Here is a 109,894-nt window from a genome sequence, read left to right as displayed (position 1 = left end):
CATCGCCGCTTCCCGCGGAGAGGGCCGGGGCCGGGCCAGCGCTGCCTGCCCATCAGCCGTCGGCCGGGCGCCGCGGCGCGGCAGGGCAAACAATCGCCGCTTCCCGGTGAGCGCCGGCCGGGCGGTAGGGCCGTCCCGCCGCCGGTTTCGCCGACGACGCGGCGCACTGTGGCCGGCCAGGTGGCCGCGCCGCAGCGCACCGGCCGGGTGTAGATGCTGGCACGGCCGGACGGACTCGGTGCCGGTCCAGAACAGCCGCGCCTCAGTCCGTGCCTCAGTCCGCGGGGTGCAGCTTGTCCGGCTTGTGCACCGCGGTGCGGCCGGTCTTCTCGCTCTTCACCAGGTACTGCGGGGCGTCCTCGGAGGCGCGCACCTGGCGTCCGCCCGCGTGGGTGTCCTCAGTGATCTTCCTCTCCACCGTGCCGACCGAACTCTCGTTGCCGGCGTCCCAGCGGACCCGGTCGCCCTTCTTGAACTCCGCCATCGTCCCGACGCTCCGGCGACCACCACGCGGCGCCGGGCATCCTTCACCCCGGGGCTGCACCCGGCATCACCCCGTGGGGTCAGTCGGGCGGTTCCGGGATCCCCTCCTCCGGCTTGACCTCTTCGGTGTTCGGCGGCTTCTCGACGTCCTCGGTGGGGCCCATGTCCAGGTCGGGGTGCCGGACGTCGGGGAAGTCCGGCGACAGGGGTGGTTCGGGGCTGACCGGCTTCTTCTCGTCGTCCTTGTCGTTCATGGCACCGGCTTACCCCTTTTCCGCGAACTGTCAACCGGCCTGGCACCGCGGGCACCACACGGTGCCGCGCCCGCCGACCCGGCCGTGCTCCAAGACGGTCCCGCATCGCGGGCAGGCCCCCGACGGCTCGTCCCGCCGCCCGGTGAGCCACGTGGTGCGCGGCGGCACCCGCCCGGCCTTCACCGCCGCCCGCAGCACCTTGCGCATCTCCCGGTGCAACCGGTCGGCCGCCGTGCCGTCGAGGTCCGCTGCGCGCACCTGCGGAGCCAGCCGGGCCCGCCACAGGATCTCGTCGGCCAGCAGGTTCCCGAGCCCGGCGAGCACCGCCTGGTCGGTCAGCAGCTGTTTGATCCCGCGACGGCGGCGGAGGAGGACGCGGAACTGCTCCTTCCGCACGTCCAGCGCGTCCGGCCCGGTGTCCGCGAGCAGCCGGTGCAGCTCCGCGTCGTCCGCGAGCAGGCGCAGGCCGTGCAGCTTCCGCATGTCGCGGTAGCGCAGCTCTCCGTCGTCGAAGGCGAAGATCACCCGGTCGTGCCGGTTGCGCTCGTCCAGCTCGGACCACTCCAGCGACCCGGTCATGCCGAAGTGCAGCAGCATCGTGGCGGGACGGCCGTGCACCGGCACGATCAGCCACTTCCCCCGCCGCCGGGGCTCGCCGAAGCGCTGGTGCCGCAACGTCTCCCGCAGCCTGCGCGCGCTCACCCCGCGCAGCACGCCCGCGTCCAGCGTGGTCACGCCGGTGATTCGCTTGCCCACCGCGTGGGCGGCCAGCGTGCGGCGGAAACCTTCGACGTCCGGCAGCTCGGGCACGCCACAGCTTGCCACCCCACGCCGGCGCCTAAACCTGAATTCATCACCTGTTGATTTCCGGCGGGCGAGCGGGCATGCTGATCGCATGGTGCTGTCGAAGAAGGTCGCCCGGTTCAACCGCGTGGCGACCAACCGCGTGCTGGGACCGTTGACGAAGGGGCTCCCGGGGTTCGGGACGATCGTCCACCGGGGCCGCAAGTCCGGGAAGACCTACCGGACACCGGTGAACGTCTTCCGCGCCGGGGACGGCTTCGTCGTGGCCCTCACCTACGGGCCGCAGGCCGACTGGGTCAGGAACGTGCTGGCCGCGAGCGGGTGCGGGATCGAGATGCGGGGCCGGGTCGTGGAAACGACCCGGCCCCGGCTGGTGCACGACGAGAAGCGGACCAGCATGCCGGCCGGCGTCCGCCAGGTCCTGTCGGTCATCGGCGTGACCGACTTCCTGTTCCTCGACCGGGTCAGCTGAGCAGTTCGCGCAGCTCGCTCACCACACCGACGCGGCGCGCGGGGTCGGGTTCGAGGAACGTGACCTGCAGGGTGGTGACCCCGGCCTCGCGCAGGGCGGCCAGCCGCTCCTTGACCTGCCCCTTCGGCCCGACCAGCGAGATCGCCCGCAGCAGCTCGGCGGGCACCGCCGCGGCGGCCTCGTCCTTCTTGCCGTCGAGGTAGAGGTCCTGGATCAGCTTGGCCTCGGCCTCGTAGCCGTACCGGCAGGCCAGCTCGTTGTAGAAGTTCTTGCCGCGGGCGCCCATGCCGCCGACGTAGAGCGCGACCACGGGGCGGACCCAGTCGAGCATGTGGCCGACGTCCTCGCCGATCGCCACCGGCACCCCGACCGCGACGTCCAGCTCACCGAGGGACGGGTCGCGCTTGGCCTTGCCCTCGGCCAGCGCCTCGCCCCACACCTCGGACGCCCGCTCCGGGTGGAAGAAGATCGGCTGCCAGCCCTCGGCGATCTCGGCCGTCAGCGCCACGTTCTTCGGCCCGATCGCCGCGATCTGCACCGGGATCCGCTCGCGCACCGGGTGGTTGATGATCTTCAGCGGCTTGCCGAGGCCGGTGCCCTGGTCGGCGGGCAGCGGGATCTTGTAGTGCTTGCCGTCGTGGACCACGCGCTCGCGGCGCCACACCTGGCGGCAGATCTCCACGATCTCGCGGGTCCGCCCGAGCGGCGCGTCGTAGCGCACCCCGTGGAAGCCTTCCACGACCTGCGGCCCGGACGCGCCGATGCCGAGGATGAACCGGCCGTCGGAGACGAAGTCCAGCCCGGCCGCCGTCATGGCGGTCAGCGTCGGGGTCCGCGTGTAGATCTGCAGGATGCCGGACGCGAGCTGGACACGCTCGGTCTTCGCCGCGACATAGCCGAGCTGGCTGACCGCGTCGAACGAGTAGGCCTCGGGGATGGTGACGACGTCGAGCCCGGCCTTCTCCAGCTCGACGACGTCCCGGACGCTCTCGGCGAACCCGCCGGAGTACGAGATCTGGGTGCCGATCCGCATCGATCCAACCCTTCTAAGCGATCGCTTACCTGATTGCCGAGCACATTACCGGCTGGTAATCCAGTTCGAAACCACCCGGTCGAGGACCGGCAGCGGGAGGATGCCGTGCCCCAGCACCACATCGTGGAAATCCCGGATGTCGAACCGGTCCCCCAGCGCCCGCTCCGCGCCGGCCCGGATCCGCTCGATCTCCAGGCGTCCCGTCATGTAGGACGGCGCCTGGCCGGGGCAGCCCGCGTAGCGGTCGATCTCCTCCTCGATCTCCACCGGCGCCATCGGCGTGTTCTCCCGCAGGTAGTCCACCGCCTGCTGCCGCGACCAGCCCAGTGCGTGCAGACCGGTGTCCACGACCAGCCGCGCGGCGCGCATCGCGTCCTGGGTCAGCATCCCGAACCGCGCCACGTCCCCGGTGTAGAGCCCCATCTCCTCGGCCAGCCGCTCGGCGTAGAGCCCCCAGCCCTCGGTGTAGGCGTTGACCTCGGCGACGCGGCGCAGCAGCGGCAGGTCCAGCTCGAGCGCCAGCGACAGCTGGAAGTGGTGCCCCGGGATGGCCTCGTGGAAGGCGACCGCCTCGCTGACGTGCCGGAACCGTTCTCCGGCGTGGAAGGTGTTGGCGTAGTAGATCCCCGGCCGGGAGCCGTCGAGCGCCGGTTCGACGTAGTAGGCGATGGTGCCCGCGTCGGCGTCGCTCTCCGGCACCGGGCGCACCTCGCAGCGCGCGGACGGGATCGTGCGGAACCACCGGGGCGCCTCGGCTTCCGCCCGCGTGATGGCGGCGCGCGCGGCGGCCAGCAGCTCCTCGCCACTGCCCCACCGCAACGCGGGATCGGTGCGCAGGCGCTCGAAGATCGCGGCCAGGTCGCCGGTGCCGAACACGCGGCGTCCCAGGGTGCGGAACTCCCCGGCGAGGTCGGCGATCAGCGCCAGCCCGATGTCGTGCAGCTCCTGAGCAGTGCGCTCGGTGGTGGTGTGCGCGCGGATCAGCCCGGCGTAGCGCAGCAGGCCGCCCGGCTGCCAGCACAGCCCGGCCTCCTCGGCGGGCCGGGCCCGCGGCCGCAGGTCCTCGGCGAGGAACTCGCGGTAGCGGGCCAGCGCGGGCCGCACGAACCCGGACAGAAGCGCGTCCCGCTCGGCGGCCAGCGTCGCCGAGCGCACGTCGAGCTGGAGCGACGTCAGCTCCGGCGCGGCCAGCATCCGGTCGAAGTAGCCGATCGCCGAGTCCACCAGGAAGTCCGGCGGCACCGGGCCGGCCGCCTGCCGTTCCACCACCTGGTCCACGAAGGCCGGGAACGCGGCGAGCCGGGCCAGGAAACCCCGTGCCCGGGTCTCGTCGGTCAGCTCGACCATCGGCAGGGTCATCAGCAGCAGCTGGAGCGGGGCGGTGAAGGCGTCGCTGACCGCGAACTCGGGCAGCCGCGCGTCGAGGAGGTCGACGGCGGCCCTGGCCTGCTGGATCACCACATCGCGGGTCACCGCCTCCTCGGCGTCCGCGGGCGTGGCCGCTTCCGCGCGGGCCGCCACGTCCAGGTAGGCCGTCCGGTGCCGCTTCTCGGCGCTCGCGGTGAGGTCGGGCAGCCGGTCGTGCGTGCCGGGCAGGCCGAGCACCGACGGGCGCAGCGGGTCGGCCTCGAACAGCAGGCCGGTGAGCTCCTCGGCGAGGGCGTCCACTTCGCTCATGCCTGCGCGATCCAGTCGTCCACGACCGCCGCCAGCACCGACAACGGCAGCGCGCCGCCGCCGAGGACCAGGTCGTGGAAGGCGCGGATGTCGAACCGCTCCCCCAGCGCCTGCTCGGCCCGCGCCCGCACGCGCTGGATCTCCAGGCGCCCCACCATGTACGCCAGCGCCTGGCCGGGGTAGGCGATGTAACGGTCCACTTCGGACTCGATCTCGACCTGCGGCATCGGGGTGTGCTCCCGCAGGTAGTCCACGGCCTGCTGACGGCTCCAGCCCTTGGCGTGCAGACCGGTGTCGACGACCAGGCGGCCGGCGCGCATCGAGTCCATGGTGAGCATCCCGAGCAGCGCGACGTCGTCGGAGTAGAGGCCCATCTCGGCAGCGAGCCGCTCGCTGTAGAGGCCCCAGCCCTCGGCGTAGGCGTTGAAGTCGCCGATCCGGCGCAGCAGCGGCAGGTCGGTGAGCGTGAGCGCGGTGGAGAGCTGGAAGTGGTGGCCGGGGATGGCCTCGTGGAAGGCGGTCACCTCGGCGGCGTGCCGGAACCGCTCGGTCACCTCGTGGGTGTTGGCGAAGTAGATGCCCGGCCGCGACCCGTCGACCGACGGTTGCAGGTAGAACGCCGCCGGGCCGCCGGGCGCCTCGGCCGCGGGCACCGGCTCCACGACCCACTTGTGCGGCGGGATGCGGCCGAACCAGCGCGGCGCGGCCTCCTCGGCGCGGCTGATCGCCGACCGGGCGGTGTCGAGCAGTTCCTCGGCGCTGCGCCAGCGCAGCTGCGGATCGGTGCGCAGCCGCCGGAAGATCTCGGCGAGGTCGTCGGTGCCGAACACGCGCGAGCCGATCTCGCGGTACTCGGCGGCCAGCTCGCCGATGATGCGCAGGCCGGTCTCGTGCAGCTCGTCCGGCGTGCGGTCGGTGGTGGTGTGCGTGCGGGCCAGCGAGGCGTAGATGCGCTCGCCGTCGGGCAGCCAGCACACGCCGGGCTTCTCCGGCGGGCGCCCGTGCGGCGCGATGTCGGTGGCGAGCGCGTCCCGGTAGGCGGCGAACGCGGGCCGCACCACCTCGGCCAGCACCCGTTCGCGTTCGGCGGCGAACTCCTCGCTCGGCGCGGGCTGGCGCAGCAGCGGGTCGGAGTCCGGCGCGGCCAGGTAGCGGTCCAGGTGCGCGATCGCGGCGCGCACCAGGTGCTCGACCGGCACCCGCCCGGCCGCGACGCCTGCCCGGTGCCGGTCCGCGGCCTGCTCCAGGTACCGCGGGATCGCGGCGAGCCGTCCGAGGTGGCGGCGGCCCTGCTCGTCGTCCGGCAGGCCGACCATCGGCAGGATCGTCAGCAGGCTGACCGCGGGGGCCACGAAGATGTCGCTGATCGTGAACTCGACCAGGTGGCTGTCCAGCCGGTCCAGGTTGCCGCGGGCCTGGCTGAGCAGCACGTCGCGGGTCACCCGGTCCTCCGCGCCGAGCCCGGCCGGGTCGATCTCCTCGGCGCGCCGGACGAACCCCTCGAGCCGTTCGCGGTAGGCGGCCTCGGCCTCCTCGCTCAGGTCGCCGAGCCCGTCCCGGTCGGACTCCAGCCCCAGCACCGCGGGCCACAACGGCTCCGCGTCGAACAGGGCGTCCACGAACTCGTCGGCGAGCTTCACGACCTCGGTCATCCATCCATCCCAGCTTCGTCGGGTAAGCGTGCCGCCAGCCTAGAACCTCCGGGCGCCGCGCCGGGGTGAACGACCGGGCCGGGAAGGTCAGCGGGTAGCGTTTCCGGACGTGGCCGTGACCGATCCCGCCGATGCCCGCCTGCTCGCCGCACTGGCCGAACTGGGCAAGGTGGCCGTGCACGAGCTCGCGGCGCGCGTCGGCATGGACCCGCGCGAGGTGGCCTACCGGCTGGTCGCCCTGTCCGGCAGCGGGCTGCCGCTCCTGGTCGGCGTGGAGAGCGACCCGCAGGGCCTGCGTGCGGCGCTCGCCGGCGCGTTCCCGCCCGCGCAGCCGCAGACGCCGAACCCGGGGCCCTACCACGCGCCGCCTTCCGGTGCGGTGCCGTTCGCGCCGTCCGGTGCGACGCCGGGATACGCGCCGTCCGGGGCCGTGCCCGGTTACCCGCCGCCCGCGCAGCCGCCGCAGGCCGCGCCGCCCGGGTACCCGCCGCCGGCCCGGCCCGGTGGGGGCTACCCGCCCGCCGACCCTGGTCGGGGTCTGCCCTCCGGGCCGTACCAGGTCCAGCAGGGTGTCGCGTCGGGGCCGTACCAGGTCGCGGGGGTGGCGTCCGGGCCGTATCCGGCGCCGCTGGACCCGGTGATCAGCACGTGGGGTCCCCCGCAGACCGCGTCGTGGGCGCGGGGCGACCAGCGGCCCGCGCCGCCGGCGGGCCCGCGGACCGGGAAGATCGGCGACAGCCTGGCCGGGCAGGGTCTCGAAGGCGAGCAGCTCACCGTGCAGCTGCTCGAGGTGCAGGACCCGGCGGACTACCTGTTCGGCGCGGCCGGGTACCGGCTCGAACCGGGCGAGCGGGCCGTCGTGGTGCACACCGAGGTCACCAACAAGGGCCCGATCCCGTTCGTGTCGCTGCCGGACAACTACCTGGAACTGCTCACCGCCGACGGCAAGCCGGTCGCGAAGGCGCCGGTGTCGCTGACGTCGCGGCCGCCGCACAAGATCGGGGTCCAGCCCGGCGAGACGGCGGGCGGCCACACGGTGTACGTGCTGCCCGAGAGCACCCGGGTGGTGGCGGTGCGCTGGAGCCCCCGCCCCGAGCCGGACGAGCGCTCCCTGACCTGGTCCCTGGAGGACTAGGTCAGGGAGAGCCGTAGCGGGCAGCGATCGCCGCGGCCCGGTCACGCAGGGCGGCGCGCAACCACCGCGGCGCCAGCGCCTCCCCGTCCGTCCCGAGCTGCCACAACGCCCACTCCGCGTGCCGGGCATCCTGGAAGACGACCTCCAGCCGCAGCAGTCCGTCCGGCTCGGCTTCTTCCGCCTGGACGGCCACCGCGGTCCGCACCAGCTCCTCTCGCCGCGCCGGGTCCACCCTGACCACGACCGTGACCTGGTCGTCCCCCGCCCGGAAACGCGCGCTGCGGTCCCGCCACGCCCGGTCCAGGTCGGCCCGGTCCGGCCGGTTCGCGGGTTCGGCGAGTTCCTCCGCGGCCTGGATCCGGGACAGCCGGTAGGTGCGGTCGGCGCCGGAGCGGGTGGCCAGCAGGTAGCCCTGGCCGCGCACGGTGACCAGGCCGATCGGGTCCACGGTGCGCCACTTCGGGCTCTGGTCCGCGGCCGCGTAGTGGATGCGCAGCTTGTGCCCCGCGAACACCGCCCGGCGGACCTCGGCCACGACGGCTCCGGGCACCTCCTCGTCGGCGACCCGGCGGGCGAGCAGGTCGGTCTCCGGGTCGATCAGCAACCGCTCCGCCGCGCCGGCCGCGATCTCGCGATGACCTTCCGGGAGCGCGTCGACCACCTTGAGCATGGCGGAGGCGAGCGCCGAGCCGAGGCCGAACGCCTGCGCGCCGCGCCGCGACCCGGCGATCAGCAGGGCGAGGGCCTCGTCGTGGTTCAGCCCGGTCAGTTCGGTCCGGAACCCGGGCAGCAACGCGAAACCGCCGTGCCTGCCGCGTTCGGCGTAGACCGGGACACCGGCGGCGGACAGCGCCTCGACATCCCGCAGCACCGTCCGGGTGGACACCTCCAGCTCGCGGGCCAGCGCGGTCGCGGACAGCCGGCCGTGCCGGCGCAGCAACAGCACCAGCGAGACCAGGCGGTCGGCGCGCATTCCGCGAACTCTAGCGAAATACGCGACACAGGATGTCGTGATTCGCTGCCAGGCTTCGTCCCGTAACAGCACTGATCCGAAGGGAGCTGATGTGGGAGTGGAGCGCACCGCGGTCGACCCGTGGACGTGGTCGGCGGAGCTGGGGTACCACCAGGGTGAACTGGTCGCCGGGCACACCCGGACCCTGTTCTGCGCCGGGCAGACCGCGATGAGCGGCGACGGAAAACCCCAGCACGCCGGGGACATGGCGAAGCAACTGGCGCTGAGCCTGGACAACCTGGAGGCCGTGCTCGCCGAGGCCGGCATGTCGCTGGCGAACCTCGTCCGGCTCAACGTCTACACCACCGACGTCGATCAGCTGTTCCCGCACTACGGCGTGCTCGCGGCGCGGCTGGGCGCGGCCGGCGTCGCCCCGCCCACCACGATGCTCGGCGTGACGCGGCTCGCGGTACCCGAGCTGATGGTCGAACTCGAAGGGACCGCGGTCGCCTAGTTCTCCGCGCGCAGCACTTCCAGCGCGTGCGCCAGATCGTCCGGGTAGGGCGACTCGAACTGGACCCACCGGCCGTCCGCGGGGTGGGCGAACCCGAGGGTGCGGGCGTGCAGCCACTGCCGGGTCAGGCCGAGCTTGCGGGCCAGCACCGGGTCCGCGCCGTAGGTGAGGTCGCCCGCGCACGGGTGCCGCAGCGCCGAGAAGTGCACGCGGATCTGGTGGGTGCGCCCGGTTTCCAGTTTGACGTCCACCAGCGACGCCGCGCGGAAGGCCTCGATCACCTCGTAGTGCGTCACCGACGGCCGGCCGCCCGCGACCACGGCGAACTTGTAGTCGTGCCGCGGGTGCCGGTCGATCGGGGCGTCGATCGTGCCGCGCGTCGGGTCCGGGTGGCCCTGCACGACGGCGTGGTAGCCCTTGTCGACGGTGCGTTCCTTGAACGCCCGCTTCAGGACGGTGTACGCGTGCTCGCTCTTCGCCACCACCATCACGCCCGTGGTGCCCGCGTCGAGGCGGTGCACGACGCCCTGGCGCTCCGCCGCGCCGGAGGTCGAGATGCGCAGCCCGGCCGCGGCGAGCCCGCCGACGACCGTGGGCCCGGTCCAGCCGGGGCTCGGGTGCACGGCGACGCCCACCGGCTTGGACACGACCACGATGTCGTCGTCGTCGTGGAGGATGCGCAGGCCGTCGACCGGTTCGGCGACCACCTCGACCGGGTTGTCCGGGTCGGGCAGGGTCACCTCGAGCAGCACACCGGCGGAGAGCCGGTCGGACTTGCCTGCCGGGCGGCCGTCGAGCAGGACGTCGCCGGACTCGGCCAGCTCCGCGACGACCGTGCGGGACAGCCCGAGCAGCTTCGCCAGCCCGGCGTCGACGCGCATGCCGTCGAGCCCGTCCGGGACGGGCAGCATCCGGGCGCTCAACGCTTGGCCCTCTTGACCGTGCCGTCGTACTCGCGGCCGAGCAGGGACAGCAGCACGATCAGCACGCCGCCGACGCAGATCGCCGAGTCGGCCACGTTGAAGACCGGCCACACGTCCCCGTTGGGCGCGAACAACGACACGAAGTCGACGACGTGGCCGCGCAGCACGCCGGGCGCGCGGAAGACGCGGTCGGCCAGGTTGCCGAGCGCGCCGGCGAGGATGAGCCCCAGGCCGATCGCCCAGCCCGCCGACCGCAGCCGCTTGGCGAACCAGATGAGCGCGATCACCACCCCGAACGCGACGATCGCGAACACCCAGGTCATGCCCGTGACGCCCATGCCGAAGGCCGCGAACGGGTTGCGGATCAGCTGCAGGTAGACGAGCCCGCCGAGGACCCGGACCGGCTCGTGCCCCTCCAGGGTCGCCACGACGACCGACTTGGTCACGACGTCCGCCACGAACACGACGATCGCGATCACGGCCAGCAGCAGGGCGCGCCGCTTGGGCGGGGCGGCCTGCTGCTCGTCCGGCACGGTGTCCGGTTCCGGGGAGGGCTGGGGGTCACTGCTCACCCCGCCATTGTCCACGCCTGCCGCGACCGCCCCGGCGCAGGCCGGGAAACCCGGTCAGCGCGCTGCCTAGCCACGCGAGGCCGGGCGGGCGAAGGCCACCGCGAGCCGGGGGCCTGCCTCCCGCACCACCGCGCACGCCGGACTCCCAGCGGCCGCGCGCTCCCTGCCCGCGGCGGCGGTCGCACCGATTTCCCGCAGCCGCCCGCCGCTCAGCGCAGGAAGTCCGGCAGCGGCCGCGGGTCCGGGCACGGCGCCCACCGGCCGTCGACCACGCCGTACGTCCACCGCGCGCCCCGCGCGACGATCTGCCGCAACGCGGTCACCAGCCGGTCGACGTGCTCGGTCGTGGTGCCGAGGCCGAGGCTCACCCGCAGCGCCTGCTGGCCCTCCCCGCCGTTGCGCTCCACCAGCCGCCGCACCGCGATGTGCGCGCAGAACGCGCCGTCGCGGACGCCGATGCCGTACTCGGCCGACAGGACCGCCGCCACCCAGCCCGGCTCGAACCCGTCGAGCACGAAGCTCACCGTGCCGACCCGCTCCGCCGCGCCGTCGAACAGGCGCAGCTCCGCCAGCCCCGGCACCGCGGCGAGACCCCGCGTCAGCCGCTCCAGCAGCTCCCGCTCGTGCGCGGCCACCGCGTCCCACGACGCCGCCAGCTGCTCGCACGCCACGCCCAGCGCGTACACGCCGACGGTGTTGGGCGAACCGGCCTCGTGCCGCTCCACCCCGCTCTGCCACGCCACCCCGAGGCCGTCGCCGTCGCGGCGCACCAGCTTCGTGGCCCCGCCACCGGCCAGGTACGGGTCCGCCGCGCGCAGCCAGTCGCCGCGCCCGATCAGCGCGCCCGCGCCGAACGGCGCGTACAGCTTGTGCCCGGACAGCACCACGTAGTCGACGTCCAGCTCACGCACCGAGATCGGCCGGTGCGGGGCGAGCTGGGCGCCGTCCAGCGCGACGCGCGCGCCGTGCCGGCGGGCCACCGCCGCGATCTCCGCCACCGGCAGCAGTTCCCCGGTCACGTTCGACGCACCGGTGACGACCACCAGCCGCGGCCCCTCCGGGCACTCCGCCAGGGCACTGTCCACAGCGGACACCGCGGCCAGCCGCGTGTTCGGCAGCGGGATCCGGCGCACGTTCGGGCCGCGCCAGGGCAGCAGCGCGGCGTGGTGCTCGGTGTCGAACAGGACCACCGACGTGTGCCGCGGCACGCTGCGGGCCAGCAGGTTGAGCGCGTCGGTGGTGTTGCGGGTGAACACGACCGCGTCCGAGCGCCGGGCGCCGACGAACCGGCGCAGCACGTCCCGGGTGCGCTCGTAGACCTTTGTGGACACCTGCGAGGCGAACCCGGCCCCGCGGTGCACGCTCGCGTAGTGCGGCAGGAACTCGTCCACCGCGCGGCGCACGGCCTCCAGGCACGGGGCGCTGGCCGCGTGGTCGAGGTTGGCGTAGTCCAGCTCCCCGCCGGTGACCAGCGGGACGGCCGCGGCGGCGGTGACGGCGGGGGTGGTGACGCGTTCGAGAGCGAGAGTCATCGAAAGGCTCCTCGGGTCCAGGGACCCGCCAGGGGGTCCGCGCTTGCCCGCCGCACCTCGCGACGAGCCAGGTCCTCACCCGGGGCACCCCACCGCGGAAGGAGGGTTGCCGGCCAGCGAGCCGGGGCTTGGCGCTGGCACTCATGACCTACGCGGACACAGTAACCGATCGCCCCCGCCGCGCGCCAGCGGGTCTCAGGTGCCGGACTCGCCCTTCCAGCGCGCCAGCGGACCGGCCCGGTCCACCGCGCGGATGCGCCGCTCGGCGGCCTCCCGCGCGGACTCGGTGCTCACGATCAGGATCTGGTCGCCACGCTGCAGCCGGTCGGTGCGCTGCGGGGTGAAGCTGCGGCCGTCGCGGACGATCAGGCTCAGCGACGCCCCGGCGGGCAGCCGCAGCTCCGACAGGTACACGCCGTGCAGGTGCGAGCCGGGCTGGATCTTGACCTGGAGCAGCTCGGCCTGCAGCTCGTCCAGCGGCGCGGCGTCGACCTCGATCTCCTTCGGCTCGGTGTCCGCCTTCAGCCGCAGCACCCGGGCCAGCGGGCCGAGCGTGAGGCCCTGCACCAGGGTGAGCACGATCACCAGCACGAATACCGCGTCCACGAGCCGTTGCGCGCCGGGCATCGCGTGGGAGAGCGGGATCATCGCCAGCACGATCGGCACCGCGCCGCGCAACCCCGCCCAGGACAGGAACACCTGCTCGCGCAGCGGCACCTTGAACGGCAGCTGCGACACCAGCACCGACACCGGTCGCGCGAACACCAGCACCACCGCGGCGGCGATCAGGCCCGGCACGATCGACTCCAGCAGCCGTTCGGGCGAGGCGAACAGGCCCAGCAGCACGAACAACCCGATCTGGGCGAGCCAGCCGAGCCCCTCGGCGAAGGACAGCGTGTCCGAGCGGTGCGGCAGCCGGGAATTGCCCAGCACGACCGCCGCGACGTACGTGGCGAGCAGGCCGGAGGCGTGCAGCAGCTGCCCGGACGAGTAGGCCACCACGCACACCGCGACCGTCGCGAGTGGATAGAGGCCGGTGGCGGGCAGCGCGGCGCGGCGCAGCGCCCACGCCCCGGCCAGGCCGAGCAGCAGCCCGAGGACGAGGCCCGCGCCGAGTTCGTAGACCACCAGCAGCGGCAGCGACCAGTCGATCCGGGTCCCCTCGGCCAGCACCACGACCGCGATGTAGGCGGGGGCGTCGTTGATCCCGGACTCCAGTTCCAGCGCCCCGACGATCCGCCGGGGCACGCCGACGCCGCGCAGCACGGAGAACACCGCGGCCGAGTCGGTGGAGGACAGCACCGCGCCCCACAGCAGCGCCATCCGCCAGTCCAGGCCGAGCAGCCAGTGCAGGGCGGGCCCCGTGATCGCGATGCTCAGCCCGACCGCCACTGTGGACAGTGCCACTCCCTGCCCCAGCGCGGGTTTCACCGCCGACCACCGGGTGGTCAGCCCGCCCTCGGCGAGGATCATGACCAGCGCGGCCAGGCCGAGCGCCTGGGTGAGGAACGGGTCGGAGAACTGGATGCCGAACCCGGCTTCGCCGAGCAGCACGCCGATCACGAGGTAGAGCAGCAGCGACGGCAGGCCGAGGCGGGTGGAGAAGCGGACCGCGAGCACGGCGGCGAGCAGGACGGCCGAGCCCAGCCCCAGCACGACCGGCAGCTCGCCCACCCGCACCTCCCCTGCCCGGTTTGTCAGGCATTCAGGATAAGGAGGCGGGGTGGCCTGCCGCGCCCCGGTGGGTCCCGCAGCAGCTCGACGGGCTGTCGCGCCCGCGTTTCCCTTGCCCGGCAACATGGACGCGGGCGGGTGGGTTCGACGGCAGGTGCGCACACGATGACGACGAGTGGCCAGTGCAAGCCCCGCAGGAGCACCCAAGCGTCAGGCCGCCCCGGGGCGGTCGGCGGGCAGCTGCGCGCCCAGGAGCGCGAGCGGCTCCCCGGCGGCCTCGGTCACCACCACCGCCCGGTCGGGCCGCCGCACGAACCAGCCCGCCTCCACCCCGCGCTCGAACAGCGCCGCCGGGAGCGCGCCGCCCAGGTGATCGCGGCGCTCGGTCCAGTCCAGGCACGCCCGCAGCAACGGGCGCCGCCCGGCCGGGATCGTCACCCCCAGCTCGCCGAGCACCGAACGACCGCGCTCGGTCAGCGCGAGGCCGTCCCCGTCGGACACCAGTCCCGTCCGGATCATGCCGTCACGCAGGGCCACGCCCACCGTGCCGGCCAGGTGGTCGTAGCAGGTGCGCGCGAACGCCAGCCGCCGCACGCGCAGGGACTCGCGCAAGCCCGAGGCGGACCGGTGCCCGGCGTGCTGCGCCAGGTGCTCGATCAGCTCGGCCACCCGCGGGTCGGCGATCCGCACGTAGGCGTGCCGCCCCTGTTTCACCCCCGCCACGAACCCCGCCTCCTTCAGGCGGCTGACGTGTTCGCTCGCCGTCGACGGCGCGATCCCCGCCGTACGGGCCAGCTCCCCGACGGTCCACGCCCGCCCGTCGAGCAGGGCGAGGCACATGGCCGCCCGGCTCGGGTCGGCGAGCACCGCGGCCACCTCGGCCAGTGCGATCGTCTCCACACCCGCCACGCTAGTGGCCGCGCGTTTCGGCCGCGGCCGAAACGTCAGCTCAGCGCGCCGAGGAAGGCCGAGGACACCGTGACGGCGGGCTTGGAGGAGTCCGACCCGAGCAGCAGCACCGCGAACGCCACGTCGTCGCGGTACCCGGCGAACCACCCGTTCGCCTGGCTGCCGTCGCCGAACTGCGCCGTGCCGGTCTTGCCGTACACGACACCGTCGCCGCGCAGCCCGGTCGCGGTGCCGCCGGTGACGACCTCGCGCATCATCGTCCGCAGCGCGGCGATCACCTCCACCGACGGCGCCCGGTAGCCGGTGTTCACCGACGTCGCCAGCTCCTGCCACAGCCGCGGCGTCACCTCGTCGCCGCGGGCGACGGTGGCCGCCATCAGGGCCAGTCCGAACGGGCTCGCCTGCACGGTGCCCTGCCCGATCGCGGACTCGACCTGCTCGGCGCCGCTGGTGGTGGGGACCACCTTGCCCGCCTCGGTGGTGATGCCCGGGATGGTGAAGTCGGCGTTGAGGCCGAACCCGCTGGCCGCGTCGGCCAGCGCGTCCGGCGGCAACGTCGAGGCGAGCTGCGCGAACGTGGTGTTGCACGAGTGCGCGAACGCCGAGTGCAGCGGCAGCGGCGGGTAGGAGAACTGGTCGTCGTTGGGGATCGTGCGCTGGCCGATGCGCGCGGTGGCCGGGCAGTCGGCGATCGTGTCCGCGGTGGCCGCGCCCGACTCCAGCAGCGCCGCCGCGGTGGCGATCTTGAAGGTCGACCCCGGCGCGTACAGGCCGTTCAGCGCCTTCGGCTCGGCCCCGGCCGCCGCGTTCTGCGCCACCGCGAGCAGGTCGCCGGTGGAGGGCTGGATCGCCACCAGCATCGCCGGGTACGCCGCCGAGTCGACCGCCCGCTGCGCCGCCGCCTGCGTGGGCAGGCTCAGGGTCGTGGTCAGCGGCGCCACCTCGACGTCGCCCTGGCCGAACAGGGTTTCCTGCACCGCGCCGTCGACATCCGTGCTGACCACCGACCAGCCGCCCTGCGACCGCCCGGACACCGTCCGCTGCAACGCGGGCACCAGCAGCGGCGCCACGCCCGGCTCCGCCGGCTGCGTGCCCGCCGTCTGCCAGGTCAGGACGGGCCTGCCGTTGCGGTCGACCACGGCGTTCTTGCCGACGCGCGTGCGCACCGCCAGCTGCTGACCGGCCCGCAGCTTCGGGTGCACCACCGCGGGGCTCCAGTGCACGAGCCAGCGGCCGCCGGCGGCGACCAGGTCGAGGCTGTTGTCGTAGGACCACACCTGCCCGGCCGCGATCGTCCAGCTGACCTGGAACGTCGCGGTGGCCCGGGTGGCGGCGGGCGTGACCTGGCCCAGCCGCGCCGAAACGGACACCGGGGCCAGGCCGCGGCGGGCGTCGGCGAGCAGCACGCTCGCCGCGCGCGGGTCGTCGGTCAGCGCCGCCGCCGCGTCGGCGTTGCCCTCGGCGAAGGCGAGCAGGAACCGTGAAGCCACGGTGCCCGGGTCCTCGGCGCCGGAGCCGCTGGCCTGGGGCTTGTCCGGCGAGGACCCGCCCCACACGACGACAACGGCCGCCACGACGATCGCGACGACCGCTGCCGCGCCACCCGCCAGCACCCACCCGCGCCAAGTCACCGGCGAAACCCCCTGTTGGTGTTTCCCGGTCTGTCGGTGATCAGGAGGCCTTCGTTACCGACACGGTGATCTTGTCGCCGTCGCCGACCGCGCCCCCAAAACCGCCGTCCACCTGCCCGTAGGACACCGAGTTCGCCAGGGTCTCGCCCGCCACGAACTCCTCGTGGGCCTTGGCCGCGGCGACCACGTCCGCCGGCGCGTCGACGGTGAGCGCGATCCGGTCGGCCACGTCGAGCCCGGCGTCACGGCGCGCCTGCTGCACGACGCGGACCAGGTCGCGCGCCACGCCCTCGGCGGCCAGCTCCGGGGTCACCGCGGTGTCCAGCTGCACCAGGCCGGAGCCGCCGGGCAGCTCCGCGGTGGCGCCCTCCTCCTTGGCGACCAGGCGCCGCTCGTACTCGCCCTCGGCCAGTTCGATGCCGGCGGCCACCACGGCCCCGAACGGCGAGGTGGTCCAGTCGCCCGCCTTGACGGCCTTGATCACCTTCTGCACGTCCCGGCCGAGGCGTGGCCCGGCGGCGCGGGCGTTGACCGCGACCTCGAACCGGCCGTGCGCGGCGACGTCCGTGCTGAGCTCGACCGACTTGACGTTGACCTCGTCGGCGATGATGTCGGTGAAGTCCGCGAGCGCCTCCGCGTCGTCGGCCGCGATCAGCATCTTCGCCAGCGGCAACCGCACGCGCAGCTTGTTCGCCTTCCGCAACGACAGTGCCGACGAGCACACCTGGCGCACCCGGTCCATCGCCGTCACCAGCGCCGCGTCGGCGGGCAGCTCGTCGACCAGCGGCCAGTCCTGCAGGTGCACCGACCGGCCGCCGGTGAGCCCGCGCCACACCACCTCGGTGGTCAGCGGCAGCAGCGGGGCCATCGTCCGCGACACGACCTCCAGCACCGTGTGCAGCGTGTCGATCGCGTCCTTGTCACCGGCCCAGAACCGCTCGCGCGACCGGCGCACGTACCAGTTCGTCAGCACTTCCAGGAAGTCCCGCGCGGTGGCGCAGGCGCCCGCGACGTCGCAGATGTCCAAAGCGGACTGCACGTCGGTGACCAGCTCACCGGTCTTGGCCAGGATGTAGCGGTCCAGCACGTGCGTGGAGTCCGTGCGCCACCGGCCTTCCACGCCCTCGGCGTTGGCGTAGAGCGCGAGGAAGTAGTAGGAGTTCCACAGCGGCAGCACGGCCTGGCGCACCGCGTCGCGGATGCCCTTCTCGGTGACGATCAGGTTGCCGCCGCGCAGGATCGGGCTGGCCATCAGGTACCAGCGCATCGCGTCGGAGCCGTCCCGGTCGAACACCTCGGTCACGTCCGGGTAGTTGCGCAGCGACTTCGACATCTTCTGCCCGTCGGAGCCGAGCACGATGCCGTGCGAGACGCAGGTGCGGAACGACGGCCGGTCGAACAGCGCCGTCGCGAGCACGTGCAGCGTGTAGAACCAGCCGCGCGTCTGCCCGATGTACTCGACGATGAAGTCACCCGGGTAGTGGTGCTCGAACCACTCGGCGTTCTCGAACGGGTAGTGCACCTGCGCGTAGGGCATCGAACCCGAGTCGAACCACACGTCCAGCACCTCGGGCACCCGGCGCATCGTGGACTTCCCGGTCGGGTCGTCCGGGTTGGGCCGGGTCAGCTGGTCGATGTGCGGGCGGTGCAGGTCGGTGGGCCGCACGCCGAAGTCGCGCTCCAGCTCGTCCAGCGAGCCGTACACGTCGATCCGCGGGTACGCCGGGTCGTCGGACATCCACACCGGGATCGGCGTGCCCCAGTAGCGGTTGCGGGAGATCGACCAGTCGCGCGCGTTCTCCAGCCACTTGCCGAACTGGCCGTCCTTGACGTGCTCGGGGTACCAGGTGATCTGCTGGTTCAGCTCGACCATGCGGTCCTTGAACGCGGTCACCTTGACGAACCACGACGAGACCGCGCGGTAGATCAGCGGGTTCCGGCAGCGCCAGCAGTGCGGGTAGGAGTGCTCGTAGGTCTCGTGCCGCAGCAGCACCGCGCCCTGCCGGGCCGCGGAACCGGTGCCGTACTTGAGGTCCTTGATGATGTCCGGGTTGGCGTCGAAGACCTGCTGGCCCTCGTAGTCCGGCACGGTCGAGTCGAAGCGGCCGCGCGCGTCGACCGGGGTGACCGGCGTGATGCCCGCGGCGTCGCCGGCGGCCTTGTCGTCCTCACCGTAGGCCGGGGCCATGTGCACGATGCCGGTGCCGTCGTCGGTGGTGACGAAGTCCGCCAGCAGCACCTGGTGCGAGTTCTCGTTGCCGAGGAAGTACGGGAACGGCGGCGCGTACTTCACGCCGGCCAGGTCGGCGCCCCGGTACCGGGCCACCACGGCCGGCTCCTCGCCGAGTTCCTTGGCGTAGGCGGCGACGCGCGGCTCGGCGAGCAGGAACCGCTTCCCGTCCCGCTCGACCACGACGTAGTCCACGTCCGGGTGCACCGCGACCGCCTGGTTCGACGGCAGGGTCCACGGCGTGGTGGTCCAGATCAGCAGGTAGGTGCCGTCCAGGTCGGTGCCGTTGCCCTCGGCGCGGAACCCGACGGTCAGCGCCGGGTCCTGGCGGCTGGCGTAGACGTCGTCGTCCATCCGCAGCTCATGGTTGGACAGCGGGGTCTCGTCGCGCCAGCAGTAGGGCAGCACGCGGTAGCCCTCGTAGACCAGGCCCTTGTCCCACAGCTGCTTGAACGCCCAGATCACCGACTCCATGAAGGTGACGTCGAGCGTCTTGTAGTCGTGGTCGAAGTCGACCCAGCGGGCCTGGCGGGTGACGTACTCGCGCCACTCGTTCGTGTAGCGCAGGACTGACTCGCGGCACGCGTCGTTGAACGCGGCGATGCCCATCTCGTCGATCTGCGACTTGTCGGTGATCCCGAGCTGCCGCTCGGCCTCCAGCTCCGCGGGCAGGCCGTGGGTGTCCCAGCCGAAGCGGCGCTCGACGCGGCGGCCGCGCATGGTCTGGTACCGCGGCACGATGTCCTTGACGTAACCGGTCAGGAGGTGACCGTAGTGCGGCAGGCCGTTGGCGAACGGCGGGCCGTCGTAGAAGACGTACTCGTTGCTGCCGTTCGTCCCCGGTTCGCGCGCGTCGATGGTGGCCTGGAAGGTCCGGTCGGACTCCCAGTAGGCCAGCACGCTGGTCTCCAGCGCCGGGAAGGACGGCTGGGACGGGACCTGGCCTGCCGGCCCGTCGCCGAGCTGAGCCTTCGGGTACATCGGTGCGCTCCTCGCGGGTGCTCGTCGCTCTCGTGGCGGATCCGCCGGGGATCCAGCACGGGGACGAAAAGGCGCCACCTGAGCGCCGCTTCCGCGGTACCACCCCGTTTGCCCGCTCACCGAGCGGGCCCCTTCGTTGACGGCTGTGACGGGCCGCACCCGTCCGGTTCTACTGAGGACCACCTGGTCCCGTTCTTCCGGAGGCTCCCCGGTGATGGCCGGATCTACGCCGTGTCCTTCCAGGTTAGCCGCCTCCCGCAACCCGGTTTCGCGCAGGGTCGGCCGACCGCGGCGGCGGTGAGCACGGCGGCGGCCAGCCACATCCCGGCGCCCAGGAGACCGGCGGCGTGCAGCCCGTGCACGAACGCGGCCGGGTGGGCCGGGCTGCCTGCGATGGCCCCGAACGTCGCGATCCCGAGCGCGCCGCACGCCTGCCGCGCGGTGTTGTTGACGCCGCCGGCCACGCCCGCCTTGCCCGCCGGGACGCCGCCGACCGCCGCGGCCACGACGGCCGCGGTCAGCAGGCCCAGCCCCACGCCGAGCAGGGCGAACGCGGGCAGGAACGCACCGGCCGCGGTGCTGTCCGGGGTGATCCGCAGCAGGCCGAGCAGGCCGGTCGCGCCGGTGAGCAGCCCGGCGATCATCACCGGGCGCGGGCCGAAGCGCGCGGTGAGCCGCCCGGCGACCGGGGCCAGCAGCGACAGCGGCAGGAACCCGGGCAGCATCGCCAGCGCGGCGGTCAGCGGGGTGGCGTGGCGGACGCCCTGCAGGTAAAGGGTGGCGAGCAGGATCGTGCCGAGGCCTGCGAAGTTCATCGCGCCCGCGACGACGTTGGCCGCGGCGAAGGTGCGCGAGCGCAGCAGTTCGAGCGGCAGCATCGGCGCCCGGCCGCCGCGTTCGATCACCAGGAACGCCACGGCGGCGGCGACGCCGAGCACGACGGCCGGCGCGGTGGACTGGATGACCGCGTAGACCAGCGCGCCGAGCGCGGTGGCGCCGGTCAGGGCGCCCATGACGTCCACCCGGCCGCGGGCGGGCGGGTCCGCGGGCACGAGCAGGGTGCCGGCGGCCGCGAGGGCGGTCAGCGGCACGTTGATCCAGAACAGCGAGCGCCACCCGGTCGCCGTGACGAGCAGTCCGCCCAGCAGCGGGCCTGCGGCAAGCGCCAGCGCGGAGACCCCGGCCCAGACGCCGAGCGCCCTGGCCTGTTCCCGGCGGCCGGGAAAGGTGCGGGTGATCACCGCCAGGGTCCCGGGGAGCAGCAGCGCGGCCCCGGCCCCCTGCGCGACTCGGGCGGCGACCAGGGCCGTGGCGCCCGGCGCCAGGGCGCACCCGGCGGAGGCGAGCCCGAAGATTCCCAGGCCCGCGAGCACGACCCGGCGGTGGCCGATCACGTCACCGAGCGCCCCGCCGGTCAGCAGCAGCGCGGCGAGCACGACGGTGTAGCCGTCGACGATCCACTGCAACGCGGGCACATCGGCGTGGAACCCGGCGCCGATGCTCGGCAGCGCGACGTTCACCACCGTGACGTCGAGCTGGACCAGGAACATCCCGGCGCACTGGGTGAACAGCACGGTCGATCGCTTGTCGGACATCGCCCCAGGAGACCGCGGATTCGCTTTCACCGGCGTGGAAGTGTTGCGGCGCCGCGCAATTCTCGCCTCACAGAACTACGATCGGGGGAACGGTCGAGCATTCTCGCGTGCCGTGGAGGTGGCAGCGGTGGAATCCGATCCCGTCGCCGTCGTCGCCGGTGAGTCCGGACCGCTCGTCGCCGCGGTCGTCCGGGCGCTGGCCGACACCCATGAGGTCTGGGTCGCCGGCGCGGGCGGTCGGAGCGCCGCCGGCCTGGCGGCGGCCTGCCCGCCGGCGAAACCGTGGCCGGACGAGGGCCCGGGTCCGGCGCGAATCGGCGTCCTGGTGCACTGCATCGACGAGTACGCGGCCGGACCGCTCGCCGAAACGCCGGTGGACACGTGGCGCGAACTGTTCGAGGCGAACGTGTTCGACGTCGCGCGGTTCACCGCCCGCGCGCTGCCCGCCCTCCGCGCCGCGGGCGGGCTGGTGATCGTCGTGAACTCGCCCGGTGTCGCGGATTCGCCCGGTGAACGGGGCGCCTACGCCGCGAGCAAGGCCGCGCTGTCGGTGGTGACCGACATGCTGCGGGAGGAGGAAGGACCGCGCGGCGTGCGGGTGTCCGCGCTCGACCTCGGGTGGGACGACGCGGCGGGGTCCGCGGGCGGGCCCGACGACCTCGCCGCCGCGGTGCGGCTGCTCGTCGCGCTCCCCCGCCAGGCGTGCCCGGTCAGGCTCGCGATGCGGACGCGACGCTAGCCCGGCGGACCGCACGCCCCGGCGCGTGCCCGGCTCGCCGGGCGGTCATCAGGTATCCGGTGCCCAGCCACCGCCCTGGCCCGCGGCTGACCGTCCGGTCGATGTGGTCCCGCCAGCCCTGCCGCCGCTCGCGGATCACCTTGTCCAGCGGCGGCACGAACGGCGTCACGTCGTAGTACAGCAGATCGGCCGGTTCGAACCCGGCGCCGCGGAGCATGCGGCGCAGCCAGCGCGCCGGAACCGCCCGGATGCCGCTCTTGGGCACGGTGTGCCGCCGCCCCGGCGGAACCCCCGCCAGGCGCTCCACCTGCGCGAGCAGGCGCAGGAACGGCCAGTAGAGGCACCATTCGACGAGGCGGTAGGGGCTGGTCGGGTTGAGCATGCTCACCACGGCCAGCCCGCCCGGGCGCACGACCCGGGCGAGTTCGCGCACACCCTCGCGGGCGCGGGCGTATTCCAGCACGCCCATGGCGACGACCACGTCGAAACTGGCGTCCGGGAACGGCATGTCCTCGATGCGGGCGACGAAGAGCCCGACGTCGCTGGTCCCCGCGCGTTCGGCCACGGCCTCGATCATCGCGGCCGACCGGTCGCACGCGGTGATGCGGAAGTCGCCCGGCCTGGTGTCGAGCAGGTGGCGCACCAGCATGCCCGGCCCGCACCCGACGTCCAGCAGCGCACCGGACACCGGGCGCAGCGCCTCGTCCACGGCATGCAGCCGCGACTGGAAGTACCGGGTGGCGCGCCCCGACTCGTACGCCTCGGCGTATCCGCGCACGAGGTCGGGGTCGGCGTACTGCGCGGCGGCCTGCTCGTCGCGTCGGCTGGTGGCGTGACGGACCGCTCGCCGCAAACCGGTGAACGCCATGGAATCACCCTGTTTGTCCGGATTTCCAGTTGCGGCACAAGGAAGAATCACTCCCGTGGAACCGAACCAGGCCTCCGGGAGGTCCCGCTCACCCCAGTCTGCAAGTCGGCCGGGCCGCCCGCAAGACCTGGACGGCAATCCACAGTGGACCTTGAACCGACGAGTTTTCCGACAGCCAAGTAATAATCCGGTCCCCGTGCACCACGAGATCGACTCACCGGACGGCGTGTCCACAAGCGACGATCAAGGAGAGGACACTTCGGCGGCGGCGGAAGTGTCCGCGGGGCATGATGGAGGCATGAGCGGAGGCGACGTCGACATCGCGCGCACCGCGGCGCTCTTCGCGGATCCGGCGCGGGTCCGGGTGCTCACCGCGCTCGCCGACGGGCGGGCGCTCGCGGCGTCCGTGCTGGCCGGGGAAGCCGGGTTGTCCGCGCCGGGCGTCAGCGCGCACCTGGCCAAGCTGCGGGAGGCGGGGCTGGTCGAGGCGGAACGATCCGGGCGGCACCGCTTCTACCGGTTGCGGCCGGACGCCGTGGAGATCCTGGAGACGCTCGCCCGGCACTCCCCCGCCCAGCCGGTCACCTCGCTCCGGGCGGGGACGCGGGCGCAGGCGCTGCGGTTGGCCCGGACCTGCTACGACCATCTCGCCGGCAGGCTGGGTGTGCAGGTGACGGCGGCGCTCGTCGAGCGCGGGGCGCTGGTCACGACGGACGGTGTCGACGGCACCGGACGGCGCCCGGACGACCGGCTGTCGCAGCCGCTGGCCGAGCACCCGTACGCGATCGGCCCCGCGGCGCCGGAGGTGCTGGGGCCGCTCGGGCTGGACGTGACGGCCGTCGAGGCGGCCCGCGGGCGGCGGCCGATGCTGAAGTTCTGCCTGGACTGGTCCGAACAGCGGCACCACCTGGCAGGCGCCCTGGGCGCGGCGCTCGCCGAGCGGTTCCTGGAGCAGGGGTGGGTCACGAGGCGCCGGCCCGGGCACCGGGCGCTGAGACTCACGGAGAGCGGTGCGGACGTCCTCGCGGACCGGCTGGGCATCCGGGCCACGGACTGAGTGCCCGGCTGCACAACCGGGCGCCGACTCGCCATGTCTTGGTGCGTCTCAGAGGCGCAGCACGCACACGGCGCGAAAGATCGCCCGACCCGCCACAGACTGAGCGCCGGCCAAGCACGCCCACAGCCGGGCGGCGACTCAGGCCTTCGCCCGGTGCGCCTCGGCCAGCTGGGCACCAGGGGTGCAGCGCGCGCACGGCATCAAAACCGAGGTCCCGAGCTTCCTTCACGAAGATCGGGACCGCTGAGCACCCGCACGCCCGGGCGACAAATCAGACCTTCGCCCGGTGCGCCTCAGCCAAGTGAGCATCAGAGGCGCAGCACGCACACGGCGCGAAAGATCGCCCGACCCGCCACAGACTGAGCGCCCGGCCAAGCACGCCCGCAGCCGGGCGGCGACTCAGGCCTTCGCCCGGTGCGCCTCGACGAGGCCAGCATCAGGGGCGCAGCGCGCGGCGTAAGACCAAGGTACCGAGCTTCCTTCACCGACACCGGGATCGCCGAGCACGCCCGCAGCCGGCCAGCGAATCAGGCCTTCGCGCGGTGTGCCTCGGCCAGGTGGGCGTCCGGGGTGCAGCGCGCGCACGGCGTGAAACCGAGGTCCCGGGCTTCCTTCACGGAGATCGGGATGGTGTCGCGGTCGGCCAGCCAGCCGCAATCGGTCAGGTGGTAGCGCGGGTGCTCGTCCACGACCACGACCTCGACGTCCAGCTCGTCCACGATCTCCGCGTCCGCCGGGTCCGTGGACTCCTCGCCCGGCTCGCCCTCCTCGGCCGTGCCGACGAGCTCACCGGCCGTGGGGATCAGCGCGGTCTGGTCCGCCGGCGCGTCCTCGACCTCCGCGGCCGGGGTCTCCCGGGCAGCCTCGTCCGCCGGCTTCTCCACCGCCGTGGCTTCCGGCGTCGACGGCTCGTCGTCGTCCGTCGACGCTCCCGCGGCGGGCTCCTCGGCCTGCTCCTCCACCGCGGACGCGCGGCGACGGGCCACCCGGCGCCGCACGAAGTCGACCACCAGCAGCAGCCCGGCGGCGACCGACAGGCCGATCGAGATCCACGCCCACAGCGAGTTCGCCGTGATCAGGGCCGCGATCAGCAACCCCAGCGCGGCCAGAACCAGGACCAGAACGATGAAGAGCACGCTGAATTACAACACGAACCACGCCCGGAACGGTTCCGACCCTCCCACGCGGAGTGCCGGAACCGTCACCGGGAAGTTCAGCCCGCCTCGGCCCGCGGACCGAACGAGTAGCCCTGGCCGCTGCCCGATCCGGCGCCCGCCTGTCCCGAGTTCGAGGACGCCGACGCCGGTGCGGCCGAGCCGCGGTCGTCGAGTTCGCGCAGCTGCGACTCCAGGAACCCGCGCAGCCGCGTGCGGTACTCCCGCTCGATGGTGCGCAGTTCCTCGATCTTCTTGCCCAGCGCGGTCTTCTCGCTGTTCATCGTGTTCATGGTCTCGGTGTACTTGCGCTGAGCCTCGCGCTCCATGGTCGTCGCCTTGTCGCGCGCCTGGCGCTCCAGCGTCTCGGCACGGGTGCGGGCGTCGTTGAGCATGTTCTCCGCTCGCGTGCGCGCCTCGTTGACCATCGAGTCGGCCTTGGTGCGGGCGTCGGAGAGCAGCTGCTCGGACTTCGCGCGAGCCTCGGCGAGCATGCCGTCGGACTCGGTCTTGGCCTCGGCGGTCAGCCGGTCGGCCATCTCCTGGGCGAGACCGAGGACCTTCGCCGCCTGCACGTTCGGCTCGCCGCCGTCCGACATCGGGTGGGCCTGGGTCTGCTCGGCGGCCGACGGCGGCGGCACGGGCGCCAGGCGGCGCTCCTGCGGGCCGGTGCCTGCGCGGGCGGCTTCGAGGTCGGCACGGGTGCCTTCGAGCTCGGCGTCGAGCTGCTCGACCTGCTGGCGCAGCTCGTTGTTGTCCTCGATGAGCCGCGCGAGCTCGGTCTCCACCAGGTCGAGGAACGCGTCCACCTCGTCCTCGTTGTAGCCCCGCTTGCCGATGGGTGGCTTGCTGAACGCAACGTTATGCACGTCAGCGGGGGTCAACGACATCAGATCACCTCACGCACTCCATGGCCTGCTCCGACACCTGGGTTCCCCCGAAGTCACCCAGGAAGCGCCAGTTGCATCAGTATGAACACAACCAACAGCAGCACCATAATCGATAAGTCCAGTCCGACGCCGCCAATGCGAACCATCGGAATGATCCTCCGCACCACGCGGACCGGAGGATCGGTCACTGTGTAGATGGTCTCCAGCGTCACCGCAACCCCGCCGGCGGGGCGCCAATCCCGTGCGAACGCACGCACGAGCTCCACCACGACACGCGCTGTGAGCAGCAGCCAAAAGACGAACAGCACGTAGTAGAGGACTAGCCGGACCGCATCCACGAACACCACTCTGCCACATCGCCGTGACCCCGGGAGCACCCGGAACGCCCGGTCTGCCCGGGTCACGTAATCGAACTGTGATTTAGCCAACGGTTTCACCCGTTCGGCCTAAATTGTTACGACCTGTAGTTGTGCCATCACACTGTTCCACCCCATTTCCCGGAGCAGGCGGTCGCGCTCAGTGACGGAGGAACAGCCCGCCCTCGGCGATCCGGCGGCGCTCCTCCGCGGTCACCTCCACGTCCGGCGGCGAGAGGAGGAACACCTTGTTGGTGATCTTGTCCATCGAGCCGCGCAGCGCGAACGCCAGCCCGGCCGCGAAGTCCACGAGGCGCTTGGCGTCCGCGTTCTCCATCTGGGTCAGGTTGATGATCACCGGGATGCCCTCGCGGTAGGCCTCGCCGATCCCCCGCGCCTCGACGTAACTCGTCGGGTGCAGCGTGGTGATCCGCCCGAGCGCGTCCCGCGGTGCCGACGCCCTGGCGGGCTCCGGCACCGGGCGAAGCCGCGCCACCGGCTCCGGCTGCCGCTCGACCGCGAGCGCGCCGTGCACCGACGGCTCCGGCGACCGCGGCCGCGCGCGGAGCGGGCCCTCCTCGTCGTAGTCGGAACCGTCGCGGTACCGTCGGCGGGCACGCGGCAGCGGCTCCTCGTCGAAGCCGTCGTAGGCTTCGTCCGCGTAGTCGCGGCGGTAGTCCTCGTCGTACCGGTCGGCGGCCTCGTAGGAGTCGTAGCCGTCGTAACCGTCACTGTCGGCCGGGATCATGCCGAAGTAGGCCTTCAGCTTCTGCAGCGCGCTCATGCCTCTCCCTAGCCGCTCCCTCACCTGACTACCCGGACGCGATCGCTCACTTCCGGGTGATCTCGCTACGGCGAGGCTAGACCGCGCGCGCCGAGCAACGCGGTTCCGACACGCACACATGTCGAACCGTGCGCGATGGCGGGTTCAAGATCACCACTCATCCCCGCGGACAGCTCCACCGCGTCCGGGTGGCTCCGGCGGAGGTCAGCGGCCGCGGCGGCCAGGCGCGCGAAGGCCGGGGCGGGGTCCGCGCCCAGCGGCGCGACCGCCATCAGCCCGCGCAGCCGCAGCCCGTCCAGCCCGGCGATGTGATCGGCCAGCTCACCCAGATGAGGGAGCGGACAGCCGCCTCGTGACGGATCGTCGTCGAGGCTGGCCTGGATCAGGACGTCCAGCGGAGCCGACCGCTCCCCCGCCTCGCGCGCGTTGCGCAGCGCCTTGGCGAGCGCGTCGGCGAGCCGGACCGAGTCGACGGACTGGACCTCGTCGGCCCAGCGCACCACCGACCGCGCCTTGTTGCGCTGCAGCCGCCCGATCATGTGCCAGCGCGGCCGCGCGTCCGGCCGCAGCGCGCGCAGCTCCGCCGCCTTGGGACCGGCCTCCTGGTCGCGGTTCTCCCCGAGGTCCGTCTGGCCGAGGTCGGTGAGCAGGGCCGCGTCGGTCGCGGGGAAGGTCTTGGTGACGGCGAGCAGGCGCACCTCGGCGCGCGGCCGTCCGGCGGCCGCGCACGCGTCGGCGACACGCGCCTCCACGGCTGCGAGGGCCTTGGCGATCTCCTCCCGGCGCTGCTCGTCGCTCATTCCGGCTCGGCCCAGGTCAGCGCGGCGATGCGACCGGTGGTGCCGTCGCGCCGGTAGCTGAACAGGGTCGGGTCCTCGGCCGTGCAGCGCGGGTCGACGCCGACCTTGCCGACGCCGGCCTCGGCGAGCTGGCGCCACAGCCCGGCGCGCAGGTCCAGCCCCGGCTTGCCGGCGCGGGTGCGGGTCGCGCTGCCGGGCAGGTGCTTGTCCACGTCGGCGGCCATCTCGGCGGGCACCTCATAGCACTCGCCGCAGATGGCCGGGCCGAGCAGCACCTCGATGCGGCCCATCTCGGCGCCCGCCTCGACCATCGCCTCCAGCGCGGCGGGCAGCACCCCGACGCGGGCGCCGACGCGGCCGGCGTGCACCGCGGCCACCACACCGGTCTCCGGGTCGCCGAGCAACACCGGCACGCAGTCCGCGACGAGCACGGCGACGGGCAGGCCGGGGGTCTTCGTCACGAGCGCGTCGGTGGCCTCGGCCGGCGCGGTCTCGCTGCCGTCGACGACGGTGACCGTGCGGCCGTGCACCTGCTCCATCCAGGCCACCCGCTCGACGCCGAGCTCGGTGCCCAGCCGTTTGCGGTTGGCCTCGACCGCGGCCGGGTCGTCACCGACGTGGTCGCCGAGGTTGAACGTGTCGTACGGCGGCGCCGAAACGCCACCCGCCCTGGTCGTGACCACCCGACGGATGCGCAAGTCCCATTACCTCCACTCGCCTGGTTTCCCCTGAGCCTACTGGGAACCGGACGCGGTGCTCGGCCGGTCTCACCGCCATGGACCTGCCACCCGTGCCCCCGAGCGTCCGCGCGCTGGCCACCTCCGGGCAGCTGCCGCCGGAGCTGGCCGCGCTGTTCACCCCGCCCGGACACGAGCGGTGGGGCCGCATCGCGGAAGCCGTGGACGAGCGCCTGGACGAGGTGGACCCGGCGGTGCGCGGCGCGTTCGCGCTCGCCGGGGCATACGGCCACCTGGACGACATCGAGTTCCTCGAGTCCGGCGAGATGCACGAGCACAACGACCGCGCGGTCGCCCTCATCGAAGAAGCACTGGAGCACGGCGTCCCGGACGAGGAGGTCCAGGAGCTCTGGGACTTCACGTACCGGGTGCAGGACGCCGCGCACCTCGCCCGCGACCACGAGGAGTACTTCGCCAAGCACGGCGCCACCGCCGAGCGGCGGCTGAACATCAAACTGGAGGAGGCGCACGCGCGGTACGAGGCGGGCGACCGCGACGCGGCGCTGCGGCTGTTCCGGGAGGTCGCCGAGGCCGACGTGTGGGGCGAGTTCAGCGGCGCCGCGCACCGCTCGGACATCGGCTGGTGCCGCCTGCTGCACGACGCGGCGCACCACGACGGGCCCGAAGCGGCGCGGAAGATCTGGCAGGAAGCCAAGGCGAGCCGGCACGCCGCGCGGTTCCCCTACCCGCACTGGTCGGCCCCGCTCATCGAGATGCTGCTCGGCACGGGAGTGCCGGACCTGCTGGCGATCCTGGCGCGCGAACGCCTGGAAGCGGCCGAATCGAACCCGCCGTGGCCCCTGGACGACGACGAGCTGCGGGTGCTCGCGCTCGCCGTCGACGAGATCGAGCGGTACCACCGGGCCTGACCACACGTCAGGCCCGGCGCCGGCTCAGCGCCGCATGAACGGCGGGACGTCTACGTCGTCGTCGGACGGGTCGTCGGTCACCGGGACGGCCCGGCTGGGCAGGCTGCCCTGGCTCGTGCTCGTGCGCGGCGCCGGGTAGCTGCGGCTGCCACCACCGGCCTGCGGGAGCCCGCTGGACGGCGTGCCGTAGTTGGTGCCCGACGGCGGCGTCCGCGGCGGCGTCACCGGGAAGCCGCCACCCGCGGGCGGGGCCGGGGGCTGCGCCGACGCCGCCGGGGCCGGCGTGCGGACCTGCCCGGCCTCGGCCGAGGCGGTGGACGAGCGGTTGCCCACGGCGGGCGGCTCGAGCTTCTTGTGGGTGGGCGAGCCGGAGTCGAACCCGGCCGCGATCACCGTCACGCGCACCTCGTCGCCGAGGGAGTCGTCGATGATCGTCCCGAAGATGATGTTCGCCTCGGGGTGCGCGGCCTCCTGCACCAGCGAGGCGGCCTCGTTGATCTCGAACAGGCCGAGGTCGGAGCCGCCCGCGATGGACAGCAGCGCACCGTGCGCGCCCTCCATCGAGGCCTCCAGCAGCGGCGAGTTGATCGCCTTCTCCGCGGCCTGCACCGCCCGGCCCTCGCCGCGGGCGGAGCCGATGCCCATCAGCGCGCTGCCCGCGCCGGACATCACACTCTTCACGTCGGCGAAGTCGAGGTTGATCAGACCCGGCGTGGTGATCAGGTCGGTGATGCCCTGGACACCGGAGAGCAGGACCTCGTCGGCGGAGCGGAACGCGTCCATCAGGCTGACGCCGATGTCGCCGAGCTGCAGCAACCGGTCGTTGGGGATGACGATGAGGGTGTCGCACTCGTTGCGCAGCGCCTGGATGCCGTCCTCGGCCTGCTTGCCGCGGCGCTTGCCCTCGAAGGTGAACGGCCGGGTCACCACGCCGATCGTGAGCGCGCCGAGTTTGCGCGCGATCGAGGCGACCACCGGCGCGCCGCCGGTGCCGGTGCCACCACCCTCGCCCGCGGTCACGAAGACCATGTCGGCGCCCTTGAGCACCTCCTCGATCTCCTCGCGGTGGTCCTCGGCGGCCTTGTGCCCCACCTCGGGGTTGGCGCCGGCGCCAAGGCCACGGGTCAGCTCGCGGCCGATGTCGAGCTTGACATCGGCGTCGGACATCAGCAGCGCCTGCGCGTCCGTGTTGATCGCGATGAACTCGACACCCTTGAGGCCGACCTCGATCATGCGGTTGACGGCGTTCACGCCGCCTCCGCCGATGCCGACGACCTTGATCACCGCGAGGTAGTTGTGCGGGGGCGTCATCGGGTCCGCCTTCCTATCGTGAATTCCTCGTACCGCTCACCGGGAGCGAAAAACCCTCAACCTAAACTCAAGGTTCAGAGTTATGTCAACTCCCCGCTCCGTCCGCCGAAGGTAGGGATCCGGCGAAGCGGAATCCAGTAGCCACGCCGCGTGTCGGCCGTGGCGTTGCAAAATCACCGCGCCGGACGCGTCATTCGCCGGTCCGGCCGTCGGTCAGCTCACGCAGCAGGTCCAGGTGCCCGGCGTGCCGCCCGGTCTCCTCCACCATGTGGATCAGCACGTAACGCAGGTTGATCGAGCCGTCCCGGAAGGACACGAGGGTCTCCGGCGCCAGCCCGGCGGCGATCTCGCGGCTGACCGCGCACTGCGCGCGGTAGGCCGCCACCAGGTCCGCGAGCGGGATCGTGAGCGCCTCACGGAAGTCCGCGTCGCGGTCGGCGGCCAGCTTCTCCTCCCACCGGCTGGGACGGCCGGCGAGGACCACCTCGAACCAGTGGTGCTCCACATAGGTCAGGTGGCCCACCAGGCCGGCGATCGTGGTCAGCTCGCTCGGCACGAGGCTGCGGCGGGCCTGCTCGTCGGTCAGGCCCGCGCACTTGAGCACGACGGCCTCGCGCAGGAAGTCCAGAAAGGCGCCCAGTTGCTCGCGCTCGCCGCCGTCGAAGGCCGGCTCGGTTCTGATCACGACCGCCAGCTTTCCACAGTGGATGTGTTGCGCACAATTGAATTGCCCGCTATGTTCGTTGGCGGAAGGATCTTCACCTGACGGAAGGGGAACACCATGCCCAGTCGCGACGCCACCACCCACTGGGAAGGCGGCCTGCAGAACGGCAAGGGCCACGTCACGCTCGACTCGTCGAACGCAGGCCAGTTCGACGTGTCGTTCCCGACCCGCGCGGGCAACCCGGAGGGCCAGACCAGCCCGGAGGAGCTCATCGCCGCCGCGCACTCGTCGTGCCTGGCGATGAACCTGTCCGGCGTGCTGGAGTCGCAGAACCTGCGCGCCGAGTCCATCGACGTGAGCGCCGAGGTCACGCTCGGCCCGGCCGCGGGCGGCGGCTTCGAGATCAGCGGCATCGCGATCACCCTGCGCGCCAGCGTGCCCGGCGTGGACGCGGCGAAGTTCGCCGAGCTGGCGAAGACGGCCGAGCAGACCTGCCCGGTGTCGAAGGCGCTGGCCGGCACGACGATCACGCTGGACGCGGCGCTCGACTGAGCCCGCGAAAGGCAGTGGCCCCGCGGTCGCACGTCCTCGACGATGTGCGACCGCGTGTCCGTCCTCAGGAGACGGTCGGCAACTCGGGGCTCGCGACGTCGTAGACCTGCCCCTCGCGGGTCAGCAGCACGTTCAGCACCTGCGCCTTGCGGTCCGCCTTCTCCGCGTTCCCCCAGCGGACCGTTTTCCCGCCGGCCAGCGTGAACTCCACGCCGCCCGGGGTCTTGGCCCGCACGACCGTGATCTGCCCCTTCAGCGGCGCCGGCACCGTCGCGAGCACCGCCACCACCGAGCGCGTCACCGGGTCGTCCGGGGCCACCGCCGCCACCTGCACCTCCGGCAGGCCCTCCGGCTTGTTCTGCACCGTCTTGTAGTCCAGACCGCCGGAATCGACCAGGTGGAACCCGTCGGCCGCCGCGGTGAAGCCGATCGGCGTCCGCTCCGTCACCGTGATGTCCACAGTGGACGGCCACGACCTGGAGACGTCCACAGTGGCCACCCCGGGGATCGCCGTCACGCGCGCGGCGATCTCGTCGGTGTCCAGCAACAGCATCGGCTTCAGGTCGGGCACCGCGGCGGCCGCCAGGATCTGGTCCCCCGGCACGCTGTTCGCGCCGTGCACCTCCACCGACCGCACACCCAGCAGCGACGTGAACAACACGACGTACGTCAGGCCGGCGACCGTCAGCACGGTCAGCAGCGCCACCCAGCGGCGCCGCAGCGCTCGGCGCCGCGAGACGCCCGTGCCGGTGCGCCGCCGAGCCGTCAGCGGGCGCCGTCCCCGGCGGCTGCGCACCGCCGACGACGACCGCCGCGTGGACGGCCTGCTGCGCTCCTCGCTCCGCGCTCGCGTCGCCACCTAGCCCCCGGCCCGCCGGTCCAGCTCCGCCAGGATCTCCGGCCCCAGCTGCGTCACGTCGCCCGCGCCCATGGTGACCAGCAGGTCGCCGGGCTTGACCAGGTCCGCGGCCAGCGCCACGGCCCGGTCGAACGCGGGCTCGTAGTGCACCCCGGCGCCGGTGATCTGCTCCGCGATCAGCGCGCCGCTGACGCCCGGCTCCGGCTCTTCCCGCGCGCCGTAGACGTCCAGCAGCACGACCTCGTCGGCCAGCCCCAGTGCCTCGGCGAACTCCGCGGCGAACAGCTTCGTGCGCGAGTACAGGTGCGGCTGGAACACCACGACCACGCGACCGTTCCCGGCCGCGTTCCGCACCGCGCGCAGCTGCGCGGCGACCTCCGTGGGGTGGTGGGCGTAGTCGTCGTAGACCCGCACGTCCCCGGCGCGGCCCTTGAACTCGAACCGCCGCCGCACTCCGCCGAACGCGGCCAGCCCCTCGGCGAGCCCGTCCAGCGGCGCGCCCAGCTCCAGCCCGGCCAGCAGCGCGGCCACGGCGTTGAAGGCCATGTGCTCACCCGGCACCGCGACCCGCACGTCGGTCTCCCGGCCGTCCAGCGCGATCCGGATGATCCCGCCGCCGTCGGCGGGCCGGTAGTCCAGCACCTTCGCGTCGCCCGGGTCCGTCACCGACCGGCCGTAGCGGCGCACCCGGACGCCCGCGGCCGCCGCGTGGTCGCCCAGCGCGTTGGCGGCCTCGTCGTCGGCGCACACGATCAGCAGGCCGCCCGGCTCGATCCGGCGCGTGAACTGCGTGAAGACGGCGGTGTAGGCCTCGGCGGTGCCGTGGTGGTCCAGGTGGTCCGGCTCGACGTTGGTCACGACCGCGACCGACGGCGAGTAGCTCAGGAACGACCCGTCGCTCTCGTCCGCCTCGGCGACGAACAGGCCGCCCTCGCCGTGGTGGGCGTTCGCGCCGGACTCGTTGAGGTCGCCGCCGATCGCGAACGACGGGTCCAGCCGGCAGTGCTGCAGCGCCACCGTGAGCATCGACGTGGTCGACGTCTTGCCGTGCGTGCCCGCGATGCAGGCGACCCGGTGCCCGGCCATCAGCAGCGCCAGCGCCTGGGCCCGGTGCAGCACCGGGATGCCGCGCTCGCGGGCGGCCACCAGCTCCGGGTTGCTCTCCTTGATCGCGGTCGACACCACAACCGCGGACGGGCCGCCGGGCAGCGCGTCCAGGTTCTCCGGGCGCTGCCCGATGCCGATCTCGGCGCCCTGCGCGCGCAGCGTCAGGAACGCGCGGGAGTCCTTGGCGTCCGAGCCGGACACGCGGGCGCCGCGCGCCAGCAGGATCCGCGCGATGCCGCTCATGCCGGCGCCGCCGATCCCGATCAGGTGGGCCCGGCTCAGCTCGGCGGGAACGTCGCTCACTTTCCGCACACCTCCAGGACGATCCGCGCCAGCACCTCGTCGGCCTCGCGGTGGCCGAGCCCGACCGCCGCCGACCCCATCCGAGCGACCCGGGCGGCGTCGGTGACCAGCGGGACGACCAGCTCGGCCACCTTCGCCGGGGTCAGGTCGGCGTCGGGCACCAGCAGCGCCGCGCCGGCGTCCACCGCGGGCCTGGCGTTGATCGCCTGCTCGCCGTTGCCGTGCGGCAGCGGCACGAACACCGCGGGCAGCCCGACCGCGGACACCTCGGCCGCGGTCATCGCGCCGGACCGGCACAGCACCACGTCGGCGGCGGCGTAGGCCAGGTCCATCCGCTCCAGGTAGGGCACCGGCACGTACGGCGGGCGGCCCGGGAACTCCTGCACGACCAGGCTGTTCTTCGGCCCGTGCGCGTGCAGCACGCCGATCCCGGCCTCGGCCAGCTCCTTGGCGGCGCCGGACACCGCGTTGTTGATCGACTGGGCGCCCTGCGAACCGCCGAACACCAGCAGCGTCGGCGCGTCCGGGTCGAGCCCGAAGTGCGCGCAGGCCTCCGCCCGCAGCGCCGCCCGGTCCAGCGAGGTGATCGACCGCCGCAGCGGGATGCCCACCACCTCCGCGCCCGGCAGCGGCGTGCCCGGCACCGCGACCGCGACCCGCTTCGCGAACCGCGCGCCGACCCGGTTGGCCAGGCCCGGCGACTGGTTGGCCTCGTGCACCACGATCGGCACCCGGCCGCGCGCGGCGAAGTACGCCGGCAGCGACACGTAACCGCCGAACCCGACTACGACGTCCGCGCCGACCCGGTCCAGCACCTCGCGCGTCTGCTTCACCGAGTCCCGGATCTTCAGCGGCAGCCGCAGCAGATCGGTGGTCGGCTTGCGCGGCAGCGGCACCGGCGGGATCAGCTCCAGCGGGTAGCCGCGCGCCGGGACGAGCTTGTTCTCCAGCCCGCGGGACGTGCCGAGTGCGACCACCGTGGCGTCCGGCCGCAGCCGCCGCACGGCGTCGGCCAGCGCCAGCGCGGGTTCGATGTGTCCGGCCGTGCCGCCGCCCGCCACCACCACGGTGGGAGCCACGCCGGTAACCGCCTTGCTCACTTGCTCCTACGTCCCTCTCCGCACTGAACTTCCCCGTCTGGCCGGCGTCGACCGCCGGCGCTCGGGCGCCTGCGCCGATCGTGCCCCGCGGCCTGAGGGCCGGTCACCGCGGGGTGCCGGACGGCCGCTGCCCCGCCGCCGCGCCGGCGGCCGGTAGACCTCGGGGGCGGGCAGGCGCAGGAGACGGCCGAACTTGCCCGGCCCCTGCGACCGCAGCGCCGCGACCGACTCCGGCTCGTGCCTCGCGGCGTTGGCCAGCAGGCCCATCAGGAACATGGTGACCCAGATGGACGTGCCGCCCGCCGAGATCAGCGGCAGCGTCACGCCGGTGACGGGCAGCAGCCCGACCACGTAGCCGATGTTGATCCCGGCCTGCGACACCGTGAACACCGTCAGCGTGCCGGCGGTGATCCGGATCCACGGGTCCAGGTTACGCATGGCGATGCGCAGGCCCACGATGGCGAGCCCGACGAACAGGCCGATGACCACGATGCAGCCGATGAACCCGAGTTCCTCGCCGATCACCGCGAAGATGAAGTCGTTCTGCACGTTGGGCAGGTAGGACCACTTCGACGGCCCCTGCCCGAGGCCCTTGCCGAACAGGCCGCCGTCGGCGAGCGCGTACTTGGCCTGCGTGGCCTGGTAGGCGGCGCCGCTGGTGTCCGAGCCGGGCGAGAGGAACGACATGACCCGCGACATGCGGTAGGACGCGGTCAGCGCCAGCACCACCGCACCGGCGACGCCGCCTGCCAGGATCACCGCGAACAGCCGCTTGGGTGCGCCGGCGAACCACAGCAGCGACAGCAGCACCACGCCGAGCGTGATCGTGCCGGACAGGTTGGGCTGCGCCATGACCAGCGCGAACATCAGCAGCGCGACCGGCACGACCGGCACCATCAGGTGCCGCCACTGGTGCAGCACGTGGTACTTGGTGACCAGCACGTGCGCGCCCCACAGCGCGAAGGCGACCTTGGTGAACTCGACCGGCTGCACCGAGAAGCCGCCCACCACGAACCACCGCTGGGCGCCGCCGCCCGCCGAACCGAGCGGCGTCAGCACCAGCGCCAGCATCGCCAGGCACACCACCACGGCCATGGAGGACAGCGCGCGGGTCCGCTTCAGCGGCATCCGCAGCGCCACCCAGAACACGACCGACCCGGTGAGCACGAAGATCAGGTGCTTCTTGAACAGCGCGTACACGCCGGAGCCGGTGTCCGGGTCGACCGAGGCGACCGAGGACGCCGACAGCACCATCACGATGCCGATCGACGTCAGCAGGCCGGTCAGCGCCAGCACCAGGTGGAAGTCGGCCAGCGGGCGCGACAGCCACGCGGTCAGCGCGGTGAACGTGGCGCGCGCCGGGCTCTGCCGGTCCCCCCGGTCCCGTCTGCGCGGCGCGCTGTCCTGCTCCTTGTCCTCAACGACCGTCATCGGCAGACCCCGTCGCACGGGCCAGGACCGCGTCGGCGAAGGCGTCACCCCGATGGGCGTAGTTGCGGAACATGTCCAGGGACGCCCCGGCGGGCGCCAGCAGCACCACGTCACCGGGCCGGGCCAGGTCGCTGGCCACCGAGACCGCCTCGTTCATGGCCCCATCGTCACCCGAGGCGACCCGGTGGACGGGGACATCCGGCGCGTGTCGCGCGAGAGCGGCGGCGATCACCGGGGCGTCGGCGCCCATCAGCACCACCCCGCGCAGCCGCCCGGCGACCACCTCGACCAGCTCGTCGACCGCGGCGCCCTTGAGCTGCCCGCCCGCGATCCACACCACGCTGGAGTGCGCGAGCAGCGACCCGGCCGCGGCGTGCGGGTTGGTGGCCTTGGAGTCGTTGACGTAGCGGACCCCGCCGAACTCGCCCACCTCGACGGCGCGGTGCGCGCCCGGCTGGAACTCGCGCAGGCCCTTGGCGACCCCAGCGGGGTCGATGCCGTACGCGCGGGCCAGCGCGGCCGCGGCGAGGGCGTTGGCGAGGTTGTGCGGGCCGGCCGGGCGCACCTCGCTCGCGGAGATCAGCTCGTCGGCGGAGTGCTGCGGGTCCGGGCCGTAAGCGCGATCGATCAGCAGGTCCTCGACCAGGCCCAGCTCACCCGGCCGCGGGGTGTCCAGGCGGAACCCGACGCGCTTCGCCCCGGCGGGGGCGTACTCGCCGGCCAGCCGCACCGACCACGGGTCGTCGGAGTTGTGCACGACGACGTTCGAGTGGGCGTGGATGGTGCCCTTCGCGGCGGCGTAGGACTCCATCGTGCCGTGCCAGTCCAGGTGGTCCTCGGCGAGGTTGAGCACCACGGACGCGTGCGGCGCGAGCGTCGAGGACCAGTGGAGCTGGAAGCTGGACAGCTCCACCGCCAGCGCCTCGTACCCCTCGAAGACCGCGTCCAGCACGGGCAGGCCGATGTTGCCGCAGGCCAGCGCGTGCACCCCGCCGGCGCGCAGCATCGACTCCAGCATGCCGACCGTGGTGGTCTTGCCGTTGGTGCCGGTGACCGCGAGCCAGGTGGCCGGGTTCGGCAGGTCGCGGGACGCGCGCCAGGCCAGCTCGACGTCGCCGATCACCTCGATGCCGGCGGCGGCCGAGGCGACCAGCAGCGGCGCGGTCGGCCGCCATCCGGGGCTGGTGACCACCAGGTCGGTGCCCGCGGGCGGTTCGGTGAGGCCCGGGGCCAGTTCGGCGCCAAGGCCGTCCAGCTCGGCCAGCCGCTCGGCGTTGCCGTCGGTGACCGTGACCCGGGCGCCACGCTCGGTCAGGGCCCGCACGGCCGACCTGCCGGTGACCCCGGCGCCGGCGACGAGCACGTTGCGTCCGGCGAACACCATCACTCGCTTTCTGCGCGGCGGAGCCGCTCGGAGTGGGCCGTCAACCCGCACCGCCGCGGGTTCTGAGCGGGCTCAGCCGCGCGGAGCGCGTCGGTTGAGGGTGGTGGTGGGAGACGGGCGGGCGTCTCCTCGCGAGGACAGCGCCGACGTGGTGAATTGGCATTCATGAGGAGGCGATCCCGGAGCGAGGGGGCGTCTGAGGTTCCGCCACCCGCACCGCTTCGCAGGCCGCTTCGGACCATCTCTAGCCTCCCGCGCCCAGCTGTTCGGAGTAGAACAGGCCGAGGCCGAACATGCAGCAGATGGCCGCGAGCAGCCAGAACCGGATGATCACCGTCGTTTCGGCCCAGCCCGCCAGCTCGAAGTGGTGGTGGAACGGGGCCATCCGGAACAGACGGCGGCGCGTCGTGCGGAACACCGCGATCTGCAGCACCACCGAGATCATCTCGACCATGAACAGGCCGCCGATGACGATGGCGAGCAGCTCGGTGCGGGTGGTGATGGACAGGCCCGCGACCAGACCGCCCAGCGCCAGCGAACCGGTGTCCCCCATGAAGATCTTCGCGGGCGCGGCGTTCCACCACAGGAAGCCGACGCAGGCGCCGGCCGCGGCGGCCGCGACCACGGCCAGGTCCAGCGGGTCGCGCACGTCGTAGCAGGCGGCCTGCGGGGTCACCACGCAGGACAGGCGGGCCTGCCAGAACGCGATCACCACGTAGGTGGCGAGCACCATCGCCGAGGTGCCGCCGGCCAGGCCGTCCAGGCCGTCGGTGAAGTTCACCGCGTTCGACCAGCCGGAGATGACCACGTAGCAGAAGATCACGAAGATCACCGCGGGGAAGGTGATCAGCGCGAGGTCACGCACGTAGCTGAGGTTCCGCGAGGCCGGGGTGAGGCCGTAGCGGTCGGCGAACTGCAGCGCCAGGATGCCGAAGGCGACCGCGACCACGAGCTGGCCGACCAGCTTCGCGGTCTTGTTCAGCCCCAGGTTGCGCTGCTTGCGGATCTTGATGAAGTCGTCGAGGAACCCCACCACGCCGAGGCCGACCGCGAGGAACAGCACCAGCAGGCCGGACGCGGACGGGCCGTCGTTCGCGGAGCTGCCGGAGCCGATCCAGTTCATCAGGTGCGCGGCGAAGTAGCCGACCACCATCGCGATGATGATCGCGACCCCGCCCATCGTGGGCGTGCCGCGCTTGGACTTGTGGCCCTGCGGGCCCTCCTCGCGGATCTCCTGGCCGAAGCCCTGCCGGGAGAACACCCGGATGAGGTAGGGCGTGAGCAGGATGGAGACCAGGAGACCGATCGCGGCCGCGATCAGAATGCTGATCACGCAACACCTTCCTTGAGCAGTGCGTCAGCGACGAGCCAGAGCTCGGCGACCTTCGAAGCCTTCACGAGCACGACGTCACCGGGTTCCAGCTGCTCGCGCAGGAGGTCGATCGCGGCGGCGGCGTCGGGCACCAGCACGGACTCCTCACCCCACGAACCCTCGTGGCTGGCGCCCTGGTGCATCGCGGCGGCCTCGTCTCCGACCACCACGAGCCTGCTGATGTTGAGCCGGACCGCGAGGCGGCCGATCTCGTCGTGCGCGGACACGCTATCGGCACCGAGTTCGCCCATCACACCGAGGACCGCCCAAGACCGCTTGCCGCGGCTGGCCGAGGCCAGTGTCTTGAGCGCAGCGCGCATCGACTCCGGGTTGGCGTTGTAGGAGTCGTTCATGACCACAACGCCGTCGGCCCTGGTGGTGACCTCCATGCGGCGCGCGGAGCGGCGCTGGGCGGCCGACAGGCGCTGCGCGACCTCCTCCACGGTCGCGCCCAGTTCGAGCGCGATCGCGGCGGCCGTGAGCGCGTTGCCGACGTGGTGCTCGCCGTACAGCGACAGCGTCACCGGCGCCTCCCCGGCGGGGGTGATGAGCCGGAAGGAGGCGCGGGCCTGCTCGTCGAGAGTGATGTCCTCGGCGCGCACCTGCGCGTCCGGGTGCTCGCCGACGCCGACGACGCGGGCCGTCGTGCGGCTCGCCATCGCCGCGACCAGCGGATCGTCCAGGTTGAGGACCGCGACCCCGCCCTCCTCCGCCGACGGCAGGGCCTCGACCAGCTCGCCCTTGGTCTTGGCGATGGCCTCGCGCGAGCCGAACTCGCCGACGTGTGCGCTGCCCACGTTGAGCACCGCGCCGATGCGCGGCGGGGCGACCTCCGCGAGGTGCGCGATGTGGCCGGGCCCGCGGGCGGACATCTCCAGCACCAGGTGGCGGGTGCGCTCGTCGGCGCGCAGGGCGGTCCACGGGTGGCCCAGCTCGTTGTTGAACGATCCGGGCGGCGCGACCGTCTCGCCCATCGGCTCCAGCAGCTGCGCGATGAGGTCCTTGGTGGAGGTCTTGCCGGAGGAGCCGGTGACCCCGACGACGGTGAGCCCGCCGCGGGACAGCTCGATCACCACGTGCCGGGCAAGCTTGGCCAGCGCGGCCAGCACGGCGGCGCCGGAGCCGTCCTTGTCGCCGGTCAGCGCCAGCGCGCGCTCGTGCGCCTGGCCGGGCGGCAGCGGCGGCACGATCACCGCGGGGGCGTCGACCTCGCGCGCGGCCAGCACGCCGGCGGCGCCGCTCTCGACCGCCTTGACGGCGAAGGCGTGCCCGTCGACCTTCTCGCCGGGCAGGGCGACGAACAGCCCGCCCGGGGTGAGGCGGCGCGAGTCGAACTCGACGCTGCCGGTGACCGTCTCGCGTCCGTCGGTGCGGTGCAGCCGCCCGCCGGTGACGGCGGCGATCTGCTCCAGGGTCAGCGGGATCAACGGGTCTCCTGGTTCTCTTCGAGCCGGCGCCGGATCGCCGCCGCCAGCTCGTCGCGGTCGGAGAAGGGGTGCACGACGCCCGCGGCCTCCTGGCCGGTCTCGTGGCCCTTCCCCGCGATCAGCACGACGTCCCCGGCCCCGGCCAGCTCGACGGCCTTGACGATCGCCTCGCGCCGGTCGCCGATCTCCAGCACCTCGCCCGCGTCGTGACCGGCCGCGCGGGCCCCGGTCAGCATCGCGGCGCGGATCGCGGCCGGGTCCTCCGACCGCGGGTTGTCGTCGGTGACGATGAGGACCTCGCTGCGCTTCGCGGCGGCCTCGCCCATCATCGGGCGCTTCGCGGTGTCCCGGTCGCCGCCGCAGCCGAGGACGGTGATGATCCGGCCCTCGGTGCGGGCGCGCAGGGCGTCCAGCGCCTGCGCCACCGCGGCCGGCTTGTGCGCGTAGTCGACGACGGCGGTGAAGTCCTGGCCCAGGTACACCCGCTCCATCCGGCCGGGGACCTCCACGTGCGCCAGGCCGGTGACCGTCTCCTCCAGCGTCACGCCGCAGGTCTCCAGGATCGCCGCGGCCAGCAGCGCGTTGGCGATGTTGAACGTGCCCGGCAGCGGCAGCGTGGCGCGCGCGGTGCGGCCGGCGGGCGAGTGCAGCGTGAAGCTCTGCTCACCGGTCGGGGTGGTGGCGAAGTCGGTGGCGGTCCAGCTGGCGTCCACCCCCGGCTCGGTGGTCACGGTGATCGTGTGCGGCGTGACCAGCGCCTGGCCCCACGCGGTGTCGATGCACACCACCTCGGTGGTGGAGCGGCCGTCGAACAGCAGCGACTTGGCGGCGAAGTACTCCTCCATGTCGCGGTGGAAGTCCAGGTGGTCCTGGGAGAGGTTGGTGAACGCGCCGACCGCGAAGCGGGTGCCGTTGACGCGGCCCAGCGCGAGCGCGTGGCTGGACACCTCCATCGGCACGTGCGTGACGCCCTGCTCGACCATCACCGCGAGCAGCGCCTGCAGGTCCGGCGCCTCGGGCGTGGTGAACGCGCTGGCCAGCCGCTCCCCGGCGATGCGGGTCTCGATGGTGCCGATCAGGCCGGTCACGTGCCCGGCGGCGCGCAGGCCCGACTCGACCAGGTAGGTCGTGGTGGTCTTGCCCGACGTGCCGGTGATGCCGAGGACGGCCAGCTCCAGCGACGGCTCGCCGTAGATCCAGGCGGCCATCGAGCCGAGCACCCCGCGCGGGTCCGGGTGCACCAGCACCGGGACGCCCGCCTCGCGCAGCGCCGGCCGGTCCGCGCCCGCCTCGTCGGTGAGCACCGCCGCCGCCCCGGCCGCGATGGCCTCCGCGGCGAAGTCCGCCCCGTGCGCCCGCGCACCCGGCAGCGCGGCGAACAGGTCGCCGGGCAGGACGTGCTGGGCCCGCAGGGTGGCCCCCGTGACGACCGTGTCGCCCGGCCAGTGCGGCTCGCCGACCAGGCGCGCGTCCGCGCGCGCGACGAGCGTGGTGAGCGGGACCGGCTCGATGCGGGTCGGCCGTGGCGGCGCCACCGCCGCCTTCACCGGGCTGTCCGGTACCCGCCCCTTCGCTTCCTGCGACATGGTGCTGCTTCCAGACGCTTCCACCGACACAGCACGGAAGGTTACCGAGCCGGGATTCCCCGCTTGCGGGCCGGTACTCCTAGGCCGTGTGTCTCGATTGGACAGCGACGGGAATCCCCACGACGCCTCGCCGGGCGAGGCTGGTGGCGGGGCGGCTCCACCGCTGATGGGCGGACCTCAGGGCAGCACGAGCGGCACGTACGGCGCCGTGCCGTCGGACAGCGGGATCTGGAACCGCTGCGTCAGGTACGAGGCGATGTCGTGGAACAGCGGCGCCGCCGAGTGGCCCGCGGGCAGCGTGGTGTCCGGCGCGTCCAGGCGGATGCCCACGACGAACCGCGGGTTGTCCGCGGGCAGGATCCCGGCGAAGGTGATGTTGTAGAGGGTGTCGCTGTACGCCCCGGTGGCCGGGTTGACCTGCTGGCCGGTGCCGGTCTTGCCGGAGATCTGGTAGCCCTCCAGCGCGGCCGTCGGCGCCGTCCCGCTGTTGCCGTTCCGCCCGGTCTGGGTGACCGCGCGCATCATGTTCCGCACCGTCGTCGCGGTCTCCGGGCTGACCACCTGCGTCGTCTCCGGCGCCGCCTTCGGCACCACGGTGCCGTCCGGGCGAATCTCCTGCTTGACGATGCTCGGCTGCACCCGCAGGCCGTTGTTCGCGATCGCCTGGTACATCGCCGTCATCTGCACCACGGTCATCGACAGGCCCTGCCCGATCGGCAGGTTGCCGAACGTGGTGCCGGTCCAGGTGTTGCGCGGCGGCACGAACCCGCGGCTTTCCCCGGACAGGCCCAGGCCCGCGCTCTGCCCGATGCCGAAGCGCTTGAGGTAGTCCAGGTACTTGTCCGGGCCGAGCTGCTGGGCCAGCAGCAGCGTCCCGACGTTCGACGACTTGGCGAAGATGCCGGTGACCGAGAAGTTCTGCGTGCCGTGCACCCACGCGTCGTGCACGGTGTGGTCGGCGACCTTCAGCGAGCCGGGCACCTGCAGCACCGACTCGGGCGTCACCAGGCCCTGGTCGATCGCCGCGGTGGCGGTCACGATCTTGTTCACCGAGCCCGGCTCGAACGGCGTGGACACGGCCTGCAGGTCCATCAGCGACTGCGTGTAGGTCTTGTTGTCGTACGGGTCGAACGTCGCGTCGTCGGCGATCGCGTAGATCTCGCCGGTCTTCGCGTCCATCACGACCGCGCTGGCGCCCTTGGCGTGCGACTGCCGCACGTAGTCGGCCAGCGCGTTCTGCAGGAAGTACTGCGTGTCCGAGTCGAGCGTGAGCACGACGTCGTTGCCCGGGGTCGCGGGCTGCACGTCCCGCTCGGTGCCCGGGATGATGACGTTGTCGTTGCCCTGCTTGGTGTCCGCGACGTAACGGCCCGGCTGGCCCGCCAGGTCGGCGTTGAGCGTGTACTCCAGCCCCGCCAGGCCCTGCAGGCTGTGCTTGGACACGTCGGGGTCGTCCATCCGCCAGTTGGCCAGCCCGACGACGTTCGAGGCCAGCGTGTCGCCCGGGTACTCGCGGGCCGCGCGCACCTCCGCGCCGATCTCCGGGAAGGCCTTGGTGATCTCCTCGGCGATCGACGGCTCGACCCCGTCGACCAGGTAGGTGAACGACGTGGTCTTGCGGAAGTCGGCGAGCAGCTCGGCCTCGGTGACCCGGCCGGGCAGCTTGGCGGCGATGAACCTCGCCGCGTCCGCCGCGCGCGTCTCGTAGTTCTGGCCCCCCGCCGGGTTCTTCGCCGCGACCTCGTCCCACGCCTTGCGCATCGCGCGCAGGTTCACCGACAGCGCGCGGGTTTCCACGGTGAACGCCAGCTTGACGTTGTTGCGGTCCACAATGGACCCGCGCTTTGCCGGGATCGGGATGGTGGTGCTGCGCTGGCTCTCCGCCTTGGCCGACAGGGCCGCGGCCTGGAAGCCCTGCACCTGCACGAGCTTGAGACCGGCCAGGACGAGCACGGCGACGAGCGCGATGCGCACGCCGACGTAGCGCCCCTTGCCGGTGGCGGCGTTGGGCTGGCCGGCCACCTGGCGCATGCGGGCGCCGTAGCTGCGGCGTCCCGGCCGAGCCATCAATGCCCTCCCGTGGTCTGCTGTCCCGGCGCCTGCGTCTGCCCGCCGGCAGGCGGCACCTGCGCCTGGTCCTGCGGCTGGACGACCTGGCTGTCGCCCTGCGGCACGTCACCCTCGATCGGGCGGCCGCCCACCGGGGTGCCCTGCGGCACCACCGGCGCGGTCTGCTGCTGGGCCGCCGGGGCGCCCTCGGCCTTCTTCGGCTCGCCGACGACGGTCACCGACCCGTCCGGGTTCAGCACGAGGTGCGCGGGGTCCTTCGCGGGCACCATGCCCAGCGCCTTGGCCCGCTCGGCCAGCGACGACGGCGACTCCGCGCCGCTGACGTCCTGCTGCAGCTGCTCGACCCGCTCGGCCAGCGCGGCGTTGTCGTCACGCAGCTGCTCCAGCCGGTAGGAGTCGGCGATCGCCTGCGTGGACAGCAGCAGCGTGACCACCACACCGGCGGCGAGCAGCACCATCACCAGCAGCACGAACGTGGCGCGCGACCGCGGCACCCGCAGCTTGAGCCGGGTCTTCTCGCGCTGCGGCTCGGGCGCGGTGCGCTTGAGGCCCTCGGCGCGCTGCGCCCGCCGGGCATAGGCGCGCTCAGCGGCGGTGGTGCGCTGGGCCTGCCGGGCAGGCTGCCGCCGGGGGCGGCGCTTGGCCGGTACCGGTGTGCCCAGGCCTTCCTCGGCGGGGGTGTCCGAACGGCGCGGGCGCCGTCGCGGCTCGGCACCGGCCTGCCTGCGTGCCCGCGTAGGCGCTGTCATGCGTCCGCCTCCTTGATCCGTTCCGCCACCCGCAGCCGCACGGACGCCGCCCTCGGGTTCTGTTCGATCTCTTCCTCGCTCGCCTTCTCGGCGCCGCGCGTGATCAGCTTCAGTTCCGGCCCGTGGCCGGGGAGTTCGACGGGCAGGCCCGGCGGGGTCCGCGACTTCGCGAGCTCCGCGAAGGCCTGCTTGACGATGCGGTCCTCCAGCGAGTGGTAGGACTCGACGACGATCCGGCCGCCGACGGCCAGCGCGGACAGCGCCGCGGGGATCGCCCGTCGCAGCACCTCCAGCTCGCCGTTGACCTCGATGCGCAGCGCCTGGAACGTGCGCTTGGCCGGGTGCCCGCCGGTGCGGCGGCTCGCCGCCGGCACCGCGTCGTAGAGCAGCCGCACCAGCCGCTCGCTGCGGTCGAACGGCTGCCGCGCCCGCTCCGCGACGATCGCCTTGACGATGCGCTGGGCGAACCGCTCCTCGCCGTACTCGCGCAGGATCCGGACCAGCTCGCCGGGCTCGTAGGTGTTGAGGACATCCGCCGCGGTCTGCCCGGTCGTAGGGTCCATCCGCATGTCCAGCGGGGCGTCGCGGGCGTAGGCGAACCCGCGCTCCTCCTCGTCCAGCTGCATGGAGGACACGCCGAGGTCGAACATCACGCCGTCCACACGGGACAGTCCCAGCCGGGCGAGGACGTCCGGCAGGGTGTCGTAGACCGCGTGCACCAGCTCGACCCGGTCGCCGAACTTCGCCAGCCGCGCGCCGGAGCGTTCCAGCGCGTGCGGATCCCGGTCCAGGCCGATGAGCTTCAGCTGCGGGAAAGCGGTGAGCAGCGCCTCGGAGTGCCCGCCGAGCCCGGTGGTCGCGTCGACCACCACGGCCGGGCGGCCTTCCAGCGCGGGAGCGAACAGCTCCAGCACGCGCCCGGTCATGACCGGCACGTGCGCGGCCTCGGCTGCCACTTCTCCCACCCCCTTACACCGTCGTCCGGATGCCGTCAGGTCCCCGCCCGCCCGCTGCGGACCTGGTGCCGGGGAAGGTGCACCAGGGCCGCTGAGCGGACAGAGGCCTCACGACATCCGTCGCCGGATCCCGCCCCCACTTGCGTTTCGCCACCCGCGCCCCCCGACGGCGCGGGTCACTAGAAGACCCCCGGCAGGACCTCTTCCTGGGCCTGCGCGTAGCTGTCCTCGTGTTCCTCCAGGTAGGACTCCCAGCGCTGGGCGTCCCAGATCTCCAAGCGCGTGATCGCCCCGATGACCACGCACTCCTTGTTGAGCCCGGCGTAGCGCCGCAGCTCGGGCGCGATCGCGATGCGCCCCTGGCCGTCCGGACGCTGCTCGTCGGTGCCCGCGAACAGGTACCGCTGGTAGGCCCGCACCGCCTCGTTCGTGAAGGGCGCCTCCGCGACCTTGCGGGCCAGCTGCTCGAACTCCGCGCGCGGGAAGACGAAGAGGCAGTGATCTTGCCCCTTGGTGACCATCAGCCCACCTGCCAGCGCGTCGCGGAACTTCGCGGGCAGCGTGAGCCGCCCCTTGTCGTCCAGCTTGGGGGTGTGGGTGCCGAGGAACACCGGCACTCACCTCCCCACCGCCCCCGGTGCTCCACCGGATGCGGCCCCTGGGGCCTCCCTTCCGCCCCACTGGGCACCACCGTACCCCACTTTTCCCCACAGTCAACGCCACGGAGAGGCCCGACCGGGCGAACGTTTCAGCGTTTTCGCAGGTCAACGCGTGGGGGGCGAAGTGGGGAGAAGGTGGGGGGCGCCGGCGCCCCTCCCCCGGGCCGGTTAGCTCACGGGTCCGGTCGCGGGCGTTTTCGGGCCGTCGTGGGGCGCAGTGGGGCGGACGGTGGGAGGAAGTGGGGGCCGTGGTGGGAGGAAGTGGGGAGGGTGGTGGAGCGAGGTGGGGACGCGGTGGGGGCGCGGTCGGATTCGCCCCGCGGGTTTCCCGCTGCCACCCGGTTGGCAAGCGCAGCGGGTGCTGCCCGCGCAGCCGGTGCCGCGACCGGTCTCAGCCGGCCAGGTCGGCCAGCCGCGCGGCAAGACGGGCCGAGTCGGTGGGCACCACGTTCACCCAGTCGGCTCCCCCGCGGCCCGGTTCCACCGTGCCCAGGTAGGCCCCCTGATCGGTGCGGAACCAGCTCACCCCGCCGACCCGCCGCGGCCGTCCACCCGCGCGCGCCCGCACCGTGAACTGGCCCGCCCCGAGCACCGGCCGCGACTGGATCGCCCGCACCTCCGCCAACTGGCGTGCGGCGGCACGCGAACCGCCCTCCCCGGCGAGGGCGTCGGCCGGCAGGCTGACCCCGTAGCCGGGCCCGGGCTCCAGCGGGGGCAGCAGGTCGACGACCGCCGTGAAGATCTCCGTGTCGCGGATCCCGGACAGCCCGATCGTCCGGCTCGGCTGCGCCGCCAGCACCCCCCGCCTGCCGCCTGCCGCGGCCACTGCCCGGAACGGCGCCTCCGCGTCCAGCTCGGGCAGCGCTTCGCACTCGACGTAGACCTCCGCGGACGCCAGCGTCGCCAGCCGCGACTCCAGCGCGGCGTCCAGCCGGCCGCCCTCCAGCAATCCCCGCTCGGCCAGGTTCGCGTGCACCGCGCGGCGGATCTCGGCGCGCTCCGCCTCGGTCACGCCGACGCTGCGGACCTCCAGCGGCGACGGCACCCGGCCGTGCCCGAGGTCGTGCCACAGGATGTCGAACGCGGACGCCGAGACCCGGATCACCGCTCCCCCAGCTCCGGTGGCTCGTCGAAGAACCGGCCCGGCACCGACTCGCGCAGCGCGGCGTCGCGGGCGTTGAGGACGTCGATGGCCTTCTGGCGCGCCTCCTCGGCGGCCGCCCGCCGCTGCTCCATCGCGTCCGACAGCCCGGCGAGCGCCGCGAAACTCCCGCTCGCCGCGGCCTCCCGGATCATGGCTGCCGGGTCGTAGGGCACCGGCGGCGGCATCTCGTCCCGCGCCCGCGCCGCTATCCCGGCCTGGCGCCCGACGGCGTCGGACAGGCACAGCGACAGCTCGGTGGCGTGCCCGGACCAGCTCTCGGCCTTGGCCAGGGTCCGGCGCAGCGCCTCCCCGGCGGGCCCGTCGAACGCCTCGCCCGCCCGCGCCGAGATCGCGCCCAGCGCCTGCGCCGACTCGCGCAGCCGCGCGGCCAGCCCCGCCCACTGCTCGCCGATCCGGCCCGCCGTGGCCGGGTCGTTGCCGTCGGCGACCTCGGCGGCCATTGCCTCGTGGCTGTAGGACTCGTACCGCCGCGTCGGCTCGGGCACCTGGTTCACGCTGGCTCCCTCAGGGCAGTTTCGGCTCGATCAGCCGGGCCACGGTGTCGGCCCGCTCGCACGCGAGCGGGGTGTCCTCGAAGCCCGTGTTGGTCACGTCCACCTGCACGCTGGCCTCCTGGCCCACGCCGAGCAGGACCGCGCAGGTGCCGTCCCCGGCGCTGCGGTCGGACACCCGGAAACCCTTGTGCGCCCCGACGGTCACGCGCTTGCCGGTGCCCTTGTCGATCTCCAGCGAGTTCAGCGGGGCGTTCTCGGCGAGCGTGACGGTGACGCCGAACGTGCCGGGCTCGGTCCAGTCGCAGGCCCGGTCCGCGCCGATCGTCTTCTCCTCGCCCAGCGAGGTCAGCCCGGCGGTGGAGCGGTCGGTCGCGGACAGCAGCTCGCACGGTTTCAACCCGGCCAGCCCGGGCGGCGACGGCGGCGCGCTCGGCGACGAAGGCACGGACGCGGACGACGGCGGCGCCGCGGGCTGGGAAGCCGGCTGCCCGCACGCGGCGAGCAGCAGCCCGGCCCCGGCGAGCACGACCACCACACCGCGCATCCGCTCAGCCACCGCTGCAGTCGACGCCCTCGGCGGCGTCGTCGTCGCTGTCCGAGTACCGCTGCAGCGCGCGGCGGATGTTCGTCTTGAGCGTCTCCAGCTCCTGGCCGAACCGGATCAGCGAGTCGGCGGCCGAACCGGGACCGCCCAGGCCGTAGCGGGCCATGAACTCGCCGACCTCGCCGGCGTACCCGCCGCCCAGCGGCACGGTGCGGCCCAGCACCCTGGCCTCGCGCACCATTTCGCCGACGACGTCCTGCAGCTGGCTGATCTGCTGGTAGGCCCCGGCCGCCAGCTCCGGCGAGACCGCGAACGCCCCCGCGTTCACGTCCAGGCCGCCGCGCGTGTCGGTCATCGGTTCTGTTCGCACCTCTCGGTAGCCGACCGGTTCCGGAACGCAGCATAGCGCCCGAATCGATTTCAGGGTTCTTGGACCGACTTGGCCGGGGTTTGACACACTGGATGCCAGGCTGGGTGCCGGGGCGGGCGACCGCGGGCGTCACCTCCGTCCCCGGCTGTGAGATCCTTCCGCGCCGCGGCGCGGTTCAGGCGGGCCGCACCCGTGTTCCGGTTTTGAAAAAGGGCTTCGGCACCAGGAGGTCGAGTGACGTCGAGGACACAGCCTGCATCGCCCGGGGAGTACACCGGCGAGCAGGCGCCCGGGCAAGCGCCGTACCACCCCGGCGGCGCGAGCCCCGCGCACGGCCTGCCCATCAGCCACAACGGGCACGGTGAGCTGCACGAGACCATGCGCCGCATCGCGGCCAACGTCGAGCGGGTGCTCGTCGGCAAGCCCGAGGTGGTGCGCGTCGCGCTGGTGACGCTCCTGGCCGAGGGCCACCTCCTGGTCGAGGACGTGCCGGGCGTCGGCAAGACCTCGCTGGCCAAGGCGCTCGCCCGGTCGATCGACTGCACGGTCAGCCGCATCCAGTTCACGCCCGACCTGCTGCCCAGCGACGTCACCGGGGTGTCCATCTACAACCGGCAGACCGGCGGTTTCGAGTTCCGGCCCGGCCCGGTGTTCGCCAACATCGTGGTGGGCGACGAGATCAACCGCGCGTCGCCGAAGACCCAGTCGGCGCTGCTGGAGTGCATGGAGGAGAAGCAGGTCACGGTCGACACCACGACCTACCGCCTGGACGACCCCTTCATGGTGATCGCCACCCAGAACCCGATCGAGATGGAGGGCACCTACGCCCTGCCCGAGGCGCAGCGCGACCGGTTCACCGCGCGCGTCTCGATCGGCTACCCGGACCAGCAGGCCGAGCTGGCCATGGTCGACGAGCACTCCGGTCACGACCCGCTGGCCGACCTGCAGCCGGTGTCCGACGCGGCCACCCTGCACCGCCTCATCCAGCAGGTCCGCGGGGTGCACATCGCGCCGGACGTGCGCAAGTACGCCGTCGACCTGGTGGCCGCCACGCGGCAGGTGCCGGAGATCCGGCTCGGCGCGTCGCCGCGCGCCACGCTGCAGCTGGTCCGCTCGGCGCGCGCCCAGGCCGCGTTGTCCGGCCGCGACTTCGTCGTCCCGGACGACCTGCACGCGGTCGCCGTCCCGGTGCTCGCGCACCGGCTGGTGCTGACCACGGAGGCGCACGCGGCCCGCCGCTCCGCCACCGACGTGGTCCGCGCGGTGCTGCACCGGGTCCCGGTGCCCCAGGGCGGTCACCCGCAGACCGCCGGCCGCCGGTAGACGGCCGTGTTCCGGTCGCTGTCCGGGCTGACCACGCGGGGGCGGTGCCTGCTCGCCGCCGGCGTGGCGGCCGCGGTGTGCGCGGTGGTGCTCAACGAGCGGGACCTGTTGCGGGTCGCCGTGTTCGTGATCGCGCTGCCGCTGCTGGTCGCCCTGTTCATCGCGGCGTCGCGGGTGCGCATCGGCGCGTCCCGCAAGCTGCTGCCCGAGCGGGTCTCGGCCGGTTCGGCCGGCGAGGTGGAGCTGGCGCTGTGGCGCGACGGCAAGCTGCCGGCCGGTGAGGTGCTGCTCGAGGACGGCGTGCCCTACGCGCTGGGTTCGCGGCCGCGGTTCGTCGTGGAGCGGCTGCCGCACGGGCGGGTCATCGCGCTGCGCTACCCGATCCAGCCGATGATGCGCGGGATCCAGCAGGTCGGCCCGCTGCGCGCGACGCTGACCGACCCGTTCGGCCTGTGCGAGTTCGACCGCGAGCTGATCGCGCACTCGCGGCTGGTCGTGGTGCCGAAGGTGGTGTCCCTGTGGGGGCTGCCCAGCGGCGCCGGGATCGGCGCGGGCGACGACGGCAGCGTGCGGCTGCGCGCCGGCCAGGGCGAGACCGACGTGGTGGTGCGGCAGTACCGCCAGGGCGACGACCTGCGCAAGGTGCACTGGCGCTCCACCGCCCGGCGCGACGAGATCATGGTGCGGGTCGAGGAGCGGCCGTGGCGCGGCGGGACCACCGTCCTGCTGGACCACCGGGCCGCCGCGCACCACGGCACCGGCCCCGCCGCGAGCCTGGAGTGGGCGATCTCGTTCGCCGCGAGCGTGTGCCTGCACGTGCGGCGGGCCGGGCACCGGGTCCGCCTGGTCACCGAGCACGGCAAACCGCTGGCGGACGTGCCCGGCGACGGCGGCGAGGGCTACGACAACGTCCTGCTCGACGCGCTCGCCGCGCTGCAGCCGGCGCACCAGCGCGACCTGACGACCGGCCACGACCCGGCCGAGGGGCAGGAGCTGATCGCGATCCTGGGGACCGTGTCGAACCAGGCGGTGACCGAGCTGGCGCGGTTCCGGCCGCGTGGCATCCGGAGCCTGGCGGTGCTGCTGGACACCCCGGCGTGGTCCGGCGGGGTGAGCGCGCCAGAGCACCGCGCGGCGGCGACGGAGGAGTCGGCGGCACTGCTGCGCGCGGCGGGCTGGGGAGTCGTGGTGGCCGGCCCGAACACCTCGATGCCGCAGGTGTGGGCCGACCTGTGCCGCACTGCCGCCGGGCGAGGCTCGCTGATCGGGGGTGCGCTGTGAGCGCCCTCCGCGCGCGAGTCCCACACTCAGGCGCACGAGTCCTGCGCTCAAGCGCGCGAGTTCCCCGTTCGGCACGCCGGGCGGGACTTCTCGGTCGGAGGTGCGCTGTGAGCACCCTGCCCGCGCGAATCCCACACTCAGCGCCGCGAGTCCCACACTCAGCACCGCGAGTCCCGCAGTCAGCGCAGCGAGGACCGCGCTCAGGCGCGCGAGTTCTCCGTCCGGCGCGCCGGGCGCCTGCTTCCGCACGGCCGGAGCGCTCCGCTCCAGCACACCGCATCTCCGGGGGAACGCTGTGACCACCCTGACCGGCCGCCCGCCGCGGCCCGATCAGCAGCCCGACGCCCCGCCGCCGGGGCGGCCGGAGCTGCACCGGCCCACGCAGCGCGTCGTCGAGCCGCCCCCGCAGTGGCGGGGCTCCGTCCTCGCGCCGATCGCCGCCGGGGTGGCCACCCTGTGCGCCTCCACCTCGCTGACCGGCGTCGTCGGCGGGGTGGGCTGGCTCGGGTACGTCACGGTCGCCGTCGTGCTCGTCGCCGCCACCGGGCTCGCGCTGCGGGCCATCCGCACCCCGACCGCCGTCGTCGGGCTGGCCCAGCTCGTCGCGCTGTTGCTGCTGATCACGGGCGTGTTCACCAGCAGCGGCATCCTCGGCGTCATCCCGGGCCCCGCCGCGTTCGACGAGATCAACGGCGTGCTCACCGCGGCGTTCGAGCAGATCCGCACGGGCCTGCCGCCGGTCGAGTCGACCCCGCCGATCCTCTGCCTGGTGACCATCGCGATCGGCCTGGTCGCGGTGCTCGTCGACACCCTCGCGGTCGCCGCCTCCGCGCCCGCCGCCACCGGCCTTGTGCTGCTGTGCGTCTACGCGGTGCCCGCCTCGCTGGCCGACGACATGCTCCCGTGGTGGACGTTCCTGCTCGGCGCGGCGGCCTTCGCGGGCCTGCTCGCCGTCGACGGCAACCACCGCCACCGCCGCTGGCGCAACCGCGACGCCCCCGGCCTCGGCAACGCCCCTGCCGCCGCGTCCGCGCCGGTGGCCGTCGTCGCGGTCGCCCTGGTGCTGGGCCTGGTCGCGGGCACCGCGCTCACCGCCGTCGGCACCGTCGGGCGCCTGCCCGGCAGCGGCCGCAGCGGCGCGGGCGCAGGCTCCGGCGGGCTGGGCGTCAACCCGTTCACCTCGCTGCGCGGCATGCTCGACCAGGGCAGCACGGTGGACCTGTTCCGCGTCCGCGGCCTCGGCAACGACAAGCGCCTCCTGCGCGCGTTCACACTCGACACGTACCGGCCCAACCGCGGCTGGAGCCTGCCGGACGGTCCCATGCCCGCCGGTTTCCCGGCGAACCAGCCGCTGCCCGCCGCGCCCGGCGACGACGGCGCGGGCGAGGCCCGCCAGATCCAGATCGAGCCGCTGAACTGGGTCGACGTGTGGATGCCGGTGTACGGGCAGCTGCGCGGCCTGCAGGGCGTCGGCCAGGGCTGGTACTACGACCCGACCAGCGGCGCCGTGTTCAGCGAGCGCAAGCAACGGATCCCGGCCTACGTGGAGACCGCGTCGCTGGCCGAGCCGACGAAGGACCAGCTGGAGTCGGCCACCGCCCGCGGCGCCGACATCCCGGCGAGCTACAGCCAGATCACCGGCGTCGACCCGCGCGTGGTCAGCCTCGCGCAGGACCTGGCGGCCGGCGCGACCACCGACTTCGACCGGGCGAGCGCGATCTGGCGGTACTTCAGCGCCGAGAACGGGTTCACCTACGACACCGAGACGGCGGCCGCGACCGACAGCGACGCGCTCGCCGACTTCCTGCTGAACGGCAAGCGCGGCTTCTGCGAGCAGTTCGCCTCCGCGATGGCCGTGATGCTGCGGGTGCTGAACATCCCGTCCCGGGTCGCGGTGGGTTTCACCTCCGGCTACGCCGACGGCGACTCGCGCATGATCACCTCGCAGGACGCGCACGCCTGGGTCGAGGTGTACTTCGGCGACCTGGGCTGGGTCAGCTTCGACCCGACGCCGCGCTCCGACGGCCGCGGCTACGTCCCGCCCTACCTGCAGTCCGGCACCACCTCCAGCGGGTCCTCGGACTCGGAGGAGCAAGACGTGCCGAGCGTGTCCACCACGCGGGTCGCGCCGACCGGGGCGCCCGAGACCCAGGGCAGCGCCGCCAACCCGGGCGGCACGCAGGCCGCGCCCGCGGGCTCGGCGCCGGGCTGGACCGGGTGGATCGCGCTGGTGCTGGTGCTGATCGCGGTGGCACTGACGGTCGGCGCGTTCCTCGCGATCCGCAGGCTCCGCGGGCGGACGGCGTCCTGGCTGCCGCTGGCCGCGGCCGCGGCGTGGCTGGTCGCCGTGGTGCTCACCGCGTGGCTGGTGCACTGGGTGCTGGCGCTGGTGCTGTTGCTGGTCGCGGTGGCCGGGCTGGCCCCCGCGGTGCTGCGGGAGATCCACCGGCGCCGCCGCCTGGCCGCGATCACGTCCCACCAGCCGGGCGCGGCGGACGCGGCGTGGGCGGAGCTGATGGACGAGTGCGCCGACCGCGGCATCCCGATCCCGGCGAGCGACACGGTGCGCTCGGCGGCGCAGAAGGTGGCCGTGCAGCACAACCTGGACGACGCCGGGAAGAACGACCTGCGCACGGTGGTCGGCGCGGTGGAGCGCTCGTGGTACTCCCCCAGCCAGTCCACCGGCGACGACTTCGCCGCGGCGTTCGAGGGCCTGCGCCGCAGCCTGCAGCGCAACGCGCCGATGTCCTGGCGCGGGCGGCTCTTCCCGCGGTCGGTCTTCCGCAGGCGCTGACGGCTCGTCACGTTCGCCGGAACGCGGCGGACCGGCGGACGACGAGGGTGGCGGCGAGCCCGCACCCCGCGGCCAGCGCCGTCGCGGCGGGCAGGGCGCCGTGGTCGAGGGCGGCGCCGCCCACCGCGGCGCCCCCGGCGATGCCGGCCTGGAAGGCGACGATGTAGACCGCGGACGCCAGGTCCGGCCGGTCCGCCACGCGCAGCACGGCGGCCTGCAGCACCACGCCGATACCGCCGGCGGGCACCGCCCACAACACGACAGCGGCGGCCGCGACCACCCCGGATCCGGCGCACAGCAGCACGAGCATGGTCGCCGCGAGACCGGCCGTGACGAGCGGCGCGGTGCCGCGCGGGTGGCTGTCCACCCGCCTGCCGAACAGGACCAGGCCGAGCAGTCCCGCCACACCGTGCGCGAACAGCAGGCCCGAGATCGCCGGGCCGGTGAGGTGAACGGATTCCGCGATGATCGCGGTGATGTAGGTGAACACGGCGAAGTGCCCGGTCACCACCACCAGCGTGGCCAGGTTGACGGGCAGGAGGGCACGGTTCAGCGACCCGCGTGGCGACGTCCGCGGCCCGGCAGGCATCGGTTCGACCGTCGCGCGGATCACCACCGCCGACAGCGCCGCCGCGGCGGCCACCGCGAGGACCGTGGCCCGCCAGCCGATCGTTCCCGCCAGCCAGGAGGTCAGCGGCAGACCGAAGAGGAACGCCAGCGAGTTCCCGGCGAAGACCACCGCCGTGGCGCGGCCTGCCCGGTCCGGCCCGAGCAGCCGGGCGGCCATCGGCGCGACCACCGACCAGAACACCCCGTGCCCGGCCGCCGCGAGCACCCGGGCGAGCACCGCGACGGCGTACCCGGGCGCGAGCGCCAGCAGCAGGTTCGACACCGCGATCGCCCCCACCGTGACCAGCACGGCCGTGCGGCGGTCCCAGCGGGCCGTCAGCGCGACCAGCGGGACGACCGACACCGCGACCACCACCGCGTAGCCGGTCATGAGCAGCCCGACGGCAGAGCCGGGCACGCCGAACCCCGCCGCCAGCTGCGGTAGCAGGGCGACCGGCAGGTTTTCCGAGGTCACGGACACGAAGCACGCGGCGCTGAGCGTCGAGAGCGCCACGCTCGTCCTTCCGGCTCGCATTGTGTAACGATACACAGATAGGCTTGGGGCATGTCCAGCCCGGGAACGTCCCGAGTCACCATGGCCGAGGTGGCGCGCCGCAGCGGCGTCTCGCCGATGACGGTGTCGTACTGCTACAACCAGCCGGACCGCGTCGCGCCGGAGACGCTGCGCCGGGTGCGCGCGGTCGCCGCCGAGCTGGGCTACCGCGGCCCCGACCCGACGGCGCGGTCACTGCGGCGGCGTCGCACCGGCACGATCGGGGTGGTGCTGGGCGAGCACCTCGCCTACGCCTTCGAGGACCCGCAGGCCCGCAGCTTCCTGACCGGGGTCGCCGAGGTCTGCCGGGAGCGCGGGACGGGGCTGAACCTGATCCCGACCACCGGCGAGGACACCGACGTCGAGCGCGTGACGTCGGCGTCGGTGGACGGCTACATCGTCTGGACCACCGCCGACAGCGATCCGGTGCTCCCCGTGGTGACCGGACTGGGCAAGCCCGTGGCGGTGCACGGCGGCCCGGCCGTGGACGGCGCGCGGGTGGTCACGATCGACAACCGGGCCTCGGCGCGGGAACTGGCCGCGCACGTCTTCGCCGGCGCGGCACGGCCCGCGGTGCTGAGCTTCCCTTTCGGCCGCGACCGCACCGCGCGGATGGCAACCGGGCCGGACCCGGACGGCGTGGAGTTCCCGGTGACGCGCGACCGGCTCCGCGGCGTCGTCGAGCATTGCCGGGACGCGGGCCTGGACATCCGCGCGCTGCCGGTGGCCGTGGTGGCCCGCAACAACCGGGCGGAAGCGGCCGCGCAGGCCGACGCACTGCTGGACACCGGCGCCGACGCGGTGGTGGCGATGAGCGACCAGCTCGCGTTCGCCGTCCTCGACGCGGCACGCCGCCGCGGGCTGCGCGTGCCGGCGGACGTGGCGGTGGGCGGGTGGGACGACGGACCGGAGGCGGACCGGGAAGGCCTGACGACGATCACCCAGTCCCTGCACGACCAGGGCCGGGCGTGCGCGCTGATCGCCCTCGGCGCGGACGCGCAGGACAGCGGGACTTGGCGCCTGACGGTTCGGACCAGCACCCGCGCGCGGTCTTGAGCGCCGCTCTACCGGCCGCGCCGCGAAAGACCAGCCTCCACCCGGAGCCACCCCGGACCAAGACCCCCACCCGGTCTTGAGCGCCGCACTCCCGGCCGCGCCGCGAAAGACCAGCCTCCACCCGGAGCCACCCCGGGCGTGCTCGGCGCCGCGGTCGCGCACCGGCGGCGCCGTCCCGCGTCACGCTGATGGCGACCATGCGAAAGTGCCTACGCCCGTCCGGGCGTAGGCACCTCGCGGAGACGAACTACTGCTCTTCGAACCGCTGGCGGAAGCGCTCTTCCATCCGCTGTGTGAAGGAGCTCTTGGCCTTGGCGGCCTTGGCACCGCCCTGCTTGCCGTCGCCCCCACCACGTCCGGACATGACCGCGAGCAGGACGCCCGCGAACATCACGACGAAACCGAACACGCTCATCAACGGCACGTCGGCGACCCACAGAGCCCGCACCATCACACCCAGTACGAGCAGGGCGACACCGACGACGAACAGCGCGATCCCCTGGATTCGGCGGCGGCGGGCGGGCCGGCGGAACCGGGCACCGCGCACCGTAGACGCGAACTTGGGGTCCTCGGCATAGAGCTCGCGCTCGATCTGGTCGAGCAGCCGCTGCTCATGCTCGGAGAGTGGCATCTTTCCTCCTCCGGCACAGCTGTCGCGGGCGCCGGGCCGCGCAACGTCCTGGACCCAACAGACACCCCTAGTGGTGTCACTCTCCAGGATACGAGTCCTTCGCGATCAGGACTACCCGATCCCGCTCCAACCTGTGCCCCGTTTGGCTCAAATCTCCCCGCCGGCCTGGGCGCTGGTGGTCTTGCTGGGCTGTCGTCGTCCCTGTGCTCAACGTTTCACACGGCTCAGGGTTCCCCCCGAGGAGGGTCAGGGTCCGGCACGAGCAGTGACGCCGGACGCACAGCGGCAGAGCCGAACTTCGACCGCGCCACGTCCGCCGCCAGCTCGGCGTCCCGCCAGCGCGGCGCGGGCTGGTCGAAGGTCAGCTGCTCCGGCTCGGCCTCGCCGGTCAGCCCCTCCACCCGCACCCCGAGCAGGCGGACTTCGGCCCCGGCGACCGCTTCCGCCAGCAGCGCCACGGCCGTCGAGTGGATCACCCGCGCCACGTCGGTGCCCGCGGGCAGGGTGCGCGCACGCGTGATCGTGCGGAAGTCGGCGAACCGCACCTTGATCGACACGGTGCGGCCGCGCAGCCCGCGCCGCCGCAGGCTCTCCGCGACGCGCTCGGACAGCCGCAGCAGCTCGCGCTCCAGCACCCGCGGATCGCGCTGGTCGGTGTCGAAGGTGTGCTCGGCGCCCAGCGACTTCTCGGGCGAGTCGACCACCACGCCCCGCTCGTCGCGCCCGTGTGCCAGCGCGTGCAGGTGCTCGGCCGCGGCGTTGCCGACCGCCTTGCGCAGCCGCGCCAGCGGGGCCGCCGCGATGTCGGCGATCGTGGCCAGCCCGAGCCGCCGCAGGTTCTCCTCGGTCTTCTTCCCCACGCCCCACAGCGCGGAGATCGGCAGCGGGTGCAGGAACGACAGGGTCTGCCCGGCGGGCACCACCACCACGCCGTCCGGCTTCGCCATGCCCGAGGCCAGTTTCGCCACGAACTTCACCGAAGCCACCCCGACCGAGCAGGTGATGCCGTGCTCGTCCCGGACCCGGCGGCGGATGAGCGCGGCGATGCCCGCCGGCGTCTCCCCCAGCCGCCGCAGCGCGCCGCTGACGTCCAGGAACGCCTCGTCCAGGCTCAGCGGCTCCACGAGCGGCGTCAGCTCGCGGAAGATCGCCATCACGCCCTTGGACACCTCGCCGTAGAGCCCGTGCGTCGGCGGCAGGAACACCCCGTGCGGGCACAGCCGGCGCGCCACCGCGACCGGCATGGCCGCCCGCACGCCGTACTCGCGCGCCGGGTAGTTCGCCGACGTCACCACCGACCGCGGGCCCGCGCCCGCCACGATCACCGGCTTGTCGACCAGCTCCGGCCGCGTCCGCAGCTCCACGGCCGCGAAGAACGCGTCCATGTCGACGTGCAGCAGACCGCACCCGGTGTCGTCCGGCGTGTGCCCCGCGCTCACCCGGAACCGCTCGTATCCGGCCGGCAGGGCCGCGTTCCTACCCATCGCGGACGAGCCTACGCAGGGGGTCCGACAATTCCGGTCAGAGCCGGGCGAGCAGGTGCAGGCGGCTGGCGAGGTCGCGCAGCGGCGGGATCGCGCCCGCGGCGGCCTCGAAGTCGGCGAGGTCGTCGGCGGTGTACTGCTCCGACTCGACCTCCCCCAGCACGTCCGACACCACGCCGTCGCCCTGGATCAGCTCGACGCGCAGGCCCGCGCCCGCCAGCAGGCCGCGCAGGCCGTCGGCGTCGAAGCGGCGCAGCAGCGTCTCCCCGTCGTCCGCGAGCACGCCGTCGGAGCTGGTCAGCAGCGCGTGCGCCTCACGCACGCGGCCGCCGAGCGCGCGGTGCAGCGCCGCGGCGTGCCGGTTCGCGGCCAGCACGGACACCGCGCCGCCCGGCGCGACGATCCCGGCCAGCGCACCGGCCACCGCGGCCGGGTCGTCGACGACCTCGAGCAGCCCGTGCGCCAGCACCAGGTCGGCGGAACCGGCCGGGATCCGCGCGGCGAGCGCGTCGGTGTCGTCGGCGACGACGGTGATCGCCCCGCCGACGCCGGCCTCCTCGGCGCGCCGCCGCAGCGTCGCGAGCGCGTTCGGGCTCGGCTCGACCACCGTCACCCGGCAGCCCTCGGCGGCCAGCGGCACCGCCCAGACCCCGCTGCCTCCGCCGACGTCGACGACGGCGGGTTCGCTCGTGCCTCGTTCCCGCGCCCGGTCGAGCTCGGCCCGCAGTGCCCGCCAGACCGTGCCGGAGCCGCGTGCTGTCCCGGTGTCCGTTCGCATGGCGGACAGCGTAGTGAGCCCGGTCCGGGCGCTCGCCGTGGCACTCCGGCTACGCTCGACCCCGTGCACACGGTCGCCGTACTCAGCCTCAAGGGTGGTGTCGGCAAAACCACGGTCGCGCTGGGCATCGCCTCGGCTGCGCTCCGTAGGGGAGCGCGCACGCTGGTGGCCGATCTCGACCCGCAGGGCAACGCCACCGCCACTCTCGACCCGCCCTACACCGAGGCCACGCTGGCCGACGTGCTCGCCACCCCGGTCCGCGACGTGCTGCGTCAGGCCGTGGCGCCGAGCGCGTGGAGCCCCGAGGTCGACGTGCTGGTCGGCGCGGAGGAACTCGAACTGCTCAACGAGCCGGGGCCGCACGACGACAAGGTCGGCAACCTCTCCCTGGCGCTGGACGAGCTGCACGAGCGCCCGCTGCGGGGCCGCCCGTACGAGCTGGCGATCCTGGACTGCCCGCCCTCGCTGGGGCGGCTGACGAAGTCTGCCCTGGTCGCCGCCGACAGCGCGATCCTGGTCACCGAGCCGACGATGTACGCGGTCAGCGGGGCGCAGCGCGCGCTGGAGGCGATCGAGCGGATCCGCGACGAGCACAACCCGGACCTCAAGGCGGCCGGGGTGCTGGTGAACCGGCTCCGGCCGCGCTCGCACGAGCACCAGTTCCGCATCGCCGAGCTGCGCGAGTCCTTCGGCGGCCTGGTGATGCCCACGGCGATCCCGGACCGGCTCGCGGTGCAGCAGGCGCAGGGCGCGTGCAGCCCGATCCACGAGTGGCACTCCCCCGGCGCCCAGGAGGTCGCGCTGACCTTCAACATGGTGCTGGCCAAGATCCTGCGCTCCAACCGCGCCGGACGGCACCGCATCGACCGGGAGCAGCCCGCCGAGAGCACCGGCCCGATCCCCCGGATCGCCCGGACCGCGGACGATGCCCGAAGGTGACACGGTCTTCCTGGCCGGCAAGAAGGTCGAGAAGGCCCTCGCCGGCCGGGTGCTGACGCGCACCGACTTCCGGCACCCGGCGCTGGCCACCACCGACCTGGCCGGCTCGACGGTGCTCGGCGTGCGCACGGTGGGCAAGCACCTGTTCTTCCGCTTCTCGCCGGACCTGAGCCTGCACAGCCACCTGAAGATGGACGGCTCGTGGGAGATCACCCGGCCCGGTTCCCGCTGGCGGCACCCGGCGCACCACGCGCGGGTCGTGCTGGAGGCCGAGGGGGTGCAGGTCGTCGGGTTCCGCGTGCACGACCTGGAACTGCTGCCCACCGCCGAGGAGTCCCGCCTGGTCGGCCACCTCGGGCCGGACCTGCTCGATCCACAGTGGAGCGACGAGCACGAGGCCCGCGCGGTGGCGGCGCTGACGAGCGAACCGGGCCGGGAGCTCGGGCTCGCGTTGCTCGACCAGCGCGTGATGGCCGGGGTCGGCAACCTCTACAAGTGCGAGATCTGCTTCCTGCTCGGCGTGACGCCGTGGACACCGGTGTCCGAATTGGACGCAGCGGACGCGGTGAAGGTGGTCCGCCTGGCGCGGAAGCTGTTGCTGGCCAACGCCTGGCGGCACGAGCAGAGCACCACCGGCGACCTCGCCCGCGGCCGCCGGAACTGGGTGTACGAGCGGACCAGGCAGGGCTGCTTCCGGTGCGGGGGCCGGCTCCGGGTCGAAGACCAGGGCCGGGACCCTCACGACGTCCAGGCGCGCCCCACCTGGTTCTGCCCGCGCTGCCAGCGCGGGCCCTCGCCTCAGCTGCGCAGCAGCTCGTTGAAGAACGTGCGGTAGCGCCGCAGCGCCAGCCGCAGGTCCTCGGTGGCGGCCTCACCGCGCTGCCACTGGGCCTCCAGCCCGTGCTTGTGGTCGGCGAAGGTCCGCGCGAGCGCCTGCATGACCTCGGCCACCAGCTGGTCGGCGTCCCGCAGCGTCCGCTGTGGATCGTCGACGAACGAGGTCTGCACCTCGCGCCAGCGGTCGCGGAACGCGCTGACCTGCTCGGGGCGGAACAGCTCGACCCGCTCCTCGCCATCGCCCTGCCCTGCGGGCGGTTCCTCGGTCACGCCCTGACTCGCCGCCGCCTCGGCCGGCAGGGTGCGTCCGGCCGGCTGTTCGGTCATCGGCTGCGCGGGTGTCTCCTGCGACGCCGGATCCTGCTGGGCGACTGGATCCTGCTGCGCGACTGGGTTTTCCCGCCGCGGTTCCCCGGTGCGGGGCGCCACCAGGTCGTCGGTGGCCGGGCCGCCGGCGGTGCGGTCCTCAGCGCGCATGGTGACGGTCCCCCTCCGGCCGCACGTCGGCGTCGCCGAGCAGGTCCTCGAACACCTGCCGGTAGTGGACCATCGCCTTGCGCAGGTCCTCGGTGGACGCCTCGGTCTGCTGGTGGCCCTGCGTGATGTCGTGGGCGCGGCGGTAGTGCTCGATCGTGCCGGCGTGCTCGACGGACAGGTCCCGGTGCTGCTGCTCGTAGCCCTCGGTCGGGTAGCCGCGCTCGGCCATCAGCGAGGTGAGCAGGCGGTCGGCCTCCAGGATGGCCCCGCCGGGCCGGTCGACGAACTGCTGCTGCACCAGCGACCACTGCTGCCGGTAGCGCTGGCGGGCGGTCTCCGGCAGCGGCCGGATGTCCAGCTCGCTGTGCCGCTTCTCCCGCTCGGCCAGGTCGCGCTCGGCGGCCCGCTTGCTCTTGCCACCCTCGACGGCCCGCTCGTACTCGGGCCCGAACCGCTCCTGCAGGCGCCTGCGCCGCACCTGGGCGCGGGCCAGCAGGGCGATCCCGAGGATCACCACGATCGCGACGACGACGATCAGAACGACCACGGACGTGGACATCGCATTCTCTCCCGTTGGTGTGACCAGCCCCCCGGTCACCTGATCGGGTACACCTGCCCGGGTGGCTCGAAACGCGGCACCTCGGCGTTGATCGATCCAGTGGGCGAGGGGGGCGGAAGGAAAATTCCCGTCGGCGCCCGGCCGGGCGGGTGAGAACGACCACGCCCGCCTGCCCGGAAATGCAGTTGCCGCAGGGGCACCGGCACGCCTAGCGTTGCTGGTACACGGGAAAGGAGGTGGTCCAAAGTTGTGTAGCAACGGGACTCGTGAGGTGGCTGTCCGCTAGCGGATGCCACACCCTGGACTGCTGGTGAATACCAGACAGCCACCGCCCCCCGGCGTTTCCGAGCACTGGTCCGGCTCGGGCCCGAACGGCTGACGACGGTCGGGAGTCGCGCCGGGGGTTCCCCCCAATCCCCTAATTCGCCGGGAAACACCCCCGAAGATCGTCCGGGGCGCGCTATCCTTCGCCGGTGCTGCAGCCCGCGTACCCGCTGAAGACCGCACGGCTGATCCTCCGTCCGTTCAAGAAGGCGGATCTGAACGCGCTGCACTCCTTCCAGTCCCGTCCGGACGTCACGCGATACCTCTACTGGGAACCGCGCACGCGCGCCGAAACCGCGGCCGTCCTCGAGGACAAGATCGCCCGGTCGACACTGACCGAGCCCGGCGAGTACCTGGCCATCGCCGTCGAGCTGATCGACACCGGTGAGCTGATCGGCGACCTCACCCTGTGGTGGACCAGCCGCGAACACGCCAGCGGCGAGATCGGGGTCGTGTTCCACCCCCAGCACCACGGCAAGGGCTACGCCGCCGAGGCGGCCACCGAGCTGTTCCGGCTCGGCTTCGACGAACTGGGCCTGCACCGCATCCACGGCCGCTGCGACAGCCGCAACGTGGCCTCGGCGTCCCTGATGGAGGGGCTGGGCATGCGGCGCGAGGCGCACCTGCGGGAGAACGAGCTCGTCAAGGGCGAATGGACCGACGAGCTCGTCTACGCCATGCTGTCGTCGGAGTGGAAACGGCGCTGAGCGAAGATGGGGACGTGCTCTTCGACAGGCTGATCCGTCCCGCGCTCTACCGGCTCAACGACAACGACCCCGAGAAGGTGCACGAACGCACCCTCCGCGTGTTGTCCCGGCTCGCCGACGTCCCGCCCGCGCTGGCCGCGGCGCGGCGCCGGTTCGCCGTCTCGGACCCGGTGACGTTGTTCGGGCTGCGGTTCGCGAACCGGGTCGGCCTGGCCGCCGGGATGGACAAGGACGGGCGCGCGCTGGCCGCGTGGCCCGCGCTCGGGTTCGGGTTCGTCGAAGTGGGCACCGTCACGCGGCTCGCCCAGCCGGGCAATCCGAAGCCGCGGCTGTTCACGCTGCCGCACAGCGACGCGGTGATCAACCGCATGGGGTTCAACAACTCCGGCGCGGCCGCGCTCGCGCAACGCCTGGCCGCCAAGGGGAAACCGGACATCCCGCTGGGCGTGTCGATCGGCAAGTCCAAAGTGACCCCGCTGGAGGAGGCGGTCGCCGACTACCAGGAGTCGCTGCGGGCGCTGTACCCGTGGGCGGACTACTTCGCGATCAACGTCAGCTCCCCCAACACCCCCGGCTTGCGGGCGCTGCAGGACCGGGAGGCGCTGGCCGAGCTGCTCGCCGAGCTGGGCCGCACCGGTGAGGAGCTGGCCGCGGCGGCCGGGAAGCCGGCGACGCCGCTGCTGGTCAAGGTCGCGCCCGACCTGACCGACGACGCGCTCGCCGAGCTGCTCGAGGTGTGCGACGAGCACGGCGTGTCCGGAATCATCGCGACCAACACCACGCTGGGCCGGGACGGGCTGGCCGCCGACGAGGCCGCGGTGGGCGCGGAGACCGGCGGGCTGTCCGGCAGGCCGCTCACCGAGCGGGCGCGGGAGGTCGTGGAGTTCGTGCACCGGCACACCGAAGGCACGGTGCCGATCATCGGCGTCGGCGGGATCTCGACCGGCGACGACGCGCGCCGGATGCTGGACGCCGGCGCGAGCCTGATCCAGCTCTACACCGGGTTCGCCCTGCACGGGCCCGGGCTGGTGCGCGGCATCAACCGGGCCCTCGCCGGGTCGCGGTCCGATGACGCAGGTAGGCCCGCCAGTCCCCGAACTCCGTGATGTCGGGACCTGGTGCCGGGTGGCTGAGCAGTGCGGTGGCGGTTTCGCCGTCGTCCAGTTCGACCGGGCCGAGCGTCATCGGCGGCGGCAGCGCGGCCCGGAACCGCGCGAGGCTGCCCGGGGCGAGCAGCCACCGTTCGCCGAGCAGCGCCGCGCCGTCGTCGCTCGGGTGCACGCCGGCTTGGCCGTCAAGGGCTCGCATCCGGTAACGGGGCGCCGTGCGGACGCCGCCGGTGAAGCGGGCACCGAGGTCGCGCAGTTCGACGTTGCGTGGTTGACCACGCAGGTGCGCCCCGAACACGATGAGAGCGGTTCCCGTTGCGGGGTAAGGGTTCTTCAGCTGTTCGCCGGTGAGCAGGGCAGCGAGGTCGAGGAGCACCTGGTCGTCGAAGGGACGGCCGAGGAAGCGCACGCCGTGCGCGGTGACCTGCGGGCCGTCGGACGCCCCGGGACGCTGTCCGATGGGGACCATCGCGGTTCCGTTGTCCACAGTGGTCACTTCCACGCCGGCGACGAGCAGCTCCCCCACCGCGTGGCGCAGCGCGGTCCGGTGCTGGTGCGAGACGGTGAGCCGGGGACGTTCACCGGCGGCGAGGCGGACGTCGGCGGGCCAGGCGCCGGGGTCGGTCATGGCGGTCAGCGCGCGGCAGCCGTCGGCGAGCGTCTCGGCGACGACGGCGCCGGCCGCGGGGATCAGCCCGGCGGTCGGCGTGAGGCAGACGACGTCCGGATGCCGGGGCGCCTGCGTGGTGAGGGCCAGGTCGATCAGCCCGAGCGCCACCAGCTCGGCCGCGGCCGGCGCGCCGCGGGCGGTGCCGAGGACGACGGCGCCGGCCTCGGCCAGCCGCCGGACCGGGTCCGCGGTGGGTGAGAGGGTGTCCTCGGCGGCCGCGAGCAGCCCCGCGAGCGGGAGGCCGCCGTGGTCGTCGACGGCCTTGGCGTCGACGAGGACGTCCTCGCCCGCGCGGAGCGTGGCCCACAGCCCGGGCCGGTCGGCGGTCACGATGAGGTCGAGGGCGGCGGCCACGGCACGCTGCGCGCTGGCCGCCACCGGGGGCGGCGGAGGGGGCTCGGGCGGAAGCGGCGGGGTGTCCATCCTCCGAGGGTAGGGAGCCGATGTTCCGCCGCGGTTACGCCGCGAAGGCCATGGTCGATTTGTCGTTGATCCGATGCGCGGCCGAGGCAGCACCACCCCGAACGGCGGCTTGACGCCTGGCTCGCACGTGTTTCAGGTCCGGCAGGCGGCACTCGCGCCGATGAAGGTGACGCGCGCGCCAGTCAAGCGGGACTCGCCACGCCGAACGCGCCGAACGCCGCGTCCCGTGAGCCGGTGCGGCTCGGGGTCAGGTGGAGAGCTCGCGCAGTGCCAGGGCCAGTCCGGCGAGCCGGTCGGTCGCGTCGGTCAGGAAGAGGCGCGAGTCGGCGAGGCCGTGGCTGCTGGCGGCGACCGCGCGGCCCGCCGCGGCGACCAGGGCTGCGAAGCTCTCCACCCCGTCGTCCAGCTGTTCCCGCAGTGTGGCGACCGCCGACTCCAGCGCGGCCCGCTCGCCGGCCGGGGCCGCGTCGCGCGCCCGCTCGATCGACTGGATCCGCAGGGCCAGCGCCCGCAGCGCCGTCGCGGCCTCGGCGGCCGTCGACCGGGCGTCGGCCACCGAGTACTCCGGCACCGGCGCCGCGCCGAGCGCCGAGGGCTCCGACAGCTGCCGCAGCAGGTCGGCCAGCGTCGACTCGCACTCGGCGAGCCGCTGCATCGGGGCGCGTGCCGCGGAACCGGACGGCGGCAGCGGCGGCGGGGTGGTGCTGACCGGCAGCACGACCCGGTTCAGCTGCCGCAGCCGAAGCCCCGACTTCACCGACAACGTGGTGAACACGACCGCGCCGAAGATCCCCGGCACCGCCTCGGCCACTCCGCCGGCCCCGGCGAGCCCGAGACCGCCGATCACCGCGTACAGCACGAACAGCACCGCGGCCATGATCCACAGCGTCAGCGCCCGCGACGTCCGCCGCTTGCGCCGCGCCAGCTTCGCCTCCGGCGAGTTCCACGCGACCCACTTCGCGCGGGCCTCGTTGAGCACCGGCATCGCCTGGGAGACGACCTTCGGCCGCGTCACCGCGCCGGACGAACCCTGCTCCGTGTACCGCTGCAACTTCTGCTGCGCGCGCTGCGCGTAGTCGGGCAGGCGCTCGATGTGCTTTTCCAGCTTCGCCTGGAACTGCGAGAAGTCCCGCCTGCCCGACGCCATCGCCTACCCGCTCAGGCCTGGTTCTTCTGCTGCTGCTCGGCCTGGACGCGCGACTCGATCTCGCGCTGGATGTCCGCCGCGGGCGACGCCGCCTTCTCACCGGAGCCGGAGGTCACCTGCGCGACCGAGTCGCCCCGCATGGACGCCCGGATCTGCTCCAGCCGCGAGCTGCCCGCCATCTGCGTGGTGGCCTGCTGCACCTCGAGCATGCGGCCCTGCACCGAGTTCTGCGCCAGCTCCGCCTGGCCCAGCGCGGTGGTGTAGCGCCGCTCGATCTTCTCCCGCACCTCCTCCAGCGACGGGGTGTTGCCCGGCGCGGTGAGCTGCGACATCTGGTTGAGCGAGGCCGACACCTGCTCCTGCATCTTGGCCTGCTCCAGCTGCGAGAGCAGCTTGGTGCGCTCGGCCAGCTTCTGCTGGAGCATCGCCGAGTTGCGCTCCACGGCCTGCTTCGCCTGCGCGGCGGCCTGCAGGGCCTGGTCGTGCAGCGTCTTGAGGTCCTCGATGCTCTGCTCGGCCGTGACCAGCTGGGTGGCGAACGACTCCGCGGCCACCTCGTACTGCTGCGCCTTCTGCTCGTCCCCCTTGGCGCGGGCCTCGTCGGCCAGCACCAGCGCCTGCCGCGCCGACGCCTGCAGCTTCTCGACCTCGGCGAGCTGGCGGTTGAGCTTCATCTCCAGCTGCCGCTGGTTACCGATAACCGCGGCGGCCTGCTGGGAGAGCGCCTGGTGGTTGCGCTGCGCCTCCTCGATGGCCTGCTGGATCTGCACCTTCGGGTCGGCGTGCTCGTCGATCTTCGACGAGAACGACGCCATGAGGTACTTCCAGAACTTCACGAAAGGGTTGGCCATCTCCTCCGCCTGCCTTCTAGATCCCTGCCTGGGTGTCGCCGATGGTCGCCCGGCGTCGCCCTCCCCTGTCTGAGCAACGCCGCGACCCCGGAGTGGGTTCCATCGTGTCAGGTCGCGCCCGTGTGTTCCAGGCGACCCCGGGGGATTTCAGGGACGACCCTGACCGGCCTCCCCGGCCCGGACGCGCGAAGGCCACCGCCGGGGCGCGCGGCGCCCGGACGGTGGCCTCCGTCTCGAGTGTTCTCAGCGTCTCGAGTGTTCTCAGCGGGTGATCAGGCCGCGACCATCTTCGGCGCGCGGATGGTGGTGCGCAGCGACGGCCCGACGCGCTGACCGGAAACCCGCAGGTCCGCCAGGTCGTTGCCGATCACGCCGTCGATGAGGCGGCCGCTGTCCAGCCGGCCTGTCGCGGCGGACGGTTCGCCCGTCTTGCGCGCGCGGCCCTCGCCCTCGGCGGTCTCCGGCATCGTCGGCACGTCCACGCTCTCCAGAGCCGAGATGTCGGCGGCGACGTTGCTCAGCAGCTCGGCCAGCGGCAGCTCGAGCGCCTCGCAGATGGACGCCAGCAGTTCACTGGACGCCTCCTTCTGCCCGCGCTCCACCTCGGACAGGTAGCCGAGGCTGACCTTGGCGGCGCGGGAGATGTCGCGCAGTGTGCGACGCTTGTTGGTGCGGGCATGCCGGAGCCGGTCGCCGATCGCCTCGCGCAGGAGCACGGTCATCGCGCGCCTCCCTTCCTGATACCGACCACGTTACCCAGTTCGAGCGCCTCCTCGCAGCGATTGACACGGGGATACGCCCAGGGCGAACGCCCCGATCAAGTGAGATGTTCCCCCAGCAGGTCGAGTGCGGCCGTCACCGCGGCGCGCCGGACGGCGGCTCGGTCGCCCTCGAACCAGTGGGTGCGCACGTCCCGGCCGGCCGGCCCGGCGAGGCCGATGTGCACGGTTCCGGGGTCGACGCCGTCCTGCGGGTCCGGCCCGGCCACGCCGGTCAGGCCCAGTCCCCAGTCCGCACCGCAGCGCTCCCGCGCGCCCTCCGCGAGCTGCGCCGCGACCTCCGGGTGCACCGCGCCGTGCGCGGCCAGCAGCGCCGGGTCCACCCCGGCGAGTTTCGCCTTGAGGTCGGTGGCGTAGACCACCAGCCCGCCGCGGACGACCGCGCTGGAGCCGGGCACCTCGGTCAGCGTCGCTGTGACCAGGCCGGCGGTCAGCGACTCCGCGGTGGCCACCGTCTGCCCGAGCCGGACGAGCGCGGCCACCACCGGTCGCGCCGACGTCATGCGCGGGCCGCCGCGCGCAGCCGCACGGCGCGCACGACGTAGTCGGCGCCGGTGACGACGGTGAGCGCCACCGCGAGGCCCATCAGCGCCCACTGGACCGGCAGCGCGCCGTCCGGCAGCGGCAGCAGGTAGGTCACGATCGCCAGGATCTGGGTCATCGTCTTGGCCTTGCCGCCGCGGCTGGCCGGGATCACGCCGTGCCGGATCACCCAGAACCGCAGCAGGGTCACGCCGATCTCGCGGACCGCGATCACCACGGTCACCCACCAGGGCAGCTCGCCGAGCAGGCTCAGGCCCACCAGCGCGGCGCCGATCAGCGCCTTGTCCGCGATCGGGTCGGCGATCTTGCCGAAGTCGGTGATCAGCCCGTAGCGCCGGGCGACCCAGCCGTCCACCTGGTCGGTCAGCGACGCGATCGCGAACAGCACCGTCGCGCCGATCCGCCAGCCGGTGTCCTCGCCGCCGCCGGCGAACAGCGCCAGCACGAACAGCGGGACCAGGATGATCCGGGACAGGGTCAGCAGGTTCGCGACGTTGAGCGTGGGGACCGGGGTCGGCTCGGGCTCGCGGTGGGGCGGGCCGGCCTCCCCGCCCGCCTGCGCCGACTCCTCCGCCGCGGCGCTCATCTGCCCGCGTCCGGCTCGACGAGCAGGTCGACGCCCTCGGAGCCGACGACGCGGCAGCGCACCATCTGCCCGACCTCTAGCCCGTCACCGTCGAGCACGATGCAGGCGCCGTCGACCTCGGGCGCCTGGTGCGCGGCGCGGCCGGACACCTCTTCGTCGTCGGCCTCCTCGACCAGCACGTCGACGATCTCGCCGACGCGGTCCTCGGCGCGCTGCGCGGTCAGCTCCTCCACCAGCGCGGAGACCCGCGCGACGCGCTCGGCGACCACGTCCGGGTCGATCTTGCCGTCGTAGGTCTCGGCCTCGGTGCCGTCCTCGTCGGAGTAGCCGAACACGCCGACCGCGTCCAGCCCGGCCTCGGTGAGGAAATGCTCCAGCTCGGCGACGTCGTCCTCGGTCTCGCCGGGGAAGCCGACGATGACGTTGCTGCGGATGCCCGCCTCCGGCGCGTACTCGCGGATCTGCTGGATCAGCGCGAGGAACGACTTCGTGGAGCCGAAGCGGCGCATCCGGCGCAGCACGGTCTCGCTGGAGTGCTGGAAGGACATGTCGAAGTAGGGCGCCACACCCGGGGTGGTCGCGATCGCGCGGACCAGGTCCGGACGGGTCTCGGCGGGCTGCAGGTAGGACACCCGCACCCGCTGGATTCCCTCGATGCCGGCCAGCTGGGGCAGCAGCCGCTCCAGCGCGCGCGTGCCGCCCAGGTCGCGGCTCAGGTCCTTGCCGTAGGACGTGGAGTTCTCGCTGACCAGGAACAGCTCCTTGACGCCCTGGCCGGCCAGCCAGGCGGCCTCGGCGAGGATCTCGTCCGGGTGGCGCGAGACGAACGAGCCGCGGAACGACGGGATCGCGCAGAACGAGCAGCGGCGGTCGCAGCCCGAGGCGATCTTCAGTGCCGCCACCGGCGAGTCGGACAGCCGGCTGCGCAGCACGCGGGGCCCCCAGCCGTGGCCGGGGATCGAGACGTCCTCAGTGGCCGCCGCGCGCTCGACCGGGGTGATCGGCAGCAGCTTGCGGCGGTCGCCCGGGGTGTGCGAGGCGATGGTGCGGCCTGCCGCGACGTCGTCCAGCCGGGCCGCGAGGTCGTTGTAGTGGTCGAACCCGAGGACGGCGTGGGCCTCCGGCAGGCTCTCGGCCAGCTCGGCGCCGTAGCGCTCGGCCATGCAGCCGACGGCGACGACCTTCGCGCCGGTGTCGGCGGCGGCCAGCAGCGTGTCGACCGAATCCTTCTTCGCCGACTCCACGAACCCGCAGGTGTTCACGACGATCACGTCGCTACCCTCGGGTTCGTCGGCGAGCTCCCAGCCCCCTTCGGCGAGCCGGCCGGCCAGCTCCTCGGAGTCCACCTCGTTGCGGGCGCAGCCCAGGGTCAACAGGGAGACACGACGGCGGGAGGGCTCGGTGGCGGCAGAAGACACGACACTCAGGGTAGCTGGCGCGCGCGGGCGTGGCCGAACCCACCGCGACAGGCCCGCCCCCGCCCCGATACGGTCGATCGGTGCACGGTGATCCTTCCCCTACCGTCGAGATCCGGCGGGCCCGGATCTCGGACGTCCGCAAGATCAAGGCGTTGGTGGACGCGGACGCGGGGCGGGTGTTGCTCGAGAAGGAGCTCGTCACCCTGTATGAGGACATGCAGGAGTTCTGGGTCGCCGACCGAGACGGCGAGATTCTCGGCTGCGGCGCGCTGCACGTGCTGTGGGAGGACCTGGCGGAGATCCGCACGGTCGCGGTCGACAAGCGGATGCGCGGGCAGGGCATCGGGCACCGGCTGGTCGCGCAGCTGATCTCGCTGGCGCGGGAACTGGGGCTGCGCCGGATCTTCGTGCTGACCTTCGAGACGAGCTTCTTCGCGCGGCACGGGTTCACCGAGATCGACGGCACGCCGGTGCCGAGCTCGGTGTACGAGGAGATGCGCCGCTCGGTGGACCCGGGCGTGGCCGAGTTCCTCGAACTCCCCTACGCGAAGCCGAACACGCTCGGCAACACGCGGATGCTCCTGGAGCTGTAGCGGTTGCGCCCGCCGGGTGAAGTTCGCCCGGTATCCACCTTCCGGGTCTGGTGGCCGTCGTCCGGCGGCCGGATGCTGATCATGGTCGTCCCTTGATCAGCTGAGGAGCCCAGGATGCGCGCCGCCGCCCGTCGTCTGCTGTCCACGGCCGCTGTGGCCACCGCACTCGTCGCCGGCGCGGGCGCCGCGCATGCCGTCGACGTCCGGTCGGTGACCGACACCTACCTGTTCGGCACGTCGCTGAGCCGGTTCGAGCAGATCCGCGCCGACCGGCCGTACGCCGCGTCGCTGGACTGGTCGTCGGACACCTGCTCGTGGTCGCCGGACAAGCCGCTCGGGTTCGACTTCTCCCCCGCCTGCCACCGGCATGACTTCGGCTACCGCAACTACAAGCGGCAGGACCGATTCACCAGCACCAACCGGAAGAAGATCGACGACAACTTCTACCGCGACCTGAAGACCACCTGCCACGGCGACTGGCGCTGCAACGGCACGGCCTGGACGTACTACCAGGCGGTCCGCCAGTTCGGCGGCTCCTAGATGAGCGATGCGTAACTCGGTCAGTGGTCGTAGGCGGTCAGGGATCGGGTGGTGGGTTGGCCGGTGGCGCGGTTGTGCCAGATGGCGGCGGTGAGGGCCAGGAGGCGTTGGGCGATGCGGACGCCGACGCCTTCGATGGTGCGTCCGCCGTGCTGTTCTAGGTTTAGTTGGCCTTTGAGGGTGTCGTTGACCGACTCGATGAGCTGACGGATGGACTTGAGCAGCGGCTCACCGGGATGGGGCTTGCGGTTGCGGTAGGACGGCCGGATCAGCCGGACGCCGCGCTCGCTGAGGTAGTGGTCGAGTTCGCGGGAGACGTAGCCCTTGTCGGCGATGATCAGCAGTCCGGGGCGGTCGGTAAGCAGGTGGGGTTCGTGGTCGCAGATCGCCATGAGTACCTGCCGCTCGTCGATCTAGTCCTCGCCGTCGTCGTCGGGCATCGAGCCGCCGCGGATCAGCATCAGCGTGCCCTCCAGGTCCTCCGGCTTGACGAGGACGTCGCGGGCCTTCGAGCCCTCCGACGGGCCCACCACGCCGCGCGTCTCCAGCAGGTCCATCAGCCGCCCGGCCTTGGCGAAGCCGACCCGCAGCTTGCGCTGCAGCATGGACGTCGACCCGAACTGCGAGGTGATGATCAGCTCGGCCGCCTGCAGCAGGACGTCGAGGTCGTCGCCGATGTCCGGGTCGATCTCCTTCTTCTCCCCGGCCTTCGCGGCGGTGACGCCCTCCTGGTACTCCGGCTGCGCCTGCTCCTTGGTGAAGTTGACGATCGAGGCGATCTCGTCGTCGCCGACGTAGGCGCCCTGGATGCGGACCGGCTTGCCGGCGCCCATCGGCAGGTACAGGCCGTCGCCCATGCCGATCAGCTTCTCCGCGCCCGGCTGGTCGAGGATGACGCGCGAGTCGGTCAGCGACGACGTCGCGAACGCCAGCCGCGACGGCACGTTGGTCTTGATCAGGCCGGTGACGACGTCGACCGACGGTCGCTGCGTCGCGAGCACCAGGTGGATGCCCGCGGCACGGGCCTTCTGCGTGATCCGGACGATCGCGTCCTCGACGTCGCGCGGCGCGGTCATCATCAGGTCGGCCAGCTCGTCGACGATCGCCATGATGTACGGGTACGGCCGGTACACGCGCTCGCTGCCCGGCGGCGCGGTGATCTCCCCCGACTTGACCTTGCGGTTGAAGTCGTCGATGTGCCGGACCCGGTTGGCCTGCATGTCCTGGTAGCGCTGCTCCATCTCCTCCACCAGCCAGGCCAGCGCGGCGGCCGCCTTCTTCGGCTGGGTGATGATGGGCGTGATCAGGTGCGGGATGCCCTCGTACGGCGTCAGCTCGACCATCTTCGGGTCGATCAGGATCATCCGCACCTCTTCGGGCGTCGCCCGCGCCAGCAGCGACACCAGCATCGAGTTGACGAAGCTCGACTTACCGGAGCCGGTGGAGCCCGCGACCAGCAGGTGCGGCATCTTCGTCAGGTTCGCGGTGACGAAGTGGCCCTCGATGTCCTTGCCGAGCCCGATGACCATCGGGTGGGTGTCCTTGCCCGCGGTGGACGAGCGCAGCACGTCGCCGAGGCGCACCATCTCGCGGTCGGAGTTGGGCACCTCGATGCCGACCGCCGACTTGCCGGGGATCGGCGCGAGCAGGCGGACGTTGTCGGTGGCCACGGCGTATGCGATGTTCTTGGTCAGCGCGGTGATCTTCTCGACCTTCACGCCCGGGCCGAGCTCGACCTCGTAGCGCGTGACCGTCGGGCCGCGGGTGAAGCCGGTGACCTGCGCGTCGACGTTGAACTGCTCCAGCACGCCGGTGATCGCCTCGATCATGGCGTCGTTGGCCTTGCTGCGGGTCTTCGGCGCGTCGCCCAGCTGCAGCAGGTCGGCGGGCGGCAGCTCGTAGTCGCCCTCGACGGTCCGGGTGACCGCCATGACCGGTTCCGGCTTCTTCGGCTTCTTCTCCGGCACCGCGGCGGGCACCGGCTTCGGCGGGCGGGCCGGCGTGGGCGGCTCGGCCAGCGCGGACTCGATGTCCAGCTGCTCCGGATCGGCACCGCTGGCCTGGCGGCGGCGGGACGGCTTGCGCAGCCGCACGGCCTTCGGGTCGGCCTCGGTGACCTCGTCGCGGCGTTCGGCGCGGGCCTCGCGCTGCGCCTCTTCCTCGGCCAGTTCCTCCGGGTCCAGGCCCCAGGTGCGCACCAGGTGCGGGATGTCGCGGATGCGGGTGGCGGTGAACACGAGCAGGCCGAACGCGAGCGCGAGGAACAGCAGCGGCACCGCGACCCAGGCCGTCACGCCCTGGGCGAGCAGGTCGCCGGACAGGAAGCCGAGGATGCCGCCCGCGTAGCGCTGGTTCTCGGCGTCGTGCGGGCGGCCGTTGAACAGGTGGAGCAGCCCCAGCAACGCGAGCACGCCCAGCACGGTGCCGATCACCATGCGCGGGCGGACCTCCGGTTGCGGCTCGGTGCGCATCAGCACCACGGCGGAGACCACGAGCGCCAGCGGCAGCGTGACCGCGCCGGCGCCGAAGACCGTGCGGGTGGCCAGCTCGACGTAGCCGCCGACCGGCCCGGCGGCGCGCCACCACACCCCGGCGGCGACGATCAGGGCCAGCGCGATCAGGCCGAGGGCGAGCCCGTCGCGGCGGTGTTCGGGCTCCAGCTCCCGGCCGCGGCCGACGGTGCGCACCAGGCTGCCGAGACCCTTGGCCAGCAGGTTCCAGCCGCCGCGGACGGCCTTGCTGAAGGTCCCGGCCTTCTTCTTCGGGGCGGGTTTGCGGGCGCGCGAGGCCGCGGGCCGCGACTTGGCCGCGCCGCGCGTGCTCCTGCGCGCGGTGCTGCTCTTGCCGCCGGTCCGCTTCGTGCCGCTGCTCCTCGTCGCCGCCCCGCTAGCCATGCCTCTACGGTAACCGCCTGGCCCCACCAACCCCAGGTGCCACACTCGGCACAGCGGGAACTTCGCCTTCACCGGCGGACCTTGATCCGCCATTCCGGTGATCTGCCATGCTGACGACCATGTTCGCGCTGCACTCCGACGACACCGGGCAGACACGCCGCAGGCCACCGGCGGTCTGGCGGACCATGACCCGGATGGACCAGGGGCTCGTCGCGCTGACCGGCAGGCTGCGGATCACCGGCCGGATCGCGCCGGAGCTGCGGGGACGGCCGTTCCTGATGGCTTCCAACCACATCGGCGTGTTCGACCCGTTCGTGCTGATCGCCGCGTGCCGCCGGATCGGCATCGCGCCGCGGTTCATGCTGGCCGGCGGGATCCTGGACACACCGGTGATCGGTCCCGCGCTGAAGGTCAGCGGGCACATGCGGATCGACCGCGGCAAGGCGAGCGCGCTGGAGCAGTTCGCGCAGGCCGTGGAGGAGATGCGGACGACGCCGAGCCCGATCATCGTCTACCCGGAGGGCCGGATCAGCCACGACCCGGGCCTGTGGCCGGAGCGCGGCAAGACGGGCGCCGCGCGGCTCGCGATCGCCGCCGGGGTGCCGGTGGTGCCGATCAGCCAGTGGGGCGCGCACGAGGCCGTGTACTGGGGCACGGAGAAGGTGACAGGTCCCGCGGACCTGCTGCCGCTGGCCCGGTCCGGCCTGACCGCGCCGTTGCGGCGGCCGACGTACCGCGTGCACTTCGGCGAGCCTGTGGACCTGAGCGACATCGAGCCGGAGCGGCCGGGCGCCGGGGTGCGCGCGCACGCGAAGATCATGCGCGCCATCACGGCCGGCCTGGTCCCGTTGCGCCGCGACGAGCCCGACAAGCCGAAGTTCCACGACCCGACGCGCCCCACGGACACCGTCAGCCCTTGGCGGCCCCGGTGACGGACGCCCCGAAGTCGCTTGCCGAGGTCCGCGCCCGCATCGACGCCCTCGACGCGGAGCTGGCCGGCCTGCTGGCCACCCGCCAGTCCCTGGTGCGCGCGGCCGCCGCGTTCAAGGCCGACTCGCAGGCCGTTCGCGCGCCCGACCGGGTGGAGCAGGTGGTCGCGGCGGCGCGGGAGCGGGCTCTCGCCGCGGGGTTGGCTCCCGAGGTCGCCGAGGCGGTGTGGCGCGCCATGATCGGCGCGTTCGTCGAGCTGGAGCTGGGCGAGCACGCCCGGCTGGCTGGGGACGCCCCGGCGTGACGGGGCTTGGGCGGTAGGCCGCGCCTGGCGGCCTACCCGCCGAGCAGCGCGCCCGGGTGGCGGGGTGCGACCGAGCCGCTCCCGGAAGCAGCCTCCGCGCCGGGCGCCCGGCGCATCGAGCCGGCCTCGGCGGTGAGTCGGCCGGTCCGCGTGCCGGCACTCCCGCCAGGGATCGCTGGCCAAGAGTGAGCAGCCGGCCTCAGCGGCGGTAAGCCGCCCCCGGGTGGTCCGCCGCCACGCGCGGCCCCGCACCAGCGAGCCGCTCCCGGAAGGAGCCTCCGCGCGCCCGTCCCGGCCTCAGCGGCGCCGCGCCGCGCCGGGCGCCCGCCGCGAGGCATGCGCCCGGCGCATCGAGCCACCGTCGGGGGCCGATCCGCGTGCCGGCACTCCCGTGAGGGATTGCTGCCCGAGGTGAGCGCCGGCGGTCACCTCCGATAAGCCGCCCCTGGGTGGTCCGCCGCCAGGCGCGGCCCCGCACCACCGAGCCGCTCCCGCAGCGTGCCTGCCTCCGGCTGCGACGGCACCCGGCCGCGGCGGCGCAGCTCCGGCACCACCCAGCGCGCGAAGTCCGCGAACGTGCCCGGTGTCGTCACGTATGCCAGGTTGAAGCCGTCCACGTCGGCCTCCTCGGCCCAGCGCTCCAGCTCGTCCGCGACCTCCGGGCCGGACCCCGTCACGACCGGGCCCCGCCCGCCGAGCCCGATGAAGCCGGCCAGCTCACGCGGCGTCCACGCCCGCTCGGCCGTCGTGAACGCCGCCAGCGCCGACCGGTTCGCGTCACCGTCCCGGTAGGTCAGCGGCTCGTCCACCGGCAGTTCGGCCAGGTCGACGCCCGTCCAGCCGCCGAACAACGCGAACGCCCCCGGCACCGACACCAGCGACTGGTACTCGCGCAGCTTCTCCTCCGCCTCCGCCGACGTCTCGGCAACCACCGGCGTCAGCATCGTGAAGATCTTCACCGCGCGCGGGTCCCGGCCCTGCTCGGCCACCCCGGCGCGGATCGCGTCCACCGAGCGGCGCACCACCCGCGGCGACGGCCCGGACACGAACACCGCCTCCGCGTGCCGCGCCGCGAACCGCACGCCCCGCGGCGACGCGCCGGCCTGGAACAGCACCGGCGTCCGCTGCGGCGACGGCTCCGACAGGTGCGGCCCCGGCACCGCGAAGTACTTCCCCTTGTGCCCGATGTCGTGCACCTTCGCCGGGTCCGCGTACACCCCGCCGGACCGCACGACCGCGCCGTCCTCCCACGAGCCCTCCCACAGCTTGTAGCAGACCTCGAGGTACTCCTCCGCGATCTCGTACCGCTCGTCGTGCGGCACCTGGGCGTCCAGGCCGAGGTTCCGCGCCGCACTGTCCAGATAGGACGTCACGATGTTCCACGCGACCCGGCCGCGCGTCAGGTGGTCCAGTGTGGACAGACGACGGGCCAGCGAGTACGGCTGCTCGTACGTCGTCGACACGGTGACCCCGAACCCGAGGTGCGAGGTCACCGCGGCCAGCGCGGGAAGCAGGACCGTCGGCTCGTTGACCGGGATCTGCGCGGCGTCGGCGACCGCGGCGTCCTTCGACCCGCCGTAGACGTCGTACACGCCCAGCACGTCGGCGAGGAACAGCGCGTCGAACCCGCCGTCTTCCAGCGTGCGCGCCAGGTCCAGCCAGAAGGACAGGTCGGTGTAGCGGTGCCCCTCGTCGGCGGGGTGCTTCCACAGCCCGGCCGACTGGTGCCCGGCGCAGTTCATGTCGAAGGCGTTCAGGTAGATGCGGCTCATGCCAGGCCCTCGGAGTTGGTCTCCCGCGCGAACCACGCGGACGCGAACGTCAGCACCGCCAGCCCGGCGAAGTAGGCGACGATCAGCCACGGCCGCCCGTCCCCGGCCACCAGCAGCGCGGCGGCGATCAGCGGCGCGAACCCACCGGAGAGCACCGCGCCGATCTGGTACCCCAGCGACGCGCCGCTGTAGCGCACACGCGTGTCGAACAGCTCGCCGAACCACGCCGCCTGCGGCCCGTACATCGCGTCGTGCACCACGTTGACCCCGAACACGATCGCCAGCACCACCGCCACCGCGGACCCGGAGTCGGCGGCGAGGAAGAACAGCACCAGCGCCACGATCCCGGCGAGCGAGCCGAACAGGTACGGCGGGCGCCGCCCGAACCGGTCGGACAGGTAGCCCCACAGCGGCGTGCTCACCAGGCCGATCGCGGAGGCGACCATCACCGCGACCAGCCCGACGGCGCTGTCCCGGCCGAACGTGGTCTGCAGGTAGGTCAGCGAGTAGGTGGTCAGCAGCACGAACAACGCGATCTGCGACAACCGCAGCCCGGTGGTCAGCACGACGTTGCGCGGCTGCGTCCGCAGCACCTCGACGACCGGCAGCCGGGCGGTCTCCCCGCTCGCCTTGAGCCGCGCGAACACCGGCGCGTCGGTCAGCCGGAGCCGGATCACCAGCCCGACGACGACGAGCACGAGGCTGAGCAGGAACGGCAGCCGCCACGCCCAGGACAGGAACGCGTCGCCGGCGATCGTGCGCACCAGGTAGTAGACGCCGGTGGCCAGCAGCATCCCGGCCGACGACCCGAGTTGCGTGAAGCTGCCGAACAACCCGCGCCGCCCGGGTGTGGCGTGCTCGACCGACAGCAGCGCCGCGCCGCCCCATTCGGCGCCGACCGCCAGCCCCTGCAACAGCCTCAGCACCACCAGTAGCGCCGGGGCGAGGATCCCGGCCTGCGCGTAGGTGGGCAGCACCCCGATCGCCGTGGTGGCGATCCCCATCAGCAGCAGCGCGCCGACCAGCACCGCCTTGCGGCCGACCCGGTCACCGAGGTGGCCCGAGATCACCGCCCCCAGCGGCCGGGCGCCGAAGCCGACCGCGTAGGTGCCGAAGGCCGCGAGCGTGCCCGCGGTCGAGGAGACGTTGGGGAAGAACAGCGGCTTGAACACCAGCGCGGTCGCGGTGGCGTAGAGGTAGAAGTCGTACCACTCGATGGTCGTGCCGATCATGCTGCCGAGCGCGGCGCTCCGTGGCGTGGTGCGCGGCGCGGCGGGGACCGTCGTCGTCATGCCCGGGCACGCTACGGTTTCCGGGCGCCGCCCCGCGCGAGGTCTCACATGATGGAACGCGCGATTCGATAACGGTAAGGTGATCACCGTGACCACTCGGATCCTCGTCGTGTACTACAGCGCCACCGGCAACACCGCGAAGCTGGCCGCCGCGTTGGCCGGTGGGGCCGCCGACGCCGGGGCGGAGGTGCGCGTCCGCACGGTCGCCGAGACCGCCCCGCCCGAGGCGATCGCGACCAACCCGCGATGGCAGGCGTGGGTCGACGCCGGGCCGCACGACGAACTGGCCACGCTCGCCGACCTGGAGTGGGCCGACGGGCTCGCGATCGGCAGCCCGACGCGGTTCGGCGGGCCCGCGAGCCAGCTCAAGTCCTATCTGGACACCACGGGTGGCCTGTGGGCCAAGGGGAAGCTGGTGGACAAGGTCGCGACGTCGTTCACCACGGCCTCCACCGCGCACGGCGGGCTGGAGGCGACCGTGCTGGCGATGAACAACATCTTCTACCACTGGGGCGCGATCGTGCTCCCGCTCGGCTACGGGCAGCCGCATCTGCTGGAGTCCGGGAACCCCTACGGCGGTTCGTTCGTGTCGCGCAAGTCGGCCGAGCCGGACAAGGAGTCGCTCGAAGCCCTGCGCATCCAGGGCCACCGGCTCGCCACCATCGCCGGGTACGTGCGCGTCGGCAGGGGCGGCGCCTGAGCAGCGCGGGACGGCCGCACCCCACCCCCTCCCCGGAGTAACCAGCACGCGAATTTGACCGGTTACGCGAGGCGTGACGGAATTCCGGTACCGCCGTACCGGTCCGCCGCTTAGGGTGGGCGGAGTGGTCACCGAAGCTCCCGCACCGGCGCGCGCGTTCGTCCCCCATCGCGGGCGTGGCACGACGCTGATCCTCGTCTCCTCGGTCTGTTTCGGCAGTTCCGGCACGATCGCGAAACCCGCGATGCTCGCCGGCCTGTCCGCCGAACAGGTCGCCGCGGCGCGGATCGGGCTCGCGGCGCTGGTGCTGGCCGCCGTGGTGGCCGTGGTGAAGCCGTCGCTGCTGCGCGTCCGCCGCGCCGAATGGCCGCTGCTGCTCGGCTACGGCCTGCTCGGCGTCGCGGGCGTGCAGCTGTGCTACTTCGTCGCCGCGGGGCGGCTGCCCGTCGGCATCGCGATCCTGCTCGAGTTCACCTCGCCGGTGCTGATCGCGCTGTGGACTCGGTTCGTCCGCGGCGTGCGGCTGCCCGGGCGCATGTGGGCCGGGATCGCGCTGGCGATGGCCGGGCTGGCGGGCGTGGCGCAGGTGTGGCAGGGGCTCAGCCTGGACGCGGTCGGCCTGCTCGCCGGGCTCGGTGCGGCGGTGTGCTCGGCGGCGTACTTCCTGCTCGGCGAGCACGGCGTCACCACCCGCCACCCGATGGGCATGGTGACCTGGGGCATGATCATCGGCGCGGTCGCGGTGTGCGCGGTCGCCCCGCCGTGGACGATGCCCGCCGCGGTCCTCACCGCTCCCGCCGAGTTCGGCCCGTGGCACCCGCCGGTGTGGCTGCTGCTCGTCGCCGTCGCGGTGTTCTCGACCGTCCTGGCCTACGCCATCGGCCTCACCGCGCTGCGCCACCTGCCCGCCTCCGTCGCGAGCGTCATCGGCCTACTCGAACCGGTCATCGCCACCGCCACCGCGTGGGCGCTGCTGCACGAAACGCTGGCCTGGCCCCAGCTGGCCGGCGCGGTCGTCCTGCTCGGCGGCGCGCTGATCGTGCAGCTCAACTCGCCGCGCGCGCAGGTTCCGGAGCCCGCAGCGCCCGGCGGTACGCGCCCGGGGTCGTACCAACCTGGTCCCGGAACCGGCGGCGCAGGTTGACCGCCGACGCCAGCCCCACGCGCGCCGCGATCGCGTCCACCGGGAGATCGGTGTCCTCCAGCAGCCTGCGCGCCTCCGCCACGCGACGGGACAGCAGCCACGCGCCCGGGCTCGTGCCGAGCCGGTCGTGGAAGCGCCTCGCCAGCGTGCGGGGTGAGACGTTGAGCCGCGCGGCGAGGCGGGCCACCGACAACGGTGTCCCGAGCCGCTCGCCGGCCCACTCGAGCAGGTCGTCCAGCTCGTCCCGGGGCTGGGCCCGCGGCGCGATCCGGACCTGACCGCCGTCCCGGTGCGGCGGCATCACCATGTGCCGCGCGAGGAGGGCGGCGTGCGCGGCGCCATGGTCCCGCCGGACGAGGTGCAGGCACAGCTCGATCCCCGCGCCCGCGCCGGCGCTCGTCGCGACGTCGCCGTGGTCCACGTAGAGCTTGTCCGGCTCCACCCGCACCGCCGGGAACTCGCGCCGCAGCTGCTCGGCCCGCTCCCAGTGCGTGGTGGCCGAGCGGCCGTCCAGCAACCCGGTGCGCGCCAGGGCGAACACGCCGGAGCAGATCGTGACGAGCCGCGCCCCGCGGGCGTGGGCACGCAGCAACGCCTGCCGCACGCGCGGGGACAGCGGCGCCTCCACCGGCGCCCAGCCCGGGATGATCACCGTGTCCGCGTCGTCGAGCGCGGACAACCCCCGCGGCACCGACAGGGCGTACCCCGCGGTCGTCGGCACGGTTCCCGGTTCCTCGGTGCACACGTCGAACTCGTAGTGCCGCGGCACGCCGTCCCGCACCGTGCCGAAGACCTCCATGGCGCAGCCGAGCTCGAACGTCGACTGCACCGGCTGCACCAGGGCGACCACGCGATGCATGGCAGAAAAGTACCCCACGCTGTCCTGGCTGGCACTGTCCCGGCCAGGTCCGCGCCCGCATCCTGGGGCCATGCACGAAATCCTCGCCCAGGAGGGCTACACCTCGGTGTCCGTCGACGAAGCCCCGATCCGCGAACTGTTCCCCGGCGTCCGGCACCGTCCGTTGTGGACGGGACCGAGCGGGGCGCACGCCGACCTGCTGGAGATGGACGCGGGCGCGTCCTGGCCGCACCGCGACGTGCACGAGCCCGGTCCCGAGGAGGTGTACGTCGTGGCGGGCACGTTCCACGACGGCGCCCGCGACTACCCGGCGGGGACGTTCCTGCACGCCCCCGCCGGCACCTGGCACGTGCCGTCGACCGCCACGGGCTGCACCCTGTTCCTGTTCTATCCGGAGGGTTAGCGGGACGGCGTCAGCACGATCCGGCCGAACACCTCGCCGCGGTCCATCTTCCGGTGCGCGAGCCCGGCCTCGGCCAGCGGCAGCACCTCGTGCACGACCGTGCGCAGCTCCCCGCGCGCCGCGGCGGCGAACTGCGCGGCGCGGACGGTTCGCCGCTCGGCCGCGGGCACCGTGTCGGCGCTGAAGGTGGCCACCGACAACGACTTCCGGAACCCGGCCATCAACGCCGCGCCGAAGTCCGCGGGCGGGCCGCCGACCACGCCGACCAGGACCGCCCGCCCGTTGGGGCCGAGCTTGCCGACGAACTCCGGGAAGTCCGGGCCCGCGACGACGTCGACGATCACGTCGAACCCCGCGCCGCCCGCGCCCGAGCGGTCCAGCACGTGCGTCGCGCCCAGCTCGCGCAGCCGCTCGCCCCGCGCGGCCGACGACGTCGTGACCGCCACCGCCCCGGCGCCGCCCCGCGCCGCGAGCTGGACCGCCGTGAGCCCGATGCTGCCGGCCGCGCCGCGCACCAGCACCGACTCACCCGGCGCGAACCCGGCGCGCGCGAGGGCGAAATGCGCCACCAGACCGGAACTCCCGAGCGCCACGGCGTCCACGGTGGACAGACGGGCGGGCAACGGCAGCACCTCCCCGGCCGGCACCACCGCCCGTTCGACGTACCCGCCACCGGTGCCGGTGAACCCCCACACGCGCCGGCCCAGCAAGGTCGCGTCGACCCCGTCGCCGACCGCGATCACGGTGCCGGCCACCTCACCGCCCGGGATGTGCCCGGCCGCGAACCCGTGCGCGGCGAGCGTGCCGCGGCGGATCACGGCGTCCACACCGCCGACGCCGATCGCCTCGGTCTCGATCAGCACCTGCCCGGCCGCCGCCTCGGGCGCGGGAACGTCCACCACGGCCAGGCCCTCCGGCCCGCCGAACTCCTTGATCACCACTGCTTCCACGTCCGCCGACGCTAACGAACGCGACCCTCCGCCGCGCCGAAGTGAGAGCGCGGGCGGCCAAACTGCCTCACTCCCCTGCGCTCCGACGCCGCGCCCGCAGCCTGGACGCGGCCCACATCCTCTTCGCGGCGACGGCCCCGGCATCCGCTACCGCCGCTTCCCCGCCAAGGAGGTCCGCGCCTGCCGGCTTCCGCGGCGTGATCGAGCGGAATCCGCATCATCGAACTCGCCCGGCGCCAAGACCGTCGGCTTCCTGCGCCCGGACTTTCGTCCTGGGCGAGTTGATGCTGATGCTCCAGGCCGTCCGGCGCCCGCACGCCCGTCGTCCGAATCCGGGCTTCCCGGCTCGCTCGCGATCCGGCTGGTCAGGCGCCGGTGAGCGCGGCCAGCGCGCCGTAGAACACGTCGGTGATCCGCGCCGGATCGGGCGCGGCGAACGTCTGCCCGCCGGTGGGCGTGGTGATCGCCGCCAGCTCGGCCACGTCCACGTCCGGGCCGATCCCGATGCCGATGATCGCCACCGGCCTGGCCGGGTCGGCGAGCTTCGCCAGCTCCGCGACCAGCGCGTCCCTGCTGATGCCGTCCGCGTCGTCGTTGCGCCCGTCGGTCAGCACGATCACCAGGTTGAGCCGCCCCGCCTGCCACTCCGCCGACGCCAGCCGGTACGCGGCCAGCACCGTGTCGTACAGCCCGGTGTCCCCGTCCGGCGTGGCCTGGATCGCCCGCAACCGCTCCGCCGCCCCGGACGCCAGGTGGTCGCTCACCGGCCGCATCGGCAGCACCTCGCGGTAGTCGCGGTCGCCGTCCAGACGGGTGGCGAACTCCCACACGCTGCTCTCCGACGTCGGCTTGAACAGCGACAACGCCCGCGCGGCCGCGTCGGTGGTCAGCTGCATGCGGGTCTGCCCAGTGCCCGGCACCTCGACGTCCATCGACCCCGACACGTCGATCAGCACCCGCGCGCGCGAACTGGAGTTGATCCGCGCCCACTGTCCGAGCAGCGCGTCCACGTCGGCGTCGGTCGGCACCGCGGGCGAGGGCAGGGTCCGGTCGCTGACGTTCTGCGTCGCGCCGTCGCGCAGGTACCGGCCGTCGGGTGTGCGGAACCCGGCGTTGGCCAGCGCGTTCGACCCCTCCAGGCCCAGCAGCGCGGACAGCAGCGCCCCGGCGGCCCTCCGCTGGTCCTCCCCGGCGCCGCCGAGCACGGCGAACGGGTAGTCCAGCGCGGGCGCCTCCGCCTGGTAGGTCGCGACCAGCCCGCTCTGGGCACCCGCGATGCCGTTGCGCACGTTGTAGCGCAGCAAGGCGTTCTCCGACACCGGGAACCCGGCGAGCGTCCGGTCGGCCAGCCGCGCGAACAGGTCGTCGGTGGTGGGCACCGCGTTCGGCGACAGCCGGCGCAGCGCCGCGGCATGGGCGTCGGCCGCGGGCACCGCGGCCCGGATGCCGATCAGCGCGGACAGACCGGCCGGGTCCCGCCCCGGATCGGGCACGCCGAGCGCCAGGCCGGGCGCGCCGAGCACGTCCGACCAGGACGGCACGCGGCCAGGCCAGCCGAGTCCGGAAGCGGCCTCCTCGGTCAGCGCGAACACGACCGGCGAGCTGGCGATGCTGGTGCCGCCCGCGATCCCGCTCGCGCCGACGCCCTTCGCCCGCCGCAGCTGCAGCGTCGACTCCGGGATCCACACGTCCGGCCGGATCTCGCCGCCGGGCAGGGCCAGCGACTGCGCGACCGCCGCCGAGTCGACGGCGTTGACCTCGAAGGCCGCGCACTCGGTCTGCGCCACCCGGCGGGCGACCTGCGCGACCGCCGGGGCCACCCCGGGCGCCGCTGCGACCCGCACCACCGCGGGCCGGTCGCAGCCACCCTGGTCACGCACCACGTCCGCGGCGATCCAGCCGGCTCCGCCCAGCACGACGAGGACACCGAGCACCGCCCACACCCGCCGCGGCCGCCGCCGGGCAGGAGACGAATGTCGGCCCACCTCGCACCGCCTCCGCTGGATCGCTCGCCAGGACGGGATCCAGGTTAAAGGCAGTGACGGAGATTACCTACGCTGTCGGATCGGCCTGTCCGTACGTCACCGGGATGACCGTCGGCACGATCATCGGGCGGCGCCGGTAGGTCTCGGCGACCCATCGGCCCACCACACGGCGCACGGCCTGGGCGATCCGGTGGCTGTCGGTGATGCCCTCCGCCTCGGTGCGGGACAGCTCCATCTCGACGAGCGGAACCACCGCATCGAGTGCTTTCGGGTCGTCGGAGAACCCGCGCCCGGACACCGTCGGCGTGCTCACCGCGCGGCCGGTGGTCGAGTCGACCGCGACGTTGATCGCGATGAACCCGCCCTCGCCCAGCACCAGCCGGTCGGACAGGGTCGACTCGCCGACGTCGCCGACCGACAGGCCGTCCACGTAGACGTGCCCGACCTCGACCCGGCCGGTCGCGCGCGCCCGGCCGTCCACCAGGTCGACCACCACGCCGTTCTCGGCCAGCACCACGTTCTCCGGCGCCACGCCGGTGCGGATCGCCAGCGCGCCGTTGGCCCGCAGGTGCCGCCACTCGCCGTGCACCGGCATGACGTTGCTCGGCCGGATCGCGTTGTAGAGGAACAGCAGCTCCCCCGCCGACGCGTGGCCGGACACGTGCACCTTCGCGTTGCCCTGGTGCACCACGTTCGCGCCGAGCCGGACCAGGCCGTTGACCACGCCGAACACCGCGGTCTCGTTGCCCGGGATCAGGGAACTGGCCAGCACCACCGTGTCCCCGGCCCGGATCGAGATCTGCCGGTGCTCGCCGCGCGCCATCCGGGACAGCGCCGACAGCGGCTCGCCCTGCGACCCGGTGGACACGAACAGCACCCGGCTCTCGGGCAGGTTGACGGCCTCGTCCAGGTTGATCAGCAGGCCCTCGGGGATGTTCAGCAGGCCGAGGTCCGCGGCGATCCCCATGTTGCGGACCATGGAGCGGCCCACGAACGCGACCCGGCGGCCGTGCTTGACCGCCGCGTCGAGCACCTGCTGCACGCGGTGCACGTGGCTGGCGAAGCAGGCCACGATCACGCGCTGGGTGACGTGCCCGATGACGTCGTCGAGCACCGGCCCGATGTCCCGCTCCGGCGTGACGAACCCGGGCACCTCGGCGTTGGTCGAGTCGATGCACAGCAGGTCGACGCCCTCGTCGCCGAGGCGGGAGAACCCGGCCAGGTCGGTCAGGCGGTTGTCCAGCGGCAGCTGGTCGAGCTTGATGTCACCGGTGTGCAGCACCACCCCGGCCGGGGTGCGCAGCGCGACCGCGAGCGCGTCCGGGATCGAGTGGTTGACCGCGAAGAACTCCAGCTCGAACGGGCCCACCGTGCGCCGCTCGGACTCGGTCACCTCGATCAGCTTCGGCCGCTGCCGGTGCTCCTTGCACTTGGCCTCCAGCAGCGCGAGCGTGAACCGCGAGCCGTAGACCGGCAGGTCCGGCCGCAGGCGCAGCAGGAACGGCACGGCGCCGATGTGGTCCTCGTGGCCGTGGGTGAGCACGAGGGCCTCGATGTCGGACAGCCGGTCCTCGATCGCCCGGAAATCGGGCAGGATCAGGTCGACGCCGGGCTGCTCGTCCTCGGGGAAGAGCACCCCGCAGTCGACGATCACGAGACGGCCGTCGTACTCGAAGACGGTCATGTTCCGGCCGACTTCGCCGATGCCGCCGAGGGCGACCGCGCGCAGGCCGCCGTCGGGCAGTGCGGGTGGGTTGTTGGTCGGTCCGGGTCCTGCCAAATTCACCTGTGAATGGTCCCAACGCTGGTGTGAGTGGTCGGCGCGACGTAAGCCGCCGCGGAGTCGGCCTGCGCCACCCGGGAAGAGTGCCAGTCCGGCGACGGGGACTCCGCGAGGGGGACCCCCGCCTGGGCGAGGTCGGTGGCGATCGCCTCGACCTGCTCCGGGGTGGCGGGCACGATCGGCAGCCGCGGGCCGCCGACCGGGTGGCCGCGCAGCGCGAGCGCGGTCTTGGAGAACACGACCCCGCCGACGCGCGACATGGCGCGGAAGACGGGCAGCATGCCGCGGTGGTTGGTGCGGGCGGTGGAGGTGTCGCCGTCCTCGTAGGCCTCGATCATGGCCCGGATGCGGCCGGCCACCACGTGCCCGATCACGCTCACCACGCCGGCCGCGCCCACCGACAGCCACGGCAGGTTCAGCGCGTCGTCGCCGGAGTAGTAGGCCAGGTGGGTGTTGGCGATGACCTCGCTGCCTGCCAGCAGGTCGCCCTTGGCGTCCTTGACGGCCAGGATGCGCGGGTGTTCGGCCAGGCGGCGCAGCGTGTCGACCTCGATCGGCACGATCGAGCGCGGCGGGATGTCGTAGAGCATCACCGGCAGGCCGGTCGCGTCGGCGACCGTGGTGAAGTGCGCGTACAGGCCGGCCTGCGACGGGCGCGAGTAGTAGGGCGTGACCAGCAGGACGCCGTGGGCGCCGGCCTTCTCGGCCTGCTGCACCAGTTCGACGCTGTGCGCGGTGTTGTAGGTCCCGGCGCCGGCGATCACGGTCGCGCGGTCGCCGACCGCCTCGGCCACGGCGCGCACCAGGTCGGCCTTCTCGGCGTCGGTCGTGGTCGGGCTCTCGCCGGTGGTGCCGTTCACGACCAGGCCGTCGTTGCCCAGCTCCACGAGGTGCTCGGCGAGCTCCTGCGCCCGCTTCAGGTCGACTGCGCCGTCCGCGTCGAAGGGGGTGACCATCGCGGTGAGCACGCGCCCGAAGGGCCTCCCGGGCGCTGCCGAAGGTGGGTTGGACATGCTCTGACGGTACCTCCTCACGCTGTGAATATTCGTGCCGACCTGCCAAAACGGCATGATCCGCAGGAAAGGGCCACCACCGGCCGGAGAATCGCTGGACCAGGTGATCTTCCGCCGTAACCTTTCGCGTCAGCGGACCTTCAGCGTGACCGCCTCGGTGAGCTGGCCGCCGCCCTTCTTCGACACCAGGCAGTAGATGCCGCGGACCGGATCGTCGTAGGACTTCTCCGGGACGGCGTCCCAGTCGGCCTGCGACGGGACGAGCGCGCGGTAGCTGAGCGTGGCGCGTTCGGCCGCGTCGATCGTTGCGGAGTGGAAGCTCAGCGCGCAGAAGGACTCGGCGTAGCGGCGCAGCGCGTCGGCGCCCGGGTACGCCACGAACCCGGCTTCGTCGTCCCCGGAGCCGGCGTTGCCGAGGCTGTCCTGCTCGTCGTAGAGCTCCAGCTCGTGTGCCTTGTCGCAGTCGACCTGGTTGTCGGAGGTGATCCGGTAGCCGGGTTCGAGCCGGCCGTTGTAGCACCGGTAGGAGCTGCCCGGCTCGAACTCCAGGTCGCCGCCCGCGCCGTAGACCATGGTCGGCAGCATCGCCGGGTCCGCAGCCTCGGTCGCCCACCACTGGCCGGCCAGGAAACCGCCGGCCAGCAGCACGACGCCGAGGACGGCGCCCGCGGTGACCCACAGGCCGCGGCGGCCGGTGCGGGACGGCGCCGGGGCGAACCGGGTCGGCGGTTGTCCGTTGTGGACAGCGGTGGCGACGCCCCCGGGCGGGGTGTTGTGGGCGGCGATGCCGAGCAGGTGCGCGGCCTGGGCCGCGGAGATCCGGCCCTCCGGCTTGGCCACCAGCAGGCCCATGATCGCCGAGGCCAGCGGGCCCTGGACCCGGGTCAGGTAGGGCACCTCGGTGAGGATCGCGTTCATGGTCGCGGCGGTGGTCGGGCGGTCGAACGCGGACTTGCCCTCGACGGCCAGGAACAGCGTCGCGCCCAGTGACCACAGGTCGGAGTCGGGCAGCGCCTCCCGCCCGTCGAGCCGCTCCGGCGCCATGAACGCGGGCGAGCCCACGATCGTGCCGCTCGAGGTCAGCCGCGGGTCGTCGATCGCGGTGGCGATGCCGAAGTCGGTGAGCTTCACCCGCCCGTTCGCGCCGACCATGATGTTGCCCGGCTTGACGTCGCGGTGCACGATGCCGGCCTCGTGCGCGGCCTGCAGCGCGGAGAGTACCTGCTGCCCGATCGAGGCCACCTGCTGCGGCGGCAGCGCGCCGTGGTGGCGCACCAGGTCGCCCAGCGTGGGCGCCTCGACCAGCTCCATCACGATGTAGGTCGCGCCGTCCTCGGTGACCACGTCGAAGACCGTGACGATGGCCGGGTCGTTCAGCCGCCCCGCGGTGCGCACCTCCCGCAGCACCCGCTCGGTGAAGACGGTGTCCTCGGCGCCGTCGGGCAGGCGCAGCTCCTTGATCGCGACCTGGCGGCCGATCACCTGGTCCTGCGCGCGCCACACGACGCCGTGCCCGCCCCGGCCCAGCTCGCCGAGGAGCGCGTAGCGGCCGGCCACCACCCGTGGTCCGGCCGGGCGCGGCGTGGTCTGCTGGGTCTGCTCTTCGGTCAACGTGGCTCCGGTGATCGCGGCTATCGGGACAGCGGGATGCTAGTCCGACCGCCGCGGGAGCCGATCGGTTCCGGTGTCAGCCCGCGAACGTGAGGTAGATCAGCGCCACGTTGAGGGTGATGATGACCGCGGCGATCACCCACGCCAGCGTCGTGGTGGCGCGGTGGTTCGCGGCGGTCCCCATCAGCCCGCGGTCGCTGGTCAGCCGCACCAGCGGCACCAGTGCGAACGGGATGCCGAAGGACAGCACCACCTGGGACACCACCAGCGCGCGGCTGGGGTCCACGCCGATCGCGAGCACCACGATCGCGGGCAGCAGCGTGATCAGCCGCCGCAGCAGCAGCGGGATCCGCTTGCGCAGCAGGCCCTGCATGATCATCGCGCCGGCGTAGGCGCCCACCGAGGTCGAGGCCAGGCCGGAGGCCAGCAGCCCGATCGCGAACAGCAGCGCGACGGCCGGGCCGAGCGTGTTTCCCACGGCGGCGTGCGCGCCTTCGATCGAGTCGACGCCGTCCTGGCCCTGCAGGTTCGTGGCGGCCAGCAGCACCATCGACAGGTTCACCGCGCCGGCCAGCAGCATCGCCAGGCCGACGTCGAAGCGGGTGATCCGCAGCAGGCGCGACCGGCGGGCGGCGTCGACCTTGCCGTGCCGGTCGCGGGCGAGCCCGGAGTGCAGGTAGACGGCGTGCGGCATGACGGTGGCGCCGAGCATGGCGGCGGCGATCAGCACGCTTTCGGTGCCGGCGAACCGCGGGACCAGCCCGGCCGCCGCGTCCGCCGCGGACGGCGGTTCCACGAACACGCTGGCCAGGAACCCGACCGCGATGACGCCGAGCAGGCCGGTGACGACCCGCTCGAACGGCCGCTGGCCACGCTTGTCCTGCACCAGCAGCAGGACCATCGACACCACGCCGGTGATCACGCCGCCGGCCAGCAGCGGCAGGTCGAACAGCAGGTACAGGGCGATCGCGCCGCCGACGACCTCGGCCAGGTCGGTCGCGATCGCGACCGTCTCGGCCTGCGCCCAGTAGCCGAGGCGCGCGGCCCGCGGCATCCGCTCGCGCAGGTTCTCCGGCAGGGACAGGCCGGTGACCAGGCCCAGCTTCGCCGACAGGTACTGGACCAGCCCGGCCATCAGGTTGGCGGCCACGATCACCCACACCAGCAGGTAGCCGAACTGGGCCCCGGCGCTGATGTTGGAGGCGACGTTGCCCGGGTCGACGTAGGCGATCGCGGCGACGAACGCGGGCCCGAGCAGCAGGGAACCGGAGCGCACCCGCTTGAGCCGTGGTCCGAGCTGTTCCGTCAGCGCCATCCGTCCTCCATCCACAAAGCCGAAGCCTGATTTTAGGTGCGCCGAACTTTGGTGTACAGAGCAGCGAAAGTGGCGTGCAACGCACGGGCATCACGCGCAGACGTACCCCACAGGGGTGGCTTTAAGGCAGCACGCTTCGGGCGGCCGCGTCCGGGGTGGGCTCGGAAAGGGGTCGAGAGCGGGCCGGCAGGCAGGGACAACGCCGTTCGCCGCGCGGACTGGTCGCGGCCAGGTCCCGGCGCGACGGGCCCCGGCGGAGATCCGATCCGGTGAACACGGCCTGCCCCGGGAACGACGGCGGCGGTGACCGCCGACCGGGGAACGACTTCCGGGCCAGGCGAATCGCCAGTGCGCCGATCGGCCCGCTGGCCAGATCGAGGGCCGGCCGACGGTCCGGGACCCGCAGGCCGGGACCCCGGCCCACGCGGGCCGGCGGGCACGAACACCGCCGTTCGCCGCGCGGGCTGACTGGACCAGGTCCCGGCGCGACGGGCCCGGTGATGGAGATCCGATCCGGTGAACACGGCCTGCCCCGGGGACGGCAGCGGTGACCGCCGACCAGGGAACGAACGTCCGGGTCAGGCGAAATCGCCAGTGCGCGGATCAGCCCGGTGGCCAGCAGACCAGCGCCGCCCGACGCCCCGGACCCCGCAGGCCGGGACCCCGGCCCACGCGGGCCGGCGGGCACGAACACCGCCGTTCGCCGCGCGGGCTGACTGGCCAGGTCCCGGCGCGACGGGCCGCTGGTGGCGATCCGGTTCGCTGAACACGACCTGCCCAAGGAACGACGGCGGCGGTGACCGCCGACCGGGGAACGACTTCCGGGCCAGGCGAAATCGCCAGTACGCCGATCGGCCCGCTGGCCAGATCGAGCGGCGGCCGACGGTCCGGGACGCGCAGGCCGAAAAACCCGGCGTGACCCCCGACCGAGAAACCGACGTCCGAGTCAGGCGAATCGCCGGTGCGCCGATCAGCCCGGTGGCCAGCAGATCCAGCGCCGACCCACGGCCCCGAACGCGCAGGCCGGGAACCCGGCCCACGCGGGACGGCTACTCCGCGACCTCGTGCCCGGCCGCGCGCAGCGCCTGCACCGCGCGCGCCAGGTCGCCTTCCTTCACCAGCACGTGGTCGGTGTCGAACGTGGACAGCGTGAACAGGCCGACCCCTGCGGACGCCAGCTCGCTGGCCAGCGCGGCGATGATGCCGGTGAGGGTGAACGCCAGCGGGCCGCGCACGGTCAGCAGCCGCCAGCCGGACTCGACCCGGGCGCCCTCCGGGGCCAGGCCTGCCGGGCAGATCACCGAGGTCTCCGCGGGCGTGCGCGTGACCGAGACCAGCCGGTCCGGCGCGTCCAGAGTGGGCACCGGAACGCCCGGATCCAGCCGCGCGACCGCGTACTCGCCCGGCTGGACGTCGATGGCGAGCCGTTTCACCCTTCGAGGACCTTCGGACTGGAGGCGACCTCGGTGCCGTCGGGCAGGGTGGAGATGGTGAAGTCGGCGAACACGTTCGGCGCGGCCTTCTGCAGCTGCCGCAGGCATTCCACGGCCAGCCCGCGGATCTCCACGTCGGCGTGCTCGGTGGCGCGCATGGCGATGAAGTGCCGCCAGGCGCGGTAGTTGCCGGTCACCACGATGCGGGTCTCGGTGGCGTTGGGCAGCACCGACCGGGCGGCCTGGCGCGCCTGCTTCCGGCGCAGCGTGGCGCTCGGCGCGTCGGCGAACTTGTCCTCCAGCCCGGCCAGCAGCTCGTTGTACGCGTCGACGCTCGCCTGCGCGGCCTTGAGGAACTTCTCGTGCAGCTCCGGGTCGTTCGCGATCACGTCCGGCTCGACGAACGCGGCGTCGCGCTCGGGCACGTACCGCTGCGACAGCTGGGAGTAGGAGAAGTGGCGGTGGCGGATCAGCTCGTGGGTCAGCGAGCGCGAAACGCCGCTGATGTAGAAGCTCACCGAGCCGTGCTCCAGCACCGACAGGTGACCGACCTCGATGATGTGGTCGATGTAGCCGGCGTTGGTGGCCGTCTTCGGGTTCGGCTTCTTCCACGACTGGTAGCAGGCGCGGCCCGCGAACTCGGCGAGCGCCTCACCCCCGTCGGCGTCGGTCGACCACGGCACGTCCTCCGGCGGGAAGAACTCCGTCTTCGCGATCAGCTGAACCTTCGGCGACACGGTCTCGGCCACGGTCGCGCTCCTTCCCCTCAACGACTCCCCGGCAGCGTAACCGCCGGGTCCGACAACCCGGCCGCGACACCACATGGTGTCATCTCCTCCTTGACTGACACCAGAGGTGACGTCATAGTGGTGTCATGGATTTGACCCCGTACATCACCAGCCTCCGCGAGGACCTCACCGCGACGGCCTCGGCCGGGGACGAGCAGATCCGCCGGGCGGCGGCGCTGCTGTCCGGCGCGCTGGAGCCCGCGGTCCGGCTGGTGCTGATGAACGCGCTGGCCGACCTCGCCGCCGAGGCGACCGCCCAGCTGCCCGACCACGTCGTCGAGGTGCGCCTGGACGGCCGGGACGTGCGGGTGGTGGTCACCGGTTCCGCCGGCGAGCGGCCACGGGCCGAGCGTCCCGGGCCGCCCCCTCCGCCACCGCCGCCGCTGGTGGAGGGCGGGGACATCTCGCGCATGACGCTGCGCCTGGTGGAGAAGCTCAAGGAGCAGGCCGAGCACGCCGCCTCGTCGCAGGGCGTCTCGCTCAACACGTTCATCTCGCAGGCCGTGCAGGGCGCGCTGCACGGTTCGCAGTCCTGGCACGCCGAGAAGCAGAGCGGCTCGCGGTCCGAGTCGCACCTGCACGGCTGGGTGAAGGGATAGTCATGACCGATCCGGAGCTCGTGCGCACGCAGACGTTCACCCTGCCTGGGCCGCTGGAGCTGGACATCGCCGTGTCGATGGGGAAGGTCGAGGTGAAGCTGGACGCCGAGGAGCCCGAGGCGACGGTGGAGATCCGGCACGACCCGGACGCGCAGCAGCCGTGGACGCAGGGGATTTCCAGCCTGCTGAGCTGGGTCAGCGAGCGGTTCGGCGACCAGCTGGGCACCGATCTGAGCGGCACGCCCGCGGACGCGGTGCAGCAGACGCGGCTGGAACAGACCGGCAACCGGCTGACGGTGCACGCGCCGAAGGCGTTGCCGCTGCGGAACATCCCGCTCGCGGTCACGGTGATCGCGCCCGCCGGCACCGCCGTGGAGGTGCGGGCCGGGTCGGCGAACGTGACGGCGACCGGGCCGGCCGGGCGGGTGGACGTCTCCACCGGGACCGGCGAGATCAGGCTGGACCGGTCGGAGGGCGCGGCGACGGTGCGCAGCGGCTCCGGCGCGATCCGGCTCGGGCCGACGCTGGCGGGGCTGCACCTGCGCACCGGCAGCGGCGACGTCGAGGTGGCGTCGCTGGCCGGGTCGGCGACGCTGGCCACCGGCACCGGCGATGTCTGGCTGGGCACCGTGTCCGGCTCCGTGCTGGCCCGCAGCGGCAGCGGCGACGTGTCGGTCGCCGAGGCGGCGAGCGGGAACCTGGAGCTGGTCACCGGTTCCGGCGACATCCGGGTCGGGATCCGGCCGGGCGTGGCCGCGGAGGTCGACCTGACCGCGAGCGCAGGCAAGGTGTCGAGCGAGCTGGACGTGGCGCTGGACCGGCCCGACGGCGAGATCCCGCTGAACCTGCGGGCCCGCACGGGATCCGGCACGGCCGTGGTGACCCGCGCGGCGCAGTAGACCACCGGAGGGGCGGCCGCGAGCCGCCATGGGGGTGGAGGGGTGGTGTGACATGGGGGCGTGTCACACCACCCCGATTCCGTGTTTGGACCACCGGCGGCCCGCGAACGTCCCCAGCTGCGGCCGGAGATCCAGCAGCCAGCCACCAGCCATTCCCAAGCAAAGACGGCCCGCGAACCTCCTCGACCGCCGAAGGCCGGCTGTCCCCCACAGGGCGGGCGGCAGCTGTTGGTGGGCTTGCCGCCAGCCGGCCACCGCCATTTTTCGTCGGTGCCGGCCGACGGATTCAGCGCCGTCGTTCTCACGCCCGGCTCAGGGCCGGCGCCAGATCACCCCGCTCCCCCACCGCGAAACCGTCCAGCCCCAGCCACGAGGCCATCAACCGCAACTCCCCCGCCAGCTCGGCGGCCACCCGCGGCACTTCGGCGCCCGGCTCGGCGAACGCGCCCTGCACCCGCAGCACCCCGGCCTCCCGGTCGGCCTTCAGGTCGACCCGCGCCACCAGTTCGCCGTCGAGCAGGAACGGGAACACGTAGTAGCCGTACACGCGCCTGGGCTCGGGCACGTAGATCTCGATGCGGTACCGGAACCCGAACAGCCGCTCGGTGCGGGCCCGCTCCCAGATCAGCGGGTCGAACGGGCACAGCAGCGCCCGGCCCGTCACCTTCCGCGGCATCCGGGCGCCTACCAGGCGGTACGCCGGGCCGCGCCAGCCGCGCACCTCGGCCTCCTCCAGCACCCCGTCCTCGACCAGCTCGGCCACCGCCCGGCGGCTCGTCTCCGGGCCCAGCCGGTAGTAGTCCCGCAGGTCCGGCTCCGTCGCCACGCCCAGCGCCGTCGCCGCGCGGGAGATCAGCTCGCGCGCCCCCTGCTCGGGCGACACGCGCCGCGCCAGGACCTCCGCCGGCACGACCCGCTCGGTCAGGTCGTACAGCCGCTCGAACCCGCGTCGCGTGCCGGTGGTCAGCTGGCCGAGACCGAACAGCAGCTCGCAGATCTTCTTGACCTCGGACCGCTCCCACCACGACCCCGGGCGGCGCGCCGACTCGCCCTCCAGCTCGCGCTCGATGCCGCCCGCCCCGATCGGGCCGAGCTCCTTCACCACCGCCAGCACGTCGTCGACCAGCGACGGCGAGCGGTCGGCGAGGGGCTGGTAGTTGCGCCACCACCCGGGCCGCTTCGCGCCGGACTGCAACAGCGGCCAGTCCTCGACCGGGATCAGGCTCGCCTCGTGCGCCCACGTCTCCACCAGCAGCCGCGGCTTGCGGCTGCTGTGCGTCCAGGCGGCCTCGTCGATCAACGCCGGGTCGTAGCTGCCCAGCCGCGCGAACAGCGGTGCGTAGTGCGCCCGCACCGCGACGTTCACCGAGTCCAGCTGGATCAGCTGCAGCCGCGACAGCGCGCGCTTGAGGTGCCGCCGGGTGGGTTCGGTGCCGGGCCGCGGGTCGGCGAAACCCTGGGCCGCCAGCGCCGCCCGCCGGGCGGCCGCCACACTCATCGTCTCCATGGTGGTGCTCATGGTGCCAGCACTCACCGACAAAACCGGTAGGTTCCCGGCATGAGCACCGTGTCCGTCCGCGAAGCCGTCGACGCCGACGCCGCGGAGATCGCCCGGATCCAGCGCGTCACCTGGCGGACCGCCTACCAGGGCGTCCTCAGCGACCGGGCGCTCGCCGAGCTCGACTCCGCGGTCACGGAGGCGCGGTGGGCGGAGGCGATCGGCCACCCCGGCTCCCGGATCCACCTCGCCGTCGAAGGCGGCCGCACGGTCGGGTTCTGCGTCGCCGGGCCAGCGCCGCGCGACGACGTGGCCGACGCGGCGGGGAACGTGCCCGGCGACGCCGACCGCACCGGCCTGATCGCGACGCTGCTGGTGGAGCCGCGCTGGTCCCGGCGCGGCCACGGCTCCCGGCTGCTGGCCGCGGCCGCCGCCGGGCTGCGTGAGCTGGGCGCCGGCCGCGGCGTCACCTGGGCCGTGGAGTCCGACGCCGCCACCCTCGGCTTCTACCGCCGCGCCGGCTGGCACCCCGACGGCACCGTCCGCACCCTGGACACCGGCGACCGCCGCCTGCGCGAGCTTCGCCTCACCGGCGCGCTGGACATCCAGCTCGTCGAGTAGGTCACCAGACGGTCGCCAGCCACGCGGCGACGGCGGCCAGCACGATCAGGGGCACGTTCAACCCGGTTTCCTTCACCTCGCCCCGCGACAGGTGCAGGCCGGCCGCCAGCACCTGGAGCACCGCGAACCCGAGTGCCGCCAGCAGCGCCAGCGCGGGCGCGACCCCGGTCAGCGGCGGCAGGACCAGCCCGAGCACGCCGAGGATCTCCACCGCGCCGATGCCGCGCACCGCCCACATCGGCACGGTGTCGACCCAGCCCATCATCGGCGCCAGCTGCTCGCGGCTCTGCGCGATCTTCTTCCCGCCCGCGAACAGGTACAGGACCCCCAGCAGCGCGGCCACGATCCAGTAGGCGATTTCCACGGCGACCTCCGATGGTTATGACTTGTAAGCAACCACATCATGGGTCACCATCGGAGGGTCTACAAAAGGCACACGAGTGTGCGTAGCGGACAGGAGCGTGCGTGTCGCGGTACGAACGGACCTGCCTGATCCGGGGCGACGGCGGGCGCGCGATCCGGCGCATCCTGGACCGGATCGGCAACAAGTGGAGCCTGCTGGTGGTCGCCACGCTGGACGACCAGCGGATGCGGTTCACCGAGCTGCAGCAGCGCATTCCCGGCGTGTCCCAGCGGATGCTGTCGCTCACGCTGCGGAACCTCGAACGCGACGGCCTGGTGTCGCGCACCGCCTACGCGGAGGTGCCGCCCCGCGTCGAGTACGCGCTCACCGACGTCGGCCGCACCCTGATCGAGCCGGCCGTGCGCCTGGCGGAATGGGCGGTCGAGCACGACCCCGACATCGAACGCAGTCAGCGCGCGTTCGACGAGCAGCGTGGCGGACACAAGTAGAGCCCGGGACAACCCGGGCTCTACGGATCAGGCCTCGTCGCCGGCGCGGACCGGCGTGAAGGCCGGCTTCGTCAGCTCCTGGCTGAGTTCGAAGTCCAGGTCGTCGGCAGGCGCGGGCTTGCCCCGCCCGCGGAACCACAGCACGGACATCACGACCAGGAAGGCCACGGCCACGATCTGGTAGCTGCTGCCCGCGACCTGCTGCGCGAAGCTCCAGTTCTCCCACTCCAGCGGCACCCAGTAGTGCGGCGCGAGCCACAGGATCACCACCGCGGCCCAGCCGGACACGATGAGCCACTTGTTGTTCTTCCGCACGCCCATCACGAGCACCAGCACAGCCGTCGGCAACGCGAGGATCCAGTGGTGCGACCAGGAGATCGGCGAGATCAGCAGCACACCCGCGGCGTTGACGCCCAGCGCGAGCGCGAGGTTGTTGTCCCGCAACGCCCGCGCGGTGCCGAGGAACGTCATGGCGACGACCGCGAGCACGCCGAGACCGCCCACGACCGTCAGCGTGGTGCCGGTCAGGTGCAGCTTCTCGAACGTCGCGGTGATCGACTCGTTCGCGTGGATCGGCCCGATGTTCATGCCGGTGGCGTGGAAGACGCGGTCGGTCCAGTACGTCCACGAGTCGCCGGGCATCAGCACGAACGCGATCGCCGTCATCACCAGGAAGCTGACGAACGCGGTGACCACCGCGCGGAAGTCCTTGCGCAGCAGGAAGATCAGGCAGAACCCGGCCGGGGTGAGCTTGACCGCCGCCGCGATGCCGATCAGCGCGCCCCGCGGCCAGCGCGGGTTCGGCCACAGGATGTCGACCGCGACGAGCATCATCAGCAGGACGTTGATCTGGCCCCAGAAGATCGTGTTCGCGACCGGGTGCGCGACCACCATCACGATCGCGGCCGCCACGACCATCCACGTCTTGTTCAGCAGCCCGCGCAGCTCCGGCGAGGAGTTGCGGTAGGCCAGGATGATCGGGAACAGGGCCAGGCAGGTCACGCCGGTCAGCAGCGGGTAGCCGATCGGCGGCGGGATGATCGCCAACGGGGTGAACAGCACCGCGGAGAACGGCGGGTAGGTGTAGGGCAGCGCGCCGCCGATGGTCGAGACGGGCAGCTCCGAGTAGATCGAGTGGCCCTTGAGGAACGTGTCCGCGCCCAGCCGGTAGATGTCGACGTCGGTCGGCCACTTGCGGATGCCGTGCGCGTAGTACGCGAGCGCGGCGAACAGGCCGACGGCCAGCAGGAGTTCCAAGCCCAGGCGTACCCGCTCGGCGGCACTGCCGTACCTCATCGTCTCGATGACAGCTTTCACTCGTTCTCCCAGTCCCGGCCAGGCGTGATCTCACGGAACAGACGCCGCAACGCCTATCTTCGTTGCCCGCGTGATCGATGTTACGAGCGGGTCCCCCTTGCGCTACGCGCGGCTGCGGTCGGTGAACACGATCCAGCGAAGCACGCTGTAGAGGAACACGGCCTCGCACGCGCCGGCGATGATGCGCGCCAGGTGGTACTGCACGCCCAGCGCGGCCAGGCCGGCTCCGGCGCCGAGGATGAACGCGAAGTAGTTGACCGCCACCGCGATCGCGTAGCGCACGGCCTGGCGCCCGACCGGGGCGTGCGAGCGGAAGTTGAAGACGCGGTTGAGCACGAAGCTCAGCGCGAAGGCGCACACGTAGGCCACGGTGATGGCGGCCGGCAGCGGCAGCCCGGCCACCCCGTGGCCCAGGGTCAGCAGCAGCAGGTCGACGCCGAAGGTGAACCCGTTGATCAGCGCGAAGCCCACGAAGCTGGGCGGGACCAGCATGTTCAGCCCGAGGGGCAGGTACCGGACGACCGTCGCGCAGAACGACGCGAACCTCTCCACGAGCGACCGCGTCACCCGGATGTCCTGTTGCACGGCGCCACGGTGGCAGAAGCGGGTGACGGGAAGGTGAGCGGCCGGTAGTCAACAGGCGGCGGAAAGTGTCGCGGACCCCACGGAGATCACACTTCGGGCTGATATCTTCTTGTGACCCCGCCCGTGTGATCCTCCGTCCCCCACGGAGGCGCGCGCCGCCCCGAAGCCCCCCGTCAGGAGGCGCGGATGTTCGCCTGGTTCTGGGTGACGCTCGGCGTCGCCTTCGGCTCGGCGATCGTGCCCGTGATCAGCGTCGAGGTGTTCGTGCTGGGGCTCGTGGCCAGCGAGCCGGGGCTGCATTGGCTGCTGATCGGCGCGGCCGTCTCGATCGGCCAGATCGCCGGCAAACTGCTGTACTACCTGGCCGCGCGCGGATCGATCAGGCTGCCGCGGTTCCTGCACGACCGCCTGCACCGCGAGCGCCCGCCCAGCCGCCGCCGCGACCGGTGGCACCAGCGCACGAAGTGGCTGCGCGGCAAGGTGGAGGCCCTGCGCGAGCGCTGCCACCGGCACCCGCACTGGATGACGGGCACCTACGGGGTCAGCTCGCTGGTCGGGCTCCCCCCGTTCATGGCGACGACGGTGCTGGCGGGCCTGGCCGACATGCGGATGTCGACGTTCCTCACGGCGGGCCTGACCGGGCGGTTCATCAGGTACAGCGCGCTGGCCGCGTGCCCGGCGGTGTTCGCGGGCTGGTTCCACCACTGAGCTCGGGCTACCGCGGGATCCGGAACAGCCCGTCGGAGGCGTCCACCACGACGGGCAGGGACTCGCCGACGAGCACCGTGGCCGCCAGCTCGCCGGCCACCGCTGGCGGGCCAGCTCGCCGGCCAGGGCGAGCACGACGATCACCGCGGTGATCCGACAAAGTGGACCGCATGAGATACCGGCTTTTCGGGCGCACCGGGCTGCGCGTGGCGGAGATGTTCCTCGGGGCGATGGCGCTGCAGGAACCCGACGAGGCGCGGCGGGTGGTCAAGGCCTACGCCGACGCCGGGGGCAACGTGATCGACACGGCCTCGGCGTACGCGGAGAGCGAGAGCGTGCTGGGCGAGGTGCTGACGGACCGCGACCGGTTCGTGCTGGCGACCAAGTACACGCTGACGCGGGACCCGCACGACCCGAACGCCGGGGGCAGCCACCGCAAGAACCTGGTCGCGTCGCTGGAGCGCAGCCTGCGGCGGTTGCGCACCGACTACGTCGACATCCTGTGGGTGCACACGTGGGACCCGCACACGCCGGTCGCCGAGACGCTGCGTGCGCTGGACGACCTGGTCCGGGCCGGGAAGGTCAGATACCTCGGGGTGTCCGACACGCCCGCGTGGGTGGTGAGCCGGGCGGACGTGCTGGCGGAGTGGCGCGGGGGGACGCCGTTCGCTGGCGTGCAGGTGCCCTACAGCCTCCTGAACCGCGACATCGAGCGCGACGTGCTGCCGATGGCCGAGCAGCTGGGGCTGACCGTGGCGGCGTGGGGCGTCCTGGAGCACGGCGCGCTGACCGGGTCCAGCCGGGTCGGTTCGCCGTCGCCGGAGCAGCAGCGGGTGGCGACCGCGGTGCGCGCGGTGGCGGACGAGCTGGGTGTCACGCCGGCGCAGGTGGCGATCGCGTGGTCGCGGGCGCGGTCGTCGGTCGTGCACCCGCTGATCGGGTTCCGCACGGCGGACCGGGTCGCGGAGACCGTCGCCGCGCTGGACGTGACGCTGCCCCCGGAGGCGGTGGCGAAGCTGGAGGCGGCGGCGCCGTTCGAGCCGGGCCCGTTCGCCGACTTCGTGAACCGGTCGGCGGTCAGCGGGGGGGTGTTCGGCCACGGCGAGGTGGTGGGGCGTCAGCTGCGGGAGTGAGGCAGCTCGGCGATGGCGGCGACGGACCAGTACACCGGCTCCGGCGCCTCCTCGGGCGGCAGGCCCAGGATCCAGGCCAGCACGGCCGATGCCTGGGCGTGGGTGCCGATCAGCCCCCGCTGGTTGAGGTGGACACCGGCGTCGGCTTCGTAGCCGTGGCACAGCCAGGAGTGCAGGCTCATCAGGCCGAACTCGACGCCGATGATCTCGAAGCCGCGCAGCACGGCGTGCGCCGGCGTCGGCTCTTGCCTGAGCCGGCGGCGCCGTTGGTGCACGAGGTGACCATCCGCGGACACGACGGCTCCGGCCGGCCACCCGCGTGCTGACCGGCGTTCCGGACAAGAACGAGGTGGACCTGCGGGAAGCGGACGGCGCGCTACGGGTGATGCTGCGCTCGGCCCACGGCCCGTGGCTCTACCGGCTCGACACCCTCAACCTCGCCTACCGGGCGGGCCCGGATCCGGAGATCTTCCTCGGAACCCCCACCCGCCGCGTCGACGAGCGCGCCACGCTGCGGTAGGAAACGCGGGCGCTGCGCGCCGCCTCCCCCGCCAGGTCCTACGCGTCACAGCGCAGGCACGACACCACCTAGCGGGCCGCCTCCGCCGCCTCCAGGTCCAGCGCCTTGCGCATCGTGGCGCGGGCTCGGCGCCGGTCGCCCGCCAGGTCGTACGCGTGCGCCAGCCGGTACCAGTACCGCCAGTCCTCGGGGTGCTGCTCCAGCTCCGCGCGGCGCTCCTCGAACCACGCGTCCGCCGCGGCGCGGTCCACCCTGCCGGACGGGCGGCGCGGCAGGTCGGCCACGTCCGGCAGCCCGCCCTCGGCGTCCAGCCGTCGCGCCAGGTGCTGGATCCGCGTGCCGGACCGCCAGGTCGCGACGACCATCCACAGCCCGAGCAGCGGCAGCACCAGCACGCCGACGCCGAGCGCGATGCCCACGCCTGTCCCGGTCGCGATCAGCTCCACCCCGCGCGCCCCGAGCAGCACCAGGTAGACCACCAGCGCGGCGGTCATCACCAGTGCGACGTTGCGGGCCTTCACAGGTCGAGCACGTTCTCGAGGCCGACGGTCAGGCCGGGACGGCCCAGCACCTCCCGCACCCCGAGCAGCACACCCGGCATGAACGAGGTCCGGTCCATCGAGTCGTGCCGGATGGTGAGCGTCTCGCCCTCCTGCCCGAACAGGATCTCCTCGTGCGCCACCAGCCCGGGCAGCCGCACCGAGTGCACGTGCACGTCCTCGACCCGCGCGCCGCGGGCGCCGTCCAGCTCGCTCGTCGTCGCGTCCGCGCCCGGCTTCAGCCCGGCCTCGCGGCGCGCCTGCGAGATCAGCCGCGCCGTGTGCGCCGCCGTGCCGGACGGGGCGTCCGCCTTGCGGTTGTGGTGCAGCTCGATGACCTCGACCGACTCGTAGAACCGGGCCGCCTGCTGCGCGAACCGCATCGCGAGCACCGCGCCGAGCGCGAAGTTCGGCGCGATCAGCACCCCGACCTCCGGCTTGCCCGCCAGCCACGAGCGCACCGTCTCCAGCCGCTCCTCGCTGAACCCGGTGGTGCCGACGACCGCGTGCAACCCGTTGGCCACCAGGAACTCCAGGTTGCCCATCACCGCGTCCGGGTGGGTGAAGTCGACGACCACCTCCGCGCCGGCCTCGGTCAGCGCGGCCAGGTCGTCGCCCGCGTCCAGCGTCGCCACGACCGTCATGTCGGGCGCGCCCCCGGCGGCCTTGACCACCTGCGCACCCATCCGTCCCTGGGCGCCCAGCACGCCGACCCGGATCGGGTTGTCCTCGCCGCGGGGGTTCATTTCGCGATCACCTCGTGCAGATCTTCCGGTAGGTCCTGCTCGGAAGCGTACGGCCCGACCACCGCGGCGGCGGTGACCCCTCCCGGCGTCCCGAACAGGGTGCGGGCCAGCTCACACACCTCCTCGGTGGTCACCGCGGCGATCCGCTCCACCGACTCGTCGACGGTGAGGTGCACGCCGTAGTTGAGCTCCTGCTTGCCGATGCGCGACATCCGCGACGCGGTGTCCTCCAGACCCAGCACGATCCCGCCGCGCAGCTGCCCCTTGGCGCGCGCGACCTCGGCGTCGGTGAAGCCGTCCTTGCCGACCTGCCCGAGCACGTCCCGCAGCACCGCCGACACCTCGCCCAGCCGCTCCGGCTGGCAGCCCGCGTACACGGAGAAGTGGCCGGTGTCGGCGTAGGTCGCCACCGAGGAGTACACCTGGTAGGCCAGGCCGCGCTGCTCGCGCACCTCCTGGAACAGCCGCGAGCTCATGCCGCCGCCGAGCGCGGCGTTGAGCACCGACAGCGCGTACCGGCGCTCGTCGTGCCGCGACAGCGCCTTCATGCCGAGCATGACATGGGCCTGCTCGGTGTCGTCGCTGTGCAGCACCAGCCGCCGCTCCGCGGCCACCCGCGCCTTGCCCGCCCGCGGCGGCACCGGGGTGTCCGAACCGGACAGACGGCCGCGCAACGCCTTGCGCGCCAGGCGGAGGACCTGCGTGTGCTCGACGTTGCCCGCCACCGCGAGCACCATCTTCGGTAGCGTGTAGCGGCGCCGGTAGAACCCGCGCAGCCCGCTCGCCGACATGCCGGTGATCGACTCGGTGGTGCCCAGCACCGGGCGCGCCAGCGGGTGCGAGCCCAGGACCGTGGTCACGAACGTGTCGTGCAGCAGGTCCTCGGGATCGTCGTCGCGCATGGCGATCTCCTCGAGCACCACGCTGCGCTCGGTGTCCACATCGGACTCCGCGCAGAGCGCCTCGAACACCACGTCGGTGACCAGGTCCATCGCCAGCGGCAGGTCCTCGTCGAGCACCTGCGCGTAGTAGCAGGTGTGCTCCTTCGCGGTGAACGCGTTCAGCTCACCGCCGACCGCGTCGATCTCCTCGGCGATCTGCACCGCGGACCGGTTGGTGGTGCCCTTGAACAGCAGGTGCTCCAGGTAGTGCGCCGCCCCGGCCACCTTCGGCGGCTCGTCCCGCGAGCCGACCCCGACCCACAGGCCGACCGTCGCCGACCGCACCCCCGGCACGTGCTCGGTGACCACCCGCAGCCCGCCCGGCAGCACGGTGCGCTTCACAACCTGGCCGTTCGCCCCGGTTTCGAGCGTCCGCGTGGTGCCCGCGGCCTGCTCGTGCCCGGCAATCTGTCGCGCCATCGAATCCCAACACACTCGTGCGGGAACACGGAAAACGGCCCGCCCCGCCCGGGGACGGGCCGTTTCCCGGCTACCGCTTCGTCCTACTTGGCGTCGGCCTCGGCGCCCTCGGCGGGGGCGTCCTCGGCCTTCTTCTCGCCCTCCTCCTCGTCCTTGACGAGGACCAGGCTGATCTTGCCGCGGTTGTCGATGTCGGCGATCTCGACGCGGAGCTTGTCGCCCACGTTGACCACGTCCTCGACCTTGCCGATGCGCTTGCCGTTGCCCAGCTTCGAGATGTGGATCAGGCCGTCCTTGCCCGGCAGCAGCGAGACGAACGCGCCGAACGCGGCCGTCTTCACCACGGTGCCCAGGAAGCGCTCGCCCACCTTCGGCAGCTGCGGGTTCGCGATGGCGTTGATCTTGCTGATCGCGGCCTCCGCGGACGGGCCGTCGGCCGCGCCCACGTAGATCGTGCCGTCGTCCTCGATCGAGATGTCGGCGCCGGTCTCCTCGGTGATCGAGTTGATCATCTTGCCCTTCGGCCCGATGACCTCGCCGATCTTGTCGACCGGGATCTTCACGCTCGTGACGCGCGGGGCGTACGGGCTCATCTCGTCCGGGGAGTCGATGGCCTCGGCCAGCACGTCGAGGATGGTCAGCCGGGCGTCCTTGGCCTGGTTCAGCGCGCCCGCCAGGACGTCCGACGGGATGCCGTCGAGCTTGGTGTCCAGCTGCAGCGCGGTGATGAAGTCCTTGGTGCCTGCGACCTTGAAGTCCATGTCGCCGAAGGCGTCCTCGGCGCCGAGGATGTCGGTCAGCGCGACGTAGCGCGTCTCGCCGTCGACCTCGTCGGACACCAGGCCCATCGCGATGCCCGCGACCGGCGCCTTCAGCGGCACGCCGGCGTTGAGCAGCGACATGGTCGAGGCGCACACCGAGCCCATCGAGGTGGACCCGTTCGAGCCCAGCGCCTCCGACACCTGACGGATGGCGTAGGGGAACTCGTCCCGCTTCGGCAGCACCGGCACCAGCGCGCGCTCGGCCAGCATGCCGTGGCCGATCTCGCGCCGCTTGGGCGAGCCCACGCGGCCGGTCTCGCCGGTGGAGAACGGCGGGAAGTTGTAGTGGTGCAGGTACCGCTTCGTCGTCTCCGGCGACAGCGAGTCGATCTGCTGCTCCATGCGCAGCATGTTCAGCGTGGTGACGCCCAGGATCTGGGTCTCGCCGCGCTCGAACAGCGCCGAACCGTGCGCCCGCGGGATGATCGCGACCTCGGCCGCCAGCTGGCGGATGTCGGTGAGACCGCGGCCGTCGATGCGGACCTTGTCGCGCAGGATGCGCTGGCGGATCAGCTTCTTGGTCAGCGCCCGGAACGCGGCGCCGATCTCCTTGTCGCGGCCCTCGAAGGCCTCGCCCTCGCCGAGGCCGACCTTGGCCAGCACGGCGGCCTTGACCTCGTCGGTGGCGTTCTCGCGGTCCTGCTTGCCGGCGATGGTCAGCGCCTTGGCCAGGTCCTCGGTCGCGATCGCGGCGACCGCGTCGTAGGCGTCCTGCTGGTAGGCGGGGAACACCGGGAAGTCGCCGGTCGGCTTGGCGGCCGCGTCGGCGAGCTTCTGCTGCGCCTCGCACAGCACGCGGATGAACGGCTTGGCGGCGGCCAGGCCCTCGGCCACGGCCTGCTCGGTCGGCGCCGGGGCGCCGCCCGCGATCAGGTCGAGCGTGTTCTCGGTGCCCTCGGCCTCGACCATCATGATCGCGACGTCGTCACCGACGACACGGCCTGCGACGACCATGTTGAAGGTCGCCTTCTCCAGCTGCGACCAGGTCGGGAACGCGACCCACTGTCCCTCGATCAGCGCGACGCGGACGCCGCCGATCGGGCCGGAGAACGGCAGGCCGCCGATCTGGGTCGAGGCCGACGCGGCGTTGATCGCCAGCACGTCGTAGGGGTCCTCGGGGTGCAGGCTCTGCACCGTGACGACGATCTGGATCTCGTTGCGCAGGCCGTCGGCGAAGGACGGGCGCAGCGGCCGGTCGATCAGGCGGCAGGTCAGGATCGCGTCGGTGGAGGGACGGCCCTCGCGGCGGAAGAACGCGCCCGGGATCCGGCCCGCGGCGTACATCCGCTCCTCGACGTCCACCGTCAGCGGGAAGAAGTCGAAGTGCTCCTTCGGCTGCTTGGAGGCGGTGGTCGCCGACAGCAGCATCGTCTCTTCGTCCAGGTAGGCGACGACAGCGCCGGCGGCCTGCCGGGCGAGCCTGCCCGTCTCGAAGCGGATCGTGCGCGTGCCGTACTTGCCGTTGTCGATGACGGCCTCGGCCTCGTGCACGACGGGTCCGCTTGCTTCGGTCATGTGTAGTTGACTCCTCGTTCGTTCGGGCAGCAGAGCGCCCCGCCCGTGCGGGGCGGCGTCCGAGGAACGAGCCGGTCTTCGATCGAAGCCAACGGGACTCTCCCGTAAGCCACTACCGAGGACCGGCGTCCTTGCCCTCGAGCGCCTGCCCTTCCTCTTTCTTACTTCGTATGGACCGAGGGGGAGCGACCGTGGTCACTCCCCCTCGGATCACGTCATCGGCGCAAGCCGAGTCGCTGGATCAGCGACCGGTAGCGTTCGATGTCCACCTTCATCACGTAGTTGAGCAGCCGGCGACGACGGCCGACCAGCAGCAACAGGCCGCGACGGGAGTGGTGGTCGTGCTTGTGCACCTTGAGATGCTCGGTGAGACCGATGATCCGCTTGGTGAGCAGCGCGACCTGGGCCTCCGGGGACCCGGTGTCGGACTCGTGCAGACCGTACTCGGTCAGAATCGACTTCTTCTCGTCGGTGGACAGCGCCACTGAGTTCTCTCCTCTGTGTTGTTCTGTGCCGTGAGGCCCGCTGGACGCGGGTAGTCGGTCGCGGCCGCCACGGACTGCAGCCGGACCCGGTGGTTCAGGGTATCAGGGAGCGCACTACCTGGCCTGCTGGGACAGCGGGAACCGCTCGACCACGACGTATCGCACGCCGTCGGCGCTCCGCTGCGACCGCATCAGCACCGCCTCCGCGGCCGTCCACATCTCGCTGCGGTAGCCGGACAACCGCCGCTCCAGCTCCGCCGGCACCCGCTCGCGCGTGCGCGCCAGGGTCAGGTGCGGCAGGTACGCGCGGCCCTCCTCGCCCGCCCCGGCGGCGAGACCGAGCTCGGTGATCCCCTCGCCGTACACCCCGAGGTAGAGGACCCGGGTGAACGTGCCCGCACCTTCCAACCAGATCCGCGGCGCCGGCATTCCCGCCAGCCGCGGCCGCAGCCAGTCCGCCCGCGCGGCGGCGTCCTCCTCGCCGTAGAACCCCAGCGTGACGTGCCAGTTCTCCGGCGAACTCCACCGCACGCCGTCCAGCCGCGGCAGCCCGGCGACCTCGGCGGTCAGGGTCTCGACCACGGCGGCGGGCGGCAGGACCGCCGAGAACAGCACCACCGCTCAGCCCTGCTGCCCGGCGCGGCGGAGCAGGTCGGCCAGTGCCGGGAAGTCGTCGTCGAGCCGCTTGGCCGCCTCGATCAGGTCCTCGTCCTCGGCGATGTCCCGCAGCACCGACAGCGCCGCGCGCTCCTCGGACAGCGCGTTGACCGGGAAGGTGTCGCGGCCGACGGTGGGCCGCGCGTCCCGCACGTCCTCCAGCGCGGCCATCAGGGCTTCCTTGTGGCCGGCGGCGACCTCGGGGATCAGGCACTTGCGCTCGAGCATGATCATCCGGGCGAGCACCACCGGGTTGCCGATCTTGGCGCGGCGGCCGCTCATCACCTGGCTCAGCATCGGGGCGCTGATGCCCAGCACCTCGGCCAGGTAGGCCTGCGAGACGTCGAACGCGACGACGAGACGGCGCACCCGGTCGCCCAGCGGCTCGCCGTACCACTCCCGCTGGAGGGCGATGTTCCGCTGGACGATCTTGTGGTCATCCACGTGCTGTGCTCCCTGCTCTCCCCGGACAGACCTGGCCGCGCCGGACCCAATCTTGCCAGGTGGGATCGGGCGGCCGGGGCGGAATCACCCGACGATTCGCAATCGCACCGGCGCGGTCAGCTGCCGGAACCGAGGATGGCGCGGGTGCGGCTGACGTCGTCGGCGATCTGCTCGACCAGGTCGTCGACGCTGGTGAACTTCACCATGTCGCGCAGGCGGCCGACGAAGTCCAGCGCCACGTGCTGGCCGTAGAAGTCCTCGTCCACGTCGAGCACGAACGCCTCGACGGTGCGCTCGCGGCCGGAGAACGTCGGGTTGGTGCCGACCGAGACCGCCGCGGGCAGCAGGCGGCCGGGCTGGTTGTCGCGGACGAACCAGCAGGCGTACACGCCGTCGGCGGGCACCGCGGCGAACCGCGGCGTGGACAGGTTCGCGGTCGGATAGCCCAGGTCGTGCCCGCGGCCGTCGCCGCGGACCACGATGCCCTCCAGCCGGTGCGGGCGGCCCAGCGCGTCAGCGGCGGCGACCACGTCGCCCGCGTCGATGCACGAGCGGACGTAGGTCGAGGAGAAGGTGATCTCGCCGGAATCCGCGGCCTCGCCGTCGGGCATGCTTCCACCCTGCAGCTCGGCGCCGAAGGTGGCGAACCCGAACCGGCGGCCCAGCTCCTTGAGCAGGGCCACGTCACCGGCGGCCTTGTGCCCGAAGGTGAAGTTCTCCCCCACCACCACGGCGGCCGCGTGCAGCCGGTCGACCAGCACCTCGTGCACGAACTCGTGCGCGGTCAGCCGGGACAGCTCCGCGGTGAACGGCAGCACGCAGAAGACGTCGATGCCCAGCTGCTCGACCAGCTCCGCCTTGCGGCGCAGCGTGGTCAGCTGCGCCGGGTGGCTCCCCGGCCGGATGACCTCGGACGGGTGCGGGTCGAACGTCAGCATCACGCTGGGCAGGTTGCGGTTCTTCGCCACCTCGACCGTCCTGGCGATCAGCGCCTGGTGCCCGCGGTGCACCCCGTCGAACACGCCGA

107 protein-coding genes, 1 pseudogene and 1 riboswitch are annotated in these 109,894 nt (G+C 73.1%); of the genes and pseudogenes, 29 read left to right on the top strand and 79 right to left on the bottom strand.

The window, feature by feature from the left end; genetic code table 11:
• Positions 1–274: 274 nt before the first annotated feature.
• The 3 genes from ACCP09_RS29755 to ACCP09_RS29745 form a co-directional block, all read right to left on the bottom strand.
• On the bottom strand, positions 275–484 hold the full coding sequence (locus ACCP09_RS29755) for a DUF2945 domain-containing protein (protein ID WP_027930852.1): 210 nt from the start codon (positions 482–484) through the stop codon (positions 275–277).
• Positions 485–563: 79 nt separating this feature from the next.
• Positions 564–737, bottom strand: coding sequence for a hypothetical protein (locus ACCP09_RS29750; protein ID WP_017981869.1), 174 nt, complete (start codon positions 735–737; stop codon positions 564–566).
• Positions 738–767: 30 nt separating this feature from the next.
• Positions 768–1,547: an Fpg/Nei family DNA glycosylase gene (locus ACCP09_RS29745; RefSeq protein WP_433751939.1), complete on the bottom strand. Its 780-nt coding sequence runs from the start codon at positions 1,545–1,547 to the stop codon at positions 768–770.
• A gap of 85 nt (positions 1,548–1,632) precedes the next feature.
• On the opposite strand from ACCP09_RS29745, the gene ACCP09_RS29740 reads away from it, so the two are divergent.
• Positions 1,633–2,013, top strand: a complete 381-nt coding sequence (locus ACCP09_RS29740; RefSeq protein ID WP_433751937.1) for a nitroreductase family deazaflavin-dependent oxidoreductase — start codon at positions 1,633–1,635, stop codon at positions 2,011–2,013.
• Here ACCP09_RS29740 and ACCP09_RS29735 read toward each other — a convergent pair.
• The 3 genes from ACCP09_RS29735 to ACCP09_RS29725 are packed head-to-tail and all read right to left on the bottom strand — an operon-like array spanning position 2,006 to position 6,375.
• Positions 2,006–3,046, bottom strand: a complete 1,041-nt coding sequence (locus ACCP09_RS29735; protein ID WP_433751935.1) for an LLM class F420-dependent oxidoreductase — start codon at positions 3,044–3,046, stop codon at positions 2,006–2,008. The genes ACCP09_RS29740 and ACCP09_RS29735 overlap by 8 nt on opposite strands.
• Before the next feature lie 45 nt (positions 3,047–3,091).
• The gene (locus ACCP09_RS29730; protein WP_433751933.1) at positions 3,092–4,723 is read right to left on the bottom strand and encodes a DUF885 domain-containing protein; all 1,632 of its coding nucleotides are present in this window, start codon (positions 4,721–4,723) and stop codon (positions 3,092–3,094) included.
• Positions 4,720–6,375, bottom strand: coding sequence for a DUF885 domain-containing protein (locus tag ACCP09_RS29725; RefSeq protein WP_433751931.1), 1,656 nt, complete (start codon positions 6,373–6,375; stop codon positions 4,720–4,722). Before ACCP09_RS29725 ends, ACCP09_RS29730 begins: the two co-directional genes overlap by 4 nt.
• Positions 6,376–6,484: 109 nt before the next feature.
• On the opposite strand from ACCP09_RS29725, the gene ACCP09_RS29720 reads away from it, so the two are divergent.
• A complete protein-coding gene (locus ACCP09_RS29720; protein ID WP_378363273.1) occupies positions 6,485–7,510 on the top strand; it encodes an AsnC family protein in 1,026 nt (341 codons plus the stop codon).
• Position 7,511: 1 nt separating this feature from the next.
• On the opposite strand, the gene ACCP09_RS29715 is transcribed toward ACCP09_RS29720, so the two are convergent.
• Entirely contained in the window at positions 7,512–8,483 is a 972-nt protein-coding gene (locus ACCP09_RS29715) for a helix-turn-helix transcriptional regulator (RefSeq protein WP_433751929.1), read from the bottom strand.
• Positions 8,484–8,580: 97 nt separating this feature from the next.
• Between ACCP09_RS29715 and ACCP09_RS29710 the strand changes: the two genes are divergently transcribed.
• Positions 8,581–8,976: a RidA family protein gene (locus ACCP09_RS29710; protein WP_433751945.1), complete on the top strand. Its 396-nt coding sequence runs from the start codon at positions 8,581–8,583 to the stop codon at positions 8,974–8,976.
• Here ACCP09_RS29710 and ACCP09_RS29705 read toward each other — a convergent pair.
• The 8 genes from ACCP09_RS29705 to ACCP09_RS29670 all read right to left on the bottom strand — a co-directional run bounded on the left by ACCP09_RS29705 (position 8,973) and on the right by ACCP09_RS29670 (position 21,023).
• Entirely contained in the window at positions 8,973–9,899 is a 927-nt protein-coding gene (locus ACCP09_RS29705) for an RluA family pseudouridine synthase (protein ID WP_026153058.1), read from the bottom strand. The genes ACCP09_RS29710 and ACCP09_RS29705 overlap by 4 nt on opposite strands.
• Positions 9,896–10,471 carry a signal peptidase II gene (gene lspA / locus ACCP09_RS29700; protein ID WP_431902173.1) on the bottom strand — a complete coding sequence of 192 codons (576 nt, stop codon included), beginning with the start codon at positions 10,469–10,471 and terminating at the stop codon, positions 9,896–9,898. Before lspA ends, ACCP09_RS29705 begins: the two co-directional genes overlap by 4 nt.
• Positions 10,472–10,680: 209 nt before the next feature.
• A complete protein-coding gene (locus tag ACCP09_RS29695) occupies positions 10,681–12,003 on the bottom strand; it encodes an aminotransferase class V-fold PLP-dependent enzyme (protein WP_433751926.1) in 1,323 nt (440 codons plus the stop codon).
• Positions 12,004–12,037: 34 nt separating this feature from the next.
• A riboswitch (SAM riboswitch) is annotated at positions 12,038–12,152 on the bottom strand.
• Positions 12,153–12,198: 46 nt separating this feature from the next.
• A complete protein-coding gene (locus ACCP09_RS29690) occupies positions 12,199–13,677 on the bottom strand; it encodes a potassium/proton antiporter (protein ID WP_431902169.1) in 1,479 nt (492 codons plus the stop codon).
• A gap of 210 nt (positions 13,678–13,887) precedes the next feature.
• Positions 13,888–14,577, bottom strand: coding sequence for an ArsR/SmtB family transcription factor (locus ACCP09_RS29685; RefSeq protein ID WP_027930863.1), 690 nt, complete (start codon positions 14,575–14,577; stop codon positions 13,888–13,890).
• Between the two features lie 44 nt (positions 14,578–14,621).
• The gene (locus ACCP09_RS29680; RefSeq protein WP_433751943.1) at positions 14,622–16,199 is read right to left on the bottom strand and encodes a penicillin-binding transpeptidase domain-containing protein; all 1,578 of its coding nucleotides are present in this window, start codon (positions 16,197–16,199) and stop codon (positions 14,622–14,624) included.
• Between the two features lie 58 nt (positions 16,200–16,257).
• The gene (ileS, locus tag ACCP09_RS29675) at positions 16,258–19,428 is read right to left on the bottom strand and encodes an isoleucine--tRNA ligase (protein WP_433751923.1); all 3,171 of its coding nucleotides are present in this window, start codon (positions 19,426–19,428) and stop codon (positions 16,258–16,260) included.
• 224 nt (positions 19,429–19,652) lie between these two features.
• Positions 19,653–21,023, bottom strand: coding sequence for an MFS transporter (locus tag ACCP09_RS29670; protein WP_433751921.1), 1,371 nt, complete (start codon positions 21,021–21,023; stop codon positions 19,653–19,655).
• Positions 21,024–21,150: 127 nt separating this feature from the next.
• On the opposite strand from ACCP09_RS29670, the gene ACCP09_RS29665 reads away from it, so the two are divergent.
• Entirely contained in the window at positions 21,151–21,762 is a 612-nt protein-coding gene (locus ACCP09_RS29665) for an SDR family NAD(P)-dependent oxidoreductase (protein ID WP_167344587.1), read from the top strand.
• Here ACCP09_RS29665 and ACCP09_RS29660 read toward each other — a convergent pair.
• Positions 21,734–22,630: a class I SAM-dependent methyltransferase gene (locus ACCP09_RS29660; RefSeq protein WP_433751918.1), complete on the bottom strand. Its 897-nt coding sequence runs from the start codon at positions 22,628–22,630 to the stop codon at positions 21,734–21,736. The genes ACCP09_RS29665 and ACCP09_RS29660 overlap by 29 nt on opposite strands.
• 298 nt (positions 22,631–22,928) lie before the next feature.
• Between ACCP09_RS29660 and ACCP09_RS29655 the strand changes: the two genes are divergently transcribed.
• Positions 22,929–23,687, top strand: coding sequence for an ArsR/SmtB family transcription factor (locus tag ACCP09_RS29655; RefSeq protein ID WP_433751916.1), 759 nt, complete (start codon positions 22,929–22,931; stop codon positions 23,685–23,687).
• Between the two features lie 527 nt (positions 23,688–24,214).
• Here the strand turns inward: ACCP09_RS29655 and ACCP09_RS29650 are convergent.
• From ACCP09_RS29650 to pgeF, 6 genes are all read right to left on the bottom strand, one after another.
• Positions 24,215–24,823 carry a hypothetical protein gene (locus tag ACCP09_RS29650; RefSeq protein ID WP_433751914.1) on the bottom strand — a complete coding sequence of 203 codons (609 nt, stop codon included), beginning with the start codon at positions 24,821–24,823 and terminating at the stop codon, positions 24,215–24,217.
• 77 nt (positions 24,824–24,900) lie between these two features.
• On the bottom strand, positions 24,901–25,731 hold the full coding sequence (wag31, locus tag ACCP09_RS29645) for a DivIVA-like cell division protein Wag31 (protein ID WP_433751912.1): 831 nt from the start codon (positions 25,729–25,731) through the stop codon (positions 24,901–24,903).
• A 53-nt stretch (positions 25,732–25,784) separates the two neighbouring features.
• Positions 25,785–26,069 carry a YggT family protein gene (locus ACCP09_RS29640; protein ID WP_026153057.1) on the bottom strand — a complete coding sequence of 95 codons (285 nt, stop codon included), beginning with the start codon at positions 26,067–26,069 and terminating at the stop codon, positions 25,785–25,787.
• Between the two features lie 178 nt (positions 26,070–26,247).
• Positions 26,248–26,871, bottom strand: coding sequence for a cell division protein SepF (locus tag ACCP09_RS29635; protein WP_027930869.1), 624 nt, complete (start codon positions 26,869–26,871; stop codon positions 26,248–26,250).
• A gap of 65 nt (positions 26,872–26,936) precedes the next feature.
• Positions 26,937–27,671, bottom strand: coding sequence for a YggS family pyridoxal phosphate-dependent enzyme (locus tag ACCP09_RS29630; protein WP_433751909.1), 735 nt, complete (start codon positions 27,669–27,671; stop codon positions 26,937–26,939).
• Complete coding sequence (pgeF, locus tag ACCP09_RS29625; protein WP_027930871.1) at positions 27,668–28,369, bottom strand: peptidoglycan editing factor PgeF; 702 nt, start codon at positions 28,367–28,369, stop codon at positions 27,668–27,670. Before pgeF ends, ACCP09_RS29630 begins: the two co-directional genes overlap by 4 nt.
• A 77-nt stretch (positions 28,370–28,446) precedes the next feature.
• Between pgeF and ACCP09_RS29620 the strand changes: the two genes are divergently transcribed.
• On the top strand, positions 28,447–29,277 hold the full coding sequence (locus ACCP09_RS29620; protein WP_433751907.1) for a hypothetical protein: 831 nt from the start codon (positions 28,447–28,449) through the stop codon (positions 29,275–29,277).
• Between the two features lie 24 nt (positions 29,278–29,301).
• Here the strand turns inward: ACCP09_RS29620 and ftsZ are convergent, their stop codons facing one another.
• Together ftsZ and ACCP09_RS29610 are read right to left on the bottom strand one after the other, a co-directional pair.
• Entirely contained in the window at positions 29,302–30,588 is a 1,287-nt protein-coding gene (ftsZ, locus tag ACCP09_RS29615) for a cell division protein FtsZ (RefSeq protein WP_027930873.1), read from the bottom strand.
• A 190-nt stretch (positions 30,589–30,778) separates the two neighbouring features.
• Positions 30,779–31,273 carry a DinB family protein gene (locus ACCP09_RS29610; protein WP_431902157.1) on the bottom strand — a complete coding sequence of 165 codons (495 nt, stop codon included), beginning with the start codon at positions 31,271–31,273 and terminating at the stop codon, positions 30,779–30,781.
• 96 nt (positions 31,274–31,369) lie between these two features.
• Here ACCP09_RS29610 and ACCP09_RS29605 point away from each other — a divergent pair, with 96 nt between their 5' ends.
• Positions 31,370–31,804 (top strand): OsmC family peroxiredoxin, encoded by a 435-nt coding sequence (locus ACCP09_RS29605; protein WP_123682726.1) that lies wholly within the window; start codon positions 31,370–31,372, stop codon positions 31,802–31,804.
• A gap of 64 nt (positions 31,805–31,868) precedes the next feature.
• Here the strand turns inward: ACCP09_RS29605 and ACCP09_RS29600 are convergent, their stop codons facing one another.
• The 16 genes from ACCP09_RS29600 to ACCP09_RS29525 form a co-directional block, all read right to left on the bottom strand.
• Entirely contained in the window at positions 31,869–32,663 is a 795-nt protein-coding gene (locus ACCP09_RS29600) for a cell division protein FtsQ/DivIB (protein WP_027930876.1), read from the bottom strand.
• Positions 32,664–34,073, bottom strand: coding sequence for a UDP-N-acetylmuramate--L-alanine ligase (gene murC / locus ACCP09_RS29595; protein ID WP_433751903.1), 1,410 nt, complete (start codon positions 34,071–34,073; stop codon positions 32,664–32,666).
• A complete protein-coding gene (gene murG, locus ACCP09_RS29590; RefSeq protein ID WP_433751901.1) occupies positions 34,070–35,173 on the bottom strand; it encodes an undecaprenyldiphospho-muramoylpentapeptide beta-N-acetylglucosaminyltransferase in 1,104 nt (367 codons plus the stop codon). Before murG ends, murC begins: the two co-directional genes overlap by 4 nt.
• 6 nt (positions 35,174–35,179) lie before the next feature.
• Positions 35,180–36,604, bottom strand: a complete 1,425-nt coding sequence (ftsW, locus tag ACCP09_RS29585; protein ID WP_027930879.1) for a putative lipid II flippase FtsW — start codon at positions 36,602–36,604, stop codon at positions 35,180–35,182.
• On the bottom strand, positions 36,591–37,988 hold the full coding sequence (gene murD / locus ACCP09_RS29580; RefSeq protein WP_400983319.1) for a UDP-N-acetylmuramoyl-L-alanine--D-glutamate ligase: 1,398 nt from the start codon (positions 37,986–37,988) through the stop codon (positions 36,591–36,593). Before murD ends, ftsW begins: the two co-directional genes overlap by 14 nt.
• Positions 37,989–38,232: 244 nt before the next feature.
• Positions 38,233–39,321, bottom strand: coding sequence for a phospho-N-acetylmuramoyl-pentapeptide-transferase (gene mraY / locus ACCP09_RS29575; RefSeq protein ID WP_017981836.1), 1,089 nt, complete (start codon positions 39,319–39,321; stop codon positions 38,233–38,235).
• Positions 39,318–40,787, bottom strand: a complete 1,470-nt coding sequence (locus ACCP09_RS29570; protein WP_433751899.1) for a UDP-N-acetylmuramoyl-tripeptide--D-alanyl-D-alanine ligase — start codon at positions 40,785–40,787, stop codon at positions 39,318–39,320. The genes mraY and ACCP09_RS29570 overlap by 4 nt, the downstream gene beginning before the upstream one ends.
• The gene (locus ACCP09_RS29565) at positions 40,784–42,373 is read right to left on the bottom strand and encodes a UDP-N-acetylmuramoyl-L-alanyl-D-glutamate--2,6-diaminopimelate ligase (protein WP_037322533.1); all 1,590 of its coding nucleotides are present in this window, start codon (positions 42,371–42,373) and stop codon (positions 40,784–40,786) included. The genes ACCP09_RS29570 and ACCP09_RS29565 overlap by 4 nt, the downstream gene beginning before the upstream one ends.
• 177 nt (positions 42,374–42,550) lie before the next feature.
• Positions 42,551–44,440, bottom strand: a complete 1,890-nt coding sequence (locus ACCP09_RS29560; protein ID WP_051362668.1) for a peptidoglycan D,D-transpeptidase FtsI family protein — start codon at positions 44,438–44,440, stop codon at positions 42,551–42,553.
• Entirely contained in the window at positions 44,440–45,192 is a 753-nt protein-coding gene (locus tag ACCP09_RS29555) for a hypothetical protein (protein ID WP_433751896.1), read from the bottom strand. Before ACCP09_RS29555 ends, ACCP09_RS29560 begins: the two co-directional genes overlap by 1 nt.
• Positions 45,189–46,148 (bottom strand): 16S rRNA (cytosine(1402)-N(4))-methyltransferase RsmH, encoded by a 960-nt coding sequence (gene rsmH / locus ACCP09_RS29550; protein WP_027930885.1) that lies wholly within the window; start codon positions 46,146–46,148, stop codon positions 45,189–45,191. The genes ACCP09_RS29555 and rsmH overlap by 4 nt, the downstream gene beginning before the upstream one ends.
• 179 nt (positions 46,149–46,327) lie before the next feature.
• Positions 46,328–46,759 (bottom strand): division/cell wall cluster transcriptional repressor MraZ, encoded by a 432-nt coding sequence (mraZ, locus tag ACCP09_RS29545; protein WP_026153053.1) that lies wholly within the window; start codon positions 46,757–46,759, stop codon positions 46,328–46,330.
• A 439-nt stretch (positions 46,760–47,198) separates the two neighbouring features.
• Positions 47,199–47,912, bottom strand: coding sequence for an ESX secretion-associated protein EspG (locus ACCP09_RS29540; RefSeq protein WP_433751894.1), 714 nt, complete (start codon positions 47,910–47,912; stop codon positions 47,199–47,201).
• The gene (locus ACCP09_RS29535; RefSeq protein WP_123682731.1) at positions 47,909–48,466 is read right to left on the bottom strand and encodes a PE-PGRS family protein; all 558 of its coding nucleotides are present in this window, start codon (positions 48,464–48,466) and stop codon (positions 47,909–47,911) included. The genes ACCP09_RS29540 and ACCP09_RS29535 overlap by 4 nt, the downstream gene beginning before the upstream one ends.
• 10 nt (positions 48,467–48,476) lie before the next feature.
• Positions 48,477–49,010 carry a DUF3558 family protein gene (locus ACCP09_RS29530; RefSeq protein WP_027930888.1) on the bottom strand — a complete coding sequence of 178 codons (534 nt, stop codon included), beginning with the start codon at positions 49,008–49,010 and terminating at the stop codon, positions 48,477–48,479.
• A 4-nt stretch (positions 49,011–49,014) separates the two neighbouring features.
• Positions 49,015–49,365, bottom strand: coding sequence for a hypothetical protein (locus tag ACCP09_RS29525; protein ID WP_123682733.1), 351 nt, complete (start codon positions 49,363–49,365; stop codon positions 49,015–49,017).
• A 249-nt stretch (positions 49,366–49,614) separates the two neighbouring features.
• Between ACCP09_RS29525 and ACCP09_RS29520 the strand changes: the two genes are divergently transcribed.
• The 3 genes from ACCP09_RS29520 to ACCP09_RS29510 all read left to right on the top strand — a co-directional run bounded on the left by ACCP09_RS29520 (position 49,615) and on the right by ACCP09_RS29510 (position 54,778).
• Entirely contained in the window at positions 49,615–50,703 is a 1,089-nt protein-coding gene (locus ACCP09_RS29520; RefSeq protein ID WP_017981825.1) for an AAA family ATPase, read from the top strand.
• Positions 50,704–50,709: 6 nt separating this feature from the next.
• Complete coding sequence (locus tag ACCP09_RS29515; protein ID WP_017981824.1) at positions 50,710–51,984, top strand: DUF58 domain-containing protein; 1,275 nt, start codon at positions 50,710–50,712, stop codon at positions 51,982–51,984.
• 295 nt (positions 51,985–52,279) lie between these two features.
• Positions 52,280–54,778 carry a transglutaminase TgpA family protein gene (locus ACCP09_RS29510; RefSeq protein ID WP_433751890.1) on the top strand — a complete coding sequence of 833 codons (2,499 nt, stop codon included), beginning with the start codon at positions 52,280–52,282 and terminating at the stop codon, positions 54,776–54,778.
• Between the two features lie 7 nt (positions 54,779–54,785).
• Here ACCP09_RS29510 and ACCP09_RS29505 read toward each other — a convergent pair whose 3' ends face one another.
• Positions 54,786–55,922, bottom strand: a complete 1,137-nt coding sequence (locus ACCP09_RS29505) for an MFS transporter (RefSeq protein ID WP_433751888.1) — start codon at positions 55,920–55,922, stop codon at positions 54,786–54,788.
• Positions 55,923–55,952: 30 nt separating this feature from the next.
• Here ACCP09_RS29505 and ACCP09_RS29500 point away from each other — a divergent pair, with 30 nt between their 5' ends.
• The gene (locus tag ACCP09_RS29500; RefSeq protein ID WP_433751886.1) at positions 55,953–56,996 is read left to right on the top strand and encodes a LacI family DNA-binding transcriptional regulator; all 1,044 of its coding nucleotides are present in this window, start codon (positions 55,953–55,955) and stop codon (positions 56,994–56,996) included.
• A gap of 247 nt (positions 56,997–57,243) precedes the next feature.
• On the opposite strand, the gene ACCP09_RS29495 is transcribed toward ACCP09_RS29500, so the two are convergent.
• The 3 genes from ACCP09_RS29495 to ACCP09_RS29485 form a co-directional block, all read right to left on the bottom strand.
• A complete protein-coding gene (locus tag ACCP09_RS29495) occupies positions 57,244–57,627 on the bottom strand; it encodes a DUF3040 domain-containing protein (RefSeq protein WP_020423361.1) in 384 nt (127 codons plus the stop codon).
• A 224-nt stretch (positions 57,628–57,851) separates the two neighbouring features.
• Positions 57,852–59,111: a DNA polymerase IV gene (gene dinB / locus ACCP09_RS29490; RefSeq protein WP_433751883.1), complete on the bottom strand. Its 1,260-nt coding sequence runs from the start codon at positions 59,109–59,111 to the stop codon at positions 57,852–57,854.
• A 37-nt stretch (positions 59,112–59,148) separates the two neighbouring features.
• On the bottom strand, positions 59,149–59,889 hold the full coding sequence (locus ACCP09_RS29485) for a class I SAM-dependent methyltransferase (protein WP_027930893.1): 741 nt from the start codon (positions 59,887–59,889) through the stop codon (positions 59,149–59,151).
• 63 nt (positions 59,890–59,952) lie between these two features.
• On the opposite strand from ACCP09_RS29485, the gene ACCP09_RS29480 reads away from it, so the two are divergent.
• The gene (locus ACCP09_RS29480) at positions 59,953–60,828 is read left to right on the top strand and encodes a ParA family protein (protein ID WP_027930894.1); all 876 of its coding nucleotides are present in this window, start codon (positions 59,953–59,955) and stop codon (positions 60,826–60,828) included.
• Positions 60,815–61,663 (top strand): DNA-formamidopyrimidine glycosylase family protein, encoded by an 849-nt coding sequence (locus tag ACCP09_RS29475; RefSeq protein ID WP_378333016.1) that lies wholly within the window; start codon positions 60,815–60,817, stop codon positions 61,661–61,663. Before ACCP09_RS29480 ends, ACCP09_RS29475 begins: the two co-directional genes overlap by 14 nt.
• Here the strand turns inward: ACCP09_RS29475 and ACCP09_RS29470 are convergent.
• Together ACCP09_RS29470 and ACCP09_RS29465 are read right to left on the bottom strand one after the other, a co-directional pair.
• Positions 61,627–62,142, bottom strand: coding sequence for a hypothetical protein (locus ACCP09_RS29470; protein WP_433751879.1), 516 nt, complete (start codon positions 62,140–62,142; stop codon positions 61,627–61,629). The genes ACCP09_RS29475 and ACCP09_RS29470 overlap by 37 nt on opposite strands.
• Positions 62,132–62,701 (bottom strand): hypothetical protein, encoded by a 570-nt coding sequence (locus ACCP09_RS29465; RefSeq protein ID WP_027930897.1) that lies wholly within the window; start codon positions 62,699–62,701, stop codon positions 62,132–62,134. Before ACCP09_RS29465 ends, ACCP09_RS29470 begins: the two co-directional genes overlap by 11 nt.
• A 473-nt stretch (positions 62,702–63,174) precedes the next feature.
• On the opposite strand from ACCP09_RS29465, the gene ACCP09_RS29460 reads away from it, so the two are divergent.
• Positions 63,175–63,732, top strand: a complete 558-nt coding sequence (locus ACCP09_RS29460; RefSeq protein WP_027930898.1) for a GNAT family N-acetyltransferase — start codon at positions 63,175–63,177, stop codon at positions 63,730–63,732.
• A 14-nt stretch (positions 63,733–63,746) separates the two neighbouring features.
• On the top strand, positions 63,747–64,838 hold the full coding sequence (locus ACCP09_RS29455) for a quinone-dependent dihydroorotate dehydrogenase (RefSeq protein ID WP_039792149.1): 1,092 nt from the start codon (positions 63,747–63,749) through the stop codon (positions 64,836–64,838).
• Here ACCP09_RS29455 and ACCP09_RS29450 read toward each other — a convergent pair.
• The 7 genes from ACCP09_RS29450 to rimO all read right to left on the bottom strand — a co-directional run bounded on the left by ACCP09_RS29450 (position 64,771) and on the right by rimO (position 71,258).
• Entirely contained in the window at positions 64,771–65,934 is a 1,164-nt protein-coding gene (locus ACCP09_RS29450; protein WP_433751876.1) for an allophanate hydrolase-related protein, read from the bottom strand. The two genes, ACCP09_RS29455 and ACCP09_RS29450, sit on opposite strands and share 68 nt — an antisense overlap.
• Positions 65,935–66,181: 247 nt before the next feature.
• Positions 66,182–67,081 (bottom strand): phage shock envelope stress response protein PspM, encoded by a 900-nt coding sequence (pspM, locus tag ACCP09_RS29445; RefSeq protein ID WP_027930901.1) that lies wholly within the window; start codon positions 67,079–67,081, stop codon positions 66,182–66,184.
• Positions 67,082–67,092: 11 nt separating this feature from the next.
• Positions 67,093–67,932, bottom strand: a complete 840-nt coding sequence (locus ACCP09_RS29440; RefSeq protein ID WP_027930902.1) for a PspA/IM30 family protein — start codon at positions 67,930–67,932, stop codon at positions 67,093–67,095.
• Positions 67,933–68,204: 272 nt separating this feature from the next.
• Positions 68,205–68,654 (bottom strand): helix-turn-helix domain-containing protein, encoded by a 450-nt coding sequence (locus tag ACCP09_RS29435; protein ID WP_123682740.1) that lies wholly within the window; start codon positions 68,652–68,654, stop codon positions 68,205–68,207.
• Positions 68,655–68,749: 95 nt separating this feature from the next.
• Positions 68,750–69,214, bottom strand: coding sequence for a CinA family protein (locus tag ACCP09_RS29430; protein ID WP_433751872.1), 465 nt, complete (start codon positions 69,212–69,214; stop codon positions 68,750–68,752).
• Positions 69,211–69,840 (bottom strand): CDP-diacylglycerol--glycerol-3-phosphate 3-phosphatidyltransferase, encoded by a 630-nt coding sequence (gene pgsA / locus ACCP09_RS29425; protein WP_027930904.1) that lies wholly within the window; start codon positions 69,838–69,840, stop codon positions 69,211–69,213. The genes ACCP09_RS29430 and pgsA overlap by 4 nt, the downstream gene beginning before the upstream one ends.
• The gene (gene rimO, locus ACCP09_RS29420) at positions 69,837–71,258 is read right to left on the bottom strand and encodes a 30S ribosomal protein S12 methylthiotransferase RimO (protein ID WP_433751870.1); all 1,422 of its coding nucleotides are present in this window, start codon (positions 71,256–71,258) and stop codon (positions 69,837–69,839) included. Before rimO ends, pgsA begins: the two co-directional genes overlap by 4 nt.
• Before the next feature lie 80 nt (positions 71,259–71,338).
• On the opposite strand from rimO, the gene ACCP09_RS29415 reads away from it, so the two are divergent.
• Complete coding sequence (locus ACCP09_RS29415; RefSeq protein ID WP_017981804.1) at positions 71,339–71,851, top strand: amino-acid N-acetyltransferase; 513 nt, start codon at positions 71,339–71,341, stop codon at positions 71,849–71,851.
• A 114-nt stretch (positions 71,852–71,965) separates the two neighbouring features.
• Positions 71,966–72,391 (top strand): phospholipase, encoded by a 426-nt coding sequence (locus ACCP09_RS29410; protein WP_027930907.1) that lies wholly within the window; start codon positions 71,966–71,968, stop codon positions 72,389–72,391.
• A gap of 20 nt (positions 72,392–72,411) precedes the next feature.
• On the opposite strand, the pseudogene ACCP09_RS29405 reads toward ACCP09_RS29410, so the two are convergent.
• A pseudogene (locus tag ACCP09_RS29405) lies at positions 72,412–72,804 on the bottom strand (transposase); the annotation flags it as partial.
• Positions 72,805–75,285 (bottom strand): DNA translocase FtsK, encoded by a 2,481-nt coding sequence (locus ACCP09_RS29400; RefSeq protein WP_378363246.1) that lies wholly within the window; start codon positions 75,283–75,285, stop codon positions 72,805–72,807.
• 107 nt (positions 75,286–75,392) lie between these two features.
• Between ACCP09_RS29400 and ACCP09_RS29395 the strand changes: the two genes are divergently transcribed.
• Entirely contained in the window at positions 75,393–76,217 is an 825-nt protein-coding gene (locus ACCP09_RS29395; RefSeq protein WP_027930909.1) for a lysophospholipid acyltransferase family protein, read from the top strand.
• Positions 76,202–76,519 carry a chorismate mutase gene (locus ACCP09_RS29390; RefSeq protein ID WP_433751866.1) on the top strand — a complete coding sequence of 106 codons (318 nt, stop codon included), beginning with the start codon at positions 76,202–76,204 and terminating at the stop codon, positions 76,517–76,519. Before ACCP09_RS29395 ends, ACCP09_RS29390 begins: the two co-directional genes overlap by 16 nt.
• A gap of 425 nt (positions 76,520–76,944) precedes the next feature.
• Here ACCP09_RS29390 and ACCP09_RS29385 read toward each other — a convergent pair whose 3' ends face one another.
• Positions 76,945–78,291, bottom strand: coding sequence for an LLM class flavin-dependent oxidoreductase (locus tag ACCP09_RS29385; RefSeq protein WP_433751864.1), 1,347 nt, complete (start codon positions 78,289–78,291; stop codon positions 76,945–76,947).
• Positions 78,288–79,583 (bottom strand): MFS transporter, encoded by a 1,296-nt coding sequence (locus ACCP09_RS29380; RefSeq protein ID WP_037322536.1) that lies wholly within the window; start codon positions 79,581–79,583, stop codon positions 78,288–78,290. Before ACCP09_RS29380 ends, ACCP09_RS29385 begins: the two co-directional genes overlap by 4 nt.
• An 88-nt stretch (positions 79,584–79,671) precedes the next feature.
• Here ACCP09_RS29380 and wrbA point away from each other — a divergent pair, with 88 nt between their 5' ends.
• Both wrbA and ACCP09_RS29370 read left to right on the top strand, forming a co-directional pair.
• Complete coding sequence (gene wrbA, locus ACCP09_RS29375) at positions 79,672–80,283, top strand: NAD(P)H:quinone oxidoreductase (RefSeq protein ID WP_027930913.1); 612 nt, start codon at positions 79,672–79,674, stop codon at positions 80,281–80,283.
• Between the two features lie 124 nt (positions 80,284–80,407).
• Positions 80,408–81,427 (top strand): EamA family transporter, encoded by a 1,020-nt coding sequence (locus tag ACCP09_RS29370; protein ID WP_400983269.1) that lies wholly within the window; start codon positions 80,408–80,410, stop codon positions 81,425–81,427.
• Here ACCP09_RS29370 and ACCP09_RS29365 read toward each other — a convergent pair.
• The gene (locus tag ACCP09_RS29365; protein ID WP_433751861.1) at positions 81,330–82,286 is read right to left on the bottom strand and encodes a GlxA family transcriptional regulator; all 957 of its coding nucleotides are present in this window, start codon (positions 82,284–82,286) and stop codon (positions 81,330–81,332) included. The two genes, ACCP09_RS29370 and ACCP09_RS29365, sit on opposite strands and share 98 nt — an antisense overlap.
• A 70-nt stretch (positions 82,287–82,356) precedes the next feature.
• Here ACCP09_RS29365 and ACCP09_RS29360 point away from each other — a divergent pair, with 70 nt between their 5' ends.
• The gene (locus ACCP09_RS29360; protein WP_400983264.1) at positions 82,357–82,689 is read left to right on the top strand and encodes a cupin domain-containing protein; all 333 of its coding nucleotides are present in this window, start codon (positions 82,357–82,359) and stop codon (positions 82,687–82,689) included.
• On the opposite strand, the gene ACCP09_RS29355 is transcribed toward ACCP09_RS29360, so the two are convergent.
• The 8 genes from ACCP09_RS29355 to thyX all read right to left on the bottom strand — a co-directional run bounded on the left by ACCP09_RS29355 (position 82,686) and on the right by thyX (position 93,528).
• Positions 82,686–83,639 carry a zinc-binding dehydrogenase gene (locus tag ACCP09_RS29355; RefSeq protein ID WP_433751859.1) on the bottom strand — a complete coding sequence of 318 codons (954 nt, stop codon included), beginning with the start codon at positions 83,637–83,639 and terminating at the stop codon, positions 82,686–82,688. The genes ACCP09_RS29360 and ACCP09_RS29355 overlap by 4 nt on opposite strands.
• Before the next feature lie 365 nt (positions 83,640–84,004).
• Complete coding sequence (locus tag ACCP09_RS29350; RefSeq protein ID WP_433751858.1) at positions 84,005–85,573, bottom strand: substrate-binding domain-containing protein; 1,569 nt, start codon at positions 85,571–85,573, stop codon at positions 84,005–84,007.
• 118 nt (positions 85,574–85,691) lie between these two features.
• Positions 85,692–87,410, bottom strand: a complete 1,719-nt coding sequence (locus tag ACCP09_RS29345; RefSeq protein WP_123682751.1) for a ribonuclease J — start codon at positions 87,408–87,410, stop codon at positions 85,692–85,694.
• The gene (dapA, locus tag ACCP09_RS29340) at positions 87,407–88,420 is read right to left on the bottom strand and encodes a 4-hydroxy-tetrahydrodipicolinate synthase (RefSeq protein ID WP_037322538.1); all 1,014 of its coding nucleotides are present in this window, start codon (positions 88,418–88,420) and stop codon (positions 87,407–87,409) included. The genes ACCP09_RS29345 and dapA overlap by 4 nt, the downstream gene beginning before the upstream one ends.
• A 129-nt stretch (positions 88,421–88,549) precedes the next feature.
• The gene (locus tag ACCP09_RS29335; RefSeq protein WP_433751855.1) at positions 88,550–90,031 is read right to left on the bottom strand and encodes a serine/threonine-protein kinase; all 1,482 of its coding nucleotides are present in this window, start codon (positions 90,029–90,031) and stop codon (positions 88,550–88,552) included.
• A gap of 76 nt (positions 90,032–90,107) precedes the next feature.
• Positions 90,108–91,346 (bottom strand): Nramp family divalent metal transporter, encoded by a 1,239-nt coding sequence (locus ACCP09_RS29330; protein WP_027930922.1) that lies wholly within the window; start codon positions 91,344–91,346, stop codon positions 90,108–90,110.
• Between the two features lie 1,049 nt (positions 91,347–92,395).
• A complete protein-coding gene (locus ACCP09_RS29325) occupies positions 92,396–92,779 on the bottom strand; it encodes an ACT domain-containing protein (protein WP_433751853.1) in 384 nt (127 codons plus the stop codon).
• The gene (gene thyX / locus ACCP09_RS29320; protein ID WP_017981786.1) at positions 92,776–93,528 is read right to left on the bottom strand and encodes an FAD-dependent thymidylate synthase; all 753 of its coding nucleotides are present in this window, start codon (positions 93,526–93,528) and stop codon (positions 92,776–92,778) included. The genes ACCP09_RS29325 and thyX overlap by 4 nt, the downstream gene beginning before the upstream one ends.
• Before the next feature lie 125 nt (positions 93,529–93,653).
• On the opposite strand from thyX, the gene ACCP09_RS29315 reads away from it, so the two are divergent.
• On the top strand, positions 93,654–94,166 hold the full coding sequence (locus ACCP09_RS29315; protein ID WP_017981785.1) for a toxin-antitoxin system HicB family antitoxin: 513 nt from the start codon (positions 93,654–93,656) through the stop codon (positions 94,164–94,166).
• 2 nt (positions 94,167–94,168) lie between these two features.
• A complete protein-coding gene (locus ACCP09_RS29310) occupies positions 94,169–95,065 on the top strand; it encodes a DUF4097 family beta strand repeat-containing protein (protein ID WP_123682754.1) in 897 nt (298 codons plus the stop codon).
• Between the two features lie 301 nt (positions 95,066–95,366).
• On the opposite strand, the gene ACCP09_RS29305 is transcribed toward ACCP09_RS29310, so the two are convergent.
• Entirely contained in the window at positions 95,367–96,584 is a 1,218-nt protein-coding gene (locus ACCP09_RS29305; protein WP_433751850.1) for a winged helix-turn-helix domain-containing protein, read from the bottom strand.
• Positions 96,585–96,623: 39 nt separating this feature from the next.
• On the opposite strand from ACCP09_RS29305, the gene ACCP09_RS29300 reads away from it, so the two are divergent.
• Complete coding sequence (locus tag ACCP09_RS29300) at positions 96,624–97,184, top strand: GNAT family N-acetyltransferase (RefSeq protein ID WP_378363238.1); 561 nt, start codon at positions 96,624–96,626, stop codon at positions 97,182–97,184.
• A 1-nt stretch (position 97,185) separates the two neighbouring features.
• Here ACCP09_RS29300 and ACCP09_RS29295 read toward each other — a convergent pair whose 3' ends face one another.
• Positions 97,186–97,548 (bottom strand): DoxX family protein, encoded by a 363-nt coding sequence (locus tag ACCP09_RS29295; RefSeq protein WP_433751848.1) that lies wholly within the window; start codon positions 97,546–97,548, stop codon positions 97,186–97,188.
• Positions 97,549–97,649: 101 nt separating this feature from the next.
• On the opposite strand from ACCP09_RS29295, the gene ACCP09_RS29290 reads away from it, so the two are divergent.
• Positions 97,650–98,036, top strand: a complete 387-nt coding sequence (locus ACCP09_RS29290; RefSeq protein ID WP_433751846.1) for a winged helix-turn-helix transcriptional regulator — start codon at positions 97,650–97,652, stop codon at positions 98,034–98,036.
• 27 nt (positions 98,037–98,063) lie between these two features.
• On the opposite strand, the gene ACCP09_RS29285 is transcribed toward ACCP09_RS29290, so the two are convergent.
• Positions 98,064–99,332 (bottom strand): glycosyltransferase family 87 protein, encoded by a 1,269-nt coding sequence (locus tag ACCP09_RS29285; RefSeq protein ID WP_433751844.1) that lies wholly within the window; start codon positions 99,330–99,332, stop codon positions 98,064–98,066.
• 123 nt (positions 99,333–99,455) lie between these two features.
• A complete protein-coding gene (locus ACCP09_RS29280; protein WP_228684751.1) occupies positions 99,456–99,938 on the bottom strand; it encodes a GtrA family protein in 483 nt (160 codons plus the stop codon).
• A 186-nt stretch (positions 99,939–100,124) separates the two neighbouring features.
• On the opposite strand from ACCP09_RS29280, the gene ACCP09_RS29275 reads away from it, so the two are divergent.
• Both ACCP09_RS29275 and ACCP09_RS29270 read left to right on the top strand, forming a co-directional pair.
• On the top strand, positions 100,125–100,646 hold the full coding sequence (locus tag ACCP09_RS29275) for a membrane protein (RefSeq protein ID WP_027930928.1): 522 nt from the start codon (positions 100,125–100,127) through the stop codon (positions 100,644–100,646).
• Between the two features lie 170 nt (positions 100,647–100,816).
• Complete coding sequence (locus ACCP09_RS29270; protein WP_433751841.1) at positions 100,817–101,779, top strand: aldo/keto reductase; 963 nt, start codon at positions 100,817–100,819, stop codon at positions 101,777–101,779.
• Here the strand turns inward: ACCP09_RS29270 and ACCP09_RS29265 are convergent.
• On the bottom strand, positions 101,764–102,075 hold the full coding sequence (locus ACCP09_RS29265) for a hypothetical protein (RefSeq protein ID WP_433751839.1): 312 nt from the start codon (positions 102,073–102,075) through the stop codon (positions 101,764–101,766). The genes ACCP09_RS29270 and ACCP09_RS29265 overlap by 16 nt on opposite strands.
• A 23-nt stretch (positions 102,076–102,098) precedes the next feature.
• On the opposite strand from ACCP09_RS29265, the gene ACCP09_RS29260 reads away from it, so the two are divergent.
• Complete coding sequence (locus tag ACCP09_RS29260; RefSeq protein WP_433751837.1) at positions 102,099–102,299, top strand: hypothetical protein; 201 nt, start codon at positions 102,099–102,101, stop codon at positions 102,297–102,299.
• A gap of 68 nt (positions 102,300–102,367) precedes the next feature.
• Here the strand turns inward: ACCP09_RS29260 and ACCP09_RS29255 are convergent, their stop codons facing one another.
• From ACCP09_RS29255 to ACCP09_RS29220, 8 genes are all read right to left on the bottom strand, one after another.
• Entirely contained in the window at positions 102,368–102,820 is a 453-nt protein-coding gene (locus tag ACCP09_RS29255; protein WP_017981774.1) for a membrane protein, read from the bottom strand.
• Positions 102,817–103,584, bottom strand: a complete 768-nt coding sequence (gene dapB / locus ACCP09_RS29250; protein WP_123682760.1) for a 4-hydroxy-tetrahydrodipicolinate reductase — start codon at positions 103,582–103,584, stop codon at positions 102,817–102,819. The genes ACCP09_RS29255 and dapB overlap by 4 nt, the downstream gene beginning before the upstream one ends.
• Positions 103,581–104,945, bottom strand: coding sequence for a M16 family metallopeptidase (locus ACCP09_RS29245; protein WP_433751835.1), 1,365 nt, complete (start codon positions 104,943–104,945; stop codon positions 103,581–103,583). Before ACCP09_RS29245 ends, dapB begins: the two co-directional genes overlap by 4 nt.
• An 83-nt stretch (positions 104,946–105,028) precedes the next feature.
• Positions 105,029–107,281 (bottom strand): polyribonucleotide nucleotidyltransferase, encoded by a 2,253-nt coding sequence (locus tag ACCP09_RS29240; RefSeq protein WP_378363232.1) that lies wholly within the window; start codon positions 107,279–107,281, stop codon positions 105,029–105,031.
• Between the two features lie 215 nt (positions 107,282–107,496).
• Complete coding sequence (gene rpsO / locus ACCP09_RS29235) at positions 107,497–107,766, bottom strand: 30S ribosomal protein S15 (RefSeq protein WP_017981770.1); 270 nt, start codon at positions 107,764–107,766, stop codon at positions 107,497–107,499.
• A gap of 114 nt (positions 107,767–107,880) precedes the next feature.
• Positions 107,881–108,384 (bottom strand): RNA 2',3'-cyclic phosphodiesterase, encoded by a 504-nt coding sequence (gene thpR, locus ACCP09_RS29230; protein WP_123682761.1) that lies wholly within the window; start codon positions 108,382–108,384, stop codon positions 107,881–107,883.
• 3 nt (positions 108,385–108,387) lie between these two features.
• A complete protein-coding gene (locus ACCP09_RS29225) occupies positions 108,388–108,867 on the bottom strand; it encodes a helix-turn-helix domain-containing protein (protein ID WP_017981768.1) in 480 nt (159 codons plus the stop codon).
• 116 nt (positions 108,868–108,983) lie between these two features.
• A partial coding sequence (locus ACCP09_RS29220; RefSeq protein ID WP_433751831.1) for a bifunctional riboflavin kinase/FAD synthetase occupies positions 108,984–109,894 on the bottom strand: 911 nt, incomplete at its 5' end.

Source organism: Amycolatopsis sp. 3B14 (genome assembly GCF_050958625.1).
Classification (GTDB): Bacteria; Actinomycetota; Actinomycetes; order Mycobacteriales; family Pseudonocardiaceae; genus Amycolatopsis_E; species Amycolatopsis_E thermoflava.
The sequence above is the reverse complement of the archived record's forward strand: the minus strand, read 5'-3'. Positions and strand labels throughout refer to the sequence as shown.

Bases quoted from the DNA above. Each gene is read 5' to 3' on its own strand.
- ACCP09_RS29495 (WP_020423361.1), bottom strand. From the start codon at position 57,627: ATGCCACTCTCCGAGCATGAGCAGCGGCTGCTCGACCAGATCGAGCGC.
- ACCP09_RS29505 (WP_433751888.1), bottom strand. From the start codon at position 55,922: ATGCGAGCCGGAAGGACGAGCGTGGCGCTCTCGACGCTCAGCGCCGCG.
- dinB (WP_433751883.1), bottom strand. From the start codon at position 59,111: ATGGGTAGGAACGCGGCCCTGCCGGCCGGATACGAGCGGTTCCGGGTG.
- ACCP09_RS29500 (WP_433751886.1), top strand. From the start codon at position 55,953: ATGTCCAGCCCGGGAACGTCCCGAGTCACCATGGCCGAGGTGGCGCGC.
- ACCP09_RS29655 (WP_433751916.1), top strand. From the start codon at position 22,929: ATGAGCGGAGGCGACGTCGACATCGCGCGCACCGCGGCGCTCTTCGCG.
- ACCP09_RS29400 (WP_378363246.1), bottom strand. From the start codon at position 75,285: ATGGCTAGCGGGGCGGCGACGAGGAGCAGCGGCACGAAGCGGACCGGC.
- ACCP09_RS29485 (WP_027930893.1), bottom strand. From the start codon at position 59,889: ATGCGAACGGACACCGGGACAGCACGCGGCTCCGGCACGGTCTGGCGG.
- ACCP09_RS29410 (WP_027930907.1), top strand. From the start codon at position 71,966: ATGCGCGCCGCCGCCCGTCGTCTGCTGTCCACGGCCGCTGTGGCCACC.
- ACCP09_RS29730 (WP_433751933.1), bottom strand. From the start codon at position 4,723: ATGAGCGAAGTGGACGCCCTCGCCGAGGAGCTCACCGGCCTGCTGTTC.
- ACCP09_RS29465 (WP_027930897.1), bottom strand. From the start codon at position 62,701: ATGTCCACGTCCGTGGTCGTTCTGATCGTCGTCGTCGCGATCGTGGTG.
- ACCP09_RS29330 (WP_027930922.1), bottom strand. From the start codon at position 91,346: ATGGCGCTGACGGAACAGCTCGGACCACGGCTCAAGCGGGTGCGCTCC.
- ACCP09_RS29385 (WP_433751864.1), bottom strand. From the start codon at position 78,291: ATGAGCCGCATCTACCTGAACGCCTTCGACATGAACTGCGCCGGGCAC.
- ACCP09_RS29555 (WP_433751896.1), bottom strand. From the start codon at position 45,192: ATGACAGCGCCTACGCGGGCACGCAGGCAGGCCGGTGCCGAGCCGCGA.
- ACCP09_RS29275 (WP_027930928.1), top strand. From the start codon at position 100,125: ATGTTCGCCTGGTTCTGGGTGACGCTCGGCGTCGCCTTCGGCTCGGCG.
- ACCP09_RS29605 (WP_123682726.1), top strand. From the start codon at position 31,370: ATGCCCAGTCGCGACGCCACCACCCACTGGGAAGGCGGCCTGCAGAAC.
- ACCP09_RS29475 (WP_378333016.1), top strand. From the start codon at position 60,815: ATGCCCGAAGGTGACACGGTCTTCCTGGCCGGCAAGAAGGTCGAGAAG.
- ACCP09_RS29245 (WP_433751835.1), bottom strand. From the start codon at position 104,945: ATGGCGCGACAGATTGCCGGGCACGAGCAGGCCGCGGGCACCACGCGG.
- ileS (WP_433751923.1), bottom strand. From the start codon at position 19,428: ATGTACCCGAAGGCTCAGCTCGGCGACGGGCCGGCAGGCCAGGTCCCG.
- pspM (WP_027930901.1), bottom strand. From the start codon at position 67,081: ATGGCGTCGGGCAGGCGGGACTTCTCGCAGTTCCAGGCGAAGCTGGAA.
- ACCP09_RS29670 (WP_433751921.1), bottom strand. From the start codon at position 21,023: ATGTCCGACAAGCGATCGACCGTGCTGTTCACCCAGTGCGCCGGGATG.
- ftsW (WP_027930879.1), bottom strand. From the start codon at position 36,604: ATGACGGTCGTTGAGGACAAGGAGCAGGACAGCGCGCCGCGCAGACGG.
- ACCP09_RS29565 (WP_037322533.1), bottom strand. From the start codon at position 42,373: ATGTCGCAGGAAGCGAAGGGGCGGGTACCGGACAGCCCGGTGAAGGCG.
- wag31 (WP_433751912.1), bottom strand. From the start codon at position 25,731: ATGTCGTTGACCCCCGCTGACGTGCATAACGTTGCGTTCAGCAAGCCA.
- ACCP09_RS29620 (WP_433751907.1), top strand. From the start codon at position 28,447: ATGGACCTGCCACCCGTGCCCCCGAGCGTCCGCGCGCTGGCCACCTCC.
- ACCP09_RS29435 (WP_123682740.1), bottom strand. From the start codon at position 68,654: ATGACCGTGCTCCTGCGCGAGGCGATCGGCGACCGGCTCCGGCATGCC.
- ACCP09_RS29725 (WP_433751931.1), bottom strand. From the start codon at position 6,375: ATGACCGAGGTCGTGAAGCTCGCCGACGAGTTCGTGGACGCCCTGTTC.
- ACCP09_RS29380 (WP_037322536.1), bottom strand. From the start codon at position 79,583: ATGACGACGACGGTCCCCGCCGCGCCGCGCACCACGCCACGGAGCGCC.
- ftsZ (WP_027930873.1), bottom strand. From the start codon at position 30,588: ATGACGCCCCCGCACAACTACCTCGCGGTGATCAAGGTCGTCGGCATC.
- ACCP09_RS29755 (WP_027930852.1), bottom strand. From the start codon at position 484: ATGGCGGAGTTCAAGAAGGGCGACCGGGTCCGCTGGGACGCCGGCAAC.
- ACCP09_RS29430 (WP_433751872.1), bottom strand. From the start codon at position 69,214: ATGACGTCGGCGCGACCGGTGGTGGCCGCGCTCGTCCGGCTCGGGCAG.
- dapB (WP_123682760.1), bottom strand. From the start codon at position 103,584: ATGAACCCCCGCGGCGAGGACAACCCGATCCGGGTCGGCGTGCTGGGC.
- ACCP09_RS29750 (WP_017981869.1), bottom strand. From the start codon at position 737: ATGAACGACAAGGACGACGAGAAGAAGCCGGTCAGCCCCGAACCACCC.
- ACCP09_RS29360 (WP_400983264.1), top strand. From the start codon at position 82,357: ATGCACGAAATCCTCGCCCAGGAGGGCTACACCTCGGTGTCCGTCGAC.
- ACCP09_RS29305 (WP_433751850.1), bottom strand. From the start codon at position 96,584: ATGAGCACCACCATGGAGACGATGAGTGTGGCGGCCGCCCGGCGGGCG.
- ACCP09_RS29740 (WP_433751937.1), top strand. From the start codon at position 1,633: ATGGTGCTGTCGAAGAAGGTCGCCCGGTTCAACCGCGTGGCGACCAAC.
- pgsA (WP_027930904.1), bottom strand. From the start codon at position 69,840: ATGAGCGCCGCGGCGGAGGAGTCGGCGCAGGCGGGCGGGGAGGCCGGC.
- ACCP09_RS29285 (WP_433751844.1), bottom strand. From the start codon at position 99,332: ATGAGGTACGGCAGTGCCGCCGAGCGGGTACGCCTGGGCTTGGAACTC.
- ACCP09_RS29240 (WP_378363232.1), bottom strand. From the start codon at position 107,281: ATGACCGAAGCAAGCGGACCCGTCGTGCACGAGGCCGAGGCCGTCATC.
- ACCP09_RS29695 (WP_433751926.1), bottom strand. From the start codon at position 12,003: ATGACTCTCGCTCTCGAACGCGTCACCACCCCCGCCGTCACCGCCGCC.
- ACCP09_RS29440 (WP_027930902.1), bottom strand. From the start codon at position 67,932: ATGGCCAACCCTTTCGTGAAGTTCTGGAAGTACCTCATGGCGTCGTTC.
- dapA (WP_037322538.1), bottom strand. From the start codon at position 88,420: ATGTCCAACCCACCTTCGGCAGCGCCCGGGAGGCCCTTCGGGCGCGTG.
- murD (WP_400983319.1), bottom strand. From the start codon at position 37,988: ATGGTGTTCGCCGGACGCAACGTGCTCGTCGCCGGCGCCGGGGTCACC.
- ACCP09_RS29395 (WP_027930909.1), top strand. From the start codon at position 75,393: ATGCTGACGACCATGTTCGCGCTGCACTCCGACGACACCGGGCAGACA.
- ACCP09_RS29630 (WP_433751909.1), bottom strand. From the start codon at position 27,671: ATGAGCGACGAGCAGCGCCGGGAGGAGATCGCCAAGGCCCTCGCAGCC.
- ACCP09_RS29310 (WP_123682754.1), top strand. From the start codon at position 94,169: ATGACCGATCCGGAGCTCGTGCGCACGCAGACGTTCACCCTGCCTGGG.
- ACCP09_RS29300 (WP_378363238.1), top strand. From the start codon at position 96,624: ATGAGCACCGTGTCCGTCCGCGAAGCCGTCGACGCCGACGCCGCGGAG.
- ACCP09_RS29270 (WP_433751841.1), top strand. From the start codon at position 100,817: ATGAGATACCGGCTTTTCGGGCGCACCGGGCTGCGCGTGGCGGAGATG.
- ACCP09_RS29560 (WP_051362668.1), bottom strand. From the start codon at position 44,440: ATGGCTCGGCCGGGACGCCGCAGCTACGGCGCCCGCATGCGCCAGGTG.
- ACCP09_RS29470 (WP_433751879.1), bottom strand. From the start codon at position 62,142: ATGCGCGCTGAGGACCGCACCGCCGGCGGCCCGGCCACCGACGACCTG.
- ACCP09_RS29735 (WP_433751935.1), bottom strand. From the start codon at position 3,046: ATGCGGATCGGCACCCAGATCTCGTACTCCGGCGGGTTCGCCGAGAGC.
- ACCP09_RS29660 (WP_433751918.1), bottom strand. From the start codon at position 22,630: ATGGCGTTCACCGGTTTGCGGCGAGCGGTCCGTCACGCCACCAGCCGA.
- ACCP09_RS29315 (WP_017981785.1), top strand. From the start codon at position 93,654: ATGGATTTGACCCCGTACATCACCAGCCTCCGCGAGGACCTCACCGCG.
- ACCP09_RS29635 (WP_027930869.1), bottom strand. From the start codon at position 26,871: ATGAGCGCGCTGCAGAAGCTGAAGGCCTACTTCGGCATGATCCCGGCC.
- ACCP09_RS29525 (WP_123682733.1), bottom strand. From the start codon at position 49,365: ATGACCGACACGCGCGGCGGCCTGGACGTGAACGCGGGGGCGTTCGCG.
- ACCP09_RS29530 (WP_027930888.1), bottom strand. From the start codon at position 49,010: ATGCGCGGTGTGGTGGTCGTGCTCGCCGGGGCCGGGCTGCTGCTCGCC.
- ACCP09_RS29715 (WP_433751929.1), bottom strand. From the start codon at position 8,483: ATGCGCGCCGACCGCCTGGTCTCGCTGGTGCTGTTGCTGCGCCGGCAC.
- ACCP09_RS29365 (WP_433751861.1), bottom strand. From the start codon at position 82,286: ATGCATCGCGTGGTCGCCCTGGTGCAGCCGGTGCAGTCGACGTTCGAG.
- ACCP09_RS29450 (WP_433751876.1), bottom strand. From the start codon at position 65,934: ATGGACACCCCGCCGCTTCCGCCCGAGCCCCCTCCGCCGCCCCCGGTG.